The following is a 92801-nucleotide window of genomic DNA, read 5'->3' as shown; positions in this document are numbered from 1 at the left end:
GTGGGGGGGCGGGGCGCCCTGCCCTGGGGGGGGGGGGGCGGGGGGCGCGGGGGGGGGGGGGGGGGGGGGGGGCGGGCCCCCCCCACCCCGGGACACGACTACTTCGCGTCGGAGTCGCCGTCCGTCTTCTTCGGCTCTGCGTCCGCCTTCGCCTCGTCGACCGGCGTCTCGCCGGCCGTGTCCCCGGCAGCGTCCTTCTTGCCGAGGTCGACGGCCTGCTCGTCGGCGGCGGCCGGCTCGTCGGTCCCGGTGAGGGAGGAGGCGTCGTCCGGGACGACGTCGGCGTCGGACTTCAGGTCGTGCTCGATGCCGTGGACGATGCGGTTGTACTCGTCGTCGGTCAGGACGGCACCGATGGCGTTCTTGGCGAAGAGGAGCTCGACGCCGGGACCGGCGTCGACGAGGACGGTGTCCTCGTTGACCTCCTTGACCGTGGCGTACATGCCCCCGATGGTGCGGATGCCGCTGCCGGGCTGCATTTGGTTCCGCATCTCCACGGCCTGCTGCTGCTTCTTCTTGGCCGATCGGGTCATCAGGAACATGGCCCCGATGAGCACGATGAACGGGAGGAGGGTCAGGAGACTCACGGGTCGGTACTTCCTTCACACGACCGCGCTGTGAGCGGCCAGATGGTTGGGGGTGTGTACGCCGCCGACTAAGGCGGCATCGGCGGAGTCTAAGCGAGTCCGCGCGCATGGAACAACGCTCAGCATGGCACCGGGGTTCCTGCTCCGGCCACTGTCCTCGCCGTGCCGCCGCGGTCGCGGCGGCGTCACGCCCCGAACAGGTCCTGTTGTCCGTTTCCGGCGGCCTGGGAGCGCGGCGGGGTGAGGCCGAGGTGCGCCCACGCGGCGGGGGTGGCGACCCGGCCGCGGGGGGTGCGGGCGAGCAGTCCCTCCCGTACGAGGAAGGGTTCGGCGACCTCTTCCACGGTCTCACGTTCCTCCCCCACCGCGACAGCGAGCGTGGACAGGCCGACGGGGCCGCCGCCGAACAGCTTGAGCAGGGCCTCCAGCACCGCCCGGTCCAGCCGGTCCAGACCGCGCTCGTCCACCTCGTAGACGGCGAGCGCGGCGGCGGCGATGTCGCGGGTGATCAGGCCGTCGGCCTTGACCTGCGCGTAGTCCCGGACGCGGCGCAGCAGGCGGTTGGCGATGCGGGGCGTGCCGCGGGACCGGCCGGCGATCTCGGCGGCGCCCGCCGGGTCGATCTCGACCTCCAGCAGGTTCGCCGAGCGGTGGACGACCCGCTCCAGTTCGGCCGGTTCGTAGAACTCCATGTGGGCGGTGAAGCCGAAGCGGTCGCGCAGCGGGGGCGGCAGCAGCCCGGCGCGGGTGGTGGCGCCGACCAGGGTGAAGGGGGGCAGTTCGAGGGGGATGGCCGTCGCGCCGGGGCCCTTGCCGACGATGACGTCGACGCGGAAGTCCTCCATGGCCATGTAGAGCATCTCCTCGGCGGGCCGGGACATGCGGTGGATCTCGTCGAGGAAGAGGACCTCGCCCTCCTGGAGGGAGGACAGGATCGCGGCGAGGTCGCCGGCGTGCTGGATGGCGGGGCCGGAGGTGATGCGGATGGGGGCGCCCATCTCCGCCGCGATGATCATGGACAGGGTGGTCTTGCCGAGGCCGGGGGCGCCGGAGAGCAGGACGTGGTCGGCGGTGGCGCCTCGCGCGCGGGCGGCGCGCAGGACGAGGTCGAGCTGCTCGCGGACCTTCTCCTGGCCGATGAACTCGCCCAGGTCCTTGGGGCGCAGGGCGGCCTCGACGGCCTGGTCCTCACGGTCGGCGGACGCACCCACGAGCCGCTCGGCGGCGTCGGCGTCGGTCGTGTCGTCCCAGTTCATGGAGTGTGCCTCGAAATCTCGGTACGGAGGGTACGGCGGTGCGGGTGCGGCGGTACGAGTGCGGCGGTGGGGTCGGGCGGGGCCCGGGGCCGGCGCGAGGCCCCGGGGTGCGGGGCTGCGGCCGTCCTGCCGGGCCCGCTACCGGGCCCGGTTCAGCGTCTGCAGGGCGGCCTTGAGGAGCTGCCCCACCTGGGGCGTGCCCTCGGCGGCCTCGGCCTGCGGGGCCACGGCGGACACGGCCTCGTCGGCCTCGCGGGTCGCGTAGCCGAGCCCGATCAGCGCGGCGTGCAGCTGGTCGCGCCAGCCGGCACTGACCGGTGCGCCGACCGCGGGAGCGCCGACGGGCGCGCCGAGCCGGTCCTTCAGCTCCAGCAGCAGTTTCTGGGCGCCCTTCTTGCCGATGCCGGGGACGGCGGTGAGGGCCTTCTCGTCGGCGGTGGACACGGCCCGGCGCAGCGCGTCCGGGCTGTGCACGGCGAGCATGGCCTGGGCCAGTCTCGGTCCCACGCCGCTCGCGGTCTGGAGCAGCTCGAAGACCTGCCGCTCGTCGTCGTCCGCGAAGCCGTACAGGGTGAGGGAGTCCTCGCGGACGACCAGGGAGGTGTGCAGCTTCGCCGGCTGCCCCATGCGGAGCGTGGACAGCGTGTTCGGCGTGCACTGGACGGCCATGCCGACGCCGCCGACCTCGACGACCGCGGCGTCCGGAGCGAGTGCGGCCACTGTGCCGCTGACGAAGGCGATCATGCCGTACGGCCTTTCGGTGCTCGGGCGGTGTGCAGGGCGACGGCCTGCTGGAGTCGGTTCTGCGCGGGGGCACGCCAGATGTGGCAGATGGCGAGCGCGAGGGCGTCGGCCGCGTCGGCCGGCTTCGGGGGTGCGTCGAGTCGGAGCAGGCGGGTGACCATGGCGCCCACCTGGGCCTTGTCGGCGCGGCCGCTGCCGGTGACGGCGGCCTTGACCTCGCTCGGGGTGTGCAGCGCGACGGGGATCCCGCGGCGGGCGGCGCACAGCATGGCGACGGCGCTGGCCTGGGCGGTGCCCATGACCGTCCGCACGTTGTGCTGGCTGAAGACGCGCTCCACGGCGACGAACTCGGGGCGGTGCTCGTCGAGCCACTGCTCGATGCCCTGCTCGACGGCGACCAGGCGGTGGCCGAGCTCGGCGTCCGCGGGTGTGCGCACGACACCGACGCCCACCATGGTCAGCGGGCGTCCGGCGACCCCCTCGACCACACCGACGCCGCACCGGGTCAGTCCCGGGTCCACCCCCAGTACGCGCACGCGCCCTCCCTTTCGCTCACCAGTTTGTGCAGGCTATCGGGTGCCACCGACAACGCGACGGGCCGACGGGGTGTGTCCCGTCGGCCCGTCGCTCGCGTGCGCGCGTGTCAGGCGTCGACCTTCTCCATGACCTCGTCGCTGACGTCGAAGTTGGCGAAGACGTTCTGCACGTCGTCGCTGTCCTCGAGCGCGTCGATCAGCTTGAAGATCTTCCTGGCGCCCTCCTCGTCCAGCTCGACCTGCATGGTCGGGACGAAGTTGGCGTCGGCGGAGTCGTAGTCGATGCCGGCGTCCTGGAGGGCGGTGCGGACCGCGACCAGGTCGGTGGCCTCGCTGATGACCTCGAACGTCTCACCGAGGTCGTTGACCTCCTCGGCCCCGGCGTCCAGGACGGCGCCGAGGACGTCGTCCTCGGACAGCTCGCCCTTGGGGACGATGACGACGCCCTTGCGGTTGAACAGGTACGACACCGAGCCCGGGTCCGCCATGGAGCCGCCGTTGCGGGTCATGGCGACGCGGACCTCGGAGGCGGCGCGGTTGCGGTTGTCGGTGAGGCACTCGATGAGCACCGCGACGCCGTTCGGGCCGTAGCCCTCGTACATGATCGTCTCGTAGTCGGCGCCGCCGGCCTCCAGGCCCGCGCCGCGCTTGACCGCGGAGTCGATGTTCTTGTTGGGGACCGACGACTTCTTGGCCTTCTGGATGGCGTCGTAGAGCGTCGGATTGCCCTCGATGTCGGCGCCGCCCATCCGCGCCGCGACCTCGATGTTCTTGATCAGCTTCGCGAAGAGCTTGCCGCGCTTGGCATCGATGACGGCCTTCTTGTGCTTCGTCGTGGCCCATTTAGAGTGGCCGGACATCTGCCTGTCTCCTTCGCGTAACCCATCTCAGCAACGAACGCAGGAATCCTACAAGGACTCGGCTGCCCGGTTCGCGCGCACCATGTCGACGAACAGGGCGTGCACCCGGTGGTCGCCGGTCAGTTCCGGGTGGAACGAGGTGGCCAGTGCGTTGCCCTGGCGCACGGCGACGATGTGGCCGTCGTGCTCGGCCAGCACCTCGGCCCGGGCGCCGACGGACTCCACCCAGGGGGCGCGGATGAAGACGCCCTCCACGGGTTCGCCCTCGACGCCCGTGACGCCGACGGCCGCCTCGAAGGACTCGTTCTGCCGCCCGAAGGCGTTGCGCCGCACGATCATGTCGATGCCGCCGACCGTCTCCTGGCCCGAGCGCGGGTCGAGGATCTTGTCCGCGAGCATGATCATGCCCGCGCAGGTGCCGTAGACGGGCATGCCGTCCCGCACCCGTGCGCGCAGGGGCTCCATGACCCCGAACAGCACGGCCAGCTTCGAGATGGTGGTGGACTCCCCGCCGGGGATGACCAGGCCGTCCACCTCGGCGAGTTCCTCGGGGCGCCGCACCGGCCTGGCCACGGCGTCGGCCGCGGCCAGGGCGACGAGGTGCTCCCGTACGTCGCCCTGGAGGGCCAGGACGCCTATGACAGGAGTGCTCATGGAACTACCAGCCGCGGTTGGCGTAGCGCTCGGTCTCGGGGAGGGTGTCGCAGTTGATGCCGACCATGGCCTCGCCGAGGTTGCGGGACGCGTCCGCGATGATCTTCGGGTCGTCGTAGAAGGTGGTGGCCTTCACGATGGCGGCGGCGCGCTTGGCCGGGTCGCCCGACTTGAAGATGCCGGAGCCGACGAAGACGCCCTCGGCGCCGAGCTGGCGCATGAGCGCGGCGTCGGCGGGGGTGGCGACGCCACCGGCGGAGAAGAGGACGACCGGGAGCTTGCCGAGCTCGGAGACTTCCTTGACCAGCTCGTAGGGGGCGCGCAGCTCCTTGGCGGCGGCGTACAGCTCGTTGTTGTCGAAGCCGCGCAGCTTGGCGATCTCGTTCTTGATCTGGCGCAGGTGGCGGACGGCCTCGACGACGTTGCCGGTGCCGGCCTCGCCCTTGGAGCGGATCATCGCGGCGCCCTCGGCGATGCGGCGCAGGGCCTCGCCGAGGTTGGTGGCGCCGCAGACGAACGGGGTGGTGAAGGCCCACTTGTCGGAGTGGTTGACCTCGTCGGCCGGGGTGAGGACCTCGGACTCGTCGATGTAGTCGACGCCGAGGGACTGCAGCACCTGGGCCTCGACGAAGTGGCCGATGCGGGACTTGGCCATGACCGGGATCGAGACGGCGTCGATGATGCCCTCGATCATGTCCGGGTCGGACATGCGGGCCACGCCGCCGTCCTTGCGGATGTCGGCCGGGACCCGCTCCAGCGCCATGACGGCGACCGCGCCCGCGTCCTCGGCGATCTTCGCCTGCTCCGGGGTGACGACGTCCATGATGACGCCGCCCTTGAGCTGCTCGGCCATGCCGCGCTTCACACGGGCGGTGCCGGTCTCGGGAGCCTGGTTTTCGGAGATGGACACGGGTGACCTCGCTGATGGGAAAGAGGGTTTCTGCAGCACCGAGGAAACGTGAGGGAAGCAGGCCACAGCAAGGGCCAATGGGAACGCCGTGGATCCTTTTCGGCGACGCGGCCGGGAACGGCCGGTGGACGGGACGGGCGGCCCGTGTCGCCCGGCGGGGTCAGGCGGCCCGGTCGACCAGGGCGGCCGGGGGCTCGTCGTCCATCTCGAAGGCCATGGGGAACGGGGCGTGTCCGGCCAGCCGGAACCAGCGCACCTTGCGGTGCCGCCGCAGGGCCCGGGCCGCGCGCACGGCGTCGTTGTGGAAGCGCCGGGCCATCGGCACCCTGCGCACCGCCTCGGTGAGTTCGCGGGCCGCCTCCTCTCCCCCGGGCGCCTCGCGGACGGCCTCCACCTGCGCGGGTTCCTCGAACACCGCGCGCAGGGCCTGGGTCAGCTCGCTCTCGGCGACCTCCCGCTGCTCCTCCTCGGCCTGCCGGGCGGCGTGGGCGGCCTCGTACAGGACGATCGAGGCGGCCGGGTCGAGCACCCCGGAGGTGGCCAGCTCCTGCGCGACGGAGGCGCGGCGCAGCAGTTGCGCGTCGAGTGCGGCGCGCGCGGCGTCGATCCGCGCGTGCAGCCGGTCCAGCCGCCCGGCCGTCCAGCTGAGGTAGAGGCCGATCACCACGAGGGCGACGAGGATCCAGATGAGGGTTGCGGTCACGGGCCAAGAGGCTACCGGGGCGCTCCACCGGACCGGCCGGGTGTCTCACCGGGGGCGGGTCCTCGACCGGGCCGTCCGTGGGCGGCCGTCCCGCGGGCCCGCGTCGCCCACCTGAGCTGCCGGGAGGGGCGCCCGGCCGCGCCCGTCCCGTGCGCCGCGCGCCCAGCGCAGGTGGGGCGTCAGTCCCGGGCCAGGCCCAGCCGCCCCCACAGGCCGCTGGTCCGTTCGTCCTCGGCCACCGCCGCCGCGCCCGCCGTGACCGTCTCGTACACCGACATGATGTCCGCGCCGACCGTCGACCAGTCGAAGCGCCGTACGTGCGCGCTGCCCCGTTCGCGCAGTTCCGCGCGGCGCTCCGGGTCGTCCAGGAGGCGGACGGCCGCGTCGGCCAGGGCGTCGGCGTCCTCGTTGGGGAACAGTTCGCCCGCCGCGCCCCGGTCGAGGACCTGGGCGAAGGCGTCCAGGTCGGAGGCGAGCACGGGGGCGCCGGCCGACATGGCCTCGACCAGGATGATGCCGAAGCTCTCGCCGCCCGTGTTGGGCGCGACGTACAGGTCGACGCTGCGCAGGAAGCGGGCCTTGTCCTCGTCGCTGACCATGCCCAGGAACTCCACGCGGGAGCGCAGCTCGACGGGCAGGGACTCCACGGCCTCCTTCTCGTCGCCGCGTCCGGCCACCAGCAGGCGGGTCCCGGGGCGCGCGGCGAGGATCTTCGGCAGGGCCTTCATGAGCACCGGCAGGCCCTTGCGGGGCTCGTCGATGCGCCCTATGAAGCCGATCGTGTCGCCCTGCCACTCGGCCTTGGGGTCGGCCTGGGCGAAGAAGTCGACGTCGACGCCGTTGGGGATGACCACCGCGTCCCCGCCGAGGTGCTCCACCAGCGTGCGGCGGGCGTACTCGCTGACCGCGATCCGCGCGCTGATCTTCTCCAGCGCGGCCTGGAGGATCGAGTAGGCGGCGATCATGGCCCGGGAGCGCGGGTTGGAGGTGTGGAAGGTGGCCACGATCGGGCCCTGGGCGGCCCAGCAGGCCAGCAGGCCCAGCGAGGGCGAGGTCGGCTCGTGGATGTGGATCACGTCGAAGGATCCGTCGTGCAGCCAGCGGCGCACCCGGGCGGCGCTGAGGAAACCGAAGTTCAGCCGGGCGACCGAGCCGTTGTAGGGCACGGGCACGGCGCGCCCCGCCGAGACGACGTAGGGCGGCAGCGGGGTGTCGTCGTCGGCGGGGGCCAGGACGGACACCTCGTGGCCGAGGCGGATGAAGTACTCCGCGAGGTCGCGGATGTGGAACTGGACGCCGCCCGGCACGTCCCAGGAGTAGGGGCAGACGATGCCGATCCTCACGGGCGCCCCTTGGCGGGGTCGAGGTCCGCGAGCCACAACCGCTGCAGCATGTGCCAGTCCTCCGGGTGGTCGGCGATGCCGGTGGCGAAGGCGTCGGCCAGCGCCTGCGTCATGACGGACGTCTTCTCGGCGCGCGTGCCCGACTCGGGCACCTCGACGGGCGGGTGGACCCGGCCGCGCATCACGGGCGAGTCGTCGTACCAGAGGGTGACGGGCAGCAGCAGGGCGCCCGTCTGCTGGGCGAGCAGGGCCGGCCCGGCCGGCATCCGGGCGGTGTCGCCGAAGAAGCCGACCTCCACGCCGGAGGCGGACAGGTCGCGGTCGGCAACCAGGCAGACCAGGCCGCCGTCGCGCAGTCGCCGGGCCAGGGTGCCGAAGGCGGTGCCGCCGCTGTGCGGCAGGACCTCCATGCCGAGGCCCTCGCGGTAGGCGACGAACCGGTCGTAGAGCGTCTCGGGCTTGAGCCGCTCGGCGACGGTGGTGAAGGGGACGCCCAGGTGCGTGGTGACCCAGGCGCCGGCGAGGTCCCAGTTGGCCAGGTGCGGCAGGGCGAGGATCACGCCCCGGCCCGCGTCGAGGCCCTCGGTGAGGTGGTGCAGGTCCTTGGGGGTGAAGCCGTCCGCGATGCGCTGCCTGCTCCAGGCGGGGAGGCGGAAGGACTCCATCCAGTAGCGCAGGTAGGAGCGCATGCCCGCGCGTGAGAGGTCGGCCAGCCGCTCGGGGCTCGCGCCGGGCACCACGCGCGCGTAGTTGCCCTCCAGCCGCTGCACGCCCTTGCCGCGCTGCTTCCAAGCCAGGTCGGCGATGGTGTGTCCGAGCCGCACGGCGGCCGGTTCGGGCAGCTTCCTGACCGTGCTCCAGCCCAGCCCGTAGAGCGCGTCCGTCAGCCGGTCCTGTGCGCTCACGTGGCCGCCTCGCTCCCGTGGGAGGCGTTGCGCTGGCCGCCCCCGTCGTCCTGCGCGGCGGCGTCCTGCGTGAGGGCCGCCGCCTGCTCGGCCTCGGCGGATTCGCGGCGGACGGTGACGACCCGCTGGATCAGCGTGACGAGGCTGCCCACGGCGACGATCCACAGGGCGACCGGCAGCAGGTACTGGATGCCGGGGACGCCGAACTTGTGCAGGCCCGCGAAACCGGCCGCGACCAGCGAGATCACCAGCCGTTCGGCGCGCTCCACCAGTCCGTTGACGGCCACCGGCAGTCCGATCGACTCGCCCCGGGCCTTGGTGTACGACACCACCTGCCCGCTGGCCAGGCAGAAGATCGACACGGCGCACAGCACGAGGTCGTCGCCGCCGCCCGCGTACCAGAGGATGAAGCCGCCGAAGATGGCGCCGTCGGCGACCCGGTCGAGCGTGGAGTCGAGGAAGGCGCCCCAGCGGCTGGAGCGGCCCAGCTGGCGTGCCATGTTGCCGTCGACGAGGTCGGAGAACACGAACAGCGTGATCACGACCGTGCCCCAGAAGAACTCGCCCATGGGGTAGAAGACCAGCGCGCCCGCGACCACACCGGCGGTGCCGATGAGCGTGACGGTGTCGGGGCTGACGCCCCGGCGGATCAGAAACGCGGCGAACGGTGTGAGGACACGCGTGAAGAATGCACGCGCGTACTTGTTCAGCATGGCCTTCCCGAGGGTCGGTGTCGCCGTCTGGCCCCTGCTGGCCACCGGCTGGCCCATCGTAGCCACGCGCGCGTGCGGGTGAGGTGCGGGCACCCTGACCCCTTTCGGGGGAACCGGCGGGGCACCGGTGGGCGGCGCGACGGCGTCGTTCGTATGGACGCGCCGTGACGACGGTGGGAAGGTCGAATGACCGCGGGCGTCGCCGGAGCCGCCACCGCTGGGGGCACCTCCCGGACGGAGTCCGGGGAGGATCCGCGTGCCCGCGCCCACAGGGACCTCACCGTGCACGGGAGGCAGGATCATGGGCGACAAGGGACAGACACACCCAGGGGCCGCCGGCAGGGCACAGGCGGCCGACCACCCCCGGTCCGTACGGAACGTGGTGCTGGTCGGCCACTCCGGATCGGGCAAGACCACCTTGGTCGAAGCCCTCGCCCTCACGGCGGGGGCGGTGAACCGGGCGGGCCGCGTCGAGGACGGCGGCACCGTCTCCGACTACGACGAGATCGAGCACCGGCAGCAGCGCTCGGTGCAGCTCTCCCTGGTGCCCGTCGAATGGGACGGCATCAAGGTCAATCTCCTCGACACTCCGGGATACGCCGACTTCGTCGGTGAGCTCAGGGCCGGTCTGCGCGCGGCGGACGCGGCCCTCTTCGTCGTCTCGGCCTCGGACGGCGTGGACGGATCGACCCGCGCGGTGTGGGAGGAGTGCGCGGCGGTCGGCATGCCCCGGGCCATCGTCGTCACGCACCTGGAGGCGGCGCGCGCGGACTTCGAGGAGATGACGCGCAGCTGCGCGGAGGCCTTCGGCGCGGACGACCCGGACGCGGTCCTGCCGCTCTACCTGCCGCTGCACGGACCCCAGGCGTCCGACGGGCACGCGCCCGTGACGGGGCTGATCGGGCTGCTGTCGCAGAAGCTGTTCGACTACTCGACCGGCGAGCGCAAGGAGTCCGAGCCGGGCGCGGAGCAGCTGCCGCTGATCGAGGAGGCCCGCAACCGGCTCATCGAGGGGATCATCTCGGAGAGCGAGGACGAGACGCTCATGGACCGCTACCTCGGCGGGGAGCCCGTCGAGGTCAGGACGCTGATCGCCGATCTGGAGCGGGCCGTGGCGCGCGGGGCGTTCTTCCCCGTCCTGGCCGCCGCCCCCGCGGCCGGGGGCGCCCGGCAGGGGCTCGGCACGGTGGAACTGCTGGAGCTGATCACCGGCGGCTTCCCGACCCCGCTGGAGCACGAGACGGTCCGGGTGACGACGGTCGACGGCGAGCCGCGCGAGCTCAAGCCGTGCGATCCGGACGCCCCGCTGGTCGCGGAGGTCGTGAAGACGTCCTCCGACCCGTACGTGGGCCGCCTGTCGCTGATCCGCGTGTTCTCCGGCACCCTGCGCGCCGACCAGACGGTCCACGTCTCCGGGCACGGGCTGGCCGACCGCGGGCACGAGGACCACGACGTCGACGAGCGGGTCGGCGCCCTGTCCACACCGTTCGGCAAGCAGCAGCGCCCGGTGTCCCACGTGATCGCCGGTGATCTGGCGTGCGTGGCCAAGCTGAGCCGCGCCGAGACCGGGGACACCCTGTCAGCCAAGGACGACCCGCTGCTGATGGAACCCTGGCAGATGCCCGACCCGCTGCTGCCGCTGGCCATCCAGGCGCACAGCAAACCGGACGAGGACAAGCTGTCGCAGGGCCTGTCCCGGCTGGTGGCCGAGGACCCGACGATGCGGCTGGAGCAGAACCAGGACACCCACCAGGTCGTCCTGTGGTGCCTGGGCGAGGCGCACGCGGACGTCGCCCTGGAGCGGCTGCGCAGCCGCTACGGCGTCCAGGTCGACGTCGTACCGCACCGGGTGCCGCTGCGCGAGACCTTCGCGCACAAGTCGGCCGGGCGCGGCCGGCACGTCAAGCAGTCCGGCGGGCACGGCCAGTTCGCGATCTGCGAGATCGAGGTCGAGCCGCTGCCGGGCGGGTCGGGCATCGAGTTCGTGGACAAGGTCGTCGGCGGGGCGGTGCCCCGGCAGTTCATCCCGTCGGTGGAGAAGGGCGTGCGCGCCCAGGCCGCCAAGGGGATCGCCGCCGGCCATCCGCTCATCGACGTGCGCGTGACGCTGCTGGACGGCAAGGCCCACTCGGTGGACTCCTCCGACGCCGCGTTCCAGACGGCCGGGGCGCTGGCGCTGCGGGAGGCGGCGGCCGCCGCCAGGATCCATCTGCTGGAGCCGGTGGCCGAGGTGTCGGTGCTGATCGGCGACGACTTCGTGGGCGCCGTGATGAGCGATCTGTCGGGCCGCCGCGGCCGGGTGCTCGGCACCGAGCAGACGCCCGGCGGGCGCACCCTGATCCGGGCCGAGGTGCCCGAGATCGAGATCGGCCGGTACGCCATCGACCTGCGGTCGATGACGCACGGCACGGCCCGCTTCAGCCGCCGCTACGTGCGGCACGAACCGATGCCGGCGCAGGTGGCGGAACGGGTGCGCGAAGAGGCGCACGCGGTCTCGTAGTTGGCGCCGGGCGCCTCCAACTGCCCTGATGAGGGCTTCCCTCCGCGTCGGCGGGCGGCTTGACGGCCGTCCGCCGACGCGCGCGGGTGCGGACGGATACGCTGATGACCTGATCAACAGGTGTGCGGAGCGCGGAAGTCGGGAAGGCCGCAGATGCGGATGCGGCAGCGATGGGGGCGGCAGTGACGGACGGATTCGACTTCAGTCCCGGGGCCCAGGTGCCCCTGGCGGGTGCGAGCGGCCAGACGGCGGCGACGTACGCCCTGGCCGCGGCGGCCTACCGGGACGACGAGGTCGCCAAGATCCTGGCCGCCGACAACGAGTGGCACCAGTCGACGGTGACGCCGCCGCGGTCCTGGGCGAAGATCTTCCGCCCCCGGCTGGGTGAGGCCTTCTCGCGTGCGGTGATCGACCGCATGCTGGGCGTGGGGCGCAAGCCGGTCATCCAGTCCTTCGGCATCGAGCCCCAGGTCGTCGTCGAGCACTGCCTGGCGGCCCACCGCATCCGCCGCGACCGGGACAACATGCTCTCCGTGATCACGGTGCTGTGCGGCCTGCTCTTCCTGCCCGGCTTCCTCGTGTGGCTCCTGGTGTTCACGCTGCGCACCACGATGGCCAGGCGCGAGGACAAGCGGGCGGGCGCCCTGGCCACGACCCTGCTGGTCGCCATCGGCGCACTGGCCGTGCTGTTCCTGCTGAAGATGCCGTTCACCGGTTTCTGGGGCTGGTACGCGCGCGCGTGCGTCCTGATGCCGGTGGTGGGCTGGTTCTGGGCCAAGCACGTCTGCGAGCGCACGGCACGGGACCTGCGGGACCGCTGGTCGAGCATGCTGTCGGGCGGCGGGGTCGGCGCCAAGATCCCCGAGGCGGTCCCCGGCAACCCGGGCGATGCGGCCGAGCAGGTCCGCAAGGAGCTGGCCCGCCTGGCGGCCGAGCAGCGCTCGAACTCGGTCTTCTACGCGGGCCCCAAGGGCATACTCGGCATGGGCACACGCTGGGGCAGCTGGCAGCTGGCGGAGGAGCTGGTGTCGGCCGAGCCGGGCAAGGAGTTCCACCCCTTCCGCAGCTGGGACGTGATCGTGGCGATCCAGGGCGGGCTGGCCATGCTGGAGCGCACGTCGATCAACACCGGCGGTTTCCCGAAGCCGTCCATCACGCACTGGATCGTCACGCCGATCGGCGAGAAGGCGACGGAGGTGTCCCGGCCGAGCGGCACGGACGTCGACGCGTACACGGTCCGCACGCACGCCGTGCAGGACATCTGCAACAAGCAGCAGTTCGGCAGCGGCGACCGGCACTACCTGGGCGTGCAGTGGACTCTGTGGGACGGCCACCTGGTGATCACCATGCTGATCACGGTGACGGTGCTGCACGACACCCTGCGGATCGAGGTCACGGGGCACGCGCTGGGACCGGTCAACCCGCTGTTCAACGAGAAGCCCGCGGCCCGGGAGAAGACGGTCCAGAAGTCCCTGCGCTTCTGGGAGACCCGCACGGTCAAGCTCCCGCTGGTCGACGCCGACGAGGTGGTACGGCTGGCCGCGCGCGCCCCGCTGACCTGGTACCCGCCGCTGCTGAACTGGCTCGGCGGCAGCCTCACGCTGCCGGAGCCCTTCGGGCTGCGGCACGCGTGGGCGGACCAGCCGTGGCGGCACCGGTTCATGGCGGACGACGCGCTGCGGGCGGCCACGCCGGTGCTGCGGGTGGTGCACGCCGCGGCGCTGAAGGTGCTGCGGGAGAACGGCGTGAGCGTGGAGAAGTTCGGCGCGCGGTCGGCGGCGCTCAGCGGGGCCGTGCAGGAGGCTTCGCCGAAGAAGGCGGATGTGTACGACGCCTAGGGGCGAGCTGCCCCGCGTGGTGGCGGGGTGGGCCACGGGTGGGTGCGCGGCCCGGGGGCACGGCTGCCCCAGCCGAGCTAGCTGGTCGGCCAGGCCTCGGCCAGCATCTTCCGGGTGTCGGCCAGGAGCTGCGGCAGCACCCGTGTGTGGCCCACCACCGGCATGAAGTTCGTGTCGCCGCCCCAGCGGGGCACGATGTGCTGGTGCAGGTGCGCGGCGATGCCCGCGCCCGCCACCGAGCCCTGGTTCATGCCGATGTTGAAACCGTGCGCGCCGGAGGCGGTGCGCAGGGCCGTCATCGCCTGCTTGGTGAGCTCGCCGAGTTCGGCGGTCTCGGCGGCGGTGAGGTCGGTGTAGTCGGCGACGTGCCGGTAGGGCACGGTCATCAGGTGCCCGCCGTTGTACGGGTACAGGTTGAGCACCGCGTAGACCTGCTCGCCGCGGCGGACGACGAGCCCGTCCTCGTCGGACTTGGCCGGGATCGAGCAGAAGGGGCAGCCGTCGCCGGCGCCCGGGCCGGTCGGCTTGTTCTCCCCCTGGATGTAGGCCATCCGGTGGGGGGTCCACAGACGCTGGAACGCGTCCTGCGTCCCGACTCCCAGCTGCTGCTCCGGCTCACTCGTCATGCAGTGCAGCATATGGCGTCGAGCTGGGGGGACGGCAAAGGCCCCCGGGAGATCCCGGGGGCCTCGCGCCGTGGGATCAGACCTGCGCGCGGTCCTCGACGATCTTCAGGATCTTCGCGATGGCCTCGTCGAAGGGGATGCCGTTCTCCTGCGAGCCGTCGCGGTAGCGGAAGGACACCGAGCCGTTCGACATGTCCTCGTCGCCCGCGATGACCATGAAGGGCACCTTCTGCTTCTGGGCGTTGCGGATCTTCTTCTGCATGCGGTCGGAGGAGGAGTCGACCTCGACGCGCAGGCCCTTGCGGCGGGCCGCGGCGGCGAACTTCTCCAGGTACTCCACGTGCGCGTCGCCGATCGGGATGCCGACCGCCTGGACGGGGGCGAGCCAGGCCGGGAAGGCGCCCGCGTAGTGCTCCAGGAGCACGGCGAAGAAGCGCTCGATGGAACCGAACAGCGCGCGGTGGATCATGACCGGGCGGGTCTTGCTGCCGTCCGCGCCCGTGTACTCCAGGTCGAAGCGCTCGGGCAGGTTGAAGTCGAGCTGGATGGTCGACATCTGCCAGGTGCGGCCGATGGCGTCCTTGGCCTGGACGGAGATCTTCGGGCCGTAGAAGGCGGCGCCGCCCGGGTCCGGGACCAGCGGGAGGCCCTGCTTCTCGGCGACCTGGCGCAGCGTCTCGGTCGCCTCCTCCCACGCCTCGTCCGAGCCGACGAACTTCTCCGGGTCCTTGGTGGACAGCTCCAGGTAGAAGTCGGTCAGGCCGTAGTCGCGCAGCAGGTTCAGCACGAAGGTGAGCGTCTTGTCGAGCTCCTCCGACATCTGCTCACGGGTGCAGTAGATGTGCGCGTCGTCCTGCGTGAAGCCGCGGGCCCGGGTCAGGCCGTGCACGACGCCCGACTTCTCGTACCGGTACACGGTCCCGAACTCGAAGAGACGCAGCGGCAGTTCGCGGTAGGAGCGGCCGCGCGCGTCGAAGATCAGGTTGTGCATCGGGCAGTTCATGGGCTTGAGGTAGTAGTCCACGCCCTCGTCGAGCTGCATGGGCGGGTACATGCCGTCGGCGTACCAGTCCAGGTGGCCCGAGGTCTCGAAGAGCTTCCCCTTCGTCGCGTGCGGGGTGTAGACGAACTCGTAGCCCTCCTCCTCGTGGCGGCGGCGCGAGTAGTCCTCCATGACCCGGCGGATGATGCCGCCCTTGGGGTGGAAGACGGCGAGGCCGGAGCCGATCTGCTCGGGGATGGAGAACAGGTCCAGCTCGTTGCCGAGCTTGCGGTGGTCGCGCTTCTCGGCCTCGGCGAGGAACTCCAGGTGCGCCTTCAGCTCGTCCTTGGTGGGCCAGGCGGTGCCGTAGATGCGCTGGAGCATCGGGTTCTTCTCGCTGCCGCGCCAGTAGGCGGCCGCGTTGCGCATGAGCTTGAACGCCGGGATGTTACGGGTGGTGGGCAGGTGGGGACCGCGGCAGAGGTCCTTCCAGCACAGGTCACCGGTCTTGGCGTCCAGGTTGTCGTAGATCGTCAGCTCGCCGGCGCCGACCTCGACGTCGGCCCCGTCGTCGGAGGAGGCCGAGCCCTTGAGGCCGATCAGCTCCAGCTTGTACGGCTCGCCGGCCAGCTCCTCGCGGGCGGCCTCGTCGGTGACGACGCGGCGGGAGAAGCGCTGCCCGCGCTTCTGGATCTCCTGCATCTTCTTCTCGATGGCCTTGAGATCCTCGGGCGTGAAGGGCTTCTCGACGTCGAAGTCGTAGTAGAAGCCGTCCTTGACGGGCGGGCCGATGCCCAGCTTGGCCTCGGGGAACAGCTCCTGCACGGCCTGCGCCATGACGTGCGCGGTGGAGTGGCGCAGGATGTTCAGACCGTCCTCGGAGGAGATCTCGACGCCCTCGACCTCGTCACCGTCGGACAGGGCGTACGACAGGTCCTTGAGCTCGCCGGCGACGCGCGCGGCGATGATCGAACGCTCGCCGGCGAAGAGCTCGGCGGCCGTAGTGCCCGTCGTCACCACGCGTTCTTCCCGCTCGGAATCGCGCTGGATGATCACACGGACGTCTGACACCGGTCTCTCCTGACTGAAGGGGGGCTGCGGCGCCATACCGGAGCGCGCGCACGAGTAAGGATCGTACCGACCCGGGGCCGCCCCCCGCGAAATCAGTCCCCGCGGTCCCCTCCCCCGGCCTCGTCGAAGAAGGAGGCCGTGACCCCGCCGTCCGCCCGGAGCGACTTCATGAGCCGGTCCCGCTCGGCCTCGTCGAGCTGCACCGGGACGACACCGTGGACACCGGTGAGGCGGCGGAACCCGCCCCGGCTCTCCAGCCGCCCCTGCACCCGCACGGGCAGTCCGACGAGGTGGGCGTGGACGGCGGTCCGGTACGGCTCCTCCTCCAGGGCGATCCGGACGTGCGGCACCTCGGCCCCGGCCAGCACGCGCAGCCGTACGGTGCCCCCACCGCTCGGTCCCGGCCTGCGCAGGTGCGTGATCGTCCCGGTGATCCGCACGGGCACGGACGGCTCCTCGCGCAGGTAGCGGGCGCTCGCCTCGCGCAGGACGGGGAGGTCGCCGGGGGAGAACTCGACGGGTTCGGCGGCGGACGCGCAGCCCTCGGGGACACCGGCCGCGGGGGCCCAGGCGACGGCGATCCGGGCACCCTCGGTGCCGTGGACGAGGGCGACGAGGGCCTCGGTCAGCTCGTGGCACACGCCGGCCGCCACGGCACCGTCGAAGGCGTCCGTGCCGCCCGTGGCGCGCTGGTAGTCGACGGCCTCGCGCGCCGCGTGCAGGGCCTGGTGGAGACGTACGGCCAAGGGGCGGCCGCCGTCGACGGGCACGAAGGCGGTGAGCCGGCCGCCGTTCGCGGAGCCGACGAGCACGCGGCTCAGGGACGCGGCGGCGGCGCGCCGGTGCCGGGCCCCGTGGTAGCCGGTCCGGGCCCGGTCGGCGAGGGCGGCCGCGAGCAGCGTCCGGCGCGCGGCGGTGCGCAGCCGCTCCTCCACGCTCCAGGGCGCGGCCCCGGCCGGTCCGGCGGGGACGTCGTGCCACCAGCGGATCTCGTCGCTGGGCACGGTGAGGGAGACGAGGACCTCGCGGGCGCACGGCGATCCGCTGCGGCTCAGGGCGAGCAGGGCCTCGCCCAGCAGGTCGTCGCTGTCGGGGAAGGCGCGGCTCTCCGGCACGAGCAGGCTGGTGCCGGGGGCGCCGGGACCGGGCGGGGTCCAGCGGCCGTAGCGGCCGGGGGCGCCGCCGCGGCGCTGCCAGCCGTGCCGGCGCAGCAGGGCGGCGAGCACGGCCGGGTCGACGTCGCCGGGCTCGGGGGCGGTGCCGTCCGGGGCGGTGTCCGCGGGGTGGGGCCGTACGGGCCGCAGGGGCCCCTGTGTCGGGCGGTGCGTCACGGTCTTCCTCCCGTCCCGACCCGGGTCATGATCTCGCACAGCGCCCGGTCGTCGAAGATGCGCGCGGTCGGTATGCGCACGGTGGTGCGGCGGCGGCCGGTGACCGGATGGCCCGCGAGGTTGGTCCAGTAGCAGCAGTGCCGCAGGTCGAGCCGGTCGTGCCCGGCGCGCAGCCAGTCGTCGCGCGAGCGCGGCACGAGCATCACCACGAGGATCTTGTGCACGGACACGGGCGTGCGGGCGAGCTTGACCAGGTGGTCGTTGTCGAGCGTGAAGGAGAAGCTGCGGCCCGGCGGGTGGGGCGGCACCTGGTAGGTCGCCTTGAGCTGGACCTTGATGGTGACCTCGTCGTCGACCGTGTGCCCGGGGGCGCTGTGGCTGACGTGCCAGTCGATGCCGTTGTCGGGGAAGGGCTGGGACAGCGAGCAGCCGGCGGCGGCCGCGACGGCGTGCAGATAGGCGACCTGCAGGGTCTCCATGCAGGCGGTGGTGGCGAGAGAGCCGCGGGTGGGAGCCGTGCGCTCGGGCAGCAGCCCGCCCCGTTCGGGCTGGGCTATGGCCATGGCCGAACAGCCTTCCAGAACAGTCGAGTCCCCGTGCGGGTCGCTGAACTGCAAAGACCCGTACTCCTGTTGTCTCCTTCCGGCGTACGGCGCAAACAGCCCGGGTATCACCGGATCGGGCAGCGGACGGTACGTCAACTGCCGACGGTGAACGAGGGGTTGTGGTCGCATGACGACGTGCTGGTACGAGGGGCCGCTGGCCGCCTTCGACACGGAGACGACAGGCGTCGACGTCGAGACCGACCGGATCGTGTCGGCCGCCGTCGTCGTCCAGGACGCGCCGGGCGTCCGGCCGCGGGTCAGCCGCTGGCTGGTGAATCCTGGGGTGCCGGTGCCCGCGCAGGCGACGGAGGTGCACGGCCTGACCGAGGAGCACCTGCAGCGCAACGGCCGGTGGCCCGCGCCGGTGATGTTCGAGATAGCGGAGGCGCTGGCCGAGCAGGCGCACGTGGGCCGCCCGGTGGTGGTGATGAACGCCCCGTTCGATCTGACCATGCTGGACCGGGAGTTGCGCCGCCACCGGGCCTCGGCGCTGGGGCGCTGGTTCGAGTCGGCCCCGCTGCTGGTGCTCGACCCGCGGGTGCTCGACAAGCACCTGGACCGCTACCGCAAGGGCCGCCGCACGCTGACCGACCTGTGCGCGCACTACGGCGTGTCCCTGGAGGGCGCACACGACGCGTCGGCCGACGCGGTGGCGGCACTGGAGGTGACCCGGGCGGTGGGCCGGCGGTTCGCGTCCCGGCTGGAGCGGCTCGCACCGGGCGAGTTGCACACGCTTCAGGCGGTGTGGCACGCGGCGCAGGCCCGGGGCCTGCAGGCGTGGTTCGCGCGCAGCGGCGTGGACGAGGCGGTGGATCCGGCGTGGCCGCTGCGCCCGGAGCTGCCGGCGGCGGCCTGAGCACGGGCACGGGACGCGCCAGGCGTGAGCACGCCGGGACATGAGCGCGCCGGGACGTGAGCGCGCCAGGGCGTGAAAAAACCGGTCCGTCTGCGACGGACCGGCTGTTTCCGGTGGGCGATACTGGGTTCGAACCAGTGACCTCTTCGGTGTGAACGAAGCGCTCTCCCACTGAGCTAATCGCCCGGGAACGCACTGAACCATACAGGTCCCGGCACGCTTCCTTCAAACCGCCCGCAGGTGGCCGAGCAGCCCGCGCCGCCCGGACCGCATCATCAGCGCGTGGTTGGCGCGGAACAGCGGCCGTCCCGGTACGGCGAACCGCCGCAGCAGCGGCTTGCGGACGCTCACGACCTGGTCGTACCGCGCGCGGGTGCCCTCCCCGTGCGGGGTGACGGTCCAGCGCGCCCAGCCCTCGATGTCCCCGGACACCGCGATCTCCAGCACCCCGGTCGCCGGTTCGCGGCGCGTCTGCCGCGCCGTGAAGGTCATGTCGTACGGCAGGACGGAGCGGATGCGGATCACTCCGGTGGTGTCGTCTAGCCGCTCGACGTCCCGGACCTGGCGCCACCAGCGCGGGTAGTCCTCCGGACGGCACAGCACGTCGTAGACGGCGTCCGGCGGGGCGGGCAGGGGCCACAGGCTGCGGAAACGGTAGTGGTTCCAGTCCATGTCCGCAGTCTGCCCCGGGTGCGGCGGTCCGTGTCTGAGTACGCCCCTGAGTATCCGCACTCATGGCACCCCGGGTGGCGCGGACCACACTGCGAGCATGACGCACCAACCGCCCCCGGCCGAGGAACTGCGGCTCCTCGACGCCGAACTGCACCGACTGGACGCCCGGCGGGCCCAGTTGCTGGCCCGCCGTGCCTGGCTGGTGGCCGCGTTGCAGCAGATGCAGACGCGCCCCGTGACGCCGCAGGACCAGGTCGCCGCACCGCCCCGTCCCGAGACCGCGGCACCCAGCGTGCAGAACGTGCTCCTGGTGCTCGGCGGCATCCTGCTCACCCTCGCCGCCGCGGTGTTCACCCTGGTCAGCTGGGGTCACCTGGGCATCACCGGGCGGGCGCTGGTGCTGGGGGCGGTCACGCTCGCCACGCTCCTCGCCCCGGTGCCGCTGCTCAAGCGCGGCCTGCGCTCGACGGCCGAATCGCTGGCGGGGCTCGGCCTCGCCCTGACGGTCCTCGACGCCTACGCGCTGCACGAGGCGGCGCTCGACAGCACGGACGGCACCCTGTACGCGGCGGCCGCCTCGGCGGTGCTGGCGGCGGCCTGGGCGGCGTACGGCCTGCTCCCGGCCGTGAGGTCCCTGCGTCTGCCCCTTCCCTGCGCCGTGGCGGCGGCCCAGTCGCCGCTGACGCTGTGGGCCCTGGCCACCGACGCCGGCCCGTACGCCGTCACGGCCGCGCTGCTGGTGACGGCCGGACTGGACGCGGTGCCGGCGCTGCGTGCGCCGGACGCCGCCGTGCGGATCTGCGCCCTCGTCGGTGCGTACGGCACGGGCGGCTGCGGGGTGCTGGGCGCGGGCTGGCTGTCCTTGACCGCCGACGGCCCGGTGGCGGCCGCCCGGGCCGGTGCGCTGCTGGTGCTGGCGGCGGCGATCGCGCTGGGCGCGGCCTGGCGGCTCGCCGGTCCGGCCGGGTGGCATGCGCGCGGCCTCGCGGCGCTGTCGGGGCTGCTCACGGTCGCCGCGCTCGGCGGAGTGGTCCGCACGGCCGTGCCCGGCGCCTGGACGGTCCCGGCTCATCTGGCGTTGGGCGTCGCCCTGTTGGCGGTCCTGCGGACGGGGCGGCTGCTGCCGGACGCGCTGCGGCAGGGTCTGGTCCATGCCTCGGCTGCGGTGCAGGCGCTTGCCCTGCTGTCGGTCCTGCCGGTGGCCGCCCTGGTGGTGCTGGGTCCGGTCGGGTGGCTCGGGCGGATCTGGAGCGGTGCGCCGTCGGACGCCCGGGCCGCGGTCGCCGTGGAGGCGCCCTGGCCGTCGGACGCCGTGACGGCTCCCCTGGTGCTGCTGGCGGTCGCGGCCGTGCTCGCGTGGACGGTCCGTGCCGAGCAGTGGCGTCCGCGCGCCCGGACCGCGGCGCCGGTTCTGCTGGGGGCGACGGCGCTGCTGCTGCCGGCGATCCTCGAGGTTCCGTACCCGGCGGGCCTGGCGGTCCTGGCCGTCGTGGCGGCGGTCGCGCTGTACCTGGCCCGGACCACGCGCACCGAGGCGAGGATCACCGCACTGGTCCTCGCGCTCGTCACGAGCGCGGACCTCACGCTCCAGTCGCTGGCCTCGCGGAACGTGACGCTGGTCGTGCTGTCCCTGGCGACGGCACTGCTCGCGGCCGCTTCCCGGCAGACCCGGCTCACCCCGTTCACGGCCCCGGCCGCCCTGGTGTACGGCGCCGCCCTGGCGTCGGCGACGGGCGCGGCAGCCGGCTGGCCGCCGGCCCGCACCGCCCTGCTGGTGCTGGTCGTCCCCGCGGCAGCCGCGCTGCTGGCCACCCTGCTGACAACCCGCCCGGAGACGTCCCGCGCGACGGTTCCCGTCGAGGCCACGGGTGCGGCCGCCGCGTTGCTCGCCATCGGTCTCGCCGTCACCGACCCGCCGCTGCTCGCCGTGGTGCTGGCCGCGTGCGCGGTGGTCGCCGCGGGCACCGCCCTGCGACCGGACCGCCGTCCCGTGGGGTACGCGGCCACGGCCCTGTTCGTGCTGGCCGCCTGGGTGCGCCTGGCCGCCTGGCAGGTCGGCACGCCCGAGGCCTACACGCTGCCGGTGACGGTCCCCGCCCTGCTGATCGGGGTACTGCGCCGGCGCCGCGACCCGCTGGCCTCGTCCTGGTCCGCGTACGGTCCCGGGCTCGCCGCGACCCTGCTGCCCAGCCTGGCGGCGGCCTGGACCGATCCGCACTGGACGCGCCCGCTGCTGCTCGGCACGGCGGCCCTGGCCGTCACGCTCCTCGGCGCCCGGCACCACCTCCAGGCCCCGCTGGTGCTCGGCGGCACGGTGCTGGCCCTGGTCACCCTGCACGAACTCGCCCCCTACGTCGTGCAGGTGACCGGCGCCCTGCCCCGCTGGGCGCCCCCCGCGCTGGCCGGTCTCCTGCTGCTCGCCCTCGGGGCGACGTACGAGCAGCGACTGCGGGACGTCCGGCGGGTGCGCGCGGTCCTGGGCAGGATGCACTAGCGCGACCTGCGAAAGTGCCGGGCCCTCGACGCCCTGCCGGGCCGGCGTCCGCCGGTCCGTCAGGGCGGTCCGAGAGAAGCGGAATCCGGTCCGGAGCCGTCGAGTCGGGAGCGACCGGGGCTCCGGGGACCTTGCCGTCGCTTTCGCCGAACTCCTCCCGACCGGCGCGGAATTCGTCGATCCGGGGGGCCTGCGTCGACCTGCTCACCGAGATCCGGCGGCGTCCCGTTCTTCGCGTCGCAATTCGCGGGGGATTTCCGCCGGAACCCTGGGTGTGGCACTTCTTCCAGAAGTCGAGATAAGGCCGGACGTCCGTTTTCACCTTCCTAACGGATCGTCACGGTGTCCGAAAGAAGAGGGCGGGCCGGGCGGGAGCGGGCAGCCGGGTCAGGTCGGCTTTCGGCCACGGGGCGGCCGAGGAGGGGCGCCGGGCGCGAGAACGCCGGAGGCGGAAGAGGACCCTGAGCGAGGCACAGGGGATCGATGCTCGACCACGGCGGCAGCACCGCCTGCGGACGGCACCGGCACACGACCGGACACGACAACGGCCCACCTGCGCGTTCGCAGGTGGGCCGGTGATCCGGGTGGGCGATACTGGGTTCGAACCAGTGACCTCTTCGGTGTGAACGAAGCGCTCTCCCACTGAGCTAATCGCCCGGACGCAGGAAGAACATTACCCCATGTCAGGGGGTGCCCGTGACCGGCACCGGCACCCCGGCGCCGGTCACTGGTCCTTGATCTTCCACGGCATGACGACGCCGAACTTCCACAGGTAGACCCCGACGAGCACGGCCACGATCGCCAGGCCGACGCTCGTCAGGATGATGTTCCGGCGGCGCACCTTGGGATCGAGGGCCCGCTGCGCCGCCTCGGTGACCTTCCGCTTGGTCCAGCGGAGCACCAGCTGCGCCCACACGAACTCGGTGGCCCAGATCGCCATGCCGCCGAAGATCACGACCCAGCCCGGGCCGGGCAGGGGCAGCATGATGATGCCGGCCACGACGACGGCCAGGCCGATCACGAAGACGCCGACCTGCCAGCTCACGTGCAGGACCCGACGCGCCTTGACGAATTCCGGCGCCCGCGAACCGAGTCCCCGATCCGGTTCGCTCTGCACCTCGCCCGTCCCCGTTCCGTCCGGCGCCACGGCCACCTCGCCCGGCTCGTCACTCCCCGTATTCATACGGACGAACACTACCGGAGCGAAACCAGTCACCGGAATGGACGCACGACGCGAACGATCTCTCGGCCGGAAGAGTTACGTAAAGGCACGCAAAACACTCAGAGGGGTTTACAACGGCACCGTAGGTGGCATGTCGATTTCGCCGACGTGCGAATCCCCGAGCGCACACTGAGCGAAAGGCCCTGGCGCTTATGAACACCACGGTCAGCTGCGAGCTGCACCTGCGCCTCGTTGTGTCGAGCGAGTCCTCCCTGCCTGTCCCCGCAGGCCTGCGGTACGACACGGCCGACCCCTACGCCGTGCACGCCACCTTCCACACCGGAGCCGAGGAGACCGTCGAGTGGGTGTTCGCCCGCGACCTCCTCGCCGAAGGGCTTCACCGCCCCACCGGCACCGGCGACGTCCGTGTCTGGCCGTCGCGCAGTCACGGTCAGGGCGTCGTGTGCATCGCCCTGAGCTCACCGGAGGGCGAAGCCCTGCTCGAGGCCCCGGCGCGGGCCCTGGAGTCCTTCCTGAAGCGCACAGACGCCGCCGTGCCGCCCGGCACGGAGCACCGGCACTTCGACCTCGACCAGGAGCTCTCACACATCCTGGCGGAGAGCTAGGCCGGGACCCCACAAGCCGCCCGGCGCCGTCGACTCGGGGAGACGGCTCGGGCCGGAACAACCGCATACAGGTCACACCGGCGCCTGCTCCGCGGCTCACGCGGGGCGGCGCCGGTGTGCGTGCGCCCGGCCCCCGGACCGGGCGTGCGTGCGGGAACCACGGCGTGCCCGGAGGCGTTGTCATCGAAGCCATGTGCGGGCAGGAGGGCGGACCGGCCGCGGTCGAGCCGTTACCATCGGCCAGCATCGGCGGGCGCCCGCCCGACCCTCAGGCCAGGGAGCGAATCGTGCTGATCACCCACGACACCCGGTGCGCCCTCGACACCGTGGTCGATCTGGTGAACACCGCACCGGACGACGACACGGCGCCGGACGGGCTGCCGGACGTGGCGACCCTCGCGGATTTCGTACGGAACCACGAGATCAGCGACGTCGGAGTGCTCTCGGAGTTCGACCTCTCGGCGGTGCGCAAGATCCGCGGACGGTTCGCCGCGGTGTTCGCCGCACCGGACGCCCGGGCCGCCGCGGTGCTGATCAACGAACTGGTCGCGGCCGCGGGCACCACGCCCCGTCTCACCGACCACGACGGCTACGACTGGCACGTCCACTACTTCGCCCCCGGCGCCTCCGTGGCCGACCACCTGGCGGCGGACTGCGGGATGGCCCTGGCGTTCTTCGTGGTCGCCGGGGAGCAGGAGCGGCTGCGGCGCTGTGAGGCGCCCGACTGCCGGCGCGCCTTCGTCGACCTCTCCCGCAACCGCTCCCGGCGCTACTGCGACAGCCGGACCTGCGGAAACCGGCTGCACGTGGCCGCGTACCGGGCGCGCCGCAAGGAGGCGGCGGGCTGAGGAGTGCCGCCGGGCACCGGGCGGACGTGGTGGCGCGGCCCCGGCGGGTGACGCCGGGCACCGCGGGTGGGGCTCACAGCAGCAGCAGGTCGTGCAGCGAGGCCATGAGCAGCAGGGTCCCGATCACCGCCAGGAAGATCATCAGCGGTGGCTGGGAGAGGGCGAAGAGGCAGCCGCGCGGCTCGTCCCGAGGGGGACGTTCCGGCAGGGCGGGCGCCTCGACCCGTGGGGAGAGCCGCTCGTCGGGCGAGGCGGGTGCCTCGTGCCGCGGCGGCGCGGGGTCGCTCTGTTGCGTGGTGTCCAGCATCTCGCGGCGATGATGACGCAGTCTCCCGGCCGGACGCGATCAGCAACCTGCCTGCGTGCGGGGATGCGCCGAAACCGCGAGGTCCCGTTCGCCTTGTGATCACTTGCGCGCGCCCGGTTGCGCACTGTGACGCATCGACCCCGCACGCGCGACGTCAGATGCCGTGCTTCTTGAGGATCGCCTCGATGTCGCTGAAGTCGTCGTCGCCCCGGGGTGTGGCGGCGGGGCGCGAGGCCGGGCGCGAGCCCTGGCCCAGGGAGGGCGCGGAGGCCGCCGGCGCCACCGCGTCGGACCGCTCCGCGGCACGGGCCGCGGCCCTGCGCTCCTTGCGCGTACCGCCCCGGCGGCGCTCGACGACCCGGGTCGTCGCGAACAGCACCCACGCCAGGCCCAGGAGGCCGAAGCCGGCCCAGGCGGCCGGGCTGAACGCCGTGTCCGCCAGCCACTCGACCACACCGGTCATGACCAGGCCGATCGGCACCAGCGCGTAGGCGGCGATCCGGGCCGCCGTCAGGAAACGCTTGCGGTACGCCGTGACGGCCGCGATGCCGAGGCCGGCCGCGGACACGGCGGAGCAGACGGTCTCGGCAATCATCCGGGGCCTCCAGGCGTGCGCGGTCGTTCGTCCCCTCCATCGTGCACCCGCCGCACCCCGGCGGGCCATGCCTCCTGCGGACATCAGGGACATCTCCGGGTCGCCTCCTCCGCAGGTGCCGGTGCCGCGCCGGTCTCCCCCGCACCACCGCGGCACCCGGCGGCTGGGAGACTGTCCGCATGAGTGACTCCTCCCCCGCCCCCGTCCTCGAGGTCTGGTGCGACCTCCAGTGCCCCGACTGCCGCACGGCCCTGGACGACCTGCGTGCCCTGCGCGCCCGATACGGCGACCGGCTGGAGGTGCGGCTGCGGCACTTCCCGCTGGAGAAGCACAAGCACGCCTTCGCCGCCGCCCAGGCCGCCGAGGAGGCGTGGGAGCAGGGCCGTGGGTGGCCCTACGCCGAAGCCCTGCTGGACCGCGTCGAGGAGCTGGACCGGGCGGGCGAGCCGTTCCTGGTCCAGCTGGCCCGTGAACTGGGGCTGGACGCCGAGGAGTTCGACACCGCGTTGATCGACGGCCGGCACATCCTGGTCGTGGACGCCGACCAGGCCGAGGGCAAGGCGCTCGGCGTGACCGGCACCCCGACCTACGTCATCGGCGGGGAGCGGCTCGACGGCGGCAAGAGCCAGGACGGGCTGCGCGCGCGGATCGAGGAGATCGCGGACCGGTTGCTGGCCGGTGGACAGGACTGATCCCCGGCCCGCCGCGCCCCCGGGCCGGGCCGGTCAGAGCAGGGGCTTGTACATGGCGTACAGCGTCGTGCGGTAGCCGAGCGAGTCGTAGAGCCGTTCCGCCGGGGTGTTGCCGGCGAAGACGTTGAGGCCGAGGGTGTGTCTGCCCTCGGCGATCGTCTGGGCCTCGGCGACCAGCAGCAGGGTGCGACCGTGTCCGCGGCCCCGGTGCGCGGCGTCCACGACGACGTCGAAGACGAAGGCGTTGTCCTCGCGCACCGCCAGCCACAGGGTGCCCACCGGTGTGCCCAGGTGCTCGACGACGCTGATCAGCATGCCGGAGGTGGCGAGGCCCTCGGGCAGGAGATCGGCGTGGTCGCGCTCCGACTTGGCCCGGGCCTCCGCCTCCGGGACGCCCCGGTCGACCCAGTTGCGTGCGTAGTCCTCCTTGCCCTTCTCCAGCCAGGGCCCGAACTCCGCCTCGGTCATCGGCCGGGCGCGGCTGCCCTCGGGCAGCTCCGGCGGGGTGTCGCCGAGCCGCTTCTCCATGCCGCGGTTGCGCACCACGTAGCCGAGCGCGGCGGCGAGCCGGAGACCGGCCGGGGAGTCGGCCGGCACCGAGCCCTCGATCCGGTGGCACCCCCAGCCGCGCGCCACTTCCTCGGCGGCGAGGGCGGCGACCGTGCCGCGACCCCGCCCGCGGTCCGGCTCGTCGATCTGCAGGTGCGTGATCCGGGCCACCGCCTCGCCGAACACCGGATGGGTGCCGAGGTGTATCGCGCCCACGGGACGGCTGTTGACGCACACCTGGTAGCGGCGCGAGCGCGTGCCGTCGTCGTTTCGCTGAAGCGGCTCGGTCGGCCGCAGGGTCGTGGTCATCACCGGTGTTCTACCCGGAACCACGGCCCTGGTCAGCCGAATATCGCGGGCCCGTCAGGGATCGAGGTCGTCCGCGGAGCGCTCCTCGAAGATCCGCATGGCCTTGGCGGTCACCGGGCCCGGCGCGCCGGGCAGCTCACGGCCGTCGACGCGGTGCACGGCCTGCACGTCGCGCAGGGTGGAGGTGAGGAAGACCTCGTCGACCCGCTCCACGACGTCCAGCGGCAGGTCGGTCTCCCTCGCGCCGGTCCACTCGATCGCCAGGGCGCGCGTGATGCCGGCGAGGCAGCCGGAGGCGAGCGGCGGCGTGTGGATCTCGCCGTCGAGGACGACGAAGACGTTCGACCCGGTGCCCTCGCACAGCTGCCCCACCGTGTTGGCGAACAGCGCCTCGGAGGCGCCCTGTTCGCGGGCGCGGGCCAGAGCGACGACGTTCTCGGCGTACGAGGTGGTCTTCAGGCCGGTCAGGGCGCCGCGTTCGTTGCGGGTCCAGGGGACGGTGATCGCGGCGGTCGCGTCGGGCCGGCGCTTGGTCTCGCCGAGGGCGACGACGAGGGTGGGGCCGTGGTCGCCGCGGTCCGAGCCGAGCGGTCCGTGGCCGCCGGTGTAGGTGATGCGCAGGCGGCCGAGGGGGACCGGGACGGCCTCCAGGACGGCGGCGCAGGCGCGGCGGACCTCGTCCAGGTCCGGGTCGGGCAGGCCGAGGCCGCGCGCGGAGCGGGTGAGCCGGTCCAGGTGCCGGGTGAGGGCGAACGGCCGGCCGTCCACGGCTTTCACGGTCTCGAAGATGCCGTCGCCCACGGTCAGTCCGTGGTCGAAGACGGAGACGCGGGCGGACTCGATGTCCTGCAGCCCGCCGTCGAGCCAGATCTTCACGTCAGGTCCTCTCCACTCACCTCGTACGTTCCCGACGCTATCGCGAGCAGCCGGGAGGCCTTCAGCTCGGTCTCGCGCCACTCCCCCTCGGGGTCGGAGCCCCACGTGATGCCCGCGCCGGTGCCGAAGCGCAGCATGCCCTCGGCCCGGTCGATCCAGAAGGTGCGGATGCCGACGGCCAGCTCACCGGTGCCCCGGTCGGCGTCGACCCAGCCGATGCCGCCGCAGTACGGCCCACGCGGCGCCGTCTCCAGGGCGTCGATGATCCGCAGTGCGCTGGACTTGGGGGCGCCGGTGACCGAGCCGGGCGGGAAGGCGGCGCCGAGGAGCTCGGGCCAGCCGGAGCCGTCCCGCAGCTCGCCCCGGACGGTGGACACCAGGTGGACCAGTCCGGGGTGCTTCTCGACGGCGCACAGGTCGGGCACGGTGACCGTGCCGGTGGCGCAGACCCGCCCGATGTCGTTGCGGACGAGGTCCACGATCATCACGTTCTCGGCGTGATCCTTCTCCAGGAGGTCCGCCTCGGTGCGGCCGGTGCCCTTGATCGGCCCGGACTCGACGGTCCGCCCGTCGCGCCGCAGGAACAGCTCGGGGGACGCGGTGGCGATCTCCACCCCGTGCCCGGGCAGGCGGATCGTTCCTGCGTAGGGCGCCGGGTTGCCCCGGGCCAGCAGGGCGGTGAGGGCGTCGACGTCGGCGCCGGGGGCGACGGGCGCGGACAGTACTCGGCACAGGTTCGCCTGGTAGACGTCGCCGGCCGCGATGTGCTCGCGGATGCGCCGGACGGCCGCGGTGTACGCGGCGCGGTCCAGCGAGGACGTCCAGTCACCGGCCCCCGGGCCCCGCCACGCGCCGGGCACCGGCAGCGGCACCTCCGCCGTCCGTACGTCGCGGAAGCGGGCGCAGGTCAGACGGCCCTCGAAGTCGGCGCAGACCGCCCAGAAGCCGCTGGACTCCAGCGCTTGCGGGTCGTCGGTGACGTCGAGGAGCCCGGTGGCGACGCGGTCACCGAAGCGGGCGAGGGGAGGGAGGTCGAGCACGCGTCGAGTCTATGGCGGGTGTCCGGCGGGTGACCGGGGGATGTCCCCCACGGGGTCCTCGCGAGGTCCCTGAGCAGGGCAGGTGCAGCACGCTGCGCAAACGCGTTTTTGTACTGGCACCGGAATCCGCTAGAGTTCAACACGTCGCCGGGCCGCGGGAGCGGTCCAAAACGACAGGCGGACGTAGCTCAGTTGGTAGAGCGCAACCTTGCCAAGGTTGAGGTCGCGAGTTCGAACCTCGTCGTCCGCTCGAAGGAAGAGGGGGCTTCCCGGCCCCCTACACTCCTGGTGGAGTGGCCGAGAGGCGAGGCAACGGCCTGCAAAGCCGTCTACACGGGTTCAAATCCCGTCTCCACCTCCAAGGACGATTAGCTCAGCGGGAGAGCGCTTCCCTGACACGGAAGAGGTCACTGGTTCAATCCCAGTATCGTCCACTGGATCGTGAAGATCCGTCCCGCGCGATTAGCTCAGCGGGAGAGCGCTTCCCTGACACGGAAGAGGTCACTGGTTCAATCCCAGTATCGCGCACGCAGTGCCCATGGTCCGCTGCTCGCAGTGGTCATGGTCCCGAGGACGATTAGCTCAGCGGGAGAGCGCTTCCCTGACACGGAAGAGGTCACTGGTTCAATCCCAGTATCGTCCACACCACCCAGGAGCCCCCGGCCGTTCGCGGCCGGGGGCTCCTGTCGTCGCGTGACTCAGGACGAGAACAGCATGTGCCCGAAGCTCTTGTGGCGGTGGTGACCGTGGTGGCCGTGGCCGCCGTGCGGGGCGCCCCAGGCGGGCGCCGGAGGGGCCGGGTAGGCCTGCGGGGCGGGCGGGGGCGGCGGCGCCGGCTGGGACCACTGGGACTCCAGACGGGTCAGTGACTCCAGCTCGCCGTAGTCCAGGAAGATCCCGCGGCAGCCGCTGCACTGCTCGATCTGGACACCGTTGCGGTTGTACGTGTGCATCGGTGCGTGGCACTTCGGACACTGCATGGTCGGTCAACTCCTAGCCGGTCGGTCCTGCTTCACGTCTCGCCAGGACAGACTCCGTCCCGCGCTGGTCGGTTGCACCCTACGCCCGGTTCACCTGCGTCAACTGCGGTGGGGAGATCGCCATTCGGTCACAGGCGTCCACGACCGCCCGCTCCACCCCGTCCAGGTCGCGGCCCGCGGCGGCCGCCTTCACCACGGCCCGGGCCGCGGTCTGCACGGTCAGGGCTCGGGCGCAGACGTCCAGCGCGGGCCAGGGGTCGCCCTCGGCGGGTACGGCCGGTCCCCCGGCCCGCCGGTAGGCGTCGAGGAAGCGGGTCCACTCGCCGGGCGGCAGCAGGCCGCAGGCGTACCAGGCGGCCGGACGGGCCAGGTCCCAGGCCGGGACGCCCACGCCGGCGTCGTCCACGTCGATCAGCAGCCAGGGGCCGCCGGGGGCGGGGTGGCGTACGAGCTGGCCGAGGTGGAGATCGCCGTGGCAGAGGGTGCCGGTGCCGGGCGTCGGCGCCTCGTCCCGGGCCCAGGGCGGGAGGGTGTCCCAGGCGCGCAGGACGGCGGCGGTCGCGGGGCCCGGCACCGCCCGGCGGAGGCGGGTGACGGCCAGGGCGGCCTTGGCGGGTCCGCGCATGGGCGGCAGCCCGTCGGGGACCGGGGCCCGGTGGAGGCGGGCGAGCAGCGCGCCGGCCTCCTCCCAGGGCGCGGCGTCGGGATCCGCCGGGTCCACCGGCACGCCGTACGGCCAGAGCGTCACGAGGCGGTCGTGCAGGTCCAGGGGTGCCGGGGTGAGCGGGGGCAGGAAGACTCCCGGGAGGCGCTGGGCGAGGGCCAGACGACCGGCCAGCCCGGCCGGGTGGGTGTCCGGGGCGTGGGCCTTGGCGACGGTGTCCGCGTGCCGGACGACGAGACCGTCGGGCCGGTCGGCCAGGGTGACCGCGGCGCAGGGACACGCGCGGGAACGCGCGTGCGCGGCGGCCCGCGCCTCGGCGAGAAGCGCGGCCGCGAGCGGACCGGAGTCGGACGTCACGGGGCTCCCCTGCTGCCGGGCGGTGGCGGTCCCGGGTGAGATTACGCCGGGTGGGGCGGGCGTGGTGCAGGGCGGTGGCGGGTGCTGTGTGCCGTGGTCTGGGAGGGGGGCGGTGGGGGGCTGTGCGCCGCGGCCTGGGAGGGGGCGGTGGCGGGTTGCGTGCGCTGCGGCCTCAGGGGGGCGAGTGCGCGGGCCGTCGCGGGTGCTTGCGGGCTTCTTCGCCTCCCGGGACCGGGTGAGATCGCCGGGTCGGCGGGCACGTGCAGGGCGGCGGCGGGTTTCGTGCGCCGCGGCCCGGGAGGAGGGCGAGTGCGCGGGCCGCCGTGGGCGCTTACGGGCCTTTCCGCCTCCCCGGACCGGGTCGATCGCCGAGTCGGCAAGCGCGGGGCAGGGCGGTGGCGGATGCTGTGCGCCGCCGCCCGGGAGGAGGGCGCGTGCGCGGGCCGCCGTGAGTGCTTGCGGGTCCCTTCGCCTCCCGGGACCGGGTGAGATCGCCGGGTCGGCGGGCGCCGTGCAGGGCGGTGGCGGGTGCTGTGCGCCGCGGGCCGGGAGGGGCGCGGGTGCGCGGGCCGTCGTGGGTGTCTGGGGGCTTCCCGCCTCCCGGGGACAGCAATGCCGGCGCAGCTCCCCAGCTGCGCCGGCATTTGTGCCGTCCGCCGCACCCCCGTCCCCACGGGGTTTCATGGGTGGATGTCCCCGCCCGGACCGCTCTTCCGGGCCTGGGGTCGCCGCTCAGCGCCCCAGCATCTCGCCCACGGACGACGCCTGTGTGGCCACTGTCTCCCACCCGTCGAAGACGAGGAGGAGCAGGACCGCCAGGGGAAGGGCCATCAACGTCGCCACCACCGGGTGGCGACGGCCCTGGCGGCGCGGACGGAACGCGGCGGCGTACGCCCTGCGTCCCTCCTCGCGGATCAGCGTCCGCGCTGCCGTGTGGGCCATGGTCCTCTCCTGACCGTGTTCCGTTGTCGTCGGCAGCGGCGGGCGTCTGACCTCGGGGGACGAGTGCTGCCACCCGCCGCTTGACCTCAAATCTAGGTTCTGCGCGACGCGCGGGCGTCATGCCCTCGTACCGATTGCCGGGCCTCCCGGAGGATGAGCCGCCACCTGCGGCGTACTCCCCTGGGTGGAGACGCGGGCACGGCTCTCAGGGTCTTCCCCGACAGGTAGCCCGAGTCATCCAGCTTTGCCCCGGCCCGCCTCCCGCGGAACCGGCTGTTCCACCAGGGCCTCCCCCCGCCGCCCGCGCGGCGCACCGGCCCGACCGGCGCGTGACTTCGCTCACTTCCACGGCACCCCGGCGCACCGCCGTGTCCGCCCGGCGGCACGTCCCACCGGCGGCCGGGTCGCGGGTACGGGGTGCGTCCCCCGCGTCCACGGCCGTCTCCGTCCGGTCACCCCGCACAGGACCAATCACCCCTCCGCGACGGGTGGTTGAGATCATCGGAGACCTTAAGTCCGCCTTCCCACGCCCTCCCTGACCACCTTTCACGTCGTCCGCCCCGCACTGACAATCCATCACTCCGAGAGGGCGCGGCCTCTGCGCGCGGGCGGCCGTGGAAACGTAAGCTGTGGCTCGTCACAGGACCGGGCAGCGGGGATGAACATGGCGATGATGCGCCTGAGGCGCGAGGACCCGCGCGTCGTCGGCTCGTTCAGGCTTCACAGACGGCTCGGCGCGGGTGGGATGGGCGTGGTCTACCTGGGCTCCGACAAGAAGGGGCAGCGGGTCGCGCTGAAGGTCATCCGGCCGGATCTGGCGGAGGACCAGGAGTTCCGTTCGCGGTTCGCCCGTGAGGTCTCCGCCGCCCGCCGGATCCGCGGCGGCTGCACGGCCCGGCTCGTGGCGGCCGACCTCGACGCGGACCGCCCCTGGTTCGCCACCCAGTACGTACCCGGCCCCTCCCTGCACGACAAGGTCGCCGCGGAGGGGCCGCTCGGCGCCGCCGACGTCGCCGCCGTGGGAGCGGCCCTGTCGGAGGGCCTGGTCGCGGTGCACGAGGCCGGGGTGGTGCACCGGGACCTGAAGCCGTCCAACATCCTGCTGTCCCCGAAGGGCCCGCGGATCATCGACTTCGGCATCGCCTGGGCGACCGGGGCCTCGACGCTGACCCATGTGGGTACGGCCGTCGGCTCGCCGGGCTTCCTCGCACCGGAGCAGGTGCGCGGTGCCGCCGTCACGCCGGCCACCGACGTGTTCTCCCTCGGTGCCACGCTCGCCTACGCCTCGATGGGCGACTCGCCCTTCGGGCACGGGAGTTCCGAGGTGATGCTGTACCGCGTCGTGCACGAGGAGCCGCAGCTGCACGGCGTGCCCGACGCCCTGGCCCCGCTGGTGCGGGCGTGTCTGGCGAAGACCCCCGAGGAGCGGCCCAGCACGCTCCAACTGTCGCTGCGGCTCAAGGAGATCGCGGCCCGCGAGTCCCAGGACCTCGCCGGTGTGCGGCCGCCGGCGCCGCGCGGCGGCGACGGCGAGCGGCCCGTCGACACCTACCCGGACCGCGGCCGGGGCAGGCAGGGCCCGCCGGCGCCGTCCGGGCCGCAGCGGGGCCGGGGCACTCCCCCGCCGCGCCGTGTGTCCGGGCCCGGCGAGGGCCTTGCCGCACAGGACGGCCCGGGCTCCCAGAGCGGATCCGCCGTGCGCGGCGGGACCCGGGGGCAGGGCGGTGCGAAGCGTCCGGCGGGGGCGGGCACCCGCGGCCGGACCGCGGGGCGCGGTACCGGCGCCGCCCGCGGCGCCACACCGTCGCGGCCCGGGACGCGGCCGACGCCGACCGGACGCAACGGGACCCGCTCCGGCACCGGCAGCCGGCCCGGCCCGCACAGCGGCACGGGGCGGCCCGCACAGCGCAACACCGGAACCGGCCTGCGGCCCGCCAACCCGCGGCTGCTGCGCCAGCGGCTGTTCGTGTTCGTGGTGGTGACCCTGCTGGTCGCGGTCGGCATCGCCCTGGTCCAGGGCTGCCAGGGCCCGGCGCGGGGACTCGGCGGCGACGGACCCGGCGTACGGCAGGACCGGGTGCAGCAGGACCCGGCGCCCTCCGGCCACCGGCCGTTGGGCGGAGCGGTCCCTCAGGCCGTGGGCCGACCGGTGGCCACGGCGTAGAAGGCCACGGCCGCCGCCGCGCCCACGTTGAGGGAGTCGACGCCGTGGGACATGGGGATGCGCACCCACGCGTCGGCGGCGTCCAGGGCCCGGGTGGACAGCCCGTCACCCTCGGCGCCGAGCATGAGCGCCACCCGGTCCAGGGTGTGCGGGGCGACCTCGTCCAGGGACCGGGCCCGCTCGTCGGGGGTGAGGGCCAGCAGGGTGAAGCCCGCTTCGCGGACCTGCCGCAGGTCCTGGGGCCAGGTGTCCAGGCGGGCGTACGGGACGGCGAAGACCGCGCCCATGGAGACCTTGACGCTGCGGCGGTACAGGGGGTCCGCGCAGTCCGGGGAGAGCAGGACCGCGTCCATGCCGAGGGCGGCGGCCGAGCGGAAGATCGCGCCGATGTTGGTGTGGTCGTTGACCGACTCCATGACGACCACGCTGCGGGCGGTGCGCAGGAGGCCGTCCGGCGTGGGCAGGGGTTTGCGCTGCATGGAGGCGAGGGCGCCCCGGTGCACGTGGTAGCCGGTGACCCGCTCGGCGAGCTCGGGAGCGACGACGTAGACGGGCGCGGGCGCCTCGTCGATCACGTCGCGCATGGCGTCGACCCACTTGGCCGACAACAGCATCGACCGCATCGCGTAGCCGGCGTCCCCGGCCCGGCGGATGACCTTCTCGCCTTCTGCGATGAACAGGCCCTCGGCGGGTTCACGCCTGCGGCGCAGTTCCACGTCGGTCAGGCCGGTGTAGTCGCGCAGGCGCGGGTCGTCCGGGTCCTCGACGGTGATGAGATCGGCCACAGCGTTGTACTGCCTTGTCATGGAAGTGGTGCGACGGCTCGGGGCGGGTGACGCCCCGCCGTCCTACGGGAGGGGTTCGACGGTCTTGGGGCCGACCGTGACGACCGGTCCGACGACGATGACGGCCGGGGGCTTCACGTTCTCCGTCCGTACGGTCTCCCCGACGGTGGCGAGGGTGGCGTCCACCCGGCGCTGGGCGGCCGTCGTGCCCTCCTGGATCAGGGCGACGGGCGTGTCGGGGGACCGGCCGTGGGCGACGAGCGTCTCGGCGACCTTCCCGATCGTGCCCACGCCCATGAGGATCACGAGCGTGCCGGTGAGCTTCGCGAGGGACGGCCAGTCGACCAGGGACCGCTCGTCGTCGGGGGCGACATGGCCGCTGACGACCGTGAACTCGTGGGCGACCCCGCGGTGGGTGACCGGGATGCCGGCGGCGCCCGGGACCGAGATCGAGCTGGAGATGCCGGGTACGACCGTGCAGGCTATGCCAGCCTCGGCGAGCGCCTGGACCTCCTCCATGCCCCGCCCGTAGACGAACGGGTCGCCGCCCTTGAGCCGCACGACGGCCTTGCCCTGCCGGGCGTACTCGATCAGGGCGTTGTTGATGGCCTCCTGTGCCATGAACCGGCCGTACGGCAGCTTGGCCGCGTCGATCACCTCGACGTTCGGGGGCAGCTCGGCGAGCAGGTCGCGGGGGCCGAGGTGGTCGGTGATGACGACGTCGGCCGCGGCGAGCAGGCGGCGGCCGCGCACGGTGATCAGGTCCGGGTCGCCGGGACCGCCCCCGACCAGGGCGACCCCGGGCGTGCGGGTGCGCTGGTGCGGGGCGACGAGGGTGCCGTCGCGCAGGCCCTCCACGACGGCGTCGCGGATGGCGGCGATGTGGCGCGGGTCGCGCTCGCGCGCGTCGGTGGTGAGGACGGCGACCGTGACGCCCTCGCTCTCGCTGTGGCCGCTGGCCGGGGTCCAGGCCGTGGCCGCGTCGGCGTCGTCGGCGCGGACGCACCAGATCCGCCGGCGCTCCGCCTCGGCCGAGGCCAGCGTGTTCGCCTCCGCGTCGCTGGTGGCGACGAGGGCGTACCAGGCGCCGTCCAGGTCGCCGTCCTCGTAGCGGCGCCGGTGCCAGGTGAGCTCCCCGGCGTCGGCCATGGCCTGCACCGAGGGGGTGACCTCCGGGGACACCAGGACGATGTCCGCGCCCGCCGCGATGAGGGCGGGCAGGCGGCGCTGGGCGACCTGGCCGCCGCCCAGGACGACCACGCGGCGGCCGGCGAGGCGGAGGCCTACGGGGTAGGCGGGGTGTTCGGCCATGGTGGTGGGGCTCCTGAAGGGGGGCGGGTTCGGCAGCGGCCCTGACGTGCGGATTTTAAGCCGCACGGGCCTCCGCGCGGCACAGGTGTCCGGTGGCTGAGCACCCCGGCCGGGCGCAAAGCCACCGGAAACGGTTCGACCCTACTTCTCGGTCACTCCCGCGGAGTCGAACGTGGCCACCTCGTGCATCGCCCGGGCTGTGCTCTGCACCAGGGGCAGGGCCAGCAAGGCGCCCGTGCCCTCGCCGAGGCGCAGGTCCAGGTCGACCAGGGGGCGCAGGCCCAACTTGTTGAGGGCCGCCACGTGGCCCGGCTCGGCGCTGCGGTGGCCCGCGATGCACGCGGCCAGGACCTCCGGGGCGATCGCCCGGGCGACCAGGGCGGCGGCACCGGCGCTGACCCCGTCCAGGATCACCGGGGTGCGCAGCGAGGCGCCGCCGAGGAGGAGACCCACGAGGGCGGCGTGCTCGAAACCGCCGATCGCGGCGAGCACCCCGATCGGGTCGGCCTGGTCCGGCTGGTGCAGTTCCAGCGCGCGGCGGACGACCTCGGTCTTGCGGGCGAGGGTCTCGTCGTTGATGCCGGTCCCCCGGCCCGTGACCTCGGCCGGGTCGGCGCCCGTGAAGACGGAGATCAGGGCGGCCGACGCGGTCGTGTTGCCGATGCCCATCTCACCGGTGAGCAGGGCCTTGTTCCCGGCGGCGACGAGGTCGCGGGCGGTCTCGATGCCGACCTCGATGGCCTGCCGGGCCTCCTCGCGGGTCATCGCGGGGCCGGTCGTCATGTCGGACGTGCCGCCCCGGATCTTGCGGGGCAGCAGCCCCGGAGTGGCCGGGAGGTCGGCGGCGACGCCCACGTCCACGATGCACACCTCGGCGCCCACCTGGGTCGCGAAGGCGTTGCAGACGGCGCCCCCACCGAGGAAGTTGGCCACCATCTGGGCGGTGACCTCCTGCGGCCAGGGGGTGACCCCCTGGGCGTGGACGCCGTGGTCGCCCGCGAAGATCGCCACGGCGGCGGGCTCCGGGATGGGCGGCGGGCACTGGCGGGACAGACCCGACAGCTGGGCGGAGATGATCTCCAGCATGCCGAGCGCTCCGGCCGGCTTGGTCATGCGCTTCTGGCGCTCCCACGCCTCGCCGAGCGCCTTGGCGTCCAGCGGGCGGATCTGCGCCACGGTCTCGGCAAGCAGGTCGTGCGGTTCCTCTCCGGGCAGTGCGCGTCGGCCGTACGTCTCCTCGTGCACGACCCACGACAGCGGGCGGCGCTTGGACCAGCCCGCCTGCAACAGCTCGGGCTCGTCCGGGAACTCGTCGACGTAACCGACGCACAGATAGGCGATGACCTCGAGGTGCTCGGGCAGTCCGAGCGCGCGCACCATCTCACGCTCGTCGAAGAAGCTGACCCAGCCGACGCCGAGTCCTTCGGCGCGGGCGGCGAGCCAGAGGTTCTCCACGGCCAGGGCGGCGGAGTACGGGGCCATCTGGGGCTGGGTGTGGCGGCCGAGGGTGTGGCGGCCGCCGCGGGTCGGGTCGGCGGTGACGACGATGTTCACCGGCGTGTCGAGGATGGCCTCGATCTTCAGTTCCTTGAACTGCTTGGCCCGGCCCTTGGGGAGGGACTTCGCGTACGCGTCGCGCTGGCGCATGGCCAGCTCGTGCATGGCCCGCCGGGTGTCGGCGGAGCGGATCACGACGAAGTCCCAGGGCTGCGAGTGGCCCACGGAGGGCGCGTGGTGGGCGGCCTCCAGGACGCGGAGCAGCACCTCGTGCGGGATGGGGTCGCTGCGGAAGCCGTTGCGGATGTCCCGGCGTTCGCGCATGACCTTCAGGACGGCCTCGCGCTCGGCGGGGCCGTATCCGGGGGCGGCGGGGCCGGTGGAGGGGCGTGCTTCTGCCACGGCTGCCGCGCTCTCTTCTCTCTGGTTCTCCTGGCCCTCCAGGTCTTCCTGATCGGCGGCCCGGGTGTCCAGGTCGTCGGCGCTCTGGGCGATCCCTGCGTCGCCGTCGCCGTCCCCGTCGCGGGGCGCGGGCACGGGGACGACGGCTCCGGGGGCTCCGGGCTGCGGGGACTGCGACTGCTGCGGGCCCTGCACGGGCTGCGTGCCGCCCGCCTCCGGCGCGGGGGCGGGGAGGACGACGGTGACGTGGGCGGTGGCCGACGCCGTCGGGCCGACCGGTTCGGCGGTGCCTTCCGCGTCCGCGGAAGCGGGCGCGGGCTCGGCTGCCGGGGCCGTGGCGGGCCCGGCCGGGGCGAGGGCTTCGCTCTGGGCGAGGACTTCGGGCTGGGCCTGCTCGGCCTCGGGCGCCTGAGGCGCGGCCGTGTCCTCGGGGGTGACGGTCGGCTGGGCCGGTGCTTCCGGGTCGGCCGCTGCGGGGGCGGGTTCCTCGGCGGCGGCCGGCTGGGGGACCGTCGCCTGCGGTGTGGGCGTCGTTGCCTGGGCGGCCTGTGCCTCGGGGGCGGAGGGGGCGTGCGCGGCCGGCGCCGGCAGGGCCGCGTCGCCGACCGCCGGGACCTCGGGCCCCGGAACGGCCTGGACACCACCGGCCGGGACTTCGGCGGGCGCCTGGGGCGGGGTCACGACGGCAGGTTCGGGGGCCAAGGCAGCGGGGGCTTCCGGGAAGGGGACGGGTTCGGGAGCCGCCGCGGCCGCGGGGGCCGGGGCGGCCTCGGGCGCGTGGGCGGCCTCGGGAGTCTGTACGACTTCGGGCGCCGGGGCGGTCCCGGGGACCGAAGCGGTTCCGGACGCCGGGGCAGTCCCGGGATCCGGGGCGGTCTCCGGGGCAGGGACGGCAGTCGGAGTCGGAGCCGTCTCGGGGGCCGGAGTGCCCTCAGGGGCTGGGGTGCCCTCGGAGGCTGGCGTGCCCTCGGGGGCCGGGGCGGCTTGGGCAGTCGTCACGGCTGCGGGGGCCGGGGTCGCCGGGGAGGAGGGAACCGGCTCCTGGGGAACCGGGGTGGCGGCCGCGGCCACCGTCCCGGCGGCCTGGGTGGCCGCCTCCGCGGCGGCGATCACCGCGCCGGGCGCCTCGGCGGCGACAGCCGCCTGGGGGGCCGCGGCCGACGCCGGGTCGACGGCGCCGGCAGGCTGCTCGGCGGCCACCGGGGTCTGCTCGGCAGCGACGGGTCCCTGCTCGACGACGGTCGGGGGCTGCTCGGCAACAGCGGTGCCCTGCACAGCGGAAACCGCGCCCTGCTCGGCGGAAGCCGAGTCCTGGTCGGCGGAAGCCGAGTCCTGGTCGGCGGGCGTCGGGCTCTGGCCGGGAAGCGCCTGGCCCTGTCCGGCAGCGGCCGGGACCTGCTCCACCTGCACCGGAGCGGACTCGGCGAGCACCGGCCCCTGCTCGGCCGGAACCGCGGCCTGGGCGCCCGGCTCGGTGTCAACCGCCCCCGGCTGCACGGCATCCGCGGCTCCCGACACCGCCGCTTCGGCCTGCCCGGTGGGCTCGGCCACCGCGGCCTGCGGCCCGACAGCGTCCTGAACCGCCCCGGCTTCGGCGGCAGTCGGGGCGGCCCCCTCGGGGCCGGAGGGTGCGAGGCCCGGTCCGGCAGCCTGTACGGCAGCGTCCGGTTCCGGGGCGACGGCGCCTGCTCGATCCTCCTGGGCGGGTGCCTGGCCCGCGGGTTCGGCGAACAGTCCCGCCTCCCCGAGAGCCCCGGCACCGGTTGCCTGGGCTTGCACGGCACTCACGCCCGCCGCGGCCTCGGCGGCCGGGAGGTGCCCGGCGTCCTGCGGGGCGCCCGCGGCGGGGTCGACCGCTCCGGCCTGCGCCGGCACCTGCGGCTCCGCCTGCGCGGGCTGTGCCGCCTGCGGAACATCGGCCGGGTACGGGGCCTGCGGGGCGGCGACCGCCTGGGCCGTGCCCGCCGGGGCCACTCCCGGAACTCCCGCTTCCGGAACAACCGTTTCCGCAGGGAGCGCCCCCGCGCCCATCGGGACCTGGGCCGCGCCCTGCGCGCCCCAGGGCGCGCCCGCGGGCGTCTCGGCGGCCCGGGGTGCGTCCAGGTACTCGGGGCCCACCGCCTGCGCGACGGCGGGCTGGCGCACCGGAGCGTCCGCGGGGCCGCGGTCGGCGAGGGAGCGGACCGGGCTGGCGGAGCTGTCGGGCAGGGGCGGGCCGAGGTGAAGCGGCCGGCGCGGGGAGACGGGCGGGATGGGCGGCGGATCGGGCAGTCGGACGCCACCGAGGTCCACCGAGCCGCTGTCGCGGCCGGAGAGTTCGTGCGGGCCCGGCTGGTGCACGGTCTCGACGACCGGCTCCGGCGCGGGCGGCGGGACCTCGTTGCCCCACGCGCCCTGGGCGCCCGGCAGCAACAGGTCCTCGTCCTCGGTGGAGTCGTCGGAGAGGTAGGTGTACGAACCGTGCGCGGAGGCGCCCGGCTGCTCCACCATGCCTGCGCTCTCCGGCAGTCCCTCGCCCGGGACCTGGCCGGTGTCGGTCATGCGTACCCCTCGCCCATCGGTTAGTGCTCCTACGACCAGCTCGCCGGAACGGCGCACCGACCGCCCCGCTGTGAAGAACGAGCGTGCGTCCCCAGCGGCACGAACGGCCCGCCGGAAAAGGCGACAAAGCCACTCAGTGGCATTGTTGCGGCCGTACCACCCTCACGGCAGCATGATCCGCGACGGTTCCGCTGTGGACTGCGCCACGTTGCGCGTCCTTCGGTTCTGCCGTACCACACCCACCCCAAAACGGGCGGGCTTTTTGGACATTGGCCGACGAAGTGCCGGGCGTCCGGGTGCGGTGCAGCGATCGGCCAGCCTACCGCGCGCAGTACGACAAACCGATCACGGGGACGGTCGCCGGGTCAGACGCCGCGTTTCGGCAGGACCCCGCTGAGCAGGAACGCGACGCTCCGCTCCTTCTCCGTCCAGGCCCCCGTGTCGAGTTCGACGGACTGGAGGAGGGCGCACTCGACGGTGTAGCCGTGTTCGGTCAGATCGCGGCCGACGAGTTCGGCGGCGTCGCGGGTGGCGGCGTGCGTGACGATGCGCTCGGGGCGCCGGTCGGCGACGGCCGAGACCACGGCCGCTCCCCCGCCCCCGACGCGGACGACGTCCGGCTCGGGCAGGTTCTCCAGGACGTGCGGGGCGGTGCCGTGGACGACCTGGAGCGGGACGCCGAGGCGGCGGGCGGCGGCGTCGGTGCGGGCGCAGGCGTCCGGGTCGCTGTCGACGGCGATGACACCGGCACCGGCGCGTGCGGCCTCGACGGCGAAGGCGCCGCCGCCGCAGCCGATGTCCCAGACGAGGTCGCCGAGGCGCGGTCCGAGGCGGGCGAGTTGGGAGGCGCGCAGCAGTTGCGTCTCGCCCTCGCCGGGGACGCCGTCGTAGGTGCCGGCGGGCAGGGTCCAGCCGCGCGGTCCGGTGGACGGGTCGCGGCCGGAGATCCAGCCGCCGTTCTCCCCGGCCGTCTCGGGCCGGACGGGGCCGCCCAGGACGATGACGACGTTGGGGTCGCGCCAGGTGTGGTCGGCGGCCTTGTCGGAGGTGACGACACTGACGCGTTCGCGGTCGGTGCCGAGTTCCTCGCAGACGACGAAGGAGCGGTGGACTCCTTCGAGGAGCAGGCCGAGTTCGGCGGGGCCGGCGCCGGGCGAGGTGAGGACGGCCACCTTGGTGTGGGCGCGGCACACGTTGACCGCGCGGCGCAGGGTGCGCCGGTGCGCGACGACCACCTGGGCGTCGTCCCAGGGCATTCCGGCCCGGGCGAAGGCGGCGGCGACCGAGGAGACCGCGGGCACGACTTCGACCTCGAGGCCGAACTCCGGTGCGCGCAGGGTGCGTACGACGCCGAAGAAGCCGGGGTCGCCGTCGGCGAGGACGACGGCCGTGCCGCGGTGGGCGGCGATGCGGCGGGCGGCGAGGGCCACGCTGCCGAGGCGGATGCGTTCGGCGCCGGCGGGCACCTCGGGCAGCGCCAGATGGTGGGCGGCGCCCGCCACCAGCGTGGCGGCGCCGAGGGCGGCGCTCGCCGCGGCGGTCAGCGGCGAACCGTCCCAGCCGATCACCGTGACCCGGTCGGCCATCGTCGTCAGTCTCCTGGGGGTCGCGCAGGTCTTCTGCGTGTCGTCGTCGGGGGAAGCCGCCCGGGGGCGGGCTTGGTGAGGGTACCCGGTGGGGATGTGGGAGGGGGCGCCGGTGTCGCGGCGGCCGCCCGGTCGCGGGTGCGGGCGCTCAGTTCCAGTCGCCGAAGGACGTGAAACCGTCGCGGAGCTGCTCCCCGACGCCCTCCAGGTCCTCCGGGAGCAGGCTCCAGACGATGAAGTCGGTGCGTACGTCGGCCCAGGTGCCGTCCTCGGCCCGGGCGCGGGCTATGCAGGCGTTGCGCAGGACGCCCTCGCTGATGCAGCCGATCTTCTGGGCGACCTGCTGGGAGGCGGTGTTGTCGGCGGCCGTGCGCAGCTCGATGCGCTCGAACTTCTGGTCCGTGAAGAGCCACTGGGCGGTGGCGAGGGCGGATTCGGAGGCGTAGCCCTCGCCCCGGGCCCAGGGGGCGATGATGTACGACAGTTCGGTGGAGCGCACGTGCCAGTTGGTCTTCCCGAGCTGGACGAGGCCGACCAGGCGCTGGGTGAGGAACTCGGTGACGGCGAAGTCGAGTCCGCGGCCCCGGGCGCGTTGGGTGGGGGCGTACTCGGTGATCCAGGTCCGGGCGTCGGCCTCCGTGAAGGGCTGCGGGACCGAGGTCCAGGCCGCCACCTGCTCGTCGTTCATCATCGCGGCCAGGGCGGGGACGTCGTCCTCGTCGAGTGGACGCAGCACCAACCGCTCCGTGCTGATGGAGACGTTGGGGAAGGTGCTCGTCATGCGCCGCTCCGTAACCTTCGGTGAACCTTCAGGGCATGCTGAACTGCCCAGCATGCAGCATGAAAGCAGTTGTGCGCACCACGGGGCCCCGCCTCGACCGTGAGGCGGGGCCCCGTGCGCGCGGGTGCCGTTCGCGGGCTCAGAAGGAGGCGAGCACGGAGCCTTCGTACTTGTCCTGGATGAACTTCTTGACCTCGGGCGAGGTGAGGAGCTTGGCGAGCTTCTTCACGCGCGGGTCGTCCTCGTTGCCCTTCTTCACGGCGAGGAAGTTGCCGTAGGGGTTGTTCTTCGGGGACTCCAGGATCAGGGCGTCCTCGGAGGGCTTGAGGTCGGACTCCAGGGCGTAGTTGCCGTTGACGACGGAGGCGTCCACGTCGTCGAGGGAGCGCGGCGTCTGGGCCGCCTCCAGCTCCTTGAACTTGAGGTTCTTGGGGTTCTTGGTGATGTCGGCCGGGGTCGCCGCGTTGCCGACGCCCTCCTTGAGCGTGATCAGCCCGTTGTCCGACAGGAGCTTGAGGGCGCGGGCCTCGTTCACCGTGTCGTTGGGGACGGCGACGGTCGCACCGCTCTTGAGCTCCTCGACCTTGTCGACCTTGTTCGAGTAGAGGCCGAGCGGCTCCAGGTGGACCGTGACGACGGGCACGATGTCGGTGCCGTTCTTCTTGTTGAAGTCGTCGAGGTACGGCTTGTTCTGGAAGTAGTTGGCGCCGACGGAGCCGTCCTGCGTCGCGGTGTTGGGCGTGACGTAGTCGGTGAACTCCTTGACCTCGAGGTCGAGGCCCTCCTTCTTCGCCAGGTTGTCCTTGACGAAGGTGAGGATCTCGGCGTGCGGGGCCGGACTGGCGGCGACGACGAGGGGCCCGTCGGAACCGGAGCCGGAGTCGCCCGATCCGCAGGCGCTGAGCCCGAGGGTGAGGGCTCCGGCGGCGAGGACGGCGGTGGTGATCTTGGCGGTGTTACGCACGAAAAGTGCCTTTCCTTATGGCCTGGGGGTGGTGCTGCCCCGTCATGGGTGGACGGGGAGTTCAGGAGGCGGCTTTGAGGAGCCGCAGTCTGGGGGCGGGGCCCGAGCGGGCGCCGCGGCGGTGCAGGGAGCGTGCCGCGTAGTCGCCGGCGAACTGGATCAGGGAGATGACGACGGCGAGGATGGCGACGGTGATCCACATGAGCTGGGTCTCGAAGCGCTGGTAGCCGTAGCGGATGGCGATGTCGCCGAGGCCGCCGGCGCCGACGGTGCCCGCCATGGCGGAGTAGCCGATGAGGGCGACGACCGTCGTGGTGGTGCTGGAGATCAGCGACGGCAGGGACTCGGGGACGAGGACCTTGCGCACGATGGTCCAGGTGTTGCCGCCCATGGCCTGCACGGCCTCGACGAGTCCGTGGTCCACTTCGCGCACGGCCGTCTCGACCAGGCGCGCGAAGAACGGGATGGCGCCGACGGCCAGGGGCACGATGGCGGCCTCGCGGCCGATGGTCGTGCCGGTGATCCACCGGGTGAAGGTCATCAGCGCGACCATCAGGATGATGAACGGCAGCGACCGGGCGATGTTCACGACCTGCCCGATGACCTTGCTCGCGACGACGTTCTGGAGCAGGCCGCCGCGGTCGGTGAGGACCAGCAGGACGCCCAGCGGGAGCCCGCCGACGACGGCGATGAGCGTGGACCAGCCGACCATGTAGAGCGTGTCCCAACACGCCTGGGTCAGCAGGGGCTGCATCTCGGACCAGGTCACTTGGCACCTTCCTTCACCAGTACGGACTCGTGGCCCGGGACGTCGATCTGCAGGCCCTGCTCGCGCAGGAACCCGATCGGGACGACGTTGTCCTCGTAGCGGCCGGGCAGTTCGATGCGCATCCGGCCGACCTGGAGGCCGCCGACGGTGTCGATGGCGGCGCCGAGGATCGATATGTCGATGTTGTAGGTGCGGGCGAGCTGGGAGATGACGGGCTGGGTCGCGCTCTCGCCCTGGAAGGTCACGTCGACGACGGTGCGGTCCGCGCCCGAGGCCTCGCCGTCGAGCGGGAACAGCGCGGCGGCCAGTTCCGAACCGGGGGTGGCGAGCAGTTCGCTGACCGTGCCCGACTCGACGATGCGCCCGTTCTCCATGAGGGCGGCCGAGTCGCAGACCGACTTCACGACGTCCATCTCGTGGGTGATCAGCAGGACGGTGAGACCGAGCTGCCGGTTCAGGTCGCGCAGCAGCGCCAGGATGGAGCGGGTCGTCTCGGGGTCGAGGGCGCTGGTCGCCTCGTCGGACAGCAGGACCTTGGGGTCGCCGGCCAGGGCGCGGGCGATGCCCACGCGCTGCTTCTGGCCGCCGGACAGCTGGGACGGGTAGGCGCCGGCCTTGTCGGCGAGACCGACCAGGTCGAGCAGTTCGAGGGCCTTGCGGGAGCGGTCCCGGCCGGACCGCCCGAGGATCTCCAGCGGCAGTTCGACGTTGTCCTGGACGGTGCGCGAGGACAGCAGGTTGAAGTGCTGGAAGACCATGCCGATCCGGCTGCGCGCCCGCCGCAGCTCCCTGCCGGCGCGGGGCCCGCGGCCCGCAAGGGCGGTGAGGTCCTGCCCGGCGACGGTCACGGTGCCGGAGGTGGGGCGTTCCAGGAGGTTGACGCAGCGGATGAGCGAGGACTTGCCGGCGCCGGACTGGCCGATGACGCCGTACACCTCGCCCTCGCGGACGTGCAGGTCCACGCCGTCCAGGGCGGTGACCTCGCGGCCGCGTGAGCGGTAGACCTTGGTGAGGCCCGATGTGGTGATCACTGGGTTTCCGTCACTGTCGAGTGCGCGGGCGTGGGTGTGCCCGGGCACAGGTGCATTCGGTCAGGGACGCGACACGGTTCTCACGGGAAAGGGGAACCGGGGAGAAACATGTGCGCGGGCGGCTTCGCGTCACGCGCCGCTCAGGGCGTGCGGACGGGCCGCGGTCTCGCTTCGGGGCGCGAGCTCGGGGTGGTGCGGGGGCCCTCTAGAAGGCGCACATTCGACACATACAACGAGCACCGGGCGTCATGGTCGCCTCGGTCGCGGGGGCGCGGTCGCTCGTCGTGGTCATGCGGCAAGTAAAACATGTGTACGGTCCTGACCGGCCGCTGCTGTCCGCATGCTGGACATCCATGGACAGGGGGGCGGGCGGACCGGCCCGCTCACGCCCGCGGGGAGATCTCCACGCCCCGGTCGGTGACCAGTGCGGACAAGGCCGACAGGTTCTCCACGACCAGGTCGGCCCGGAGTTCCTCGGCCCGGTGGGTTGTGGTCAACGCCACGGTGGTCATCCCGGCGGCGCGGCCGGAGGCGAGCCCGGCGGGGGCGTCCTCGAAGACGACGCAGTGGGCGGGGTCGACGCCGAGCGCGCGGGCGGCCAGCAGATACGGCTCGGGGTCGGGCTTGCCGCGGGTGATGTCGTCGGCCGCGACCAGCGTCTTGGGGCGGATGCCGACGGCGTCGAGGCGGGCCTCGGCCAGCCGCCGCGTGGCGGAGGTGACGACGGCCCAGCGGTCGGCGGGCAGCGCGTCGAGGAAGGCGCGGGTGCCCGGCAGCAGCTCGACGCCGCCGCTCGGCACGTCCTCGACCTCCAGCTCCTCGATCCGCGCGACGGCCTGGGGCACCACCTCGGCGGGCAGCAGGTCGGCGGCTATCTCGGCGGCGGGCCGGCCGTGCAGCTCGACCCGGGCGAACTCCTGCGCGGTGATGCCGTACTCCGCGGCCCACCGGGTCCAGCAGCGGTCCACCGAGGCGAGGGAGGAGACGAGGGTGCCGTCGTTGTCGAAGAGCAGGGCCTGCGCGTGGATCGTCATGCCCTCGACCCTACGGTGCAGGCCAGGGCCCGGAGCAGGGGGCCGTCCCGGGCGTAATAGGGTCGCTGCATGCTCACTGTCCTGACGCTGGTGACCGGCGTCGCCGCGCTGCTGCTGGCCGCCTGGTGCGGCTGGGCGGCCTACCGCGACCAGCCGACCAAGGACTGGCACTTCGTCGGGATGGCCGTGGTCACCCTGCTGTCGCTGGTCCAGCTGATCGTGGGGATCGTGCTGCTGGCGCGGGGCGAGGAGCCGGCGCAGGGCACGACGATCTTCGTGGCGTATCTGCTGGGGGCGTTCGCGTGCGTCCCGGCGGCGGGGTTCATGTCGCTGGCCGAGCGGACCCGGTGGGGTTCGGTGACGGTGGCGGCCGGTGGTGTGGTGCTGGCGGTGCTGGAGGTGCGGCTCTATGACATCTGGGCGGGCTGAGGCGGGCCGGCGGCGGCTGGCCTCCGGGCCGGGCACGCTGCTGGTGTGGCTGTACGGCGTGATGGTGGTCGGCGCGGTGTCGCGCTCGGCGTACCAGATCGCCACCGAGTTCGACCGGGCGCCGCTGGCGTACTCGCTGTCGGCGGTGGCCGGGGTGGTGTACGGGTTCATCACGTACACGCTGGTGCGGGGCGGGGAGACGGCGCGCAGGGTCGCGCTGGCGTGCTGCGCCGCCGAGCTGGTCGGGGTGCTGACGGTGGGCACCTGGACCCTGGTGGAGCCGTCCGCCTTCCCGGACGCGACGGTCTGGTCGGACTTCGGGATGGGCTACCTCTTCATCCCGGTGCTGCTGCCGCTCACCGCCATCTTCTGGCTGCGCTCCGCGCGTACGCGGGACACCGGCGCCGTCTGAGGTGCCCCGGGCGGCGCCGGGCCGTGCGGAGCGCTCCGTGCGCCCCGGGAGGCGGGTTCAGGCGGTCGCCGCGTAGGTCGTCGCCGGCTTCTCCAGGACGATCATCGGTACGCCGTCGGCTCCCTGGGACGTGCCCACCGTCTGGTAGCCGACCTTGCGGTACAGGCGGAGGGTGCCCTCGCTGCGGTGGCCGGTGTGGAGGCGGAAGCGGGTCGCACCGTGCCGGCCGGCCAGGGCCGCCTCGGCCGCGCGCAGCAGCCGGGCCCCGATGCCGTGCCCCTGGAGGCGGGGGTGGACGCAGAGCTTGCCGATGACGGCCGCGCCGTCCTCGGTGACCGAGCCGCGGACCGAGCCGACGACCTCGTCGCCGAGCCGGGCCACGAAGACGCAGTCGCGGGTGACCTCCTCGCGGACGGAGTCGAGGGTCTGGACGAGCGGGTCGATGCGGTAGTTGCCGTACAGCGCCGCCTCCGGCTGGAAGCACAGGTACTGCAACCTGAAGATCTGCTCCGCGTCCTGCTCGGTCGCCGCAGAAATGGTCACGCTCATGCCCATGTGCGCACGCCTTCCGCTCATCTGATCACCGATGGTCCCCCACTCCTATCCCCGTCCTCAGCGGGCCGCAACCTCCGGTGGAAGCAATCTGCGCAGACATCCCAGGCATCTGGAACGTTCCGGGCCGAGACTCCCCTGTGAGATACCCAACTCCCCTGCGATTTCCCGGTAGGTCAGGTCCTCGGGTGCGAGCAGGGCCTCCATCAGCCGGGGGCAGCGGCCCGGGAGTCGGCGCACGGCAGCGCGCAGGGCGCGCCCGCGGGCCGCGGCGAGGGCGAGCTGCTCGGGGTCGCCGCCGTCGTCGGCCGGCTCGGCGGGGTACGGCCGTTCGAGACGGCGGGTGCGGCGGGTACGGCGGGCCTCCGCCCGGACCGCCCTGCGCAGCCACTGCCCGGGGTCGTGCGGCGGGCCGTCGGCCTCCAGGCGTTCCAGCAGGCGGAGCCAGACGGCCTGCTCCAGATCACCCGCCTCGGTTCCGGCGGCATATGCCTCCGCGGCGGCCTCGGCTGTGAGCAGCGGGCGCAGGGCGGTGACCAGGTCGTGCGTCATATGCGGTGCGACGCGGCCGCCCGGGCGGTGGGTTGCCCGGGCGGCGGAACCTCACCCGACCGGGCGGTGTGAGCCGGGGAGTTGACGCGGTCAGCGGTTGCGGAAGTCCTCACGCGCCAGCAGGCCGGTGTCGGGCTGGTCGGTGAAGACCCCGTCGATGCCGGTCGCGAAGTACGCCCGGTAGGCGCCGAAGACGTCACCGTAGGCGTCCGCGTCCGTGCCCTTGCGGAACTCGGCGGGCAGGAAGGGGTTCTCGTTGCGCAGGGTGTAGGGGTGCAGGATCAGGCCGGCCTTGTGCGCGTCGGCGACCAGCGTGGTGGGCTGGGTGAGCCTGCCCTGCGCGTCACGCGGGATCACCAGGTCCAGGGTGGGTCCGATGCCCTGCGCGTACGAGGCGATCTCGCGCAGGCCGGCCGGCTTCACGAGATCGGCGACGGTGCGCGGGTCGCCGGTCTCGACGAAGTCCCAGGGGCGGGAGCCGGCCGACGACAGCAGGACGACCAGGGGGTTGTCCACGAGCTTGTCGAGCCGCTGGACGCTCGTCGGCTCGAACGACTGGAGCACGACCGGGGAGTTCCGCCGGTCCTTGCGGTGCCGGTGCAGCACCTTGGCGACGCGCTCCTCCAGCGGCAGGCCCTGCCGGCGGAAGTAGGTGGGGTGCTTGAGCTCGGGGTAGATCCAGACCTGTTTGCCGCGCCTGCGGGTCTGCTCGTCCTGCCAGCGCAGGACCTCCTCGAAGGTGGGGATCTCCCAGCGGCCGTCGTAGAGGGTGTTGTGCGGGCGGTTGGCCGGGATGCGCTCGACCGCGCGGAGCGTCTTCAGCTCGGCGAGCGTGAAGTCCTCGGTGAACCAGCCGGTGGTGGAGACGCCGTCGAGGACCTTGGTCTTCCTGCGCCCCGCGAACTCGGGGTGGTCGGCGACGTCCGTGGTGCCGCCGATCTCCGGCTCGTGACGGCACACCAGATGGCCGTCCCTGGTGGGGACGAGGTCGCCCGCCTCGACGATGTCGGCCCCCATGTCGAGGGCCAGCTGGTACGAGCCGAGGGTGTGCTCGGGGCGGTAGCCGCTGGCGCCGCGGTGGCCGATGATCGTCGGCTTGGGCAGACCGCCCAGCCCGCCGCCGCCGTGCCGGGTTCCGTCGGCTCTGGCCGTACCGGCCATGCCGAGGACCGCTCCGCCGGCGCCCAGCACCGCCGCACCGAGCAGCGCCCGCCGTCCGGTGCGGGCCGTGTCCCCGGTCGTGTCCCCGTTCGACTCTTGGTTCGACTCGCGCGTTGCCATGAGCGCCTCCTGACCGTCGTCCTCGTCCGTGCGGGCCGATCGTAGGGGCGCGTACATGACGGACGGGAGACCGCGGGCGGAACACGCGGGTGACGGGGGATGTCACCGAGGCCGGTGGGGGCGGTGAACTGACGGTTCGTCGCATCCGGGTCGGTTCGGCCGCGCCCTTCCGGGAACGCGATGAGGTGTGCCCGGAGGCGATGTGTGTCACACCCTCCGGCGCCTCACGCACCGTCGGCGGCGCGTCACCGCAGGTGAAGCCGCGTCAACAGTGCGTAAGGTCTCGGTTAAGTCGCCGTGCCCGATGTGCGCGACCACGGGCCCCGCGAGTATCGTCCTCACCTGCACAGACTCATATCGCATCCCTTGACACCGGAGGGTCCGTTGTCCCGCTTCGAGCTCATCAAGGCAGTGCTCGGCCCGATCATGCGGCTGATGTTCCGCCCCCAGGTGGAGGGCGCGGAGCACATTCCCGGCGACGGTCCGGTCATCCTGGCGGGCAACCACCTCACGTTCATCGACTCGATGATCCTGCCGCTGGTCTGCGACCGGCAGGTCGTCTTCATCGGCAAGGACGAGTACGTGACCGGCAAGGGCTTCAAGGGCCGGCTCATGGCCTGGTTCTTCACCGGTGTCGGCATGATCCCGGTCGACCGCGACGGCGGCCGGGGCGGTGTCGCCGCGCTCATGACCGGGCGCCGGGTGCTGGAGGAGGGCCGGATCTTCGGGATCTACCCGGAGGGCACGCGCTCGCCCGACGGACGTCTGTACCGCGGGCGGACGGGCATCGCCCGGCTGACGCTGATGACGGGTGCGCCGGTCGTGCCGTTCGCGATGATCGGCACGGACAAGCTCCAGCCGGGTGGGGCCGGGGTGCCGCGGCCGGGCAAGGTCACGGTGCGGTTCGGTGAGGCGATGGAGTTCTCCCGGTACGAGGGGATGGACCGGGACCGGTACGTGTTGCGTGCCGTGACCGACTCGGTGATGACCGAGGTCATGCGGCTGTCCGGGCAGGAGTACGTGGACATGTATGCCAGCAAGGCGAAGGAAGCGGCGTAGTTTTTGGGCGGGTCGGGGGCGAGGGCGCGCCGGCCGTCGGTGCCGGTGAGCGGTGGTCCGGCGGGTGCGGGTGCGGGTGCGGGTGCCTCAGGCTTTTCGCGCAGTTCCCCGCGCCCCTGAGTGCGCCGTTTCCCTGCGCCCCTGAGAGTCGGGTGCGGGTGCGTGGGGGTTTTCGCGCAGTTCCCCGCGCCCCTGAGTGCGCCGTTTCGCTGCGCCCTTGAGAGTCGGGTGCGGGTGCGTGGGGGTTTTCGCGCAGTTCCCCGCGCCCCTATGTGCGCCGTTTCGCTGCGCCCCTCGGCTTCGGCTGCCGGTCCGTGGGGGTTTTCGCGCAGTTCCCCGCGCCCCTGAGTGCGCCGTTTCGCCGCGCCCCTGAGAGTCGGGTGCGGGTGCGTGGGGGTTTTCGCGCAGTTCCCCGCGCCCCTGTCCTCAGGGGCGTTTCGGCGTTCGGGGGGTCAGGGGTGGTCCGGGGTGGTTTCCAGGCGCTGGTGGCGTAGCAGGAACCAGGCCGCCACCGCCGTGGCCAGCAGGACCGCCGCTCCGACGCCCGCCGCGAGGGCCAGCCCGTCGACGAAGGACGTGCGGGCCGCGTCCAGCATCGCGGCGGCGGTGTGGGCGGGCATGTGCCCCGCCGCCTCGACCGCGCCGCCCAGCGACTCGTGCGCCGCGTCCGGCGTGCCCGCCGGGCCGGTGAAGTCCCGGTAGACGGCCGTCACGATCGAGCCCAGCGCGGCGATGCCGAGGGCGGCGCCGAGTTCGTACGCCGTCTCGGAGACCGCGGACGCGGCACCGGCCTGCTCCTTGGGCACGCTGGAGAGGATCACGTCGGCGGTCACCGTGAAGGAGAACCCGGCGCCGACACCGACCACCAGCAGCGCGCTGCCGAGCAGCGGGTAGCCGGTGGACTGGTCGACCACGGTCAGTGCCGCCAGGGCGAGGCCGATCGCCGCCAGGCCGCCGGAGACGACGGCCCGGACGGAGTAGCGGCGGGCCGCTCGGCCGGCGATCAGTCCGGCCACCACCGCTCCGACAGCGGCGGGCAGTTCGGCCAGACCGGCCTCCAACGGACGCCTGCCCTGCACGAGTTGCAGGTACTGCGACAGGAAGAACACCAGTCCGGACAGGCCGAGGATGGTCAGCAGGTCGGCCAGGACGGCACCGCTGAAGCCGCGGTTGCGGAACAGCCGCATGTCCAGCAGCGGCGCCGGGAGCCTGAGCTGCCGGCGGACGAAACCGTAGAGGGCGGCGGCGCCCACCAGGCCCGCGGCCGCCGGGCTCCACGCGATGCCGTGGGTCGCGGTCTCCTTGACGGCGTAGACCACGCCGATCATGCCGACCAGTGACAGCACCACGCTGACCAGGTCCCAGGGGCCGGGGTCGGCCGTACGCGACTCGGGCAGCAGCTTGATGCCGACGAGGACCAGGACGGCCATCACGGGCAGGTTGATCAGGAAGACCGAGCCCCACCAGAAGTGCTCCAGCAGGAACCCGCCGACGATCGGGCCGACGGCCGTACCCGCCGAGGCGGTGGCCCCCCAGATGCCGACGGCGAGGCTGCGCTCGCGCGGGTCGTGGAAGAGGTTGCGGATCAGGGCGAGCGTGGCCGGCATCAGGGTCGCACCGGCGACACCGAGCAGCGCCCGGGCGACGATCAGCGTCTCGGGCGTGGTGGCGTAGGCGTTGAGGACGGATATCGCGCCGAACGCCGTGGCGCCTCCGAGCAGGATCCGCTTGCGGCCGATCCGGTCGCCGAGGCTGCCCATCGACACGAGCAGGCCGGCGATGACGAACGAGTAGACGTCACCGATCCACAGCAGCTGCGTGCCGGAGGGCTCGAGGTCCTCGCTGATGTAGGGGGTCGCGAGACCGAGGACGGTCGCGTCGACGGCCACCAGCAGTACGGCGAGCACCAGGACGCCGAGCGCGAGCCACCGGCCCGGACGCTTCACCGCCTCCGTCTCGGCCGCCTGCAGGGTGCTGGTCATGATTCCTCTCTTCTGACCGCGCCGCCGAGCAGCAGCTCGACGATCATGTGCTGGAAGTCCTTGGGTGCGCCCTTGCCGCTCTGCACCAGCCAGGCGCCGGAGGCCAGCAGGCCGTACAGCGCCTCGGTGAGCCAGGCGGGCGTGAGGTCGATGCGGAATTCGCCGCTGAGCTGGCCGCGCCGGAACAGGGCGGAGATCCGGTCGTCGATCTCGGTCCAGCCCGCGTTCTGCTCCTCGCCCTCGAACAACTGGTTCTCGGTGTAGAGGAAGGCGAGCAGCCCCGCGGCCGGTTCGATGGCGCCGATCAGCCGGCGTACGGCCTCGCTCGCCGTGCCCTCGTCGAGCCGGGCCGCCCGCAGTGCGGCCTCGCACTCGGCGATGCCCAGCGACTCCAGGGCGCGGACGAGCGCGTCCCGTCCGGCGAAGTGCCGGTGCAGGGTGGCACGGCTGATCCCGGCGGCCTTGGCGACCTCGTCCATGGTCGCGGTGGACTTGCGGGTCAGCAGGGCGGCGGCGGAGCGCAGCACGTGGTCGGGATCGACAGCCATGAGACAACCATACACCGAATGAGACATCAATGTCTCACCACGGGCATGCGTGACTCATGCGGGTGGGGTTCCGTCCGGCGCGGGGATTCAGTGCCAGGGCAGCTGTCCGCGGCGCTCCCAGTAGGCCCGCGGCTCCTCGGCGAGTCCGGCGAGGCGGTCCAGCTGGTCGTCGTCGAGGTCGACGACCGCCGCGTGGAGGTTCGAGGCGAGCTGGGCGGTGGTGGCGGCGCCGGACAGGACGACCCCGGCCCAGGGCCGGCGCAGGATCGTCGCCAGCGCCACCGCGTCGCAGCCCAGCCCGGTCCGGGCGGCGACCTCCCGGAGGGCGTCCGGCGCGTGCGCGCCCGCGAGGCGGCCGTTGGCCATGCCCTCCTTGACGATCACGGTGAGTCCCGCGGCGTGCGCCTCGGCGAGGGCGGGACCCGCGGAGGTCTCCAGCGCGTTGTAGGTGGACTGGACGGTGCGGAAGAGGGGCTCGCCGTCGACGGTGACGGAGAGGGCGGCCCGGACGGCGTCGGCCTGGGCGGGCCCGCTGGTGGAGAAGCCCACGGTCAGGCCCTGGGCGGCGGCCTCCGCGAGCCTCGCGTGCAGTTCCTTGTCGGTGAGGGCCGGGCTGTCCGGGGTCACCGAGTGGATCTGGTAGAGGTCGAGCCGGTCGCCGAGCAGGGCGTCGGTCTCGGCGCGCTGCCGTTCGTAGGTGGCGAGGCCGTGGTCCTTGACCTCGTGCGTCTCGGCGTCGGTGGACCAGTCGGCGGTGTAGGTGTAGCCCCACTTGCTGCCGACGACGACGTCGTCGACGGCGGGCCTGGCCTCGAGCCAGCCGGCGAGGAACTCCTCGGAGCGGCCGTAGGAGCGGGCGACGTCGAAGTAGCGGACGCCCTGGGCGTAGGCGGCGTCGAGGAGTTCGTGGGTGCGGGACCGCAGCGCGTCGACGCTGCGGTCCGCTCCGAGGTCTTCGTCCCGGCCGAGGTTGATGTAGCCGGGGCGCCCGACGGCGGCGAGGCCCAGTCCGATGTGGCAGGTGGGGGTCGTCGCGGTCGCCAGTCGCGCGAAGGGCATCGCGGGCTCCGTTCGGTCGGGTCCGGTACGGCTCCCGACCAACGTACCCGCGATGCCCTTCGGCGCTCGCGATCGGAGTCCGGCTCGAGCGGTGGCTAGGCGCGCGCGGGCTCGCCGCGGCCTGTCGCGCCTACGCGGCGCAGCCGCACACCGCTACCGCCCCGGGCCTCTAGAGGGCGCTGCCCTTGGCCAGCGCCCACTCGTGCTGGATCGCCAGGTCCGCCTTCACCTCGGCCAGCTGCACGGCCACCGCGCTCGGGGCCGTGCCGCCCCTGCCGTTGCGGGAGGCCAGGGCGCCGGCGACGTTCAGGACCGTCCGCACCTCGGGCGTGAGGTGGGCGGAGATCTTGGCGAACTGTTCGTCCGTCAGGGCGTCCAGCTCCTTGCCCTCGGACTCGGCGACCTTCACGCACTCACCCGCGACCTCGTGGGCGACGCGGAAGGGCACGCCCTGCTTGACCAGCCACTCGGCGATGTCGGTGGCGAGGGAGAAGCCCGCCGGGGCCAGCTCCTCCATGCGCTCGCGGTGGACGGTGAGCGTGGCCATCATGCCGGTGAAGGCCGGCAGCAGGACCTCCAGCTGGTCGATCGAGTCGAAGACCGGCTCCTTGTCCTCCTGGAGGTCGCGGTTGTAGGCGAGCGGGAGGGCCTTGAGCGTGGCCATCAGGCCCGTCAGGTTGCCGATCAGGCGGCCGGACTTGCCCCGCGCGAGCTCCGCGATGTCCGGGTTCTTCTTCTGCGGCATGATCGACGAACCCGTGGAGAAGGCGTCGTGCAGGGTCACGAAGGAGAACTCCTTCGTGTTCCAGATGATGACCTCCTCGGCGATCCGGGAGAGGTCGACCCCGATCATCGCCGTGATGAAGGCGAACTCGGCGACGAAGTCCCGCGAGGCCGTCCCGTCGATGGAGTTGCCGGCGGACCCGTGCTCGAACCCCAGGTCCTTCGCCACCGCCTCCGGGTCCAGCCCCAGGGAGGAACCGGCCAGGGCGCCCGAGCCGTACGGCGACACGGCGGTCCGGGCGTCCCACTGGCGCAGGCGCTCGGCGTCCCGGGAGAGGGCCTGCACATGGGCGAGGACGTGGTGGGCGAAGAGGACGGGCTGGGCGTGCTGGAGGTGCGTGCGGCCGGGCATCGCCACGTCGGGGTGCGCCTCGGCGAGGCCGACCAGCGCGTCCTGCAGCTCGGCGATCAGCCCGCCGATGACGCGGGCGTGGTCGCGGAGGTACATGCGGAAGAGGGTGGCGACCTGGTCGTTGCGGGAGCGGCCGGCGCGCAGTTTGCCGCCGAGGTCCGCGCCGAGGCGCTCCAGCAGGCCGCGCTCCAGGGCGGTGTGGACGTCCTCGTCGGCGACCGTGCCGACGAACGCGCCCGAGGCGACGTCGGCCTCCAGCCGGTCGAGCCCGGCGAGCATGCGCTCCAGCTCGTCCTCGGTGAGCAGGCCCGCCGTGTGCAGGACGCGGGCGTGGGCGCGCGAGCCGGCGATGTCGTAGGGCGCGAGCCGCCAGTCGAAGTGGACGGACGCGGAGAGCTTCGCCAGGGCCTCGGCGGGGCCGTCGGCGAAACGGCCGCCCCAGAGCCGGACATCACCGCTGTTGCTGCTCACCTGCTGTGCTCCTCTATGGGTTCCTGCCCCCGGGGTGAACGCGTCACCGAGCCGGGATCCGTATGCATGAGTATGCAGTGGTCTGCATGTTTCGTCAATCCACCGGAGGGTGGCGGGTCGGTGAAGTCGCCCGCCGGGAAATTCGGCGCTCCTTTGAACGCGAGAAACCGCTTACCCGTACCTCTCGCCGAGCGCAGGCGCCGCGTTCCCCACACCGACGACACCGACCCTAGTGAGGCACCCCCATGTCCAGGGCTCTTCCGAAGTACAACAAGCGCCGCGTCGCCCTCATCGGCGGCGCCGCCGCTGTGGCGCTGTCCGGCACGGTGATCGCCGGGTTCGCCCTGGCCGGGGAGACGTCCAAGGGCAACGGGAACGCCGCCCGCACCCTGGCCGGTCCGGGCACGATCAGCTGCCCGGACGTGCGCTCCCAGCTCCCCGCCGTCCCCGCCTCCGCCCGGGCCGAGGTCGACCGCAACCTCGCCCTGCTCGACACCCAGCTTCGAGAAGCCAACACCCGCCTCGCCGACACCGTCGGACAGGGCGGGCCCGACTTCGTCCAGAACGCCATCCTCGGCCCCCTCAAGGACAAGCGCGTCGCCACCGTCAACCGCATCGCCACCGCCATCGGCCGCACCGCCGCCAAGCCCCAGGGCCTCGACACCCTGGCCGCCTGCACGCTCAACGGCGCGGGCAACGGCGCCGGCAACGGCCAGGCCGGCAAGCCGCAGACGGGCGGCGGCACGGGCAACGCCGGGGACACAGGCAACGCCGGGAACGCGGGCAATACCGGGAACACGGGCAATGCCGGGAACGGCCGCGCCGGGACGATCAGCTGCCCGGACGTGCGCTCCCAGCTCCCCGCCGTCCCCGCCTCCGCCCGGGCCGAGGTCGACCGCAACCTCGCCCTGCTCGACACCCAGCTCCGCGAAGCCAACACCCGCCTCGCCGACACCGTCGGACAGGGCGGACCCAACTTCGTCCAGAACGCCATCCTCGGCCCCCTCAAGGACAAGCGCGTCGCCACCGTCAACCGCATCGCCACCGCCATCGGCCGCACCGCCGCCAAGCCCCAGGGCCTCGACACCCTGGCCGCCTGCACCCTCACGAAGTGAGGTGACAGGCGCCGCGGCCGCCCCGTGGGAGCGCCGGCCGGGGCGGCCGCGGTCGGGGACTGCGCGGGGTCCGGCAGAGGTGACCTGATCCCCCAATTCCTTAGACAGCCAAACTAACTACGCCCATAATGGCTGGACATGGGAAAGACACATGAGCGCATAGACGGCCGGCTCCGCTCGTTCATCGAGGCACAATCGGTCTTCTTCACCGCCACCGCACCCCTGTCCGCCGACGGCACGGTCAACCTCTCCCCCAAGGGCCTCACGGGCTCGTTCGCGGTGCTGGACGAGCACACCGTCGCCTACCTCGACTTCGCCGGCTCCAACGCCGAGACCATCGCCCACCTGCGGGAGAACGGACGGATCACCCTGATGTGGTGCGCCTTCCAGGGCCCGCCGAACATCGTCCGGGTGCACGGCAGGGGCGAGCCCGTCTTCCGCGACGACTCCCGATTCGGGGAGCTGCTCGCCCACTTCCCCGGCATCGACCCCTCGCCGCACGGCCTGCGCGCGATCATCGTCGTCACCGCCGAACTCGTCCGCGACACCTGCGGCTACGCCGTCCCCTTCATGGCGTACGAGGAGGACCGGGATCTGCACGGCAAGCGGTTCGCCCGCGAGGACGACGCCTCGCTCGACGCCTACTTCACCAAGAAGGAGTACATCGCCACCAGCCTGGACGGGCTCCCCGGGCTGCCGCTGCCGCTGCCGCCCTCTACGGTCTGAGGCATGCGCCCCGGTGCCGTCGCCCTCGCCGTCTCCTCCCTCCTCCTGCTCGGCGCCGGGCCGCCCGCCCCCGCTCCGCTGCCGGCCCGGATGGCGCACACCGGCGGCGGCACCCAGCTGATCACCGCCGTGGCGGCGGGCACCGCCTCGACCACGGGCACCGTGACCTGGTGGGACCGCACGGCGGGCGGGCGCTGGGTGCGGGCCGGCTCCGCCCCCGCGCGTTTCGGGGCGAACGGCCTCACCGAGGGCTCCTCGCGCAGACAGAGCACGAACACCACCCCGACCGGGGTGTACGGCCTGCCCTACGCGTTCGGCATCGAGGCGGCCCCGCGCGGGACCCAGTACCCCTACCGGCGGGTCCGCCAGGACTCCTGGTGGTGCCAGGACAACGACTCCCGCTCCTACAACCGCTGGACCGAGCCCCGCGCGGCCGACTGCCGGGCGGCCGAGTCCGAACACCTCGTCACCTACCGCACGCAGTACGCGCACGCCCTGGTCGTCGGCTTCAACTACGACCGCCCGGTGCGCGGTCGCGGGGCGGGCATCTTCCTGCACGTCCACGGGCGTGGGGCGACGGCCGGCTGCGTGTCCGTCTCCAAGGACGCGATGCGGCGCCTTCTGCTGTGGGCCGACCCGGCACGGCGGCCGCACATCGCCGTGGGGACGGCGAGCGGGCCGACGGCCGTCACCCGTCTCTGACGGAACGACGGCCGAGCGGGAGTCACCCGCGGTCATGGCCGTGCGCACACGGCTCCCGGCCGGGCTGAACACTCCCGTGCCCCCGCACGTATCTGTGGGCCAAGGGTCAAGTCCCCACGGAGGAACCGTGACCACCACGCTCGCAGGCGGACGTGCCGCCCGCCGCCAGACGATGCGCCGCATCCGCCCGCGCCGCTCCCCGGCCGTCCCGCTGCTGATCGCCCTGTGGGCCGGCGCGGCGGCCGTGCTGTGGCTGTGGTGGGACAACACGCCGTCCCTCGCCGACACCACGAGCAAGATCCTGGCCGCGGGCCGCATCACCGGCCTGCTCGCCGGCTACCTGATGGCGCTGGTGGTGCTCCAGATGGCCCGGGTGCCCGCACTGGAGCGGCGGGTGGGAACCGACCGGGTCGCGCGCTGGCACGCCATGACCGGCCGCTACACGCTCTGCCTGGTCCTCGCCCACGTCTTCCTCATCATGTACGGCTACGCCCTGCAGGCGGGCAAGGGACTCGGCGACATCGTCCAGCAGACGACCGACTCCATCGACCAGCTGCCCGACATGGGCAAGGCCGCCATCGGGACGGGTCTGCTGTTCCTCATCGGGATCCTGTCGATCGGCGGGGTGCGCCGGCTGATCGGCTACGACACCTGGTACCACGTGCACCTGCTGACCTACGCGGCCGTGTACCTGACGTTCTGGCACCAGATCACGACCGGCAACGAGTTCGCCGTCGAGCCGGCCGCGAAGACCTTCTGGTACGGGCTGTACGGGGTCGTGACGGTCCTGGTCCTCTGGTACCGGATCCTCACGCCGATCCGGCTGAACCTGCGGCACCGCATGCGCGTCGAGGCGGTCATCGAGGAGACGCCGGGGATCGTGTCGGTGCTGATCGGCGGGCGCAGGCTGCACCGGATGGGCGCGGAGGCCGGGCACTTCTTCCGCTGGCGGTTCATGGCGCCGGGGATGCGGTTCAGCTCGCACCCCTACTCGCTGTCGGCGGCGCCCCGCCCGGACATGCTGCGGATCACCGTGAAGGCGATCGGCGACCACACCGAGCGGTTGCGGGACCTCACCCCCGGCACCCGGGTGTGGGCGGAGGGCCCCTACGGCGCCCTGACCGCGCAGCGCCGCAGCCGCGGCAAGGTGCTGCTGGTCGCGGGCGGCGTGGGCATCACCCCGATGCGGGCCCTGTTCGAGACGCTGCCCGGGGCCTCCGGCGACATCACCCTGCTCTACCGGGCCAACAGCACCCAGGACCTGGCCCTGTGGGGCGAGTTGGCCGCGATCGCCGACGAGCGCGGCGCGCGGCTGATGTACGCGGTCAACAGCCCGGACGGGGAGCGCCCCGACATCTCCGCCGAGTCCCTCCAGCGCAAGATCCCCGACATCGGCGACCACGACGTCTTCATGTGCGGGCCGCCCGGCTTCGCGCAGACCGTCTACGAGGCACTGCGCGGCGCGGGAGTCCCCGCCCGCCGTATCCATCACGAGTCGTTCGAGATGTGAGCGACGGGACACCACCAGCCCTTCAGGAGTTTGGGAAACCATGAGGAAGAGTCACCCGGTCCGGCGTGCCGTGCTCGCCGGCGCAGCCACCGTCTCCGGGATCGTGCTGCTGCTGTCGCTGAAGCCGGCCACCGATCCGGGTTCCGCCCAGGCGGCGGGCGGGCAGGTCCCCCCGGCGGCCGCCGGGCAGGCCCCGCAGGGCGGGGTGAACGGCGCGGTCACCGGGGACGCGGCGCGGACGCAGTACGGCGCGGTGCAGGTCCGCCTGACCATGAGCAACGGCAAGATCACGCAGGCGGAGGCCGTGCAGGCGCCGAAGGGCGGGCGCAGCGACCAGATCACGGCCGACTCGGTGCCGCGCCTGAACCGCGCGGCCGTGGCCGCGCAGAGCGCCGACATCGACGCCGTCTCCGGGGCCACCTACACCAGCGCCGGGTACAAGAAGTCCCTCCAGTCCGCCCTCGACAAGGCCAAGGCGCAGGGCGGCGCGGAGCAGGGCTCCGGGCAGGCGCGGACGGTCACGGGTGACGTCGCGCGGACGGAGTACGGGCCGGTGCAGGTCCGGGTCACCGTCGCGGGCGGGAAGATCACCAAGGCCGAGGCGGTGCAGGCGCCCAAGGGCGGCCGCAGCGACCAGATCACCTCCTCCTCCGTCCCCCGCCTCAACCAGGCCGCCGTCGCCACCGGCAGCGCCGACATCGACTCCGTCTCCGGGGCCACCTACACCAGCGCCGGGTACAAGAAGTCCCTCCAGTCCGCCCTCGACAAGGCCGAGGCGCAGGGCGGCGCGGGCGGAGGCGGCGGGTCCTCGCAGGCCGCGGGCGCGGGGGGCGGCCAAGCGCGGACGCAGGTCCTCACCGGCAGCGCCGCGCAGACCGAGTACGGGCCGGTGCAGGTCCGGGTCACCGTCACGGGCGGGAAGATCACCAAGGCCGAGGCGGTGCAGGCGCCCAAGGGCGGCCGCAGCGACCAGATCACCTCCTCCTCCGTCCCCCGCCTCAACCAGGCGGCCGTCGCCACCGGCAGCGCGGACATCGACTCCGTCTCCGGGGCCACCTACACCAGCGCCGGGTACAAGAAGTCCCTCCAGTCGGCGCTGGACCAGGCCGGTGGCTGACACCGTGGCCGGCTCCGCTCAGGCTCCCGCCGCGGTGCGTCATGCCGAGGAGACGATGGGGACCGTCTTCTCCTTCGACGTCCGCGGCGGGGAACCGGCCGTCGTGCGCGCGGCCCTGGACGAGGCGGTCGCCGGGCTGCACCGGGTCGACGAGGTGTTCAGCACGTACCGCGAGGACAGCCAGGTCTCCCGGCTGCGGCGGGGCGAGGTGGCGGTCGGGGACTGCGACCCCGAGGTCGCTGAGGTGCTCGCCCTGGCCGCCGAGGCGGAGCGGCTGAGCGACGGCTGGTTCAGCACGACGTACGAGGGCTGTCTCGACCCGACCGGCATCGTCAAGGGCTGGGCCGTGGAGCGGGCGGCGCGGCGGCTGGCCGAGGTGCCCGGGGTGTGCGGGGTGAACCTGAACGGTGGCGGCGACGTGCAGCTCCTCGGCACGCCGGGGGCTCAGCGGCCCTGGCGGGTGGGGGTGGCCGACCCGCTGCGGCCGGGAGGTCTGGCGGCGGTCGTCTCGGCCGCCGGGGCCGAGGAGCTGTCCGTGGCCACCTCGGGGACGGCGGAGCGGGGGGCGCACATCGTCGATCCGCGCACGGGCCGTTCGGCGGTGACGGACCTGGTCGCCGTGACGGTGGTGGCGCCCCGCCTGACCTGGGCGGACTGCTGGGCGACGGCGGCCTTCGCGATGGGCTCGCGCGCGGGCCTGGCCTGGCTGGAGTCCCTGCCGGACGTGGAGGCGCTGCTGATCACGGCCGGGGACGAGGTGCGCTGCACCGGGGGGCTGGCGGCGAGGCTGGGGTGACGTCCGGCAGGGAGGCAGACGCCCTGAAGGGGGCGCGGGGAACTGCGCGACCAGCCACGGCCCACCCGCACCCGCACGACGCCCCTCAGTGGCCGTCTGCGCCGACCCACCGCCCCAGGGGCGCGGGGAACTGCGCGACCAGCCACAACCCACCCGCACCCGCACCCGCACCCGCACCCGCACGACAACCCTCAGTGGCCGTTCTGCGCCAGCCTCAGCAGATGGTCGGCCAGGGCCTGCCCGCCCGTCGGCTCCCTGCTGATCAGCAGCAGCGTGTCGTCGCCGGCGATGGTCCCCAGGATGTCGTGCAGTTCGGCCTGGTCGATCGCCGAGGCCAGGAACTGCGCGGCCCCCGGAGGAGTGCGCAGGACCACGAGGTTCGCCGAGGCCTCCGCGGAGATCAGCAGTTCCTGCGAGAGCCGCCGCATCCGCTCCTCCTTCGCCGACCCGCCGAGCGGCGCCCGCGGGGTGCGGAAACCGCCCTCGCTGGGCACCGCGTAGATCAGGTCACCGTCGGTGTTGCGGATCTTCACCGCGTTCAGCTCGTCCAGGTCGCGGCTGAGGGTCGCCTGCGTGACGGTCAGCCCGTCGTCGGCAAGCAGCTTGGCCAGCTGGCTCTGCGAGCGGACCGGCTGCCGGTTGAGGATGTCCACGATCCGGCGGTGGCGTGCGGTGCGGGTCTGCGGCACGGCGGGCCCGTTCGCCCCCGGCTGCTCGTGGTCCTGCGCCTGGCTCATCGTCGTCTCATTCCCCGGATCGTCGGTCCCCGCTTGCTGTCTGCAGGATGCCGGGCAGTGCTCCGAGGAGCGCGTCCACCTCGTCGTCGCGGAGATTCAGCGGCGGCATCAGCCGGACGACGTCGGGGGCGGGCGCGTTCACCAGGAATCCGGCCTCCTGAGCCGCCTGGCGCACCTGGGGCGCGAGCGGCTCGGTGAGCACGATACCCAGGAGGAGCCCCGAGCCCCGGACGAAGTCGATCAACTCGTGCCCCAGGCCCTCGATCCCGTCGCGCAACCTCTCGCTCTGCCGCTTGACGTTCTCCAGCAACCCCTCGTTCTCGATGGTGTCGAGGACGGCGAGCCCGGCCGCGCAGGCCACGGGGTTGCCGCCGAAGGTCGTCCCGTGCTGGCCGGGCCGCAGCAGCTCCGCGGCCCGGCCGAAGGCGACGGTCGCGCCGAGCGGCAGTCCGCCGCCGAGCTGCTTGGCGAGGGTGACGACGTCGGGCAGGACGCCCTCGTGGGCCTGGTACTCGAACCAGTGCCCGGTGCGGCCGATGCCGGTCTGCACCTCGTCGAGGACGAGCAGCGCCCCGGTCGCGGCCGTGATGGCCCGGGCCGCCTTGAGGTAGCCGGCGGGCGGCACGACGACGCCGAGCTCGCCCTGGATCGGTTCGAGGACGACGAGCGCGGTCTCCTCGGTCACGGCGGCGGCCAGGGCCTGCGCATCACCGAACGGCACGTGCGTGACGTCGCCCGGCAGCGGCAGGAACGGCTCGCGCTTGCCCTGCTGGCCGGTCAGGGCCAGGGCGCCCATGGTCCGCCCGTGGAAGGCGCCCTCGGTGGCGACGATGTGGGTCCGCCCGGTCAGCCGGCCGATCTTGAAGGCCGCCTCGTTGGCCTCGGCGCCGGAGTTGCAGAAGAAGACCTTGCCGTCCCGGCCGAACAGGCGCAGCAGCCGTTCGGCGAGGGCGACGGTCGGCTCGGCCATGAAGAAGTTGGAGATGTGGCCGAGGGAGCCGATCTGCCGGGTGACGGCCTCGACGACGGCCGGGTGGGCGTGGCCGAGGGCGTTGGTGGCGATGCCGCCGACGAAGTCGAGGTAGGCGTGGCCGTCGGCGTCCCACACGCGGGTGCCCTCGCCGCGGGCCAGCGGCAGCAGCGGGGTGCCGTAGTTGTCCATGAGCGCGCCCTGCCACCGCTCGGCGTACTCCTGATGGGCGGTCATACGGCTTCCCCCTCGTGCTCGTCGGGCACGACCATCGTGCCGATGCCCTCGTCGGTGAAGATCTCCAGCAGGATCGAGTGCGGGACCCGGCCGTCGATGACGCGGGCGGTGGTCACGCCGTTGCGTACGGCGTGCAGGCAGCCCTCCATCTTCGGCACCATGCCGGACGACAGGTCCGGCAGCAGCCGTTCCAGTTCGGCGGCGGTGAGGCGGCTGATCACCTCGTCGCTGTGCGGCCAGTCCTCGTAGAGTCCCTCGACGTCCGTGAGGACCATGAGGGTTTCGGCGCCCAGTGCAGCAGCGAGTGCCGCAGCCGCCGTATCAGCATTGACGTTGTAGACATGCCCGTCGTCCTCGGAGCGGGCGATCGACGAGACGACCGGGATGCGGCCGTCGGCGAGCAGGGCCTCGATGGCGCCCGTGTCGATCGCGGTGATCTCGCCCACGCGCCCGATGTCGACCAACGCGCCGTCGATCTCGGGCTGGTGCTTGGTGGCGGTGATGGTGTGGGCGTCCTCGCCGGTCAGGCCGACGGCGAGGGGCCCGTGCTGGTTGAGCAGCCCGACCAGTTCGCGCTGGACCCGCCCGGCCAGCACCATCCGTACGACGTCCATGGCGTCCTCGGTGGTCACCCGCAGGCCGGCCTTGAACTCGCTGACGATGCCGTGCTGGTCGAGGGCGGCGCTGATCTGCGGGCCGCCGCCGTGCACGACGACGGGCTTGAGGCCGGCGTGGTGCAGGAACACCACGTCCTGGGCGAAGGCGGCCTTGAGGTCCTCGTCGACCATGGCGTTGCCGCCGAACTTGATGACGACCGTCCTGCCGTTGTGCCGGACCAGCCAGGGCAGGGCCTCGATGAGGATCTGCGCCTTGGGCAGGGCGGTGTGCCTGCGTGTCGCTCCGCTGCTCATGACGAGTACGCGCTGTTCTCGTGGACGTAGTCGGCGGTGAGGTCGTTGGTCCAGATGGTGGCGGTCTCGGACCCGGCGGCGAGGTCGGCGACGATGTGCACCTCGCGGTAGCGCATGTCGACCTTGTCGCGGTCCTCGCCGACGCCGCCGTCCTTGCAGACCCAGACGCCGTTGATGGCGACGTTCAGCCGGTCGGGCTCGAAGGCGGCGCTCGTCGTCCCGATCGCGGAGAGCACGCGGCCCCAGTTGGGGTCCTCGCCGTGGAGGGCGCACTTGAGGAGGTTGTTGCGGGCGATGGAGCGGCCCACCTCGACGGCGTCGTCCTCGCTGGCGGCGTTGATCACCTCCACCTTGATGTCCTTGCTGGCACCCTCGGCGTCCCGGATGAGCTGCTGGCCGAGGTCGTCGCAGACCTGCCGTACGGCTTCGGCGAAGTCCTCGTACGCCGGGGTCACTTCGGCCGAGCCGGAGGCCAGCAGCAGGACGGTGTCGTTGGTGGACATGCAGCCGTCGGAGTCGACCCGGTCGAAGGTCGTGCGGGTGGCGGCCCGCAGTGCCTTGTCGAGGTCGGCGTCGTCGACGGCGGCGTCGGTGGTGAGGACGACGAGCATGGTGGCGAGGCCCGGGGCGAGCATGCCCGCTCCCTTGGCCATGCCGCCCACGGTCCACCCGTCCCTGGTGACGACGGACGTCTTGTGGACGGTGTCGGTGGTCTTGATGGCGATGGCGGCCTTCTCGCCGCCGTGCTCGGAGAGCTGGGCGGCGGCCGCCTCGACGCCCGGGAGCAGCTTGTCCATCGGCAGCAGCACACCGATGAGGCCGGTGGAGCAGACGGCGACCTCGACGGCGCCCCGGCCGAGGACCTCGGCGGCCTTCTCGGCGGTGGCGTGGGTGTCCTGGAAGCCCTTCGGGCCCGTGCAGGCGTTGGCGCCGCCGGAGTTGAGGACGACGGCGGAGACCTGGCCGCTCTTGAGCACCTGCTCGGACCACAGGACCGGCGCGGCCTTCACGCGGTTGGAGGTGAAGACGCCGGCGGCGGCACGGCGGGGCCCGTTGTTGACCACGAGGGCCAGGTCCGGGTTGCCGTTCTCCTTGATCCCGGCGGCGATGCCCGCCGCCGTGAATCCCTTTGCTGCCGTCACACTCACGGCGCGACTCCGATCGTCGTCAGTCCGGTGGTCTCGTCGAGACCCAGGGCGATGTTCATGCTCTGGACGGCACCGCCCGCGGTGCCCTTGGTGAGGTTGTCGATGGCGCTGATCGCGATGATCCGTCCGGCGGCCTCGTCGTGGGCGACCTGCACCTGAACGGCGTTGGAACCGTATACGGACGCCGTGGCGGGCCACTGTCCCTCGGGCAGCAGGTGCACGAACGGTTCGTCCGCGTAGGCCTTGGCGTACACGGCGCGCAACGACTCGCCGGTGACCCCGTCGGCGGCCTTGGCGCTGCACGTGGCGAGGATGCCGCGCGGCATCGGCGCGAGGGTCGGGGTGAAGGACACGGTGACCGGCTGCCCGGCGGCCGCGCCGAGGTTCTGGGTGATCTCGGGGGTGTGCCGGTGCACCCCGCCGACCCCGTACGGGGACATCGAGCCCATGACCTCGCTGCCCAGCAGGTGCGGCTTGGGCGCCTTGCCCGCGCCGGACGTGCCGGAGGCGGCGACGATCACCGCCTCGGGCCCGGCGAGCCCGGCGGCGTACGCCGGGAAGAGGGCCAGGGAGACGGCGGTCGGGTAGCAGCCGGGTACCGCGATGCGCTTGGACCCCTCCAGCGCGAGGCGGGCACCCGGCAGTTCGGGAAGGCCGTAGGGCCAGGTGCCGGCGTGCGGGGAGCCGTAGAACTTCTCCCAGGCGGCGGCGTCGGTCAGCCGGAAGTCGGCGCCCATGTCGACGACCAGCACGTCCGGGCCGAGCCGGTCGGCGACGGCCGCGGACTGCCCGTGCGGCAGCGCGAGGAACACGACGTCGTGACCGGCGAGCACCTCCGGGGTCGTCTCCTGGAGCACCCGGCCGGCCAGGGGCAGCAGGTGCGGCTGGAGCGCACCGAGGGTCTGCCCGGCGTTGGAGTTGCCGGTCAGGGCACCGATCTCGACCTCGGGGTGTGCCAGCAGCAGACGCAGCAGTTCCCCGCCCGCGTATCCACTCGCTCCGGCCACCGCCGCACGTACCGCCATGGAACCTCCTCCTTAGGAGGCATGACTATACGTTGCGCCGCAGTTTTATGCAATCCATTCCGGGCGCTCCCGACGGCGGCCGTCCCGCACGATCCCTGCCCGCGCGCCCCCGCGCGTACGCTCCCCGCCATGGGCAACGTCTTCCGGGCCGGCGCCGACGCCATGCACCTGCCCAACGGCGGCACCGAGGTCTTCGTGGAGGTGCTCGCGCTCGCCGTCGCAGCGCTCGCGGAGCGGCCGTGGGAGCTGCGCTTCGCCGCGCTGCTGTCCTGGCAGGACCAGAGCGTGCTGGGCCGGGGTGCGGTCGGGTTCGACCTGGCCGAGCTGGACTGGGGCGCGACCCCGGCGGAGCGGGCGGCCGCCAAGGCCTTCGTGCTGCGCGCGACCGAGCTGGCGGCCCGTGGGCACCGCTGGGCGGAGCTCGGGTACGAGCCGCCGTTCGCGCGGGAGTATCTGCGCCGCTTCCGGGAGATCGTGGAGGCGTTCGAGCCGCCGGCGGCCGTTCCGCCCGGTGACGCGCTCCCGGCCCCGGCGGTCGCCTGCTGCGTGCGCCACCGGGTGCCGAGTGCCCTGCCCCACTGGGAGGGCTGCGTCCTGTGCCACCGGAGCGGACCGGTGTGAGACGGGCGCGTCTACCTCTGCCTGATCCGCAGGAACGTCACCGAGTTCGCCGGGAAGGTGTACGTGAACGTGCTCGCCACGCCCCGGAAGGTGGAGGTCACCGGCGTCACCGGGGTGTCGGTCTCGGTGTTCACCGCGTCCTGGTCGGCGGCCAGTGTGGTCACACGGGCCGCGGCGGAGACCTCGGCGCCACCGAGGTCGACGGCCGTACGGGCCTCGGCGGGCCGGGCGTTGACGACCTTGACGACGAGGTCGCCGGTCCGGTCGTCCCGGGTCACGACCTGGCGGAACGGCTCGGCCGGCTTGTCGTCCGTGAAGCTGCCCCACTCCTCGCCGTCCAGGAACAGGGTGACCTGGCGGCCGCGCACCTTGATGTCGATGTCGTAGGCCCGTCCGGTCTCGATCGACCCGGCCTTCGTCATCAGGGTGCTTCTGCCGCCGTCCACGGCCTGCTCGATCGCGGACCGGGTGTTGTTCCAGCCGCCCAGGTTCCACCAGTAGTAGGTGCCGGTGTCCTGGACGCCGAAGGCGACGAGGAAGCCCTCCTTGCCGGACTTCTTGGTGGCCCTCACATGGAGGTCGTAGTCCTTCCAGGCCGGGTCGCCGGCGGTGACCATGGTGTTCTCGGCGGCGGTGTCGGTCTGGACGTAGGCACCGTCCCGGACGCTCCAGCTGCCGGTGCCGGTGTGCCTCCACCGGGAGGCGTCGCCGGAGAAGTCGTCGCCGAACAGGGCCGAGCCGTCCGCGGAGGTGACCCGCACGTCGTCGTAGGCGGCGCTGGTCGCCCACGTCGACAGGCCGACGGCGCCGGTGATGGGACCGCTGACGTTCGGGGTCCCGGTGGCCCTGGAGGGGACCACCCGATCGCCGACGTTGTTCATGAACAGCTTCTGGACCTCGTAGTTCGCCGAGTTCCAGGACGCCCGGTTGTTGAACCAGATCAGGTCCGGCCGCCACTGGACGTAGTCCTCGTTCGCGAGCAGCGGGGCGTAGGAGGCGAGCTCGACGACGTCCGCGTTGCGCTCCAGGCCGGTCATGTAGGCGGCTTCGGCGAGGCCGTTCCTCCAGGCGTTGCCCTGGGAGGCGTACTCGCCGAGGAAGACCTTGGGCCCGTTCCTGTCGTAGGAGTCGTAGCGGTCGTTGTGCTGCAGGAACCAGGCCGGGCTGTTGTAGTAGTGCTCGTCGACCATGTCGACCTTGCCCTCGCGGTTGAGGCGCCAGGCGGTGTCGAAGACCGTTCCGGCGTCGTCGGGGCCGGAGTTGGAGATGACGGTGATGTCCGGGTACTTCGCGTCGATGGCGTTCCGGAACCGCTCGAAGCGGGCGTAGAACTCCTCGGGCAGGTTCTCCTCGTTGCCGACCTCGATGTGGGTCAGGTGGAAGGGCGCGGGGTGGCCCATCCGCGCGCGGACCCGGCCCCACGTCGAGGTCGCCGGGCCGTTGGCGAACTCGATGAGGTCGAGGGTGTCCTGGATGTGCCGCTTCAGCAGTGCGTCGTCGTCGACGGCCTGGTTCTGGCCGCAGCCGGTGACCAGGGCGGGGACGACGGGCAGCGGCATGGCACCGATGTCCTCGGCGAAGCGGAAGTACTCGTAGTAGCCGAGCCCGTAGCTCTGGTTGTAGCCCCAGAAGTTGGCGTTGGTAGCGCGTTCCTCGACCGGTCCGACGGTGTCCTTCCACTGGTAGCTGCGCTTGCGCTGCCAGTGGGAGGACTCGCTGTAGTCCTCCATGGAGCCGGTGTTGACCAGGCAGCCGCCGGGGAAGCGCACGAAGCCCGGCCGGAGGGCGGCGATCTTCTCGGCGAGGTCCTTGCGCAGGCCGCCGGGCTGGTTCCGGTACGTCTCGCGCGGGAACAGCGACACCATGTCGAGCGCGGCGGCGTCCGAGGCGGCGACGGCGAGGCGGCCCCGGTTGCTGGTGCGGCTCGCGGTGAAGGTGGCCTGGTACTTCGCCCAGCCTCCCTCGACGGCGACCCGGCGGGCGTCCGCCAGGCTGCCCGCGGCGTCCTTCAGGGAGACGGTGAGCGTGCTGCCGTGGGCGGCGCGGGCCCACACGGAGAAGTCGTACCGCTCCCCCTTCGCGACCCGGATGCCGGTGTTGTAGCCCGCGTTCGCGACGGCCGAACCGGCGCCCAGGGACAGGTAGGTGCGGTTGCGCTCGTTGAGCCGGCCCGGGTCGTCGACGGCCTCGGCCGTACCGGTGACCGTCCAGGACGTCAGGGGCGTGTACGCGCCGTTGTCGGCGGTGGAGTACTCGAAGGACCGGTTCTGCACCAGCTCCGCGTAGAGGCCGCCGTCGGCGGCGCGGTTGATGTCCTCGAAGAAGACGCCGTACATCGTGTCGTCGATGGCCGCGCCCCGGGCGGAGGGGTCGACGGTGATCGTGTAGTCGGTGACGTCCTCGGCGTGGGCGGGGGCCGGTACGAGGGCTGCTGCCGTGAGCAGGGCGGCGGCCGTGAGGCCCGCTCTCCCTCGCGTGCGTGCGGTGCGTGGCATGGAGGCTCCGCGGCTCTCTGGTAGGTGTGTTCGAAATCTCAGACATTGGTCAGGACTTCGAACGGCAAGATAGGGAGGGGGCGACGGCGCGTCAATGGGTCGCGCGGCCACGGACGGGACGGAGAGCGGTCGGGGATGGGCGAGTTCTGGCCGGTGCCGGACACACTGGCGTATCTGGCCGGGCGGTGGCGGGTGTCGCGGACCGTGCGCGACCTCGCCGGCGGCGCGGAAGGGGAGTTCGCCGGGACCACCGCGTTCGGCGCGCTGGAGGGGGGCGGGCTGCTGCACCGCGAGACCGGCGCCTTCACCTGGCACGGCGTCACCCGGCCGGCCGAGCGGACCCTGCGGTTCCTGCCGGGGCCGGACGGCACGGCCGACGTGCGGTTCGCGGACGGGCGGCCGTTCCACGACCTCGACCTGAGGCCGGGACGGCATGTCGCCGACCATCCGTGCTCGGCCGACCTCTACCGGGGCGAGTTCACCGTCCGCGACGCCGACCACTGGCGGACCGTGTGGCGGGTGCGCGGCCCCGCCAAGGACCTCGTGCTGCGCACGGACTACGCGCGCGAGTGCTGAGCGGACGCCCCGTCGAACCGCAGGTTCCAGCGACCGGCCCGGCCCGTCACGGCCGTCGTCGACAGTGGCCGGACGTCGATGTTCCAGTAGCTCCGGAGCGGCGCCTTCAGGACGTACACCAGGGCGGCCCGGATCACGGACGGCTCGGCGACCGCGACCACCCGGCAGCCGTCCTCGACGGGCCGGGTGTCGAGCCAGCCGCCGACCCGGGAGATGAAGTCCACCAGCGACTCACCGCCGTGCGGCGCGGTCCGCGGATCGGTGAGCCACGCGTCCACCGCCTCCGGCTCACGAGCCATGGCCTCGCCCAGGGTCAGTCCGCGCCAGCGGCCCATGTCGCAGTCGCGCAGGCCCAGCTGGACGAGCGGCGCGTAACCGAGGCCCTCCCCCGTCGCACGGCTGCGCGGGGCGGGTGAGCAGTAGCGCAGGTCGGCCGCGGCGAGCGGCAGCAGCTCCGGGGCCACCCGCTCCACCTCGCTCCAGCCGGCCTGGTCCAGCGGCCGGTCGTCCTCGAAGCGCTCGGCCGGCGGCACGGAGCTGCGCGCGGCGGCGACGAACGTGACCCGAAGTGACATGCGGCGATCGTGAGCGTCGCAAGTACGCAGGTCAAGAGGTGTTGTTCGCCAGTTACCGACGGTATGCCGGCGTTCACGGCCCGGAGGCGTTCGCCGCGGGCTTTCGCCGGGCCGGCCCCGTCACCGGCTGAAGACGAGGGCCATCCAGTGCTCGGGCCGTTCCAGCGGCGCGAAGCCGTGCCGGGCGTACACCTCGTGGGCGTCGTGCGTGGCGAGGACCACGCGCCGCACCCCGAAGTCCCGTGTCTGCTCCCGCACGGCGCCCACGAGCGCGCCGCCGATGCCCTTGCCGCGCACCGACGGGTCGACGTACACGTCGCAGAGCCAGGCGAAGGTCGCCCGGTCGGTGACGACCCGGGCATAGGCGACCTGCTCCCCCGACACCGTGTCGTGGACGCCGAAGTTCAGCGACCCGTCGATCGCGCGGTCCTGCTTCTCGCGCGGGCGGCCCAGGGCCCAGTACGCGTCGGTGGACAGCCACCGGTGCACCCGTTCGCGGTCGAGGCGGGCGGGGTCGGTGGAGATCTCGTAGCCCTCGGGCAGAGGCGGGGTGGCGTTCATGGCGCGATGCTCGCAGGCCGCCCGAGGGCCCGTCGAGGAGTTATCCGAGCACCTCGTCGCGGGCCGCCCGCAGCCGCCGTACGCCCTCCGCGATCTCCCCGGTGCCGGCGACGGCGGCGAAGCCGAGCCGCAGATGGGCGGCCGGGGGCTCGGCGCTGAAGTACGGGCGGCCCGGGGCGACCGCGACGCCGGTGCGCAGGGCGGCCGCCACCAGGGCCGGCTCGTCCACACCGTCGGGCAGGCGCGGCCACAGGTGGTAGCCGCCGGACGGCACGTGGGCCAGGGTCAGTTCGGGCAGGTGCAGGGCGAGCGCGGAGGTCATCGCGTCCCGCCGGGCCCTCAACTCCGCCGAGACGGCCCGCAGATGGCGCGGCCAGGCGGCTGAACCGACGAGCTCCAGCGCGGCCTCCTGCAACGGCCGCGGCACGAAGAAGGTGTCGACGACCTGGATGGCCCGCAGCCGCTCCAGCACCGGACCCCGGGCGGCCAGGGCGCTCACCCGGAAACTCGGGGAGGTCGCCTTGGTGAGGGAGGAGACGTGGACGACCACGCCGTCGGGGTCGTCGGCCGCCAGCGGGCGCGGCAGCGGCCCGGAGTCCTCGTGCACCAGGCGCCGCACGAAGTCGTCCTCGACGACGAACGCCCCGGCCTCGCGGGCGATGCGCAGCACCTCGGCGCGCCGTCCGGGCGCGAGGACGGCGCCGGTCGGGTTCTGGAAGAGGGGCTGGCACACGAAGGCCGGGGCGCCGGTGGCCCGGAAGGCGTCGGCGAGCAGCGCCGGGCGGACCCCGTCGGCGTCCACCGGGACGGGCACCGGGCGCAGTCCCGCGGCGCGGGCGATGGCGAGCATGCCGGGGTAGGTCGGCGACTCCACCAGGACCGGGGCGCCCGGCGGGGCGAGGGCGCGCAGGGCGGTGGTGAGAGCGGACTGCCCGCCGGAGGTGATCAGCACCTCGGCGGCCGTGACGGAGCCGCCGATGCTGCGTGCGAACCACTCCCGCAGCTCGGGCAGGCCCTCCATGGGCGGCCGTCCCCACGCCCCGGGGCGGCGGCCCGCTCGCGACAGGGCCGCGGCCATCGCCCGCTCGGGCTGGAGCGAGGGGTGCAGATAGCCGCCGTTGAACTCGATCACCCCGGGTGGTGGCGCGGCCAGGGACACCAGCACCCCGGAGGCGTCCACCGAGCGGGGCACCAGGTCGGCGGCGCCCTCCGCGCTGAGGGCGACCTCCTGCCAGGAGGTGTCCCCCGCCGGAGCCGGCCCCGTCCGGGCCTGCGCGCGGAACGCGCCCGCGCCGGGGCGGGTGACCACCAGTCCTTCGGCGGCCAGTTGCGCCAGCGCCCGTGAGACGGTCACCGGGCTCACCCGGAACCGCTCGACGAGCGCCCGGCTCGACGGCAGCTTTCCACCAGGAGAGTAGCGGTCCAGCTCCCGCCGAAGCCGTTCCGCCAGTTCACCTACACTGCTACGCTCTTGCATGAGAGCAGAGAGTAGCGCTACTGCGGACACCGGGATAGCGGTCGGCGCCCCGGCGCCCGGTACGGCGGATCACCGGTCCGCGACCGGCGCACGGGGCACGGCCGGTGCGCGGCGCGCAGCCCGCGCCGGAGGCGGGCGGCCCGCGCGCGGCCCCGGGACGGACCGTGCCGGGTACGGGACCCTCCAGGCCGCCCTGGGGGTCATCGCCTTCTCCCTCACCTTCCCCGCCACCGCCTGGGGTCTGGAGGGGTTCGGTCCCTGGTCGCTGGTGGCCGTGCGCAGCGTCCTCGCCGCGGTGATCGCGGGCGGTGCCCTGCTGGCACTGCGGGTGCCGCTGCCCGCCCGTCGCCACTGGCCAGGGCTCGCCGTCGTCGCCGCCGGGGTCGTCCTCGGATTCCCGTTGCTGACCACGCTGGCGCTCGGGACGTCGACCACCGCGCACGCCGCCGTCGTGGTCGGGCTGCTCCCCCTCACCACCGCCGTCTTCTCCGCCCTCCGCGTCGGCACCCGGCCCTCGCGGACGTTCTGGTGCGCGGCCCTGGCGGGCGCGGCGGCGGTCCTGGCCTTCACCGCGCAGCAGAGCGGCGGCGCCCTGACCACCGCCGACCTGTACCTCTTCGCGGCACTGCTGGTGTGCGCGGCTGGCTACACCGAGGGCGGCCGGCTGGCCCGGGTCATGCCGGGCTGGCACGTGATCGGCTGGGCGCTGGTGCTGTGCCTGCCGCTGACGGTACCCGTCGCGGCCCTCGCCCTGGCGCACGAGCCGGTGCGGCTCACGGCCCACAGTGTGGCCGGGCTGCTCTGGGTCGCGGCCGGCTCGCAGTTCCTCGGACTGGTCGTCTGGTACCGCGGGATGGCGGCCGTCGGCATCCCGAAGGCCAGCCAGTTGCAGCTGGCGCAGCCCCTGCTCACACTGGTGTGGTCGGTGCTGCTGCTGGGCGAGCACCTGACGGTGGCCGCCCCGCTGACGGCCGCGGCGGTGCTGGTGTGCATCGCCGTCACACAGCGGGCCCGCGGCTGAGGGACGACGTCCGGCCCCCGGCCCGTGGGGGCCCGCGCCGCGGACCCGAGGCCGTGGACCGGCGCTGCACCCCTCGTGAGGAGGTCCCGATGCACGCAACCGTGGGCGACCGGCTGGTCCAGCACGGCAGGGTGGTCGGTCAGCACGACAAGGTCGGCGAGATCGTGGAGGTCCTCGGCGACGAGGGCGGTCCCCCGTACCGCGTCCGGTTCGAGGACGGGCACGAGGGAGTGTGCTCGCCCGGGCCCGACACCGAGATCCGGCACCGGGAGACCACCACCGGTCCCTGACCCGGCGGCTCAGCGCGGTGGGTCGGCCGGCAGCCCGTAGTGGTCGGCCACCACCCTCGCCATCGCCCCGATCCGGTCGGCCGCCACGTCCCGGGCGGCGAAGTAGACGTGCCCGCGCACCGGCGCGTGCTCCGCGGCGAGCGTCAGGTGCCGGGACAGCTCGGCCGGCTGCTGCCAGGCCGCCGGCTGCGCCGGGTCACCCGCCTTGTAGAGCGCCTCCCCCAGGTATAGCTGCGTCGAGCTGCCGCGCGCGATCTCCGCCCACCAGGGCACCAGCTTTGCGTAGTCGGCGGCGGCGAAGCCGATGTTCCAGTACAGCTGCGGCACGATGTAGTCGATCCAGCCCTCCCGCACCCAGGTGCGGGTGTCCGCGTAGAGGTCGTCGTACGTCTCCACACCGGCCCGGGTGTCCGAACCGGCCGGGTCGGTCGAGGAGTTGCGCCACACGCCGAAGGGGCTGATGCCGAAGGCGGTCCCGGGGCGGAGCTCCTTCACCCGGTCCGCCGTCTCGCGCACCAGCCGGTCGATGTTGTCCCGCCGCCACGCGGCCCGGTCGGGGAAGCCGCCGCCGTGCTCGTCGTAGGCGTCGTCGTCGTCGAAGCTCTGCCCGGCCACCGGGTACGGGTAGAAGTAGTCGTCGAAGTGGACGCCGTCCACGGGGTAGCGGGCCACCGCGTCGAGCATCGCGTCCTCGACGAACGCGCGGACCTCGGGCATCCCCGGGTTGTAGAAGAGTTTCCCGCCGTAGGCGACCACCCAGTCGGGGTTCTCCCGGGCCGGGTGGGAGGCGACGAGCCGGCCGGGGTCCGCGTGGGCGGCGACCCGGTACGGGTTGAACCAGGCGTGCAGCTTCAGGCCCCGGGCGTGGGCCTCCTCGACGGCCGTGCCCAGCGGGTCCCAGCCCGGGTCCCTGCCCTGCGTGCCGGTGAGGTACTGCGACCAGGGCTCGTACGGCGAGGGCCACAGGGCGTCCGCGGTCGGGCGCACCTGGAAGAACACCGTGTTGAGCCGGTTGCGGACGGCCGTGTCGAGGTGGGTGAGCAGCTCCGAGCGCTGCTGCGCGGCACTGAGCCCGGGCTTGGAGGGCCAGTCCCGGTTGGCGACGGTGGCGAGCCACACCCCCCGCATCTCGGTGGCCGGCGCCCCGCCCCTGCGGCCGGACGCGGCCGCCGCGGGGGGCATCATCGTGAAAGCCGACAGCGCCGCCACGGCGAACGCCCTGCGTGAGACTCGTCCCATCCGCATGCCCCAAAAAGCCGCGGATCCGCACCGTCGCGGATCGCTCCGGGCCCAGCATGCCCGAACCTGAGCCGCCCCCCGCGATCGATCATCGATACTTGGCGGTAACGTGCACGAACGGAGCAGGCGCCGGGACCCGGCCGGCCTGCCGGTCGTGGATCAGCAGCGAAAGGGACGATGTGACGGACATCCCAGCGGGAGACATTGCACGCGTCGGAGTCGTGGGCTGCGGTCAGATGGGCGCGGGGATCGCCGAAGTGTGCGCCCGCGCCGGCCTGGACGTCATGGTCGCCGAGACCACCGGCGAAGCGCTGGAGATCGGCCGCACCCGGCTGTTCACCTCCCTGGCCAAGGCAGCCGAGCGCGGCAAGATCACCGAGGAGGAGCAGGAGGCCACGCTGGCCCGCCTGAGCTTCACCACGGACCTCGGCGAATTCGCCGACCGTGACCTGGTGATCGAGGCCGTCGTGGAGAACGAGCAGGTCAAGACCGAGATCTTCCAGGTCCTGGACCAGGTCGTGACCCGGCCGGACGCCATCCTGGCCTCCAACACCTCCTCCATCCCGCTGGTGAAGCTGGCGGTGGCGACCTCGCGGCCCGACCAGGTCATCGGCGTCCACTTCTTCAACCCGGCCCCGGTGCAGAAGCTCGTCGAGCTGATCCCCGCCCTCACCACCTCCGAGGGGACGATCAGCCGCGCCCAGCTGTTCACCGAGAAGCTGCTCGGCAAGCACGCGATCCGTGCCCAGGACCGTTCCGGCTTCGTGGTCAACGCGCTGCTCATCCCGTACCTGCTCTCCGCGATCCGGATGTTCGAGACCGGCATCGCCAGCCGCGAGGACATCGACAACGGCATGGAGATGGGCTGCGCCCACCCCATGGGCCCGCTCAAGCTGTCCGACCTCATCGGCCTGGACACGGTCGCCTCGGTCGCGCAGTCGATGTACGAGGAGTACAAGGAGCCGCTGTACGCCGCTCCCCCGCTGCTCCAGCGCATGGTCGACGCGGGCCGGCTGGGCCGCAAGTCGGGCTCCGGCTTCTACACCTACTCCTGACCCTCCCCAGCGCACTCCACCCCGGCCCTCCCCGCGAGGCCGGTTACGGACGGTCAGATTTCGGCCATGCGACGGGCCCGGCACCTCCCTTGGTGCCGGGCCCGCGGCATTCACACACCGTGTGCGCGCCGGGCTCGCATATGCCCTCCGCACACTCTCCCCAGGCGCCCACCAGGCGAGTTGACTCCTCATGCGCATGCAAGGGATGTGAAGCGACTACGGAAAGGAGCGGAATCGTGACCGTCGATCCCGAGCATCCCGTCGTTCAAGGAGAACTCGCAGAGTTACGGCGCCGCCTCGACGTGGCCTACGCACGCGTCGAGGGCGGGCTGGCCCTGCTCAGCCATCGCACCGAGGAGACCGCCAAGGAACTCGACGACCTGAACACCCGGATCCACTCGCTCGAACACGCGCGCTGGCCACTGCCGACCGTCGCCGCCCTCACCGCCGTGGGTGCCCTCGTCGTGACGATCTGGCAGGCGCTCGGGCGCTAGGCGGCGCCGGGTCGGGGCAGCGTGTCGTGTCCGAGCCTGAGATGGTGCAGCAGGAGTAACGCGGCCGCCATGTTGGCGGCCGGGACCTCGCCGCGGGCGACCATGTCGGGGACGAGCTTGAGGGGCACCCACTCCCGGCGGTCCGACTCGAAGTCGTCCACGGGGTGCCCGACGTAGTCGCCCTCGTCGGCCCAGTACACGTGGTGCCGGGCGTCGGTGAGCCCGTTGGACGGCTCCACGCTCATGAGGTGGCGCAGGGGTCCCGGCCGCCAGCCGGTCTCCTCCTCCAGTTCGCGGGCCGCCGCCCGGGCGACGTCCTCACCGTCCTCGACCACTCCCGCCGCGAGTTCCCACCCCCAGCTGTCGGTGATGAAGCGGTGCCGCCACAGCAGCAGCACCTCGTTGGCCTCGTTGACGACCGTGGCCACCGCGACGGGCCGCAGCCGTATGAGGAAGTGGTCCAGGTGCCGGCCGTCCGGTAGTTCGACATCCGCGAGATTGACGCTGAACCAACGGTTTGAGTACACAGCCTGTTCGTTGTGTTTCGTCCACTGCACGGTTCTGCCACCTTCCGTCGAGTAAGTGGCAATATCGCAGCAGGGACGGTCGGGCAGCAGGCGCACGGGAAGCGGCTCGGAGCGGTCCGGGCGGCCGCCGCCCGGGTCTACAACGGTACGCGCAGCGCCCCGTCGATGAGTTCGGCCGCCTCCGAGGTGCCGGCGCACCCGTTGCGGACCAGGTGCTCCCGCACCGCGCGCAGCCGGTCGCGCAGCCGCTGGGACTCCATGCCCCGGGCCTGCTCGGCCATCTGCACGGCGATCGCCACCGCCTTGTCGGCGTTGCCCTGGCGCAGCTCGATGGTGCTCAGCATGGCCAGCCGGTGCACCCGGCCGCGGTCGTGCGCCGGGTTGTCCACGGCGGCCGCGGCATGCTCCCCGGCGGCCGCGATCTCCCCGAGGCTGAGCAGGGCCTCCGCCACCTGGACGTTGACGAGCCCCGGCTGGACATAGCCGGTCTCGTCGGGCTCGTAGCCGCGCCGGATGCGCTCGGCGGCCTGCTCGGCCCGCCGGATGCGGGACAGGGCGCTCGTGCCGTCGCCCAGGTGCGCGTAGGCCTTGGCCTGCATCGCGTACAGGTCGGAGGCGAGCGCCGGGGTGATGTGCCTGCCGGCGGTGCGCAGCGCGGCCTCCGCGAAGGCGACGGCCTGGCGGTACTCCCGCATGAACAGCGACTGGTTGACCAGCAGGGCGATGACGTACGCCCCGAGTCCACGGTCGCCGCTGGCCTTCGCCAGGCGCAGTGCCTGGTGGAAGTAGCGCTGAGCCAGCCCGTGCGCGTCGGAGTCGTAGGCGCAGATGCCGGCGACCGCCACCAACCCCCCTGTGGCACGGTGCAGTTGACGGCCCGTCTCGTCGGTGTAGCTGCCGCGCAGCAGCGGGGCGGCCTCGGAGTTCAGGAAGCCGACGATCCGGGCGCGCGTGGCGATGCCGCCGGCCTTGCGGTACATCTGCTCGTAGTGCGTGCGCGCGGCCCGCAGCATCTCCAGGTCGTCCGGAGTGACCCGGTGCCGGCCGCCGCGTGAGACGTCCACGTCCTCGGGCGGGTTCTCCCATTCCCACACCGGCATCACGGCGGGCGTGCCGGTGAGGGCGGGCGCGCCCAGTATGTGGGGTCGCTGCTGCTCGTCGGAGCGCCACAGCGCGGTGGCCCGCTCCACGAAGCCGGACAGCGAGCCGGTGTGCGGGGCGGACGGCTCTCCGGGCACGCCGAGCCCGATGTCGTCGAGGGTGACCGGCCGCTGGAGCCGGGCGGCGAGCACCTCGCAGATGAGGTCGGGCACCTGGCCCCGGGGCCGCTGCCCCTTCAGCCAGCGCGCGACCGCGGTGTGTTCGTAACGCAGGGTCAGACCCCGTGCCCGGCCCGCCTGGTTGACGTGGGCGGCCAGTCCCGCGTGGGAGACGCCCGCCTCGTCCAGGATCGCGTCGAGCAGAGTGTTGGGCTGCATGTGGCCCCCCGGGTGGCTCGGTGCGGTCAGGTTAGTGGCTCCGGATTCACACGGGGTGTGAACGGAGTACCCGAATCCGGGCTGTGTGCACGCTGTCGCTCTGCGTCGCGGTCCGGTTGACTGAGTTGCCTCGAAAGAGGCCGGCCGGGCCGCCGGCTCCCCCTCGTACAGTGCGGCGGCCCGCTTGAGCCGTCCGCCCCGCCGCCTGCCCGACACTCCGTGGCGGGGCGGGCGGCCTCGCCGGCGACGCCGTCCTCACCGCGGTGCCACCGGCGCGTCGCCGGCCGCGGCCGCGGGGCAGCCGGTGCCGCGGTCCCCGAGGGGCGTGCTGCGGCCGTTGGCGAGCAGGAGCAGGGCGATGTCGTCGGCCGGTTCGCCGCGGGTGTGGTGGTGCAGGGCGGTGGTGACCCGGGCGAGGACCGGCCGGGGGGTGCGCGGCTCGTCCCGCGCCGCGCTCTCCAGCACGGCCTGGAGCGGGAAGAACCGGCCGCGGGCGTCCCGCGCGTCCTGGGCGCCGTCCGTGAAGAGGAACAGGCCGTCGCCGGAGCGCAAATGCCCCAGGCCGACGGCGGGCAGGCCGGTGTCCGGCAGCGGGAACAGCCCCAGGGGCGGGTACGGGTCACCGGCGGCGAGCTGCTCCACCTCGGGGCCGCGCAGCCGGTAGGGCCACGGATGGCCGCAGTTCAGGGCGCGGATCTCGCCGTCGGTCCGGATCTCCACGAGCAGCAGGGTCACGAACTCCTCGAGGTCGCCGGTGGGATGCTCCTGGCGCAGATGCCGCTCCAGGGCGCGCTCCAGCCGGCGCAGCACGCCGCCGAGGTCCTTCTCGTCGTGCGCGGCCTCGCGGAAGCAGCCGAGCACGGCGCAGACGGTGCCGAGCGCGCCGATCCCGTGCCCGCGGACATCGCCCATCACGACCCGGACCCCGTACTCGGTGGCGGCGACCTCGTACAGGTCGCCCCCGATCGCCGCCCCGCGCTCGGCCGACACCTGGACGGCGGCGACGTCCAGCCCATCGACCTGGGACGGCGGCGGCCGCAGCAGCGCGCTCTGCGCGGCACCCGCGACCCGGCGCAACTGCCGCAGCTCACGCGTCAGCGACCGCCGGGCGTGGAGGATCAGCCCGGTGCCCACCGCGAAGAAGACGGCGCTGGTGAGCATGCGGGCCGGCAGCCCGGCCGCTTGCGCGAGCGGACAGGCGAGCTTGTACGTGACGGCTGCCGCGCCCCACACCACCGGCAGCGCGAGGCAACGCACCCGGCCCCTGACGCGGATCATGCCGACGGCCCCCCATCAGGCCCCTGACACACGGAATCGGACCGGCCCGAGAAGGCCGGTCCGATTCTGTGGGACGGTTCGCCCGAAAAGGCAGGGCCACCCACCTTTACCACTCAAAAGAGTGAGGTGACCCGCCCCGGCGCTAGCTCCGCAGTTCGGCCCCCACCCGCTCACCGGCGAGCGCGACGGCCGCGTCCCGAGCCGCGGACGCCTCGTCCACGGTCAGCGTCCGGTCGGCCGCCCGGAACCGCAGGGCGTAGGCGAGCGACTTGCGGCCCTCGCCGAGCTGCTCCGCGTTCTCGTACACGTCGAACAGCCGGACGGACTCCAGGAGTTCACCCGCACCGTCGCGCAGGGCCGCCTCGACGTCGGCGGCCGGCACGGCCGTGTCGACGACCAGGGCGACATCCTGCGTGGCCACGGGGAACGTGGAGATCCGGGGCGCCTCCAGCGCGGTGTCGCCGGCCGCCTGCACCGCGTCGAGGTCGATCTCCATCGCGCAGCTGCGCGCGGGCAGGCCCAGCGCCTTCACGACGCGGGGGTGCAGCTCGCCCGCGTGGCCGACGACCCGCTCGGCGCCGTCCACGACGACCACCAGCTCGGCGCACCGGCCCGGGTGCCACGGCCCGTACTGCCCCTGGCGGACGACCAGGTCGGCGCCCGCCTCGCGGGCGACCGTGCGGGCGGCCTCCACCGCGTCGGCCCAGTCGGCCGGACGGCCCTTGCCCCACCAGCCGGCCTGCTCGCGCGCACCGGTCAGGACGACGGCCGCGTGCCGCGGCTGCTCGGGCAGCGCCGCGTTCAGCTCGGCGAGCTCCGCGTCGGAGGGACGCCGGTCGACGGGCAGGACGGCGGCGGTGCGCTGCTCCTCACCCGGCAGGAAGACCAGGCCGGTCTCGAACAGCGCGAGGTCGTGCGAGCCGCGGCCGTCGTTGCGGCGCAGTGCGGCGAGCAGGCCCGGCAGCAGCGAGGTGCGCAGCGCGGGCTCCTCGTCGTTCAGCGGGTTGCTGAGCTTCACGACGCGGCGGGCCGGGTCGTCCGCCTCCAGGCCGAGCTGGTCGAAGACCTGCTCGCTGATGAAGGGGTAGTTGAGCGCCTCGACGTAACCGGCACCGGCCAGGGCCCGGCCCACCCGGCGGTGCAGCCGCTGCCGGGCCGTCAGGCCGAGGCCGGCCGGCGGCTTGGGCAGCGTGGAGGGCAGGTTCTCGTAGCCCTCCAGCCGGATGACCTCTTCGGCCAGGTCGTTCGGGTCGGTGAGGTCGGGCCGCCAGGACGGCGCGGTGACGATGAGCTCGTCCTGCCCGTACACGTCGCAGCCGATCTCCTGGAGCCGCCGGACGACCGTCTCGCGGCCGTAGACGACGCCGGCGACCTTGTCCGGGTGGTCGGCGGGGAGGGTGATGGTGTGCGGGGCGCCCGGGGCGAGGACCTCGGTGACGCCGGCCTCGGCGGTGCCGCCGGCGAGCAGGACCAGCAGGTCGACGGTGCGCTGCGCGGCGGCAGCGGCGGCCTGCGGGTCGACGCCGCGCTCGAAGCGCCGGGACGCCTCGGACGAGAGCTTGTGGCGCCGGGCGGTGCGCGCGATCGACACCGCGTCGAAGTGCGCGGCCTCGATGACCACGTCGGCCGTGGCGTTCTCCACGTTGTCGTGGTCGGCGATCTCCGTGTTCGCGCCGCCCATGACGCCGGCCAGCCCGATCGGGCCGCGGTCGTCGGTGATCACCAGGTCCTCGGCGTCCAGCGTGCGCTCGACGCCGTCGAGGGTGGTGAGCTTCTCGCCCTGCTCGGCCCGGCGCACCCCGATGGTGCCCTGGACGAGGGAGCGGTCGTAGGCGTGCAGCGGCTGCCCGAGCTCCATCATCACGTAGTTGGTGACGTCGACGGCGAGCGAGATCGGGCGCATGCCGACCTTCTGCAGCCTGCGCCGGAGCCAGATCGGCGAGCGCGCCTCGGGGCTCAGGCCGGTCACCGTGCGGGCGGTGAACCGGTCGCAGCCCGTGGGCTCGGAGATGCGCACCGGGTAGCCGTAGGCGTTCGGCCCGGGCACGTCGATCAGGGCCGGGTCGCGCAGCGGCAGGCCGTAGGCGATGGCGGTCTCGCGGGCCACGCCGCGGATGGACAGGCAGTCGCCGCGGTTGGCGGTGACGGCGATGTCGAGGACCTCGTCGACCAGTTCCAGCAGCTCGACGGCGTCCCGGCCGACCTCGGTCTCCGGCGGCAGCACGATGATGCCCTTGGTGCCGTCGTCGCCCATGCCCAGCTCGTCGCTGGAGCAGATCATGCCGTGCGAGTTGCGGCCGTAGGTCTTGCGCGCGGAGATGGCGAAGCCGCCCGGCAGGGTGGCGCCGGGCAGGACGACGACGACCTTGTCGCCGACGGCGAAGTTGCGGGCGCCGCAGACGATCTCCTGCGGCTCGCCCGTGCCGTTGGCCCGGCCGACGTCGACGGTGCAGAAGCGGATCGGCTTCTTGAAGCCCTCCAGCTCCTCGATGGTCAGCACCTGGCCGACCACGAGCGGGCCCTTGAGGTCGTGGCCGAGCTGCTCGACCGTCTCGACCTCCAGACCGGCCGAGATGAGCTTGGCCTGGACGTCACGGCCGGTCTCGGTGGCCGGCAGGTCGACGTACTCCCGCAGCCAGGAAAGCGGGACCCGCATCAGATCTCCATCCCGAACGGCCGGGTGAACCGGACGTCACCCTCGACCATGTCTCGCATGTCTTCGACGTTGTGGCGGAACATCAGCATCCGTTCGATGCCGAACCCGAAGGCGAAGCCGCTGTACTTCTCCGGGTCGACGCCGCAGGCGCGCAGCACGCGCGGGTTGACCATGCCGCAGCCGCCGAGCTCGATCCACCCCTCGGAGGAGCAGGTGCGGCAGGGGCGGTCCGGGTTGCCGACGGACGCGCCGCGGCAGACGTAGCAGACCATGTCCATCTCGGCGGACGGCTCGGTGAAGGGGAAGAAGTTGGGCCGCAGCCGCGTCTTCATGCCCTCGCCGAACAGGGCCTTGACCATGTGGTCCAGCGTGCCCTTGAGGTCGGCCATCGTCAGGCCCTCGTCGACGGCGAGCAGCTCGACCTGGCGGAAGACCGGGGTGTGCGTGGCGTCCAGCTCGTCGGTGCGGTACACCACGCCGGGGCAGATCACGTAGACCGGCAGCTCACGGTCGAGCAGCGAGCGGATCTGCACGGGCGAGGTGTGGGTGCGCAGGACGACGCCGGAGTCGGGGCCGCCGTCCGCGTCCTGCACGAAGAAGGTGTCCTGCTCGCCGCGGGCCGGGTGGTCGGGGCCGATGTTGAGGGCGTCGAAGTTGAACCACTCCGCCTCGGCCTCGGGTCCTTCGGCGACCTCGTAGCCCATGGCCACGAAGACGTCCTCGATGCGCTCCGACAGCGTGGTCAGCGGGTGGCGGGCACCGGCGGCGACACGGTCGTAGGGCAGGGTGACGTCCACCGCCTCCTCGACCAGCACGCGCGCGTCCCGCTCCGCCTCCAGCTCGGCCTGGCGGGCGGCGAGGCCCTTGTTGACGGCGCCTCGGGCCTGGCCCACCAGCTTTCCGGCGGCGGCCTTGGCGTGCGGCGGCAGGGCGCCGATCTCGCGGTTGGCGAGCGCCAGCGGGGAGGTGCCGCCGGTGTGGGCGACCTTGGCCTCCTGGAGCGCGTCGAGGGAGTCCGCGGCGGCGAAGGCGGCGAGCGCCTCGTCCCGCATGCGCTCGATCTCTTCCGGTTTCAACGCCTCGACCTCTACCGGGTCGTACGACTTATTCGGTGCCGACATCTCTTCCCGTGCTTCCGATTGGCTGGCTGAAGGTCCCCGTCACCGACTCGTGGACGGCTCGTCACGGCTTTCGGGACACAAAGGTGCCAATGGCCGAGTCTAACGGGGCGGAGGTGTGCGAATGCGCCCGTGGTCCTCAGGCGAGATACGCCGGGGCCGCCACGGGCAACGTAAATCGGAACTCGGCCCCGGCGCCGGGGGCGCGGCCGACCGTGATGGTGCCGCCGTGGGCCTCGACGATGCCCTTGACGATGTACAGCCCGAGGCCGGTGCCACCGCGCTTGCTGCCCCGCCAGAAGCGGGTGAAGACGCGGTTCATGGACTCCTCCGGGATGCCGGGCCCCTCGTCGCTCACCGTGACCGACGTGGCTGCGTTCTCGGCGTACTCGCCCTCGCGGAGGGACGCCGTGGCCGTGATGTCGATCGTGACAGTTCCCTCACCGTGCCGCACGGCATTTTCGAGCAGGTTGCTGAGCACCTGGTCGATCTTGTCGGGGTCGGCCCACAGGTCGGGCAGCGGCTGCTGGACGCGCAGCAGGAACCGGTCGGCGGGCTGGCCGGCGGCGACGTGGGCCTGGATGTGGCGTCCGACGGCGGCACCGATGTCGACGGGCTGGCGGCGCACCTCCAGGCGGCCGGAGTCGATGCGCGAGATGTCGAGCAGCTCGGCGATCAGCCGGGTGACGCGGTCGGCGTCGGCGTCGACGGTCTCCAGCATCAGCCGCTTCTGGTCGTCGGTGAAGCGCTCCCACTTGGCGAGCAGGGTGGCGGTGAAGCCCTTGACGGAGGTGAGCGGGGAGCGCAGTTCGTGGGCGACGGTGGCGATCAGCTCGGCGTGGCTGCGCTCGGTGCGGCGGCGGGCCTCGGTGTCGCGCAGGGTGACCACCAGGCGCCGCAGGGGTCCGGTGGGCCGGGTGCGCACGTAGCGCGCGCAGACCAGGACCTCGCGGCCGCCGGGCAGCAGCAGGTTCCGCTCCGGCTGCCCGACCCGGATGGCCAGACCGCCGTACGGGTCGGTCAGCGGCCACCAGCGCCGGCCCTCGAGGTCCTCCAGCGGCAGGGCCTTCTCCAGCGGCTGCCCGAGGACGTCGCGGGCGCGTACGGCGGTGACGCGCTCGGCGGCGGCGTTGAAGCAGATGACGCGGCCCTCTTCGTCGGCGACGACGAGCCCGTCGGGCAGGTCGTCGGGGTCGATGCCGAGGCCGCCCGGGTCACCGGAGGGCCGGGGCGCGGCGGGCGGGTTCCCGGCGTCCCGGGCCCCCGGTGCGCTGCTCGTGCCGACGCTCATCCCCGTCCCCCACCTCCAAGGCTCCGCAGAGGGGTCCCCGAGCTGGTCACCCTACTGGTTCCCGGTGACGGAGCGGCACCCTCCGGCGGCACGCTGTGCACGCGCCGACGCATACAGACATACGGCGGCGGCGGTGGCGAGGTTCAGGCTCTCGGCCTTCCCGTGGATCGGGACGCGCACCACGGCGTCGGTGAGGGTGCGGGTCTCCTCCGGCAGGCCCCAGGCCTCGTTGCCGAAGAGCCAGGCGGTCGGCCCGCCCATGGTGCCCTTGTCGAGCTCGTCGTCGAGGTCGCGGTCGCCGGCCCCGTCGGCGGCCAGCACCCGGATCCCGGCGGCGCGCAACCGCTCCACCGCGTGCTCGACGGGGACGCCGACGGCGACGGGCAGGTGGAACAGGGAGCCCACGGAGGCGCGGACGGCCTTGGGGTTGTACACGTCGACGGAGGCGTCGGTCAGCACGACGGCCTCGGCGCCGGCGGCGTCGGCGCAGCGCAGGACGGTGCCGGCGTTGCCGGGGTCGCGGACGTTGGCGAGGAGCGCGACCAGTCGGGGGCGGCCGGCGAGGACCTCGTCGAAGGGCGTGTCCAGGAACCGGCAGACGCCGACCAGGCCCTGGGGGGTGACGGTGGTGGAGATGTCGGCGATGACCTGCTCGGAGGCGAGGTGCACCCGCGCCCCGGCGTCCCGGGCGGCCCCCACGATGTCGGCGTGGCGGTCGGCGGCCTCGGGGGTGGTGAACAGCTCCACCAGGGTGGCCGCGTCCCGGGCCCGGTGCCCGGCCGCCTCCCGCACCGCCTGCGGCCCCTCGGCGAGGAACAGCCGCTCCTTCCCCCGGAAGTTCCGCTTGGCCAGCCGCCGGGCGGCGGAGACGCGGGGCGAACGGGGGGAGATGAGCTCGGGGGTGGCAGGGGACATCCTGTTCGCTTTCTCGGTAGCTGCACAGCAGGACCCGCAGGCCGTTCGGCCTGCGGGTCCTGTCAGTCACATCGGCTCGATGCCGGCGTCAGGCCGCCTTGGGGGCGTTGACGTCGCTCGGCAGCGCCTTCTGGGCGACCTCGACGAGCGCGGCGAACGCACCGGCGTCGTTGACGGCCAGCTCGGCCAGGATCTTGCGGTCGACCTCGATGTTCGCGGCCTTCAGACCCTGGATGAAGCGGTTGTAGGTCATGCCGTTGGCGCGGGCAGCGGCGTTGATGCGCTGGATCCACAGCTGACGGAAGTCGCCCTTGCGCTTCTTGCGGTCGTTGTAGTTGTAGACCAGCGAGTGGGTGACCTGCTCCTTGGCCTTGCGGTACAGGCGCGAACGCTGACCGCGGTAGCCGGAGGCCTGCTCGAGGATCGCCCGGCGCTTCTTGTGGGCGTTGACTGCCCGCTTGACGCGTGCCACTTCTTAACTCCTTGTAGCGGGGCCGTGGGGGTCCTCACACGGCCCGAAATCGATTGGGTCCCGGTCCTGACGTGCGGCGCTCACGCGCCGGGCGTCACTTGCCGAGAAGCTTCTTGATCTTCGCGGCGTCGCCCGGGGCCATCTCGGCGTTGCCGGTGAGGCGACGCGTCACACGGGACGACTTGTGCTCGAGCAGGTGGCGCTTGCCGGCGCGCTCGCGCAGCACCTTGCCGGAGCCGGTGATCTTGAAGCGCTTGCTGGCACCGCTGTGCGACTTGTTCTTCGGCATAGCGCCGTTCTCTCCTCGTCGGTGGCGCTCCGGTGCCCGGTCGTGAAACCGGGCACGGTGGAGCGTCGTCTTGTTTCGGTTGCTTCCTGGGACTCGCGTCCCGGGGGTCACGCCTCGGCGGGCTCCTCGGCCGGCGCCTCGGCGTCCGCGGCGTTCTGCGACTTGCCGGGGTTGGCCTTCGCGTCCGCCTTGCGGGCTTCCTGCGCCTGACGAGCCTCGGCCATCGCCTCGGTCTTCTTCTTGTGCGGACCGAGAACCATGATCATGTTGCGGCCGTCCTGCTTCGGGTTCGACTCGACGAAACCGAGGTCCTGGACGTCCTCCGCGAGACGCTGCAGCAGTCGGTAGCCCAGCTCGGGCCGGGACTGCTCGCGACCACGGAACATGATCGTGATCTTGACCTTGTCGCCCTGCTTGAGGAACCGGACGACGTGACCCTTCTTGGTGTCATAGTCGTGCGGGTCGATCTTCGGCCGGAGCTTCATCTCCTTGATGACCGTGTGCGCCTGGTTCTTGCGCGCCTCACGGGCCTTCATGGCCGACTCGTACTTGAACTTCCCGTAGTCCATGAGCTTGCACACGGGCGGACGGGCGTTCGCCGCGACCTCGACCAGGTCCAGGTCGTACTCCTGCGCAAGCTCCAGTGCCTTGGCCAGGGGGACGATGCCCACCTGCTCGCCACTGGGACCGACAAGTCGCACCTCGGGAACGCGAATCCGGTCGTTGATGCGGGGCTCGGCGCTGATGGATCCTCCTCGGTAGCACCACGCGACGGTCTGGCGGACGGCCGCGTAACGTCTCTGTTCGACAGACCTAACCGCGCCGAAGCACAAAAAATGCCCCGGACGATTCCCAGGCGGGGCTCCTCGAACTACCGGAGCACCGCCGCGGGATCCGCGGGGCGCGCTTTCGGACGGACCGCCGCCGCTGGGACGGGGTCGTCTGACCGGTGACCCGCCGCCCTGGGGGTGGTCGGGTGGGAGTTCGAAAGCCTCCACTTGTGGGCCGGGCTCGCGGGCCGTGAGGCATACGGGTCCGACCGGTCGTTACACGAGGTTACCAGCAATGGCCAGGAACGGCTAATTCAGGCGCCCGGGCCCTGGTGCGGCACGCGCCCGTGGTGCGCCTATCGTGTGGGGCATGAGTGAGACCCCTGCTGAGTCCTCGGCGAACCCCGACTTCGACGCCATGGCCCGCGACATCGCCGAGGTCCCGGCGGTCGAGGTGATCGTGACGGTCGCCGTCAACCTGATGAGCGCCGCGGCCGTGAAGCTCGGTCTGACCGAGGAGGGCGAGAAGCACAAGGACCTGGACGAGGCCCGCAAGCTGGTGCACGCCCTGGCCGGTCTGCTGGACGCCACCGCGACCGAGATCAGCTCCTTCCACGCCGCGCCCCTGCGTGACGGCCTGAAGTCGCTGCAGCTGGCGTTCCGCGAGGCCTCCCTCGTGCCCGACGAGCCGGGCCAGGGCCCGGGCGAGAAGTACACGGGCCCGGTCTACGGCTAGCAGGTCGCGACGGCCGGCAGGTCGTGCGGCGCACGCCGCTCAGCGCACGAAGAGGGGCTCGCCCGGGGGCGTCGCCTCGGCCGGCAGGAGTGCCAGGTCGAGGCCGCGCACCAGGCGGGCCCTCAGCGTTGCGTCGGCGGCCAGGCGCTCGGCGACGGCCCGCGCGGCCTCGGCCGGGTCCGCGGACGGGTCCAGGACCAGGGCCAGGGTGCCGTCGGCCTGCCCGGGGCCGAGGTGGGCGCGCAGCACGGCCGGCTCGGCGGCGACGGCCTCGCGCACGGCGCCGACGACGGCCGGGTCCGCGAGCGGATCGGCGGTGGCGCGGCCCTCGGCGAGGGCGAGCAGTGCGGAACCGGTCAGTTCGAACGGCACCGGCCCGGCCAGGTCGAGCACGACCGTGTCCGCCTTCTCGTGCGCGGCGGCCTGGAGCGCCTGGTGCAGCGGTACGGCGACGGGACGGGCGGCGGGGTCCCAGCGGGCGAGGGAGTCCGTGGAGGTGAACGCGGGCAGGGCGGTGCGGTTCCCGGCCTTGAGGGTCGGTACGGCCATGTCGCTGGTCTTCTCGCGGCGCAGCCCGTTCTCGTCCTCCTCGACCTCGCCGAGCACGGCCACCACGGGGACCAGCAGGCGGGCGCCCTTGAGCGCCTCCAGCACGGGTCCGACGGCGGTGCGGTCGGCGGACCAGGCGGCCAGGGCCGCGCTCAGCCGGGGATCGGCGGAGCCGTCGTCGTCGGAGAAGCCGGGGTCGGGGATGTTCTTGTTCGCCACGGTCGTCGAGCCTATCGGCCGGGCACCGGGGCGCCCGCGGCGGCTCAGTGCTCCTCGCGCCCCGTGCGCCGGCCGCGCCACAGCACGACCGCGGCGACCAGGAGGACACCGCCCGTGCCGCCCGCGAGGGGACCGGCCCAGGCGGCCGTGCCGTCGCCGCGGGTGGCGGCGTCCGGTCCGCTGCCGAAGTACTTGTCGCCGTACGAGGCCGCGCGCAGGCCCTCGGGCTTCAGCCGGGCGGCGGCCCTGATGGCGGCGGCCGGGTCGATGAAGCCGAAGCCCCGGGAGTCGTCGCGGCCGCCCGCCGGGGCGTTGCGGGCGGTCCGCTCCAGCAGCGACTTGACCTGGGCCGGGGTCAGGTCCGGGTGGGCCGCCTTGACCAGGGCGGCGGCGCCGGAGACGAACGCGGCGGCGGCGCTGGTGCCCCAGCCCTCGTAGTACTTGCGGTCCGGGTCGGCGATGACGACGTCGACGCCGGGGGCGCTGACGGTGGCGTACCAGCGGCGGGTGGAGAACGAGGCGCGGGTCCCGGCGCGGTCGACGGCGGTGGCGGCGACGACGCCCGGGTAGGCGGCCGGGTAGGAGATGTGGTCGCCCTTCTCGCCGCCGTTGCCGGCGGAGGCGACGACCACCACGCCCTTGTCCAGGGCGTACTGGATGGCCTGGTCCTCGGTGGGTTCGGGGTGCGCGGAGGCGGAGTCGTCGCCGAGGGACAGGTTGATGACGTCGGCGCCGTGGTCGGCGGCCCAGCGGATGCCCTCGGCGAGGGCGTTGCCGCGGGTGGTGCGGGCCTTGGCGCGGGAGGGGTCGCCGTCCTCCAGGATCACGCGCACGGGGAGGATCTTCGCCTCGGGTGCGATGCCGAGGACGCCGTCGGTGTCCCCCGGGCCGTGTCCGTGGCCGGCGATGATCCCGGCCATGGCGGTGCCGTGCCGGGCCCAGGCGCGGTTGCCGGGCTTCGCGCCGAAGCCGACCAGGTCCTTGCCGGTGAGGACGTTGCCGGCCAGGTCGGGGTGGTCGGCGTCGACGCCGGTGTCCAGGACGGCGACGGTGACGCCCTCGCCCTTCGTCGTCCGCCAGGCCTCGTCGGTGTGCATGGCGTCCAGGGCCCACTGCTGGGCGCGGATGCCGTCGGCGTGGGCCGTGGCGGCGGGCAGCAGGACCAGGGCCGTGGTGAGCAGGGCGCCGAGGGCCGTCGCCCGGCGGCGCCGGGCGGTCCGGGTGCCCGCCCGGGGGGCGGGGGTGGCGTCCGTCGGGTGCGGGGTGGGGTCCGTCACGACGGCTGCTCCGTGGCCGAGCGGGCGTTCCTGCGCAGGTCGCGTTCGATACGGTCGGCGAGGCCCTGCGCCTCGTGGCCGAGCCCGGCCTGGCCGACGGCGGAGGGGGTGTCGGTCGCCACGGCGTCCCCGGTGGGCTGCGGGGTGTCGACGGTGCGGCCGTCGGCCCAGCCGGAGACCGCGTACACGACGACCGGCGCCTCGGTCAGCACGGAGACGGTCCAGGACGCGCGCTGGGCGGCGCCGAAGCCGGCGGCGGGGGTGCCCTTCGCCGCGTACGGCAGGGGCATCAGGTCGTCGCGGCGGTCCAGGCGCTCGTTGCGGAAACGGTTCGCGAGTGCGGTCATGCCCGGGGCGTCGGCCGTGGTGAAGAGCAGGCCGACGGTCGTCACGTGGCTCTCGGTGGCGTCGGTGTACGTGGCGCGCAGGAGGCGTTCGCAGCCGACGGGTGCCAGGGCCTTGCGCAGCAGCGGGTCGAACGCGTCCCGGCAGCCGCTGTCCGGGGCGACGGCGACCCGGGTCCAGGAGCGGTCGGCTCCGCCGGGTCCGGCGCCGCGGCCCTGCACCGTGGGCGGGAACAGCCGGTCGACGGGCACGTTGTGCCACATGCCGGCGGCCGCGCCGAACGCGCTGCGCGAGCCGGCCGCGTCGGAGTCCCCGACGAGCCAGCTGCCGGTGACCGCGCCGGAGATGAGGCCGAGGCCGAGCACCAGGCACACGGCGGCAGCGGCGGCCTGCGACACCCCGCGCCGCCGCAGCGGCCGGGGCCGCGCGTCGCCGTCGTACCCCTCGGGCTCCCCGAACGACACGACGGGCCGCACGGCCCCGGTACCGCCGCCGGGCGCGAGGGGCGCACTCCAGGACAACGCGGGATCGGGACCGGGCCGCTGCTCACCGGGCAGGGGCGCGGCGTGCGTCCCAGGCCCCCCGGGCGGCGAGCCTGCGGCAGCGGGGCGGGGGCCGGGCTGCGGCTCGTGCACGGGGCGCCGGGGCGTCGCGGCAGCAGTGCGGGCATCGGCCTGCTGCTCGTGGGCCGGGCGTCGGGGGGTCGCATCGGCGGGGCCGGGCTGCGGCTCGTGAGCGGGGCGTCGGGGGGGCGCGGCAGCAGTGCGGGCATCGGCCTGCGGCTCGTAGGTGCCGTGCGGCGCGCCTGCAGCAGCAGTGCGGGCATCCGCCTGCGGATCGTGAGCCGGGCGCCGGGAGGACGCAGCAACGGGGCCGGGCTGCGGCTCGTGGGCCGGGCGCCGGGAGGTCGCGGCAGCAGTGCGGGCATCGGCCTGCGGCTCGTAGGTGCCGTGCGGCGCGCCTGCAGCAGCAGTGCGGGCATCCGCCTGCGGATCGTGAGCCGGG

General features: G+C 73.2%; 88 protein-coding genes, 7 tRNA genes and 2 pseudogenes. 30 read left to right on the top strand and 67 right to left on the bottom strand.

The features are described 5' to 3' along the window. Window positions 1-98 precede the first annotated feature (98 nt). The 11 genes from yajC to pgsA form a co-directional block, all read right to left on the bottom strand. Window positions 99-587, bottom strand: a complete 489-nt coding sequence (gene yajC / locus ACH4C6_RS24315; protein WP_398110687.1) for a preprotein translocase subunit YajC — start codon at window positions 585-587, stop codon at window positions 99-101. A gap of 185 nt (window positions 588-772) precedes the next feature. After that, the gene (ruvB, locus tag ACH4C6_RS24310) at window positions 773-1843 is read right to left on the bottom strand and encodes a Holliday junction branch migration DNA helicase RuvB (RefSeq protein ID WP_398110686.1); all 1071 of its coding nucleotides are present in this window, start codon (window positions 1841-1843) and stop codon (window positions 773-775) included. Window positions 1844-1981: 138 nt separating this feature from the next. After that, window positions 1982-2587 (bottom strand): Holliday junction branch migration protein RuvA, encoded by a 606-nt coding sequence (gene ruvA, locus ACH4C6_RS24305; RefSeq protein ID WP_398110685.1) that lies wholly within the window; start codon window positions 2585-2587, stop codon window positions 1982-1984. Then, a complete protein-coding gene (gene ruvC, locus ACH4C6_RS24300; protein ID WP_398110684.1) occupies window positions 2584-3123 on the bottom strand; it encodes a crossover junction endodeoxyribonuclease RuvC in 540 nt (179 codons plus the stop codon). The genes ruvA and ruvC overlap by 4 nt, the downstream gene beginning before the upstream one ends. Before the next feature lie 107 nt (window positions 3124-3230). Beyond that, on the bottom strand, window positions 3231-3983 hold the full coding sequence (locus ACH4C6_RS24295; protein ID WP_369197446.1) for a YebC/PmpR family DNA-binding transcriptional regulator: 753 nt from the start codon (window positions 3981-3983) through the stop codon (window positions 3231-3233). Between the two features lie 48 nt (window positions 3984-4031). Next, window positions 4032-4637 (bottom strand): pyridoxal 5'-phosphate synthase glutaminase subunit PdxT, encoded by a 606-nt coding sequence (gene pdxT, locus ACH4C6_RS24290; protein ID WP_398110683.1) that lies wholly within the window; start codon window positions 4635-4637, stop codon window positions 4032-4034. Window positions 4638-4641: 4 nt separating this feature from the next. Further along, a complete protein-coding gene (gene pdxS, locus ACH4C6_RS24285) occupies window positions 4642-5547 on the bottom strand; it encodes a pyridoxal 5'-phosphate synthase lyase subunit PdxS (protein ID WP_048581098.1) in 906 nt (301 codons plus the stop codon). A gap of 160 nt (window positions 5548-5707) precedes the next feature. Then, window positions 5708-6250 (bottom strand): hypothetical protein, encoded by a 543-nt coding sequence (locus ACH4C6_RS24280; RefSeq protein ID WP_398110682.1) that lies wholly within the window; start codon window positions 6248-6250, stop codon window positions 5708-5710. A gap of 179 nt (window positions 6251-6429) precedes the next feature. Continuing rightward, complete coding sequence (locus ACH4C6_RS24275; protein ID WP_398110681.1) at window positions 6430-7593, bottom strand: glycosyltransferase family 4 protein; 1164 nt, start codon at window positions 7591-7593, stop codon at window positions 6430-6432. Further along, window positions 7590-8498 (bottom strand): phosphatidylinositol mannoside acyltransferase, encoded by a 909-nt coding sequence (locus tag ACH4C6_RS24270; RefSeq protein WP_398110680.1) that lies wholly within the window; start codon window positions 8496-8498, stop codon window positions 7590-7592. Before ACH4C6_RS24270 ends, ACH4C6_RS24275 begins: the two co-directional genes overlap by 4 nt. Then, complete coding sequence (gene pgsA / locus ACH4C6_RS24265; protein WP_398110800.1) at window positions 8495-9268, bottom strand: phosphatidylinositol phosphate synthase; 774 nt, start codon at window positions 9266-9268, stop codon at window positions 8495-8497. Before pgsA ends, ACH4C6_RS24270 begins: the two co-directional genes overlap by 4 nt. Window positions 9269-9512: 244 nt before the next feature. Here pgsA and ACH4C6_RS24260 point away from each other — a divergent pair, with 244 nt between their 5' ends. Both ACH4C6_RS24260 and ACH4C6_RS24255 read left to right on the top strand, forming a co-directional pair. Then, window positions 9513-11711 (top strand): elongation factor G-like protein EF-G2, encoded by a 2199-nt coding sequence (locus ACH4C6_RS24260; protein ID WP_398110679.1) that lies wholly within the window; start codon window positions 9513-9515, stop codon window positions 11709-11711. Between the two features lie 170 nt (window positions 11712-11881). Continuing rightward, a complete protein-coding gene (locus ACH4C6_RS24255; protein ID WP_398110678.1) occupies window positions 11882-13549 on the top strand; it encodes a hypothetical protein in 1668 nt (555 codons plus the stop codon). Between the two features lie 77 nt (window positions 13550-13626). Here ACH4C6_RS24255 and ACH4C6_RS24250 read toward each other — a convergent pair whose 3' ends face one another. The 4 genes from ACH4C6_RS24250 to ACH4C6_RS24235 form a co-directional block, all read right to left on the bottom strand. Next, a complete protein-coding gene (locus tag ACH4C6_RS24250; protein WP_398110677.1) occupies window positions 13627-14187 on the bottom strand; it encodes an HIT family protein in 561 nt (186 codons plus the stop codon). Window positions 14188-14251: 64 nt separating this feature from the next. Beyond that, a complete protein-coding gene (thrS, locus tag ACH4C6_RS24245) occupies window positions 14252-16228 on the bottom strand; it encodes a threonine--tRNA ligase (protein ID WP_398110676.1) in 1977 nt (658 codons plus the stop codon). A 92-nt stretch (window positions 16229-16320) separates the two neighbouring features. Continuing rightward, window positions 16321-17559, bottom strand: a complete 1239-nt coding sequence (locus ACH4C6_RS24240; protein WP_398110675.1) for a hypothetical protein — start codon at window positions 17557-17559, stop codon at window positions 16321-16323. Further along, a complete protein-coding gene (locus tag ACH4C6_RS24235) occupies window positions 17556-18122 on the bottom strand; it encodes a DUF4365 domain-containing protein (RefSeq protein WP_398110674.1) in 567 nt (188 codons plus the stop codon). Before ACH4C6_RS24235 ends, ACH4C6_RS24240 begins: the two co-directional genes overlap by 4 nt. Window positions 18123-18291: 169 nt before the next feature. Between ACH4C6_RS24235 and ACH4C6_RS24230 the strand changes: the two genes are divergently transcribed. After that, window positions 18292-19020: a 3'-5' exonuclease gene (locus ACH4C6_RS24230; RefSeq protein ID WP_398110673.1), complete on the top strand. Its 729-nt coding sequence runs from the start codon at window positions 18292-18294 to the stop codon at window positions 19018-19020. Window positions 19021-19134: 114 nt separating this feature from the next. On the opposite strand, the gene ACH4C6_RS24225 is transcribed toward ACH4C6_RS24230, so the two are convergent. Together ACH4C6_RS24225 and ACH4C6_RS24220 are read right to left on the bottom strand one after the other, a co-directional pair. Then, a tRNA-Val gene (locus ACH4C6_RS24225) sits at window positions 19135-19206 on the bottom strand. Window positions 19207-19245: 39 nt separating this feature from the next. After that, on the bottom strand, window positions 19246-19692 hold the full coding sequence (locus ACH4C6_RS24220; RefSeq protein WP_398110672.1) for an SRPBCC family protein: 447 nt from the start codon (window positions 19690-19692) through the stop codon (window positions 19246-19248). A gap of 97 nt (window positions 19693-19789) precedes the next feature. On the opposite strand from ACH4C6_RS24220, the gene ACH4C6_RS24215 reads away from it, so the two are divergent. Further along, window positions 19790-22186 carry an SCO7613 C-terminal domain-containing membrane protein gene (locus ACH4C6_RS24215; RefSeq protein WP_398110671.1) on the top strand — a complete coding sequence of 799 codons (2397 nt, stop codon included), beginning with the start codon at window positions 19790-19792 and terminating at the stop codon, window positions 22184-22186. 585 nt (window positions 22187-22771) lie between these two features. On the opposite strand, the gene ACH4C6_RS24210 is transcribed toward ACH4C6_RS24215, so the two are convergent. Together ACH4C6_RS24210 and ACH4C6_RS24205 are read right to left on the bottom strand one after the other, a co-directional pair. Next, window positions 22772-22843, bottom strand: a tRNA-Val gene (locus tag ACH4C6_RS24210). A gap of 67 nt (window positions 22844-22910) precedes the next feature. Continuing rightward, complete coding sequence (locus ACH4C6_RS24205) at window positions 22911-23369, bottom strand: TIGR02611 family protein (protein WP_398110670.1); 459 nt, start codon at window positions 23367-23369, stop codon at window positions 22911-22913. A 191-nt stretch (window positions 23370-23560) separates the two neighbouring features. Between ACH4C6_RS24205 and ACH4C6_RS24200 the strand changes: the two genes are divergently transcribed. Both ACH4C6_RS24200 and ACH4C6_RS24195 read left to right on the top strand, forming a co-directional pair. Continuing rightward, window positions 23561-23974, top strand: a complete 414-nt coding sequence (locus tag ACH4C6_RS24200) for an SsgA family sporulation/cell division regulator (RefSeq protein ID WP_004002642.1) — start codon at window positions 23561-23563, stop codon at window positions 23972-23974. A gap of 287 nt (window positions 23975-24261) precedes the next feature. Next, complete coding sequence (locus ACH4C6_RS24195) at window positions 24262-24822, top strand: CGNR zinc finger domain-containing protein (protein WP_398110669.1); 561 nt, start codon at window positions 24262-24264, stop codon at window positions 24820-24822. Window positions 24823-24895: 73 nt separating this feature from the next. Here the strand turns inward: ACH4C6_RS24195 and ACH4C6_RS24190 are convergent, their stop codons facing one another. Beyond that, a complete protein-coding gene (locus tag ACH4C6_RS24190; RefSeq protein ID WP_398110803.1) occupies window positions 24896-25129 on the bottom strand; it encodes a hypothetical protein in 234 nt (77 codons plus the stop codon). A 154-nt stretch (window positions 25130-25283) separates the two neighbouring features. After that, entirely contained in the window at window positions 25284-25724 is a 441-nt protein-coding gene (locus ACH4C6_RS24185) for a hypothetical protein (protein WP_398110668.1), read from the bottom strand. Window positions 25725-25903: 179 nt separating this feature from the next. Here ACH4C6_RS24185 and ACH4C6_RS24180 point away from each other — a divergent pair, with 179 nt between their 5' ends. Then, on the top strand, window positions 25904-26416 hold the full coding sequence (locus tag ACH4C6_RS24180) for a DsbA family protein (RefSeq protein ID WP_398110667.1): 513 nt from the start codon (window positions 25904-25906) through the stop codon (window positions 26414-26416). A 33-nt stretch (window positions 26417-26449) separates the two neighbouring features. On the opposite strand, the gene ACH4C6_RS24175 is transcribed toward ACH4C6_RS24180, so the two are convergent. The 3 genes from ACH4C6_RS24175 to ACH4C6_RS24165 are packed head-to-tail and all read right to left on the bottom strand — an operon-like array spanning window position 26450 to window position 29190. Next, complete coding sequence (locus ACH4C6_RS24175; protein WP_398110666.1) at window positions 26450-27274, bottom strand: GNAT family N-acetyltransferase; 825 nt, start codon at window positions 27272-27274, stop codon at window positions 26450-26452. A gap of 54 nt (window positions 27275-27328) precedes the next feature. Then, window positions 27329-28150 (bottom strand): aminotransferase class IV, encoded by an 822-nt coding sequence (locus ACH4C6_RS24170; protein ID WP_398110665.1) that lies wholly within the window; start codon window positions 28148-28150, stop codon window positions 27329-27331. After that, window positions 28147-29190 carry a chorismate-binding protein gene (locus ACH4C6_RS24165; protein WP_398110664.1) on the bottom strand — a complete coding sequence of 348 codons (1044 nt, stop codon included), beginning with the start codon at window positions 29188-29190 and terminating at the stop codon, window positions 28147-28149. The genes ACH4C6_RS24170 and ACH4C6_RS24165 overlap by 4 nt, the downstream gene beginning before the upstream one ends. Before the next feature lie 177 nt (window positions 29191-29367). On the opposite strand from ACH4C6_RS24165, the gene ACH4C6_RS24160 reads away from it, so the two are divergent. From ACH4C6_RS24160 to ACH4C6_RS24140, 5 genes are all read left to right on the top strand, one after another. Then, window positions 29368-29440: transfer RNA gene (locus ACH4C6_RS24160), tRNA-Gly, on the top strand. A gap of 37 nt (window positions 29441-29477) precedes the next feature. Then, window positions 29478-29551, top strand: a tRNA-Cys gene (locus ACH4C6_RS24155). A gap of 1 nt (window position 29552) precedes the next feature. Continuing rightward, window positions 29553-29624, top strand: a tRNA-Val gene (locus ACH4C6_RS24150). Window positions 29625-29646: 22 nt separating this feature from the next. Beyond that, window positions 29647-29718, top strand: a tRNA-Val gene (locus ACH4C6_RS24145). Between the two features lie 43 nt (window positions 29719-29761). Further along, window positions 29762-29833 (top strand) — tRNA-Val (locus ACH4C6_RS24140). A gap of 55 nt (window positions 29834-29888) precedes the next feature. Here the strand turns inward: ACH4C6_RS24140 and ACH4C6_RS24135 are convergent. The 4 genes and pseudogenes from ACH4C6_RS24135 to ACH4C6_RS24120 all read right to left on the bottom strand — a co-directional run bounded on the left by ACH4C6_RS24135 (window position 29889) and on the right by ACH4C6_RS24120 (window position 32596). Further along, on the bottom strand, window positions 29889-30170 hold the full coding sequence (locus ACH4C6_RS24135; protein ID WP_398110663.1) for a zf-TFIIB domain-containing protein: 282 nt from the start codon (window positions 30168-30170) through the stop codon (window positions 29889-29891). Window positions 30171-30249: 79 nt separating this feature from the next. Continuing rightward, on the bottom strand, window positions 30250-31191 hold the full coding sequence (locus ACH4C6_RS24130) for a phosphotransferase family protein (RefSeq protein ID WP_398110662.1): 942 nt from the start codon (window positions 31189-31191) through the stop codon (window positions 30250-30252). Between the two features lie 732 nt (window positions 31192-31923). After that, window positions 31924-32133, bottom strand: a complete 210-nt coding sequence (locus ACH4C6_RS24125; RefSeq protein ID WP_398110661.1) for a hypothetical protein — start codon at window positions 32131-32133, stop codon at window positions 31924-31926. Between the two features lie 234 nt (window positions 32134-32367). Next, window positions 32368-32596 (bottom strand): annotated as a pseudogene (locus ACH4C6_RS24120) (hypothetical protein). A gap of 195 nt (window positions 32597-32791) precedes the next feature. On the opposite strand from ACH4C6_RS24120, the gene ACH4C6_RS24115 reads away from it, so the two are divergent. Beyond that, window positions 32792-34297, top strand: coding sequence for a protein kinase (locus ACH4C6_RS24115; RefSeq protein ID WP_398110660.1), 1506 nt, complete (start codon window positions 32792-32794; stop codon window positions 34295-34297). Here ACH4C6_RS24115 and ACH4C6_RS24110 read toward each other — a convergent pair. From ACH4C6_RS24110 to ACH4C6_RS24070, 9 genes are all read right to left on the bottom strand, one after another. Further along, on the bottom strand, window positions 34264-35082 hold the full coding sequence (locus ACH4C6_RS24110; protein WP_398110659.1) for a TrmH family RNA methyltransferase: 819 nt from the start codon (window positions 35080-35082) through the stop codon (window positions 34264-34266). The genes ACH4C6_RS24115 and ACH4C6_RS24110 overlap by 34 nt on opposite strands. 63 nt (window positions 35083-35145) lie before the next feature. Then, the gene (cobA, locus tag ACH4C6_RS24105) at window positions 35146-36393 is read right to left on the bottom strand and encodes a uroporphyrinogen-III C-methyltransferase (RefSeq protein ID WP_398110658.1); all 1248 of its coding nucleotides are present in this window, start codon (window positions 36391-36393) and stop codon (window positions 35146-35148) included. Between the two features lie 141 nt (window positions 36394-36534). After that, complete coding sequence (gene cobT / locus ACH4C6_RS24100; RefSeq protein ID WP_398110657.1) at window positions 36535-40833, bottom strand: nicotinate-nucleotide--dimethylbenzimidazole phosphoribosyltransferase; 4299 nt, start codon at window positions 40831-40833, stop codon at window positions 36535-36537. Between the two features lie 365 nt (window positions 40834-41198). Beyond that, complete coding sequence (gene cbiE, locus ACH4C6_RS24095) at window positions 41199-42419, bottom strand: precorrin-6y C5,15-methyltransferase (decarboxylating) subunit CbiE (protein WP_398110656.1); 1221 nt, start codon at window positions 42417-42419, stop codon at window positions 41199-41201. A gap of 148 nt (window positions 42420-42567) precedes the next feature. Next, entirely contained in the window at window positions 42568-43200 is a 633-nt protein-coding gene (locus ACH4C6_RS24090) for a GNAT family N-acetyltransferase (protein WP_398110655.1), read from the bottom strand. A 139-nt stretch (window positions 43201-43339) separates the two neighbouring features. After that, on the bottom strand, window positions 43340-44164 hold the full coding sequence (locus tag ACH4C6_RS24085) for a MetQ/NlpA family ABC transporter substrate-binding protein (protein WP_398110654.1): 825 nt from the start codon (window positions 44162-44164) through the stop codon (window positions 43340-43342). 61 nt (window positions 44165-44225) lie between these two features. Beyond that, entirely contained in the window at window positions 44226-44933 is a 708-nt protein-coding gene (locus ACH4C6_RS24080; RefSeq protein WP_398110653.1) for a methionine ABC transporter permease, read from the bottom strand. Continuing rightward, entirely contained in the window at window positions 44930-45964 is a 1035-nt protein-coding gene (locus tag ACH4C6_RS24075) for a methionine ABC transporter ATP-binding protein (RefSeq protein ID WP_398110652.1), read from the bottom strand. The genes ACH4C6_RS24080 and ACH4C6_RS24075 overlap by 4 nt, the downstream gene beginning before the upstream one ends. A 383-nt stretch (window positions 45965-46347) precedes the next feature. Beyond that, window positions 46348-46998 carry an HAD family hydrolase gene (locus tag ACH4C6_RS24070; RefSeq protein WP_398110651.1) on the bottom strand — a complete coding sequence of 217 codons (651 nt, stop codon included), beginning with the start codon at window positions 46996-46998 and terminating at the stop codon, window positions 46348-46350. Window positions 46999-47067: 69 nt separating this feature from the next. On the opposite strand from ACH4C6_RS24070, the gene ACH4C6_RS24065 reads away from it, so the two are divergent. Continuing rightward, window positions 47068-47427: a hypothetical protein gene (locus ACH4C6_RS24065; protein ID WP_398110650.1), complete on the top strand. Its 360-nt coding sequence runs from the start codon at window positions 47068-47070 to the stop codon at window positions 47425-47427. Further along, window positions 47408-47839: a hypothetical protein gene (locus ACH4C6_RS24060; protein ID WP_398110649.1), complete on the top strand. Its 432-nt coding sequence runs from the start codon at window positions 47408-47410 to the stop codon at window positions 47837-47839. Before ACH4C6_RS24065 ends, ACH4C6_RS24060 begins: the two co-directional genes overlap by 20 nt. Before the next feature lie 57 nt (window positions 47840-47896). Here the strand turns inward: ACH4C6_RS24060 and ACH4C6_RS24055 are convergent, their stop codons facing one another. The 3 genes from ACH4C6_RS24055 to ACH4C6_RS24045 all read right to left on the bottom strand — a co-directional run bounded on the left by ACH4C6_RS24055 (window position 47897) and on the right by ACH4C6_RS24045 (window position 50224). Further along, window positions 47897-48394, bottom strand: a complete 498-nt coding sequence (locus ACH4C6_RS24055) for a GNAT family N-acetyltransferase (protein WP_398110799.1) — start codon at window positions 48392-48394, stop codon at window positions 47897-47899. 57 nt (window positions 48395-48451) lie between these two features. Next, on the bottom strand, window positions 48452-48943 hold the full coding sequence (locus ACH4C6_RS24050) for a sigma-70 family RNA polymerase sigma factor (RefSeq protein ID WP_398110648.1): 492 nt from the start codon (window positions 48941-48943) through the stop codon (window positions 48452-48454). Between the two features lie 90 nt (window positions 48944-49033). Beyond that, complete coding sequence (locus tag ACH4C6_RS24045; RefSeq protein WP_398110647.1) at window positions 49034-50224, bottom strand: glycerophosphodiester phosphodiesterase; 1191 nt, start codon at window positions 50222-50224, stop codon at window positions 49034-49036. A gap of 384 nt (window positions 50225-50608) precedes the next feature. Here ACH4C6_RS24045 and ACH4C6_RS24040 point away from each other — a divergent pair, with 384 nt between their 5' ends. Beyond that, a complete protein-coding gene (locus tag ACH4C6_RS24040) occupies window positions 50609-51283 on the top strand; it encodes a lysophospholipid acyltransferase family protein (RefSeq protein WP_398110646.1) in 675 nt (224 codons plus the stop codon). Between the two features lie 452 nt (window positions 51284-51735). Here the strand turns inward: ACH4C6_RS24040 and ACH4C6_RS24035 are convergent, their stop codons facing one another. From ACH4C6_RS24035 to argH, 4 genes are all read right to left on the bottom strand, one after another. Beyond that, window positions 51736-53265, bottom strand: coding sequence for an MFS transporter (locus ACH4C6_RS24035; protein WP_398110645.1), 1530 nt, complete (start codon window positions 53263-53265; stop codon window positions 51736-51738). Beyond that, window positions 53262-53813 (bottom strand): TetR/AcrR family transcriptional regulator, encoded by a 552-nt coding sequence (locus ACH4C6_RS24030; protein ID WP_398110644.1) that lies wholly within the window; start codon window positions 53811-53813, stop codon window positions 53262-53264. The genes ACH4C6_RS24035 and ACH4C6_RS24030 overlap by 4 nt, the downstream gene beginning before the upstream one ends. A gap of 87 nt (window positions 53814-53900) precedes the next feature. Continuing rightward, window positions 53901-54872 (bottom strand): aldo/keto reductase, encoded by a 972-nt coding sequence (locus ACH4C6_RS24025; protein WP_398110643.1) that lies wholly within the window; start codon window positions 54870-54872, stop codon window positions 53901-53903. Between the two features lie 169 nt (window positions 54873-55041). Further along, window positions 55042-56478, bottom strand: coding sequence for an argininosuccinate lyase (gene argH / locus ACH4C6_RS24020; protein WP_398110642.1), 1437 nt, complete (start codon window positions 56476-56478; stop codon window positions 55042-55044). 245 nt (window positions 56479-56723) lie between these two features. On the opposite strand from argH, the gene ACH4C6_RS24015 reads away from it, so the two are divergent. The 6 genes from ACH4C6_RS24015 to ACH4C6_RS23990 all read left to right on the top strand — a co-directional run bounded on the left by ACH4C6_RS24015 (window position 56724) and on the right by ACH4C6_RS23990 (window position 62444). Continuing rightward, the gene (locus tag ACH4C6_RS24015; protein WP_398110641.1) at window positions 56724-57593 is read left to right on the top strand and encodes a hypothetical protein; all 870 of its coding nucleotides are present in this window, start codon (window positions 56724-56726) and stop codon (window positions 57591-57593) included. Between the two features lie 138 nt (window positions 57594-57731). Next, window positions 57732-58319: a pyridoxamine 5'-phosphate oxidase family protein gene (locus ACH4C6_RS24010; RefSeq protein WP_398110640.1), complete on the top strand. Its 588-nt coding sequence runs from the start codon at window positions 57732-57734 to the stop codon at window positions 58317-58319. A gap of 3 nt (window positions 58320-58322) precedes the next feature. Continuing rightward, entirely contained in the window at window positions 58323-59021 is a 699-nt protein-coding gene (locus ACH4C6_RS24005; protein ID WP_398110639.1) for a L,D-transpeptidase, read from the top strand. Window positions 59022-59148: 127 nt separating this feature from the next. Next, complete coding sequence (locus ACH4C6_RS24000; protein ID WP_398110638.1) at window positions 59149-60531, top strand: ferric reductase-like transmembrane domain-containing protein; 1383 nt, start codon at window positions 59149-59151, stop codon at window positions 60529-60531. 40 nt (window positions 60532-60571) lie between these two features. After that, window positions 60572-61648, top strand: a complete 1077-nt coding sequence (locus ACH4C6_RS23995; protein ID WP_398110637.1) for an FMN-binding protein — start codon at window positions 60572-60574, stop codon at window positions 61646-61648. Further along, complete coding sequence (locus tag ACH4C6_RS23990) at window positions 61641-62444, top strand: FAD:protein FMN transferase (RefSeq protein WP_398110636.1); 804 nt, start codon at window positions 61641-61643, stop codon at window positions 62442-62444. Before ACH4C6_RS23995 ends, ACH4C6_RS23990 begins: the two co-directional genes overlap by 8 nt. Window positions 62445-62635: 191 nt before the next feature. Here the strand turns inward: ACH4C6_RS23990 and ACH4C6_RS23985 are convergent, their stop codons facing one another. The 5 genes from ACH4C6_RS23985 to argC are packed head-to-tail and all read right to left on the bottom strand — an operon-like array spanning window position 62636 to window position 67472. Beyond that, window positions 62636-63181: an arginine repressor gene (locus ACH4C6_RS23985; protein ID WP_333934510.1), complete on the bottom strand. Its 546-nt coding sequence runs from the start codon at window positions 63179-63181 to the stop codon at window positions 62636-62638. 7 nt (window positions 63182-63188) lie between these two features. Beyond that, on the bottom strand, window positions 63189-64388 hold the full coding sequence (locus ACH4C6_RS23980; RefSeq protein ID WP_398110635.1) for an acetylornithine transaminase: 1200 nt from the start codon (window positions 64386-64388) through the stop codon (window positions 63189-63191). Further along, window positions 64385-65299, bottom strand: a complete 915-nt coding sequence (argB, locus tag ACH4C6_RS23975; protein ID WP_398110634.1) for an acetylglutamate kinase — start codon at window positions 65297-65299, stop codon at window positions 64385-64387. Before argB ends, ACH4C6_RS23980 begins: the two co-directional genes overlap by 4 nt. Beyond that, window positions 65296-66447, bottom strand: a complete 1152-nt coding sequence (gene argJ / locus ACH4C6_RS23970) for a bifunctional glutamate N-acetyltransferase/amino-acid acetyltransferase ArgJ (RefSeq protein ID WP_398110633.1) — start codon at window positions 66445-66447, stop codon at window positions 65296-65298. The genes argB and argJ overlap by 4 nt, the downstream gene beginning before the upstream one ends. Beyond that, window positions 66444-67472, bottom strand: a complete 1029-nt coding sequence (gene argC / locus ACH4C6_RS23965) for an N-acetyl-gamma-glutamyl-phosphate reductase (RefSeq protein WP_398110632.1) — start codon at window positions 67470-67472, stop codon at window positions 66444-66446. Before argC ends, argJ begins: the two co-directional genes overlap by 4 nt. A 129-nt stretch (window positions 67473-67601) precedes the next feature. On the opposite strand from argC, the gene ACH4C6_RS23960 reads away from it, so the two are divergent. Next, entirely contained in the window at window positions 67602-68093 is a 492-nt protein-coding gene (locus tag ACH4C6_RS23960) for a hypothetical protein (protein ID WP_398110631.1), read from the top strand. 11 nt (window positions 68094-68104) lie between these two features. Here the strand turns inward: ACH4C6_RS23960 and ACH4C6_RS23955 are convergent, their stop codons facing one another. After that, complete coding sequence (locus ACH4C6_RS23955; protein WP_398110630.1) at window positions 68105-70588, bottom strand: alpha-L-arabinofuranosidase C-terminal domain-containing protein; 2484 nt, start codon at window positions 70586-70588, stop codon at window positions 68105-68107. 135 nt (window positions 70589-70723) lie between these two features. Between ACH4C6_RS23955 and ACH4C6_RS23950 the strand changes: the two genes are divergently transcribed. Beyond that, window positions 70724-71164, top strand: coding sequence for a DUF6314 family protein (locus ACH4C6_RS23950; protein WP_398110629.1), 441 nt, complete (start codon window positions 70724-70726; stop codon window positions 71162-71164). On the opposite strand, the gene ACH4C6_RS23945 is transcribed toward ACH4C6_RS23950, so the two are convergent. From ACH4C6_RS23945 to ACH4C6_RS23935, 3 genes are all read right to left on the bottom strand, one after another. Then, on the bottom strand, window positions 71146-71739 hold the full coding sequence (locus ACH4C6_RS23945) for a histidine phosphatase family protein (RefSeq protein WP_398110628.1): 594 nt from the start codon (window positions 71737-71739) through the stop codon (window positions 71146-71148). The two genes, ACH4C6_RS23950 and ACH4C6_RS23945, sit on opposite strands and share 19 nt — an antisense overlap. Window positions 71740-71859: 120 nt before the next feature. Beyond that, window positions 71860-72300: a GNAT family N-acetyltransferase gene (locus ACH4C6_RS23940; RefSeq protein ID WP_398110627.1), complete on the bottom strand. Its 441-nt coding sequence runs from the start codon at window positions 72298-72300 to the stop codon at window positions 71860-71862. 40 nt (window positions 72301-72340) lie between these two features. After that, the gene (locus tag ACH4C6_RS23935) at window positions 72341-73777 is read right to left on the bottom strand and encodes a PLP-dependent aminotransferase family protein (protein WP_398110626.1); all 1437 of its coding nucleotides are present in this window, start codon (window positions 73775-73777) and stop codon (window positions 72341-72343) included. Here ACH4C6_RS23935 and ACH4C6_RS23930 point away from each other — a divergent pair. Beyond that, window positions 73776-74798, top strand: coding sequence for a DMT family transporter (locus tag ACH4C6_RS23930; RefSeq protein WP_398110625.1), 1023 nt, complete (start codon window positions 73776-73778; stop codon window positions 74796-74798). The two genes, ACH4C6_RS23935 and ACH4C6_RS23930, sit on opposite strands and share 2 nt — an antisense overlap. 89 nt (window positions 74799-74887) lie before the next feature. After that, complete coding sequence (locus ACH4C6_RS23925; RefSeq protein ID WP_369197385.1) at window positions 74888-75088, top strand: DUF1918 domain-containing protein; 201 nt, start codon at window positions 74888-74890, stop codon at window positions 75086-75088. 9 nt (window positions 75089-75097) lie between these two features. Here the strand turns inward: ACH4C6_RS23925 and ACH4C6_RS23920 are convergent, their stop codons facing one another. After that, window positions 75098-76333, bottom strand: coding sequence for a glycoside hydrolase family 10 protein (locus ACH4C6_RS23920; protein WP_398110624.1), 1236 nt, complete (start codon window positions 76331-76333; stop codon window positions 75098-75100). Window positions 76334-76506: 173 nt separating this feature from the next. Here ACH4C6_RS23920 and ACH4C6_RS23915 point away from each other — a divergent pair, with 173 nt between their 5' ends. Together ACH4C6_RS23915 and ACH4C6_RS23910 are read left to right on the top strand one after the other, a co-directional pair. Further along, complete coding sequence (locus ACH4C6_RS23915) at window positions 76507-77382, top strand: 3-hydroxybutyryl-CoA dehydrogenase (protein WP_398110623.1); 876 nt, start codon at window positions 76507-76509, stop codon at window positions 77380-77382. 236 nt (window positions 77383-77618) lie between these two features. Then, window positions 77619-77876 carry a hypothetical protein gene (locus tag ACH4C6_RS23910; RefSeq protein ID WP_398110622.1) on the top strand — a complete coding sequence of 86 codons (258 nt, stop codon included), beginning with the start codon at window positions 77619-77621 and terminating at the stop codon, window positions 77874-77876. On the opposite strand, the gene ACH4C6_RS23905 is transcribed toward ACH4C6_RS23910, so the two are convergent. The 10 genes from ACH4C6_RS23905 to infC form a co-directional block, all read right to left on the bottom strand. Then, a complete protein-coding gene (locus ACH4C6_RS23905) occupies window positions 77873-78433 on the bottom strand; it encodes an NUDIX hydrolase (protein ID WP_398110621.1) in 561 nt (186 codons plus the stop codon). The two genes, ACH4C6_RS23910 and ACH4C6_RS23905, sit on opposite strands and share 4 nt — an antisense overlap. A 107-nt stretch (window positions 78434-78540) precedes the next feature. Further along, window positions 78541-79881: a transcriptional regulator gene (locus ACH4C6_RS23900; RefSeq protein ID WP_398110620.1), complete on the bottom strand. Its 1341-nt coding sequence runs from the start codon at window positions 79879-79881 to the stop codon at window positions 78541-78543. A gap of 255 nt (window positions 79882-80136) precedes the next feature. Further along, complete coding sequence (locus ACH4C6_RS23895; protein ID WP_398110619.1) at window positions 80137-81159, bottom strand: PP2C family protein-serine/threonine phosphatase; 1023 nt, start codon at window positions 81157-81159, stop codon at window positions 80137-80139. Window positions 81160-81301: 142 nt separating this feature from the next. After that, window positions 81302-83815 carry a phenylalanine--tRNA ligase subunit beta gene (gene pheT, locus ACH4C6_RS23890; RefSeq protein WP_398110618.1) on the bottom strand — a complete coding sequence of 838 codons (2514 nt, stop codon included), beginning with the start codon at window positions 83813-83815 and terminating at the stop codon, window positions 81302-81304. After that, window positions 83815-84936 (bottom strand): phenylalanine--tRNA ligase subunit alpha, encoded by a 1122-nt coding sequence (gene pheS / locus ACH4C6_RS23885; RefSeq protein WP_398110617.1) that lies wholly within the window; start codon window positions 84934-84936, stop codon window positions 83815-83817. The genes pheT and pheS overlap by 1 nt, the downstream gene beginning before the upstream one ends. 136 nt (window positions 84937-85072) lie before the next feature. Continuing rightward, complete coding sequence (locus ACH4C6_RS23880) at window positions 85073-86224, bottom strand: ATP-binding protein (protein WP_398110616.1); 1152 nt, start codon at window positions 86222-86224, stop codon at window positions 85073-85075. 51 nt (window positions 86225-86275) lie between these two features. Further along, window positions 86276-87139 carry a TrmH family RNA methyltransferase gene (locus tag ACH4C6_RS23875; RefSeq protein ID WP_398110615.1) on the bottom strand — a complete coding sequence of 288 codons (864 nt, stop codon included), beginning with the start codon at window positions 87137-87139 and terminating at the stop codon, window positions 86276-86278. 88 nt (window positions 87140-87227) lie between these two features. Then, complete coding sequence (gene rplT, locus ACH4C6_RS23870; RefSeq protein WP_010045263.1) at window positions 87228-87611, bottom strand: 50S ribosomal protein L20; 384 nt, start codon at window positions 87609-87611, stop codon at window positions 87228-87230. Window positions 87612-87705: 94 nt separating this feature from the next. Then, window positions 87706-87900, bottom strand: a complete 195-nt coding sequence (gene rpmI / locus ACH4C6_RS23865) for a 50S ribosomal protein L35 (RefSeq protein ID WP_003977225.1) — start codon at window positions 87898-87900, stop codon at window positions 87706-87708. Window positions 87901-88007: 107 nt separating this feature from the next. After that, on the bottom strand, window positions 88008-88646 hold the full coding sequence (infC, locus tag ACH4C6_RS23860) for a translation initiation factor IF-3 (RefSeq protein ID WP_398110798.1): 639 nt from the start codon (window positions 88644-88646) through the stop codon (window positions 88008-88010). Window positions 88647-89040: 394 nt separating this feature from the next. Between infC and ACH4C6_RS23855 the strand changes: the two genes are divergently transcribed. Then, window positions 89041-89406 carry a DUF1844 domain-containing protein gene (locus ACH4C6_RS23855; protein WP_376332612.1) on the top strand — a complete coding sequence of 122 codons (366 nt, stop codon included), beginning with the start codon at window positions 89041-89043 and terminating at the stop codon, window positions 89404-89406. 39 nt (window positions 89407-89445) lie between these two features. Here the strand turns inward: ACH4C6_RS23855 and ACH4C6_RS23850 are convergent, their stop codons facing one another. The 3 genes from ACH4C6_RS23850 to ACH4C6_RS23840 form a co-directional block, all read right to left on the bottom strand. Next, window positions 89446-90174 carry an SseB family protein gene (locus ACH4C6_RS23850; protein WP_398110614.1) on the bottom strand — a complete coding sequence of 243 codons (729 nt, stop codon included), beginning with the start codon at window positions 90172-90174 and terminating at the stop codon, window positions 89446-89448. Between the two features lie 44 nt (window positions 90175-90218). Next, window positions 90219-91355 carry a type VII secretion-associated serine protease mycosin gene (gene mycP / locus ACH4C6_RS23845; protein WP_398110797.1) on the bottom strand — a complete coding sequence of 379 codons (1137 nt, stop codon included), beginning with the start codon at window positions 91353-91355 and terminating at the stop codon, window positions 90219-90221. Window positions 91356-91447: 92 nt separating this feature from the next. Then, window positions 91448-92317, bottom strand: a complete 870-nt coding sequence (locus tag ACH4C6_RS23840) for a hypothetical protein (RefSeq protein ID WP_398110613.1) — start codon at window positions 92315-92317, stop codon at window positions 91448-91450. 45 nt (window positions 92318-92362) lie between these two features. Here ACH4C6_RS23840 and ACH4C6_RS23835 point away from each other — a divergent pair. Next, window positions 92363-92801: pseudogene (locus ACH4C6_RS23835) on the top strand (hypothetical protein); the annotation flags it as partial.

Origin of the sequence: Streptomyces sp. NPDC017943, from assembly GCF_044328425.1 — a bacterium.
In the GTDB taxonomy this organism is placed as follows: Bacteria; Actinomycetota; Actinomycetes; order Streptomycetales; family Streptomycetaceae; genus Streptomyces; species Streptomyces djakartensis_A.
This window is presented reverse-complemented; position numbering and strand designations above follow the sequence as displayed.

Coding starts and splice junctions, on each gene's coding strand:
- ruvB (WP_398110686.1), bottom strand. CDS start 1,843: ATGAACTGGGACGACACGACCGACGCCGACGCCGCCGAGCGGCTCGTG.
- ruvA (WP_398110685.1), bottom strand. CDS start 2,587: ATGATCGCCTTCGTCAGCGGCACAGTGGCCGCACTCGCTCCGGACGCC.
- ACH4C6_RS24295 (WP_369197446.1), bottom strand. CDS start 3,983: ATGTCCGGCCACTCTAAATGGGCCACGACGAAGCACAAGAAGGCCGTC.
- pdxT (WP_398110683.1), bottom strand. CDS start 4,637: ATGAGCACTCCTGTCATAGGCGTCCTGGCCCTCCAGGGCGACGTACGG.
- pgsA (WP_398110800.1), bottom strand. CDS start 9,268: ATGGGCCAGCCGGTGGCCAGCAGGGGCCAGACGGCGACACCGACCCTC.
- ACH4C6_RS24260 (WP_398110679.1), top strand. CDS start 9,513: ATGGGCGACAAGGGACAGACACACCCAGGGGCCGCCGGCAGGGCACAG.
- ACH4C6_RS24255 (WP_398110678.1), top strand. CDS start 11,882: ATGGGGGCGGCAGTGACGGACGGATTCGACTTCAGTCCCGGGGCCCAG.
- ACH4C6_RS24250 (WP_398110677.1), bottom strand. CDS start 14,187: ATGCTGCACTGCATGACGAGTGAGCCGGAGCAGCAGCTGGGAGTCGGG.
- ACH4C6_RS24235 (WP_398110674.1), bottom strand. CDS start 18,122: ATGGCCATAGCCCAGCCCGAACGGGGCGGGCTGCTGCCCGAGCGCACG.
- ACH4C6_RS24230 (WP_398110673.1), top strand. CDS start 18,292: ATGACGACGTGCTGGTACGAGGGGCCGCTGGCCGCCTTCGACACGGAG.
- ACH4C6_RS24220 (WP_398110672.1), bottom strand. CDS start 19,692: ATGGACTGGAACCACTACCGTTTCCGCAGCCTGTGGCCCCTGCCCGCC.
- ACH4C6_RS24215 (WP_398110671.1), top strand. CDS start 19,790: ATGACGCACCAACCGCCCCCGGCCGAGGAACTGCGGCTCCTCGACGCC.
- ACH4C6_RS24205 (WP_398110670.1), bottom strand. CDS start 23,369: ATGAATACGGGGAGTGACGAGCCGGGCGAGGTGGCCGTGGCGCCGGAC.
- ACH4C6_RS24200 (WP_004002642.1), top strand. CDS start 23,561: ATGAACACCACGGTCAGCTGCGAGCTGCACCTGCGCCTCGTTGTGTCG.
- ACH4C6_RS24190 (WP_398110803.1), bottom strand. CDS start 25,129: ATGCTGGACACCACGCAACAGAGCGACCCCGCGCCGCCGCGGCACGAG.
- ACH4C6_RS24185 (WP_398110668.1), bottom strand. CDS start 25,724: ATGATTGCCGAGACCGTCTGCTCCGCCGTGTCCGCGGCCGGCCTCGGC.
- ACH4C6_RS24180 (WP_398110667.1), top strand. CDS start 25,904: ATGAGTGACTCCTCCCCCGCCCCCGTCCTCGAGGTCTGGTGCGACCTC.
- ACH4C6_RS24175 (WP_398110666.1), bottom strand. CDS start 27,274: ATGACCACGACCCTGCGGCCGACCGAGCCGCTTCAGCGAAACGACGAC.
- ACH4C6_RS24135 (WP_398110663.1), bottom strand. CDS start 30,170: ATGCAGTGTCCGAAGTGCCACGCACCGATGCACACGTACAACCGCAAC.
- ACH4C6_RS24125 (WP_398110661.1), bottom strand. CDS start 32,133: ATGGCCCACACGGCAGCGCGGACGCTGATCCGCGAGGAGGGACGCAGG.
- ACH4C6_RS24115 (WP_398110660.1), top strand. CDS start 32,792: ATGAACATGGCGATGATGCGCCTGAGGCGCGAGGACCCGCGCGTCGTC.
- cobA (WP_398110658.1), bottom strand. CDS start 36,393: ATGGCCGAACACCCCGCCTACCCCGTAGGCCTCCGCCTCGCCGGCCGC.
- cobT (WP_398110657.1), bottom strand. CDS start 40,833: ATGACCGACACCGGCCAGGTCCCGGGCGAGGGACTGCCGGAGAGCGCA.
- cbiE (WP_398110656.1), bottom strand. CDS start 42,419: ATGGCCGACCGGGTCACGGTGATCGGCTGGGACGGTTCGCCGCTGACC.
- ACH4C6_RS24090 (WP_398110655.1), bottom strand. CDS start 43,200: ATGACGAGCACCTTCCCCAACGTCTCCATCAGCACGGAGCGGTTGGTG.
- ACH4C6_RS24070 (WP_398110651.1), bottom strand. CDS start 46,998: ATGACGATCCACGCGCAGGCCCTGCTCTTCGACAACGACGGCACCCTC.
- ACH4C6_RS24065 (WP_398110650.1), top strand. CDS start 47,068: ATGCTCACTGTCCTGACGCTGGTGACCGGCGTCGCCGCGCTGCTGCTG.
- ACH4C6_RS24060 (WP_398110649.1), top strand. CDS start 47,408: ATGACATCTGGGCGGGCTGAGGCGGGCCGGCGGCGGCTGGCCTCCGGG.
- ACH4C6_RS24055 (WP_398110799.1), bottom strand. CDS start 48,394: ATGGGCATGAGCGTGACCATTTCTGCGGCGACCGAGCAGGACGCGGAG.
- ACH4C6_RS24050 (WP_398110648.1), bottom strand. CDS start 48,943: ATGACGCACGACCTGGTCACCGCCCTGCGCCCGCTGCTCACAGCCGAG.
- ACH4C6_RS24045 (WP_398110647.1), bottom strand. CDS start 50,224: ATGGCAACGCGCGAGTCGAACCAAGAGTCGAACGGGGACACGACCGGG.
- ACH4C6_RS24035 (WP_398110645.1), bottom strand. CDS start 53,265: ATGACCAGCACCCTGCAGGCGGCCGAGACGGAGGCGGTGAAGCGTCCG.
- ACH4C6_RS24030 (WP_398110644.1), bottom strand. CDS start 53,813: ATGGCTGTCGATCCCGACCACGTGCTGCGCTCCGCCGCCGCCCTGCTG.
- ACH4C6_RS24025 (WP_398110643.1), bottom strand. CDS start 54,872: ATGCCCTTCGCGCGACTGGCGACCGCGACGACCCCCACCTGCCACATC.
- ACH4C6_RS24015 (WP_398110641.1), top strand. CDS start 56,724: ATGTCCAGGGCTCTTCCGAAGTACAACAAGCGCCGCGTCGCCCTCATC.
- ACH4C6_RS24010 (WP_398110640.1), top strand. CDS start 57,732: ATGGGAAAGACACATGAGCGCATAGACGGCCGGCTCCGCTCGTTCATC.
- ACH4C6_RS24005 (WP_398110639.1), top strand. CDS start 58,323: ATGCGCCCCGGTGCCGTCGCCCTCGCCGTCTCCTCCCTCCTCCTGCTC.
- ACH4C6_RS23995 (WP_398110637.1), top strand. CDS start 60,572: ATGAGGAAGAGTCACCCGGTCCGGCGTGCCGTGCTCGCCGGCGCAGCC.
- ACH4C6_RS23985 (WP_333934510.1), bottom strand. CDS start 63,181: ATGAGCCAGGCGCAGGACCACGAGCAGCCGGGGGCGAACGGGCCCGCC.
- ACH4C6_RS23980 (WP_398110635.1), bottom strand. CDS start 64,388: ATGACCGCCCATCAGGAGTACGCCGAGCGGTGGCAGGGCGCGCTCATG.
- argB (WP_398110634.1), bottom strand. CDS start 65,299: ATGAGCAGCGGAGCGACACGCAGGCACACCGCCCTGCCCAAGGCGCAG.
- argC (WP_398110632.1), bottom strand. CDS start 67,472: ATGGCGGTACGTGCGGCGGTGGCCGGAGCGAGTGGATACGCGGGCGGG.
- ACH4C6_RS23960 (WP_398110631.1), top strand. CDS start 67,602: ATGGGCAACGTCTTCCGGGCCGGCGCCGACGCCATGCACCTGCCCAAC.
- ACH4C6_RS23955 (WP_398110630.1), bottom strand. CDS start 70,588: ATGCCACGCACCGCACGCACGCGAGGGAGAGCGGGCCTCACGGCCGCC.
- ACH4C6_RS23950 (WP_398110629.1), top strand. CDS start 70,724: ATGGGCGAGTTCTGGCCGGTGCCGGACACACTGGCGTATCTGGCCGGG.
- ACH4C6_RS23945 (WP_398110628.1), bottom strand. CDS start 71,739: ATGTCACTTCGGGTCACGTTCGTCGCCGCCGCGCGCAGCTCCGTGCCG.
- ACH4C6_RS23940 (WP_398110627.1), bottom strand. CDS start 72,300: ATGAACGCCACCCCGCCTCTGCCCGAGGGCTACGAGATCTCCACCGAC.
- ACH4C6_RS23930 (WP_398110625.1), top strand. CDS start 73,776: ATGAGAGCAGAGAGTAGCGCTACTGCGGACACCGGGATAGCGGTCGGC.
- ACH4C6_RS23935 (WP_398110626.1), bottom strand. CDS start 73,777: ATGCAAGAGCGTAGCAGTGTAGGTGAACTGGCGGAACGGCTTCGGCGG.
- ACH4C6_RS23925 (WP_369197385.1), top strand. CDS start 74,888: ATGCACGCAACCGTGGGCGACCGGCTGGTCCAGCACGGCAGGGTGGTC.
- ACH4C6_RS23920 (WP_398110624.1), bottom strand. CDS start 76,333: ATGCGGATGGGACGAGTCTCACGCAGGGCGTTCGCCGTGGCGGCGCTG.
- ACH4C6_RS23900 (WP_398110620.1), bottom strand. CDS start 79,881: ATGCAGCCCAACACTCTGCTCGACGCGATCCTGGACGAGGCGGGCGTC.
- ACH4C6_RS23895 (WP_398110619.1), bottom strand. CDS start 81,159: ATGATCCGCGTCAGGGGCCGGGTGCGTTGCCTCGCGCTGCCGGTGGTG.
- pheT (WP_398110618.1), bottom strand. CDS start 83,815: ATGCGGGTCCCGCTTTCCTGGCTGCGGGAGTACGTCGACCTGCCGGCC.
- pheS (WP_398110617.1), bottom strand. CDS start 84,936: ATGTCGGCACCGAATAAGTCGTACGACCCGGTAGAGGTCGAGGCGTTG.
- ACH4C6_RS23880 (WP_398110616.1), bottom strand. CDS start 86,224: ATGAGCGTCGGCACGAGCAGCGCACCGGGGGCCCGGGACGCCGGGAAC.
- ACH4C6_RS23875 (WP_398110615.1), bottom strand. CDS start 87,139: ATGTCCCCTGCCACCCCCGAGCTCATCTCCCCCCGTTCGCCCCGCGTC.
- rpmI (WP_003977225.1), bottom strand. CDS start 87,900: ATGCCGAAGAACAAGTCGCACAGCGGTGCCAGCAAGCGCTTCAAGATC.
- ACH4C6_RS23855 (WP_376332612.1), top strand. CDS start 89,041: ATGAGTGAGACCCCTGCTGAGTCCTCGGCGAACCCCGACTTCGACGCC.